Raw genomic sequence first — 96,301 nt, 5'->3', positions numbered from 1 at the left:
CGATATCTACAAATAACCATTCTGTGAAAGATGCGTCGAAGAGCCGTATGCGGGAATTCCGCACGTACGGATCTGTGAGGGGGACGGGCACAATCCTCGAAAGGAGAGGCCCTACCTACTCGACCATACATTCGCTGGAAAGTATCGCAAAACGCGGAATGAATGTGAAAAACCACATACATTCGCTCAAAAGTGCCGCAAAATGCAAAATGAATGTGAAAAACCACATACATTTGCTCAAAAGTTGCGGCATTGCACATCTGGTGGGAGAGCGACGAGAGTACGGGGCGGCGGCACACGGTGTAAAAGCGCAGTGAATGTGAAAAACCGCATACATCCGCTCAGTAGCTGTTGGGGGGCACGTGTGGTGGGCAAGCGGCGGGAGTCGGATCGGCGGCGGGGATTCGGGAGTTTGGGCCGGGAGGCGCCGAGCGGGCGAGTTCTCGGAGTGGCCGAGCGTGCGCGGCGAAGAAGAAAGGAATGGGCGACATGAGCTGGAGCGGGTGGACGAAGGAGCGGTTGCTGGAGGAAGCGGAGAAGGCGATGAGGCGGGCGTATGTGCCGTACTCCAAGTTCCGGGTGGGAGCGGCGCTGTTGGATGCGGAAGGGCGCGTTCACCATGGCTGCAATGTGGAGAATGCGGCGTACAGCCCGTCGAACTGCGCCGAGCGGACGGCGCTGTTCCGGGCGATTGCGGACGGCCATGCGGCGCGCTCCTTCCAGGCGATTGCGGTGATCGGCGACACGCCGCAGCCGATAACGCCGTGCGGAGTGTGCCGACAGGTGATCTCGGAGCTGTGCGCCGCGGACATGCCCGTTATTATGGGGAATCTACAGGGAGACATCCGGGTCATGACGGCGGCGGAGCTGCTGCCGGGGGCGTTCGCCCCGAGCGACCTGAATTACGGAAAGAAGGACTGAGATGGCAGAATTGACAGGCAACAACGGGAAGAAGCCGTTCAAATCGGGCTTCGTGGCAATTGTGGGACGGCCGAACGTGGGCAAGTCCACGCTGATGAATCAGGTGATCGGGCAGAAGATCGCAATCATGTCCGACAAGCCGCAGACAACGCGCAACAAGATTCACGGCGTCTATACGACGGACGAGATGCAGATTGTTTTCCTCGATACGCCGGGCATTCACAAGCCGAACTCCAAGCTGGGCGATTACATGGTCAAGTCGGCGGAAGGCGCGCTCAGCGAGGTCGACGCGGTGCTGTTCCTGACCGACGTCTCCGAGGAGCTCGGCGGCGGGGACCGCTACATCATCGAGCAGCTTAAGAAGATCCAAACGCCGGTGTTCCTCGTTCTGAACAAAATCGACAAGGTTCACCCGGAGGCGCTTCTTCCCGTCATCGAGAAGTATGCGAAGCTGCATTCGTTCGCGGAGGTCATTCCGGTGTCGGCGCTGCGCGGCAATAACGTGACGACGCTGCTGGACCAGCTCGGCCGCTATCTGGAAGCGGGCCCGATGTATTACCCGGCGGATCAGATTACGGACCATCCGGAGCAGTTCGTCTGCGCGGAACTGATCCGCGAGAAGATTCTGCAGTTGACGCGGGAGGAGATCCCGCACTCGATCGCGGTCGAGATCGAGAGCATGGGCAAGGGAGACAAGGGTATCGTCAACATCGGGGCCGTCATCTACGTCGAGCGATCCTCGCAGAAGGGAATCGTTATCGGCAAGCAGGGAGCGATGCTCAAGCAGGTCGGCAAGCTGGCGCGCGAAGATATGGAACGGCTGCTCGGCTCGAAGATCTTCCTGGAGCTGTGGGTGAAGGTGAAGGAAGACTGGCGCAACCGCGATTCGGTGCTGAAGTCGCTCGGCTTCCGCCACGATTGATCGCTTGAATGACCGAAAGCTGGCTAACATTGTTAAGCATGGGCCTTCATCGCGCGTGGCATCCTAACGTCGGAATACGGGCAAGTCATTTCCCGGCGGAGAGGATGAGGCGTTGTGCGGGACTTCACGTGGCACGTGTTTGCGCAGACCGGCGATATCGAAGCCTACTTGCTGTTTAAGGAAATGAATCAATTGAGGGCCGGAGGAGATCCGAATCCGGATGCGGCGCCAGACCCGGCCGGAGGAGCGTCCGAAGGCGAGTCCGTTGCGCCCTGATTCGGAGTCTCTCGAAGATCGAAGGGGAGAGGCCGATGCTGTATCGCATGGAAGGGATTGTCATCCGCGGTACGGATTACGGGGAAGGCAACAAAATCATCACGATATTCACGCCGACGCACGGCAAGCAGGGAATCGTCGTCAAAGGGGCGCGCAAGCCCAAGAGTCGATACGCTTCTCTCTCGCAGCCGTTCACGTACGGCGATTTTTCTTTTTATAAATCCGGCAATTCCGGCGGCCTCGGTTCGCTGAACAGCGGCGAGATTCTCGAATCGTACCGCGAGCTCCGGGAGAACCTGGATCGTGCCGCCTACGCCGCCTATGCGGCGGAGCTGTGCGACCGGGCCGTCGCCGAGGAAGACGCAAGCGGCTATCTGTACCACCAGTTCAAGGCTTGCCTGACGGCGATTGCCGAAGGCAAGGACCCCGCGATCGTGCTGCGCATCTTCGAGATGAAGGTCATCCAGTCGGTCGGCTACGCCCCGATGCTGGACGAATGCGCCGTATGCGGGAGCGCGGACGGCCCCTTCCGCTTCAGCCCGCTCCTCGGCGGCGCGGTATGCCAGCGGTGCCGCCATCAGGACCCGCAAGCGCTCGAGCTGATGCCGCAGGTATGGAAGCTGCTGCGCATCTTCGCAGCGGTCGACCTCAGGCAGCTCGGGCAGATCGATGTGAAGCCCCCGGTCAAGGCGGGGCTTAAGATCGCCATGCGCAGATGGATGGACCACCACCTCGGGATGAAGCTGAAGTCGGTTCATTTTCTGGACCAATGGGAGAAGCTGGACGAACTTCCTCTTCCGACAAGGCGCCCCGCCGCAATAACCGAAATCCCGGCAGAGAACCCAGAATGATTCATCGTTTCGCAACAGTTCCGGAACAATTCTGTTACATCTTCGACTCCGATCTATGGTATTCTGGTCTGTGTCATGACCAAGGAGAGGGGTCGACCGATGGACAGGCTTAAAGATAAAATATTGGAATTCCGCAAGGCGTCGCGCTTCAGGGTTATCCCCGTGATGCTTATTCCCGTTGCGCTCGGAGCGCTCGGGGCGTACGTCTGGGACGGCGACCTGAATATGTGGCTGCTGCTGCTTACGCTGCTCGGCTCGGGTTCCGCCCATCTGTTCTCCAATATGATCAACGATCTGTGGGACTACAAGAATGGGACGGACAAGGAAGCCCACGAGATGAAGGACGTGATCTCCACGAACTCCGGCTTCTTGACCAAGGGGATCTGGAGTGTGAGAAAATTCGCGTTCGTCACGTGGGCGCTGTTCGCCGTCGCTGCGGCCAGCGGCATCGTGCTCGGCATTGCGAGCGGTTGGTGGGCCTTTATCTTCGGGGCGCTCGGCGGCCTGATCGCCTACTTCTACGTCGCTCCGCCGATTCGCTTCGGCTACCGGGGCAAGGGCTACAGCGAGATCGCGATTCTGCTGTCGTTCGGCGTGCTGCCGGTCACCGGCTCGTACTACGTGCAGACGTCCCACCTCGACTACCGGGCGCTGCTGCTGTCGCTGCCGATCGGGCTGCTGACGACGCTGATTTTGTTTAACCATCATTTTCTGCATTGGCAGGCGGATCGTCAGGCGGGCAAGAAGACGCTCGTCGTCGTCTGGGGCGAGAAGCGGGCGCTGGTGTTCTCGAGAACGCTGCTGCTGTTGGCGGTGCTGGCTCATCTGGCGTGCGCCGTTGCGGGTATCGTGCCGATCTATTCGCTGCTGGCGCTGCTGACGGCGATTCCGCTTTATTCGGTGTACGGCAAGCTGAAGGAGAAGAATGCCTCGATCGCTTACGCGCCGCTGATGGGCGCATCCGTCAAGACCACCTCGCAGTTCGGCGTCATTCTGATCGTATCGCTTGTTATTCAAGGACTTATTCTTTAAGACGACGGGAGCTGAGTTGGGGATGGAAAAGATTTACGGAGATTTCCATACGATTCTGGACGAGGGCAACGTGTGGAAGGTGGGCGGCTTTAAGCTTCCGGACGGCTCGTTCTGGGAATACCGGGAGCCGGATGCGACGGTTATCGTGCGCAACAACACGCTGTACGTGCGGGCGCCGCTGAGCCGCGGTCACGACCGTGTGCAAATTCTCGACAATGCTAAGCACATGTACTACTCCGTTGAAGAAGTGGAGGTGCCGGAGGAGGGCGAAGTGACGTTCGAGATGTCGATTCGCGCCCGTTCGACGGGCACGGCTCCGGGAGATCTGTACGACGGCTACGTCAGTTGGAATCTGCTTGACTTCACAACCGGCGCCGCGCTCGACTTCTTCGCAGGCAACGACAAGTACGCTTCGGTATACGCCGTGCTTCCGTTCCCCGGAGTCGAGGTGCCGAAGTCCGACAAGACCCGGTTCTTCTGCATCTTCAAGGAAGACACCGACTTCAAAGCCAGGGAATTCAACGATTACAAGATCGTCTACAATCGCGCCAAGGACGAAGCGGTGTTCTACCTGAACGGCCGGGAGGTTCGCCGCGAGCGGAACGTGCCGATCAAGTTCAATCGCTTTACGATTGCGCTCGGCATCATGACGGAGAAGGACCTGTCGCCGGAAGGAAGCGTCTCGGTTCACGGCCAGACGGTTATCGCGGAGTATTCTCCGGTCAAGGTGACGATTCAGGAGCAAGCAAGCGAGTAAGCGAAGGACAAGGAAGCCGATTGCCGTCGTGAACCCCAAGCGGGCAACCCTCGTACAAGGAAGTTCACGGCGGCGAAAAAGCGATTGACAGAGTCGGCAGCTATTTTTTATACTGTAAGCGATATCATATAAACGTTTGCGTAAACGTTTACCACAATGGGTTGCAAAGGGGCGGCAATTGAACTGCAATTGCTGTTGCAGTGGAGCTGCAGCGAATTGACGGAATGCGTAGGAAAGGAGGGGTGAACGATTTTATTTAATCGTTTACGTAAACGTTTACGCAATCATTGACGAAGGGAGAATCATTGTTGGAATCATTATTGCAATCATTGCTGGACCCCCACAAACAAGGAGGAGTTTATCGTGATGAAGGCTGCACCTAAACGCTTCACGAGGCGAATCGCCATTCCTATGCTGGCGGCGCTGCTGGCGACCGCGGTTCAGGCGCTCGGCCCGGCCGGGGAAGCCAAGGCGGCGACGACGCTGTCCAACCCCGGCTTCGAGAGCGGATTGTCGGGCTGGACAAGCGTCAGCGGCACTGCCTTTACGGCGGGAGACGTGGCGTCCGATACGACTTATTGGAACAAGCAGGCGTTCGGCCAGCACAACTTCTGGCACATCTGGGGCGGCAGAGGCGACGATGCCAAGGTCGGGACGCTAAGCTCCGAGACGTTCCTGCTGGGCGGCGACGGCCAGATCGATCTGCTTGTCGGCGGCACGAACGACCTGACGTCGGCCTATGTCGCGCTCGTCCGGGCGTCGGACGGCGCCGAGCTGCTGAAGGCGACCGGAGGCGGCACGGATGCCTACGGCCAAGTGAGCTGGGACGCTTCCGCCTACATAGGCACGGTCGTCTACATCAAGCTGACGGACAGCACGACAAGCGGCCATATCAACCTCGACGATGTGAACGTGCCGTACACGGCTTCGCTGCACGCTCACGTCGAACCGGCGCTGTACAACCACGACTTCGAGCAGACCGACCTTGTGCCGGGCGAGATCCGCGGCTGGACGAGCGCTGGCGGCGATGCGTTCGCTCCGTCGAGTCTCGTCCATGAGACGCTGTACAGCCAGGGCGGCGAATTCCGCAAGCAGGGCGATTCCTTCCTGTGGGGCTTCAAGAATGGCGGGGACGGCCGCACCGGCGTGTTGAAGTCGGAGACGTTCACCTTGAGCGGCAACGGCGGGATCGACTTCCTGGTCGGGGGCGGCCGCGACGACGCCAACCTGTACGTCGCCCTCGTGCGGGAAGCGGACGGAGCCGAGCTGTTCAAGGCGACGGGCAGCGACGACGAAGCGATGCAGCGCATCTTCTGGGACGCGTCCGCCTACTTGGGGCAGGAGCTGTCCATCAAGCTGGTCGACAATGCGACCGGCGGCTTCGGCCATCTGAACGTGGACGACTTCCACGTGTACAACTCGGTCTACGCCGGGGGCACGGTTGCGCATTGGCAGCTCGATGAGAGCGCAGGCAGCGCGACGCAGGAGGCGGTGACGGGCACGGACGATCCGGTAGCCTACCACCTGAACGACGGAGTCTATCAGCCGGCGCGAAGCCCGCTGTGGCGGAGCGACGGCGTGAGCGGCGGAGCGCTGCTGTTCGACGGCTATTCGACCTATGTGACGCGAACCGCGGATCGCATCCCCGCGCCGGGAAGCGAGCTTACGGTCGAAGCCTGGGTCGCGCCGCGCAACTTCGAGCACGGGGACGACGGCCGGCTGTCGGCCATCGTGAACCAGCACAATCGCGAGGCGAAGGAAGGCTTCATTCTCGGCAACTACCGGCATGGCGCCTGGGGCTTCCAGTTCGGCACCGGGACGGACTGGCGGGAGGTCAAGACGGACAGCGAGCTGCCGTTGGACGAGTGGTCCTATGTAGCGGCCACCTACGACAGCGCAACGGGCCGCGCCGTGCTGTACCTGAACGGCGAACAGGTCGCCGCCGCCAGCTTCGCGCCGGGCGAGCCGATCCGGCCGAGCAACACCGACCTGCTGATCGGGCGCAACAATCAGGGCTACTGGCTGTACGGGTTCCAGTTGAACGCGTTCAGCGGGCTGATCGACGAGGTGACAATCCGCAGCGAAGCGCTCGGGGCGGCCGAGGTCAAGAGTGCGTACGACAGCTACATGAGCGCCCTGGGCGGCAATCTGCCAACGGCGGACAACCGCATCGACCGCAGCGAGCTCGCCGACGATGCGCAGCGTCCGCAGTACCATGCGGAGCCGCCTTCGGCCTGGCAGAACGAGCCCGGCGGACCGATCTACTTCAACGGGCAATACCATGTTTTCTACCAGAGCAATCCGCGCGGCCCGTTCTGGAACCATATTCGCTGGGGCCATCTCGTCAGCTCCGATATGGTGCATTGGCGCGATGCCGAGGATGCGATCATCCCCGAGAAGAATGCGGTCGATCCCGACGGCGCCTGGGCGGGCGGCTCGACGCTGGACGGCAACGGCATTCCCGTGCTGTTCTACACGGCCGGCGACGACCGGCGCTCGCCGAGTCAGCGAATCAATCTCGTGCGCAGCAACTATGCGGTGGACGGGGACAACGACCTGAACAACTGGCTCAAGAGCCCGCAGGTGGTCGTCGACCAGCAGCCGGGCCAGGGCATCCCGGGAGAGTTCCGCGACCCGTTCGTGTTCAAGGACGGCGACACCTGGTTCATGCTCGTCACTTCGGGCAAGCAGGACGGCTCGGGCGGCGATATCGGCGGCACCGCGCTCGTCTACTCGACGACCGATCCGACGCTCGAGAGCGGCTGGACGTTCCGCGGCGATCTGTATGTCGGCGACTATGCGGCCTATCCGGAGACGGGGCGCGTCTGGGAACTGCCGAATTTGCGCCCGCTCGGCGACAGCGGCAAATATATCTTTATCATCAATCCGGCGAAGATGTCGAAGGCCGAGTATCAGTCGCGCTACACCTACTACTGGATCGGCACGTGGGACCCGGACACGGCCAAGTTCGTGCCGGACGATCCCGCGCCGCAGCTGCTGGACGTCGGGGAGCACTTCACCGGGCCGGCGACCGACGTGACGCCGGACGGCCGCACGATCGTATACAGCATCGCGCAGGGAAGAAGAACGGCCACGATGGATTACGAAGCGGGCTACGCGCATAACTTCGGCCTGCCGCTGTCCGTCTATCTCCGGTCGGACGGGCGGCTCGGCATGGAGCCGATCGCGGAGCTGCAGTCGCTGCGGGGGACGGAGCTCGTGAGCATCACGTCCGACACGAGCTTCGCCGCGGCCAATACGGCTCTGGCGTCGGCCGTCGATTCGGATATGTTCGAGCTGGAGGCGGAGATCGATCCCGGCTCGGCCAACGAGGTCGGCTTCAGCCTGCGCCGTTCGCCCGGCGCGGAGGAGGAGACGCTGGTCTACTACAAGAAGAGCGCCCAGGAGTTCTGGGTCAATCGCTTGAAGTCGAGCCTGAACCCCGACGTGGAGAAGGGCTATCAGGGCGGCACCGTCGATATCGGAACGGACACGATCAAGCTGCATATTTACGTCGACCGCTCGATGATCGAAGCTTATCTGAACGGACTCAAGGCGCTGACGACGCGGGCTTATCCGACGCGCAGCGACGCCACGGGCCTGCAACTGTGGGCTAACGCCGACGCCGGCACGGTTGTCGTGAAGTCGCTGAAGGTGTGGGCGATGAATTCGGCTTATGACGAGGTTGAGCCGACCGGCGTATCGCTCCCGGCCGCCAAAACGATTATTGCCGGCGACAGCCAACTGGTGTTGCCGACGGTCTCGCCGGCGAACGCGACCGACAAGGATGTCGTCTGGACGTCGAGCAATCCGGCTGTCGCCAAGGTCGTGAACGGCAACATCACGGGACTTGCCGTCGGCACCGCAACGATCACGGCCACGACCCGCACAGGCGGCTTTACCGCGACGACGGCGGTGACGGTGACGCCGGAGCCGGCGCACGGCGGACTCGTCAACCACGAATTCGACGACGGACTGTCGGGCTGGACCGTTCTCTCGGGCGACGCCTTCAGTCCGCAGGACGTGACGACGGCCGACGATTGGGGCTGGGGCGGCACGTTTAATCAGAGCGGCGATTACCATCTGTGGGGCGTGAAGGACGGGAGCGACAGCCAGACCGGGTCGATGCGCTCGCAGAAGTTTATCTTGGGCGGCAACGGCCAGATCGACTTCCTGCTTGGCGGCGGCAACAACTATTACGACTTGTACGTCGCGCTCGTGCGCAGCTCCGACGGCAAGGAGCTGTTCAAGGCGACCGGCGCGGATCAGGAGGCTTACACCCGCATCAAGTGGGATGCGTCCGACTATATCGGCACCGAATGCTATATTCTCGCGGTGGACAATGCGACGGGCGGTTGGGGACATCTCAATCTGGACGACGTCAACGTGCCGACACAGCCGCCTGCCGTGGTCGATATTGCCAATCCCGGCTTCGAGAGCGGCGATCTGACCGGCTGGACCGCCGTCGGCGACGCTTTCGCGGCTGCGGATGTCGCCTCGGATGCGGCATCAGGAACCGGGACGACGTTCGGCCATGACGGCGCATACCACCTGTGGGGCTTCAAGGACGGCGGCGACAGTCAGACCGGCGTGCTGGAATCTTCGACGTTTACGCTGGCGGGCACGGGCTGGATCGACTTCCTGCTGGCGGGCGGGCATGACGAGCCGGAGCTGTACATCGCGCTTGTGCGGAACTCGGACGGGGCGGAGCTGATGAAGGCGACGGGCTCCGACACCGAGGCGTATACGCGCAAGTTCTGGGATGCTTCCGCCTATCTGGGCGAGAGCGTCCATCTGAAGCTCGTCGACAACGCAACGGGCGGCTGGGGACATCTCAATCTGGACGACGTTCACGTGTTCAATACGGAGAGCGATCTCGCCTCCTCCGACCGCTATGCGGCCTACCGGCCGCAAGCGCACTACTCGCCGGCGCGCCATTGGATAAACGATCCGAACGGGCTCGTATATATCGATGGAGAATATCATCTGTTCTATCAATACAATCCGAACGGAACGACATGGGGGCCGATGTCCTGGGGACATGCGGTAAGCGTCGACCTGACCGACTGGGAGGAGCTGCCGATCGCCCTCGAGCCGGATGCCGGAGGCTTCATCTGGTCGGGCAGCGTCGTGGCCGATCCGGACAATACGAGCGGATTCGCGAAGGACGGGCAGACGCCGCTGGTGGCGATCTTCACGCAAGAGAAGGGAGGAGTGCAGACGCAGAGCCTCGCGTACAGCAACGACAAGGGGCGCACCTGGACCAAGTATGCCGGCAACCCGGTGCTGCCGATGGCGTCCGGAACAACCGTATTCCGCGATCCCAAGGTCATCTGGCACGACGATACGAGCAGTTGGGTGATGGCTCTGTCGGCCGGCGACCGGATCGTGTTCTATACGTCGCCGGATCTGAAGTCGTGGACGTATGCCAGCGAGTTCGGCAGCGCGGACGGCGCTCACGGCGGCACCTGGGAATGCCCCGATCTGTACGCGCTGCCCGTCGACGGCAATCCTTCGCTCGTCAAGTGGGTGCTGACCGTGAGCATAAGCGGCGGGGCGCCGGCCGGAGGCACGGGGACGCAATACTTCGTCGGACAGTTCGACGGCACGACGTTCACGAACGACAACCCGGCGTCGACCGTGCTGTGGACCGATTACGGCGCCGACAACTATGCGGCCGTCTCCTTCTCGAACATTCCGTCCTCGGACGGGCGCCGCATCGTGCTCGGCTGGATGAACAACTGGAGCTACGGCCAGCAGACGCCGACTTCGATCTGGCGCGGAGCGACGACGCTGCCCCGGGAAGCGCAACTGGTCTCGACGGGAACCGGCGCGAGGCTGACGCTGCTGCCCGTCGCCGAGACGTCCGCGCTGCGCGGCGCGGCGAGCTCGTGGAGCGGGGAGACGATCGCGCCGACCTCGTCCAATCTGCTGTCCGGCACGGCATTCGAGATTGTGGCCGAATTCCAGAACGACACGGCGACCGCGGCGTCCTACGGCTTCAAGGTCAGGAAGGGCGCGGGCTATGAGACGGCGGTCGGGTACGACAAAGCGGCGGGCAAGCTGTTCGTGGACCGTACCGCATCGGGCGACGCGAGCTTCGACGGCACCTTCGCGGCCCGGCATGAGGTCGAGATGTCCGAGACGACGGACGGCAAGATTCGGCTGCGAATCGTCGTCGACCGCGCTTCGGCGGAGGTCTTCGGCAACGACGGACTCGCCGTCGTCACCGACCAGATCTTCCCGCCGCTCGCGGCCGCAGGACTTGAGCTGTACGCGACGGGCGGCTCCGTGACGCTGAACAGCCTGAGCGTCTATCCGCTCGCGGCGCCGGTATGATCGCGGCAGCGGAACGACACGCAACAACGGAATGATTGACAGCGGCCTCCCGCCGAATTATAATGAATTACGCATCAGAAAAACGATTACGTAAACGATTACGCGGGAGTGAAGATCATGCGGGCAGGAATCAAGCAGGTGGCTCAGTTGGCCGAAGTGTCTACGGCTACCGTGTCGCATGTCATCAACAATACCCGCTTCGTCTCGCTGGAGACGAAGGAGAAGGTTTACCGCGCGATGGAGCAGCTTGATTTCCGTCCGAATGCGGTGGCCCAGAGCCTGCGCAGCCAGCGCTCGAACACGATCGGGCTGATCGTGCCGATGCTGCCCTCCGACACGTCGAACTTCTTCTTTATGACGGTCGCCCAGGGCATCCAGAAGACGCTGAAGCGCCGCGGCTATCATATGCTGCTCAGCAACAACTCGACCGAGGAGCTTGAAGAGGAGATCGAACAGATCAAGCTGTTCAACGCCAAGCTGATCGACGGCCTGATTATCGCTTCCATCGCCGAGGACGTCGGACACTTGAGCGAGACCGTGAACGGCAAGTACCCGGTCGTCTTCATCGATCGCCGGCCCGAAGGCTACAAGGGCGACTTCATCCTGTCCGACGGCTTCGGAGCGACGCTCCAGGCGGTGCGGGAGCTGCTGGACAAAGGGCACAAGCGCATCGGCTTCCTCTCGGCCACGCTCGGCATCTCGACCAGCATGGAGCGGCTCGAGGGCTACAGGAAGGCGCTGGAGGAGCGCGGCATTGCGTTCGACCCGGCCTTGGTCCGGGAGATTCCCGCCAGCTTCGACAATGGCCGCCTGGCCGCGCAGCAGCTCCTCGACGGCACCGACATGACGGCGTTGTTCGTGGCGAACAACGTGCTGACGATGGGCGCGATGAGCTATCTTCAAGAGAGGCGCGTCCGCATTCCGCAGGAGCTTGCCGTCATCGGCTACGACGACTACGATTGGACGAAGATTACGACGCCTCCGCTTACGGTCATTCGGCAGCCGAGCTTCGAGCTGGGAGAGAAGGCCGCCGAGGTAATGCTGAGCCGCATCGAGGAAGCCGACGGGCAGGAAGAGGAGCCTCGCGAGTACCGCCTTCCCGCTCAGTTAATCGTCAGGGATTCCTGTTAACAACAGGCTCCCTCTTTTGCGGAATTTCATTAAAACGTTTACGTAAACGTTTATATCGGTTTGGGAGGTCATCATGATGGTTGCGAAAAAACGGGAAGCGATCCCTGCGGCAGGACGCGGCCGCCTGAAGCGGGTGAGGGCGAATTACGAGTTGTACTTGCTGATCTCGTTCCCCGTCGTCTACTTCCTTATCTTCAAGTATTGGCCGATGTACGGCGTGCAGATCGCCTTCAAGGACTTCTCCGCATCGCAAGGCATCTGGGGCAGCCCCTGGGTCGGCTTCGATCACTTCAAGCGTTTCTTCGACGCCTACAACTTCTGGCAGATTATCCGCAACACGGTGTACCTGAGCGGGCTGAATCTCGCAATCGCTTTTCCCATCCCGATCTTTGTTGCGCTCATGCTTAATCAGCTTCGGCAGCAGCGGCTGAAGCGCTTCATCCAGACGACGATCTACGCGCCTTACTTCATCTCGACGATTGTGCTTGTCGGCATGCTGTATGTCTTCCTGTCGCCCTCGAGCGGACTGGTCAACCAGGTCATCAAGCTGTTCGGCGGGGAGCCGATTCTGTTCGCCGGCGAATCCGCGTGGTTCAGGCCGATGTACATCTTCTCCTCGGTATGGCAAGAGACGGGCTTCTCGTCGATCGTCTACCTCGCCGCGCTTGCGGGCATCGATCCGCATCTGCACGAGGCGGCGGTCGTCGACGGCGCCAGCAAATGGAAGCGCATCCTGCACATCGACCTGCCGGGCATCGCGCCGACAATCGTTGTCCTGTTTATTCTGGCGGTCGGCAATCTGATGAACATCGGGTTCGAGAAGGCGTTCCTGCTGCAGAAGGATCTGAACGTGGACGTGTCCGAGATTATTCCGACCTACGTCTACAAGATCGGCATCCAGCGTGCGCAATACAGCTTCTCGGCGGCCATCGGCCTGTTCAACGCGGCGATCAATCTGGTCCTTCTCTACATCGTTAACAGATCGGCCAAAAAAATAAGCGGAAACGGACTGTTCTAGCGCAAAGGAGGAGGACCTTATGCTCACCAGAAGAACAAAGGGCGATATCTGGTTCGACCTGATCAATTACTTATTTCTCGGCGGCTTCACGCTGATGATTCTGTACCCGCTCTACTTCGTCGTCATCGCTTCGATCAGCAGCCCGGACCGCATCTTCTCCGGCGATGTCTGGTTCTGGCCGCGCGGCATCACGTTCGACGGCTACCGCCGGATCTTCCACGAGCCGACCATCTGGATCGGCTACCGGAACTCGATTCTGTATGCGGCGATCAGCGCCTTCATCAGCACGGCGCTGGTCATCGCGGCGGCGTACCCGCTGTCGCGGAAGGACTTCTACGGGCGCGGCGGGTTCATGTTCTTCTTCCTCGTCACGCTGTTCTTCAACGGCGGCATCATTCCGACCTACCTGATGATGAAGGACATCCACCTGATCGATTCGATGTGGGCCGTCATTCTGCCGTCCGCGGTGGACGCATTCCTGATCATCATCGCCAAGACGTTCTTCCAGGAGCTGCCCGAGGAGCTGCGGGAAGCGGCGGCGATCGACGGCTGCCGCAATCTGCGCTACCTCTTCAGCATCGTGCTGCCGGTATCCAAGCCGATCATCGCCGTGCTGGTGCTGTTCGCGGTCGTGCGTCAATGGAACGGGTTTTTCGACGCGTTGATCTATCTGAGCGACGGGGACAAGTACCCGCTGCAGCTCGTGCTTCGCAATATTCTGATCCAGAGCCAGCCGTCCGGCAATCTGGTCAACGACGTCGATACGCTGCTGGCCAAGCAGCGGGTGACCGAGCTTATCAAGTTCGGGGTCATTATCGTGGCGGCCTTGCCGCTGCTCGTGCTGTACCCGTTCCTGCAGCGTTACTTCGTCAAGGGAGTCATGGTCGGCTCCGTGAAGGGGTGATCGGCGCAGCGGGCGCTTGAAGGAGGTGAGGGCCGCTTCCGGAACCGGAGCGAATCGGCGTTGCGAATCGGCATTATATGGCAAGCTAGCGGAAAAGGGAACAAACTTTACGGGAGGGTTAACGAAATGAGAAAAAGAGCAGCGGTATTATCGACATTGGCACTGACTTCGGCCTTGTGGCTGGGAGCTTGTTCGAATAACGGCAACGACGACGCGGACCGGAGCGCCAGCCCGTCCGGAAGCGCCGACTCCGGCGCCTCTGCGGGCGGCGCGCAGACGTTCCCGCTGCCGGAGCAGGTGACGCTTAAGGCGGTGACGCAGCGTCCGGCGCTGGCGCCGAGCGACTTCAACGAGATGGAGATGGCCAAGAAGCTCGAGACGGCGACCAATGTGCATATCGATTGGGAGACGATCGTAGACACCGATTATCAGGAGAAGAAGAACCTGCTCATCACCAGCGGCAGCCTGCCGGACTTCTTCCTGAATTCGGGCTTCTCCGACTCGGAGCTGATCAAGTACGGCAAGGACGGCACGATTGTACCGTTTAACGACTATATCGACGAATACATGCCGAATCTGAAAGCGCTCTTCGAGAAGCGCCCCGACATCAAAGCACTCGTGACCGCACCGGACGGCAACATCTACTCGCTGCCGGTCGGCGAGGAGCTCGGCTCCGGGCAGGAGGAGATCGGCGCGAATCCGGACTTCCTCTACATCAACCAGGACTGGCTTACCAAGCTGAACCTGCAGATGCCGACGACGCTCGAGGAATATCACGACGTGCTGAAGGCGTTCAAGACGCAGGACCCGAACGGCAACAAGAAGGCGGACGAGATTCCGCTGACCTTCATGAACGCTTATTGGACGGGAGACATCGGCTATCTGTTCGGCGCCTTCGGCGTTCCGGACAAGACGTATCAGCCGGGATCGAACGCTTATGCCGAGCACCTGAACGTCGACGGCGGCAAGGTGTCGTATGCGGCCGAGCAGGACGGCTACAAGCAGGCGCTCGCGTACTTCCACCAGTGGGTCGAGGAAGGGCTGATCGACAAGGAGTCGCTGACGCAGGATGTGACTCAATATTTTGCCAAGGGGAAAAACGATCCGGAAATTATGGGTTCCTTCCTCTGGTGGGATCACACGGACGTCGTCGCCGACCGCGATGCGCATTACCCGATCGTTCCGCCGTTCAAGGACATGGTCGTCAAGTGGAACAACGGCTCCGCGCTCGGACGCGGCGGCGCGGTTATCACCAAGGACAACAAGCACCCCGAGCTGACCGCCCAGTGGCTCGACAATCTCTATGAACCGCATACGGCGGCCGAGGTGCGCTGGGGGCCGGTGGGCGTCTGGTTCGATCAGGACGCAAGCGGCAAGTACGTCCAGAAGACCGACATCGACAATCCGGGCGAATACCGCCAGAAGGTCGCGCTCGGCGGCGCCGGGGTCATCACCGGCGACGACTTCAAGACGGTCGTCGCGCCGGAGGAGCGCGCCCAACAGCGGATGGACGATATCGCCAATATTTATGTTCCGCAGATGCAAACGGAGAAGTACTCGAACATCTTCTTCACGGACGAGGAGCTGGCGACGATCGACAGCATCAAGCCGGAGTTGCAGACGTACACCAATTCGATGCGCGCCAAGTTCCTGCTGAACGGCGTCACCGACGGCGATTGGGACGACTACGTCTCCAAGCTGAAGAAGATGGGGCTGGACGAGCTGATGAAGGTGTATCAGGATGGGTATGACCGTTATGTGGCGGCGCAGCAATAAAGCCGCAGCGAAGGAATCGGCCGCCGGAACCAGCGGCCGGCCAAGGCCAAGGCAAGGGAGCGAAACGCAATGACAATGCATCGAATCGGGGCGCCGGACGAGATTGCCCGCTGGCCGTTCGACGAGGGCGAAGGCGATCTGACGCGCGAGTCCGTCTCGGGCGAGCTTCACCGGATCGCCTTCGCGCTGGCCGCCGGGCGCAGCCAGCCGCCCCAGCCGCCGAGATGGCGGCCCGGCATCGGCGGCGCGGCGCTCGTGTTCGACGGCTATTCCACGCATATCCGCGTGCCCGGAGCGCAGCTTCGGCAGCCGTCCGGCGGGCTGACGATCTCCGTCTGGGTCGCGCCCGGCACGTACGATCTGTGCGCCGAGGGACGGCCGTCCACGATCGTCAACCGGCATGATCGACAGCGGGCTGAGGGTTATCTGCTCGGCATCGGGCGGCACGGCGCTTGGACGCTGCAGCTCGGACTGGCCGGGGGCTGGACCGAGCTGTGGTGCGAGCCGGACGCGTCCGTGCCGCTGAACACCTGGAGCCATCTGGCCGCGACGTTCGACGGCGAAGCGGGACGCCTGCGGCTGTACCTGAACGGCGCGCCCGCCGGTTCGCTTGACGTGCCGGCCGGCTCCGCGCTGACGCCATGCCCGGCCGACCTGCTGATCGGGCGCAACAATCAGGCGGCGGTGCTCGCGGAAGCGTTCCTCATGAATCACTTCGACGGATGGATGGACGAGCTGTCGATCCTTGACCGGGCGCTGTCCGCGGCTCAGATCGGCGCGCTGTACGACGAGGGGCTTGCGCGCTGCGGCGGGACCGTTCCTAAGGCGACGGCGCGGGACTTCATTCTTCCCCGGGAGATGTTCAGCCGCGACCGGCACCGGCCGCAGTTCCACGTGACGACGCCCGGCCACTGGATGAACGAGCCTCATGCCCCCTTCTATTATGAAGGACGCTATCATTTGTTCTATCAGTTCAATCCGAAGGGGCCGTTCTTCCATTATTTGCATTGGGGCCATGTCGTCAGCGACGATCTTGCGCATTGGCGGGATCTGCCGCCCGCACTGCGCCCCGAGCCGGACATCGATCCGGACGGCGTGTGGTCCGGCAGCGCCGCGCTGGATGGGAACGGGCACCCGGTGCTGTTCTATACGGCGGGCAACAACGCGCATGTGCCCAACCAGGAGATCGGCCTCGCCCGACCCCGTGATGCGGCCGACCCGGAGCTGGCCGAGTGGGCGAAGCGCCCGGCGCCGGTCCTGACGCTGGAGCGCGGCGAGGCGGTGCTGGACGAGTTCAGAGACCCGTTCGTCTGGCGGGAGGACGGCCGCTGGGTTATGCTCGTGGGCGCCGGCCTTGCGGGCCGGGGCGGCACGGCGCTCGCTTACGTGTCGGAGGATCTGGAGAGCTGGACGCCTTGCGGCCCGTTCTGCGAGAGCAGCCCCGAGCTGTATCCGTATCTCGGCACGGCCTGGGAGCTGCCGGTGCTGCTGCCGCTGCCCCGCAAGGGCGAATCCGGGCCGGAGCCGAGCGGCAAACATATTCTGCTCATCAGCCCGTGGGGGCCGGGCGCACGCTCGGACATCTTCTACTGGATCGGCCGTTACGATGCGGAGCGGGTGCGCTTCGAGCCCGACCACGCCGAGCCCAGGCTGGTCGATTACGGCGACTTCCACTTTACCGGGCCGAGCGGGATGGTCGATCCGCCGACGGGGCGTTCGCTGCTGTTCACGATTGCGCAGGGCGAGCGCACGCCGGAGATCGACTATGATTGCGGCTGGTCGCACGGCGCGGGCATACCGGTATCGCTTACTCTGCTTGAGGACGGCACGCTCGGCGTGGCGCCGATTGCGGAGATCGCCCGGCTGCGAGAAGAGGTGCTGATCGATATCGGCGGTCTCTCGCCGGAAGCGGCGAACAAGCAACTGGCGGACATCGCCGGCGACATGCTGGAGATCGAGCTGACGCTGCGCGGTTCGGGCCGCGCGGCGCTGGCTGTCCGCCGGACGCCGGACGGCGCGGAGGAGACGGTGCTGTTCTGCGACCGCGCCAAGGGAGAGATCGGCGTTGACCGCACGCGGACGACGCTGGACCCGTCGGAACGCACGCGGGGCATCCAATCGGGACCGCTTGCGCTCGGCGACGAGCCGCTCTCGCTGCACGTTCTGGTCGACCGTTCGCTGATCGAGGCGTACTTCAACGGGCGGCGTTGCGTCACGACCCGCGCATATCCTTCGCGGACGGATGCGGCAGGGCTGCGTCTGTACGCCGAGGACGGCGCGATTGTGGAGCGGCTGATCGTGCGGCGCATGGGCGGCGCCTTCGGCTGACAAGAGACAAAAGCAGGATGGTGGGTGGAGACATGCTGGACGTAATCGCGCTCGGCGAGGTGTTGATCGATTATACGCCGGCCGGGCGTTCGGAGCGGGGATACCCGCTCTATGAGCATAATCCGGGAGGCGCGCCGGCCAATGTGCTGTGCGGGCTGGCCCGGCTCGGCCGGCGCACGGCGCTGATCGGGACGGCGGGCGACGATCCGTCGGGCCGCTTCCTGCGCGCCGTGCTGGAGGAGGCGGGAGTCGGAATCGGAAGTGTGGAGCTGACGGACCGGAGTTCTACGACGATGGCCTTCGTGCATCTGGAGGCGGACGGCGACAGGGCGTTCCGGTTCGTGCGCGGGGCGGATACGCTGCTGTCGGCGGAAGCCGCGGCGCGCGCGCTGCAGATCGGGTGCCGGATCTTCCACTTCGGCACGCTGTCGCTGACGGACGCGGCAGCGGCGGACATTACGCTGGACGCCGCCCGGCGGGCGAGACGGGCCGGCGCGCTCGTCTCGTACGATCCGAATGTAAGGCCGGCGCTGTGGGATTCGCCGGAGCGGGCCGATGCGGCGCTGCGCGCGGGGCTCGGGCTGGCGGACATCGTGAAGCTGTCCGAGGAAGAGCTGCGCCTGGCGACAGGCACGGCGGACCCGCGCGAGGGCGGCGAACGGCTGCTGCATAGCCATGCGGGCATCCGCCTGCTCCTCGTGACGCTGGGCGCGCGCGGCTGCTACTTGCGGACGCGCGAAGCGGAGTCGTTCGTGCCGGGCTTCCGCGCGGAGACGATCGACACGACCGGCGCCGGCGACGCCTGCATGGCGGGGCTGCTGCATCGTCTGCTGGCGGCGGATATGGCCGTCGACGAGCTGGATGCGGCGAAGCTGGCGGAGATCGGCCGCTACGCCAATGCGATGGGCGCTCTGGCGACGACTCGCCGGGGAGCGATCCCCGCCATGCCCTCTCCGGAGGAGATCGACGATTTGCTGAACAGTACGGAGGACGATTCGTTGAACGATAAATACAGACCGCACTACCACTTTACGCCTCCCTCCCGCTGGATGAACGATCCGAACGGCATGGTGTTTTTCCAAGGCGAATATCATTTATTCTATCAGCATCATCCGTACGGCAGCGAGTGGGGGCCGATGCACTGGGGCCATGCCGTGAGCCGCGATCTCGTCGTCTGGGAGCATCTGCCGGTGGCGCTCGAGCCCGATGGCAACGGGATGATCTTCTCCGGCTCCGCAGTGGCGGACAGCCGCGACACGTCCGGCCTGTTCGGCGGCGATCCGGGGCTCGTTGCGATCTTCACGCACGCGGATACGTATCCGGCATCCGGAACGGACGCGGAGCCGGAGGCGGAGGAGCGTCCGCGCCAGCGGCAGAGCGTCGGCTTCAGCGCGGACCGGGGGCGCACCTGGACGATGTACGAGGGCAATCCCGTGCTGGCCGAGCCGGAGCTGACCGACTTCCGGGACCCGAAGGTAATCTGGTACGAGCCGGGCGGGCATTGGGTCATGGTGATCGCGGCGGGCGATCATGTCCGCTTCTATACGTCGCCGAATCTGCTCGCTTGGACCTTCGCCAGCGAGTTCGGCCGCACCGAGGGTTCGCATGAAGGGGTGTGGGAATGCCCGGACCTGGTCTGGCTGCCGGTTGTGGACGAAGACGGCGAGGATATCGAGGATGCCGAGGATGTCGAAAATGCCGACGATGGCGAACGTGCCGAAGAGGGCGAAGGCGCCGAACGCGAAGGAAGCTGGGTGCTGATCGTCAGCATCGGCGACGGCTTGCCCGAGGGCTCCAAGACGCAGTACTTCCTTGGATCGTTCGACGGGACCGCCTTCGTCAGCTCGTCCGCGGAGCAGCTATGGCTGGACGAAGGGCGGGACAACTATGCCGGCGTCACCTGGTCCGACATTCCGCAGGAGGACGGCCGCACGATTCTGATCGGGTGGATGAGCAACTGGAGATACGCCAACGTTACGCCGACCGGAGCATGGAGGGGAGCGATGACGATTCCCCGCGTTCTGACGCTGCGCAGCACGGCGGACGGGCTGCGGCTGTGCCAGCGGCCGGTTGAGGAGCTGAAGGCGCTGCGCGGGACGGGGGAACGGCGGCAGGAGATCGCGGTGCCCGGCGAATCCCGGCACGAGCTCGGCTTCGGGGGCTGCGCCTACGAGATCGAAGCGGTGTTCGAGCCATCGGGGGCGGCTGAGTTCGGCTTCGCCCTCCGGCGCTCCGCCGACGACGCGCAAGAGACGCTTGTCGGCTATGCCACGGCCGAGGCGGAGTTGTTCATCGACCGCACGCGCGCGGGCGAGTCGGGCTTCAGCGAGGCGTTCGCCGCCCGCCACGGCGTCCGCCTCCGTCCGGAGCCGGACGGGACGATTCGCCTGCGGGCTCTCGTCGACCGCTGCTCGGTCGAGGTGTTCGCCGGCGGCGGCGTCGCGGCGCTGACCGATCTGATCTATCCCGATCCGGGCAGCGTCGGCCTGGCGCTCTATGCCAAGGGCGGGGAGGCGCGCGTGCGCGAGCTGAGCTTCTGGCCGCTTGAGACGCGGCAAACGGATTGACATGCCGGGGGCGCTTGCGCTAGAATTAGCTCTGCGTTACAATAGAGTCTACGAATGGATTCGCGCTCGACGAAGGAGAGAGTAGCCGGTTGCCCGTTGGCAGCTACAGCGAGTCGGGGATTGGTGCAAGCCCGGCGCGACGGATCGGCGAATGGCAACTCCGGAGAGGCATCCATGAGCATTGGGAAAAGCGGGCTGAGTCCGGCTAACGGGCTTGCGGCGGCTTCGGGAACGAAGACGGCTGCGGCGAACGGACACGGCCAAGTAGGGTGGAACCGCGGGAACGCAACGCTCCCGTCCCTACGTCTGCAGGGGCAGACGTAGAGACGGGAGCTTTTTGTCGCTTCCTCTCTCGCAGGCCCGCCAATTCAGCCCGTTCGAAGGGATAAGGAGCGAAGAGGGACCATGAATTTTCAACAAATGACATTGACGCTGCAGCAATTCTGGGCCGAACAGAACTGCATCGTTGTCCAACCGTACGACGTCGAGAAGGGCGCCGGCACGATGAATCCGATGACGTTCCTGCGCACGATCGGACCGGAGCCGTGGAACGTCGCCTATGTGGAGCCGTCCCGCCGTCCGGCGGACGGACGCTACGGCGAGAATCCGAACCGGCTGTACCAGCACCACCAGTTCCAGGTCATCATGAAGCCGTCTCCGGACAACATCCAGGAGCTCTACCTCGAGAGCTTGCGCCGCCTTGGCATCGAGCCGCTCGATCACGACATTCGCTTCGTGGAAGACAACTGGGAATCCCCGACGCTGGGGGCTTGGGGACTGGGCTGGGAAGTGTGGCTCGACGGCATGGAGGTGACGCAGTTCACTTACTTCCAGCAGGTCGGCGGCATCGACTGCCATCCGGTCGCGGTGGAGATTACGTACGGGATGGAGCGTCTCGCTTCCTATATTCAGGATAAAGAAAATGTGTTCGACCTCGAATGGGTGGAAGGGGTCAGCTACGGCGACGTCTTTAAGCATCCCGAGTACGAGCATTCCAAGTATACGTTCGAGGTGTCGGACGTTCCGATGCTGTTCCAACTGTTCTCCACGTACGAGGCGGAGGCGAAGCGGGCGATGGACGAGAACCTCGTGTTCCCGGCTTACGATTACGTGCTGAAGTGCTCGCATACGTTCAACCTGCTCGATGCGCGCGGGGCGATCAGCGTAACGGAGCGCACCGGCTATATCGGCCGCGTCCGCAACCTGGCGCGTTCGGTGGCGGCGACGTTCCTGCAGGAGCGCGAGCGTCTCGGATTCCCGCTGCTGAAGAAAGGAGAGGAGCAACATGGCTAAGGATCTCTTGCTCGAGATCGGTCTTGAAGAGGTGCCGGCTCGCTTCGTTCGAGCGGCGATCGATCAATTGAAGGACAAGACGGAGAAGTGGCTCGGCGAGAGCCGCTTGACATATGCGGAAGTCAGAGCCTACGCGACTCCCCGCCGCCTGGCCGTTATCGTCGCGGGGCTTGCGGAGAAGCAAGCCGATGTCAGCGAAGAGGTGAAAGGCCCGGCGCGCAGGATCGCCAAGGATGCGGACGGACAATGGACGAAGGCTGCGCTCGGCTTCGCGAGAAGCCAGGGCGCCGAGCCGGAAGCTCTGTTCTTCAAGGAGCTCGGCGGCGTCGAATACGTCTATGCGAACAAGTCGAGCATCGGCGTCGAGACGGCAAGCCTGCTGCCCGAAGCGCTTCCTGCGCTCGTTACGTCGCTGACGTTCCCGAAGAACATGCGCTGGGGCGCTTACGAGCTTCGCTACGTGCGTCCGATTCGCTGGCTCGCGGCGCTGTACGGCAGCGACGTCGTACCGTTCGAGATTACCGGCGTCGCATCCGGCAACATCACCCGCGGCCATCGCTTCCTCGGCACGGACGCAACGATCGCCGAGCCTTCGCAATATGTGGAGAAGCTTCGCGAACAGAACGTGATTGCGGATATCGAAGAGCGCAAGGAAGCCATTCTGGCCGGCATCAACAAGCTGGCCGAAGCGCGCGATTGGACGATTGCGGTCAAGGACGACCTGCTGGAGGAGGTTCTTTTCCTCGTGGAGACGCCGACCGTGCTGACCGGCTCCTTCGATCCTTCGTTCCTGAACATTCCGCAGGAAGTGCTGATCACGTCGATGCGCGAGCATCAGCGCTACTTCCCGGTTCTCGACAAGGCGGGCAAGCTTCAGCCGTTCTTCGTCACGGTGCGCAACGGCGATGCCCGTTCGATCGAGGTTGTCGCGAAGGGCAACGAGAAGGTGCTCCGCGCCCGCCTGTCGGACGCCAAGTTCTTCTACGAGGAAGACCAGAAGGGACGCATTCCCGACTTCCTGGCGAAGCTGGAGAACATCGTTTATCACGAGGAGCTCGGCACGGTGGGCGACAAGGTGCGCCGGATCGTCGCCGTTGCGACGAAGCTGGCCCGCAAGCTGAACGCGGACGAGGCCGTTCAAGCGAACGTTGCGCGGACCGCCGAGCTGTGCAAGTTTGACCTCGTGACCCAGATGGTGTACGAGTTCCCCGAGCTGCAAGGAATCATGGGCGAGGACTACGCGCTTAAGGCGGGAGAGAACCCGGAGGTCGCGAAGGCGATCAACGAGCATTACTCGCCGCGCAACGCGGGCGACACGCCGCCGGCTTCGCTTGTCGGAGCGCTCGTCGGCATCGCCGACAAGATCGACACGATCGCGGGCTGCTTCTCGATCGGCATCGTGCCGACGGGCTCCCAGGACCCGTACGCGCTGCGCCGCCAGGCGGCGGGCGTCGTGTCCACGATTCTCGCGCACGGGCTTGAGCTGACGCTGCCGGAGCTGTTCCGCCTGGCGCTCGAAGTTCACGCCGAGGCCCGTCCGCTGAAGCGCGAAGCCTACGACGTCGAGAAGGATCTGGGCGAATTCTTCGCGCTGCGCATCAAGAACGTGCTTGCGGAGCAGCAGATCCGTTACGATGTGGTGGACGCCGTGCTCAGCGCGGGCTCGGGCGACGTCGGCCGCGCGATTCTGCGCGCGAAGGCGTTGCAGGCCGAGACGGCGGAAGGCCGCGCGGAGAAGTTCCAGCCGACGGTCGAAGCGTTTAACCGCGTCTCGAATTTGGCCGCCAAGGCGGGAGAATCCCGCCAGGTAGACGTCAAGCTGTTCGAGAACGCCGCGGAAGGAGCGCTCTACGAAGCTTGGCAGAGGGCGCACGGAGAGTACGTTCTTGCGTTCGCGGAAGCGAAGCTGGCGGAAGGATTGGCTTCGCTCGCCGCGCTGACCGGTCCGATCTCGGCGTTCTTCGAGGCGGTTATGGTCATGGCCGAGGATGAAGCGATCCGCAGCAATCGCCTGTCGCTCCTCGCGCTGATCGCCGACGATGTGAAGTCGTTCGCCGACTTCTCCAAGTGGGTAGGCTGATTGGCTAATTCGATCGTTCGAGAGGGGGATGCCGAATGAGCGCTGATAGCATTACGGTGTATGTCGCTTCCGATTCCGCCGGCGATACCGGCGAGCTGGCGGTCCGCGCGGCGGCCGCCCAGTTCCACCCGCTTCAGGTGCAGATTCGCCGGATCGGCTTCATTCAATCGTGCGAGGCGATCGACGCGGTTCTGGACATGGCGGTCAAGGACCATGCGATTCTGCTGTTCACGCTTGTTATTCCGAACCTGCGCAATCATATGACCGAGAAGGCGATCGAGAAGAACGTCGTCGCGATCGACCTGCTCGGCCCGCTGATCGAGAACATGGAGCGAAGGTTCGAACGGCCTTCCCGGCACGAGCCGGGGCTGAACCACGTGCTCGACGCCAGCTACTTCCGCAAGGTGGAAGCCGTCGAATTCGCCGTGAGATACGACGACGCGCGCGATGTGACCGGCATCGGCAAGGCGGACATCGTGCTGACCGGAGTGTCGCGAACGTCCAAGACGCCTCTCTCGATGGTGCTTGCGCACAAGACGTTCAAAGTCGCCAACGTGCCTCTCGTTCCGGAGCTGGTTCCGCCCAGAGAGCTGTTCCTCGTGAATCCCAAGAAGGTTATCGGCCTCACGATCCGCACCGAGGCGCTGAATGCGATTCGCAAGGAACGGCTCAAGGCGCTCGGTCTGCCCGATTCCGCCTCCTACGCGACGCTGACGCGGATCGAGCAGGAGCTGGAGTTCGCGAATCAGATCATGAAGAAGATCGGCTGCGTCGTCATCGACGTCTCGAACAAAGCCGTCGAGGAGACGGCCAGCTTGATCCTCGAACACTTCCAGAAATGATGTCTTATGCCGAAATCGGTCATTTCCCCAGCCATTCCCGCCGAGGAATGGCTGGTTGTTCGTATGTGGGGGCAAAGGGAACAATTGCCATAAATTCGACATTTTTGTGGCTGAAGTCTTGACAATGACAGGTATAAGGTATATCATTTGAAAATTTAATGGGACGCAGGCAGGATTTTGAATCGAGTTAGCGTATATAATATTACGGCAAACAAAGGCTCAGATCACGTGGTGATGTCGGATGTTCCCGCTTAGGAATCGGGTTGTGGTGGATGGCGATGCTTGTCCGGTCAAGGCCGAGATTGCCCAGACGGTAAGAAGCTTGGGCGCGACTGCGCTTATGGTGTCTTCGTATGCGCACTTTCTCGCCGCGGAGCCGTCGGTCGAGATCGTCACGGTGGATTCGAGCAGCCAGGCGGCCGATCTGTATATCGCGAACGTGCTCCGCAAGGCGGATGTTCTTGTCACCGGCGATTACGGCTTGGCGGCGCTCGGCCTTGCGCGCGGAGCGGCGGTGCTGACGCCCAGGGGGACGCAGATCACGGAAGCGGATATCGACGGTCTGCTGGCGCAGCGTCATCATTCCGCCAAGCTGCGGCGAGGAGGGGCCAGAACGAGGGGGCCTCGAGCGTTCACGGACGAGGATCGCGAGCGATTTCGTCAAGAACTGACATTTCTGCTCGAAGAGTTGCAGGAGAATCCGAATCTTTAGCGAATTATACTATCGGGTTGTGTCTAAAGCTGTCGCCTGCCCCCTGAAGGAGAAGCGGCGTGCTCCGTCGATTCGCCGAGGCGAAGGAACTTTCGCGATCGGGTATCGTATAAGAAGGTGAAGCAGGAATGAACAATGGAATGATCCCGCAGGAAGTCATCGATGAAGTGCTGAAGCGCAACGACATTGCGGAGACGGTCGGACGGTATGTTCATTTGACCAAGCAAGGGAAGTACCTGAAGGGATTGTGTCCGTTCCATTCGGAGAAGACGCCTTCCTTCACGGTGACGCCGGAGAAGCAGATATTCCATTGCTACGGCTGCGGCAAGGGCGGCACCGCCATCAAGTTCGTTATGGAGATCGAGAACGAGACGTTCCCGGAAGCGGTGCGGCGGCTCGCGGAGGAAGCCGGAATTCCGGTCACGTGGACGCTCTCGAAGGAAGCGGAGGAGATATCTCCCAGACAGCGGGAGAAGGATACTCTATATGAAGCGAATGCTTACGCGGCGAAGCTGTATCGCTACATTCTGCGCAATACGGCCGCGGGGGCTCCCGCGATGGACTATCTTCGGTCCCGCGGCTTCACGGACAAGCTGATCGAGGAATTCGGCATCGGCTATGCGCCTTCGAGGTGGGACACGTTGACGCAGCAACTGTCGCGCAACGAGTTCGACTTGGCCGAGATGGAGCGGGGCGGCTTGCTGCTGAAGCGGCAGGAAGGAGACGGCTTCGTCGACCGGTTCCGGGATCGGGTGATGTTCCCGATCCACGGCTCGGACGGCAAGATCATCGCGTTCGCGGGACGGCTGATGTCGGCCGGGCAGCCGAAGTACATGAACTCGCCGGAGACGCTGCTGTTCAACAAGAGCCGCACGCTCTACCGTCTGTCCGAGGCGAGGGGCTTCGTTCGCAAGCTGAAGCAGGTGGTGCTGTTCGAAGGTTACGTCGACGTCATCAAAGCCTGGTCGGCCGGTGTCGCGAACGGCGTCGCGACGATGGGCACGGCATTGACCGCCGAGCATGCGGCGGTGCTCAGGCGATTCGCGGACGAGGCGATCTTATGCTACGACGGGGACGACGCAGGCCAGGCGGCGGTCCAGAAGAGCATTCCGATTCTCGAGGAAGCGGGTCTTCGGGTGCGGGTCGGGCTGCTGCCCAAGGGCAGGGACCCGGACGAGTATATTACCGAGAACGGGCCGGAAGCGTTCATGAGGGAGATCATCGAAGGCGCCGCGTCGACGGTCAAATTTCAACTCATCTATCTGAGGAAATCCCATATACTCCTAGAAGAAGAAGGGAAGATCCGTTATCTGCGAGGCGCGGTGAAGCTTATCGCAAGGCGGGAATCCCCGACGGAGCGGGAGATGTACCTCAAGGAACTGGCGCAGGAGTTCGACGTATCGCTGGATACGCTCAAGCAGGAGGCGGCGGAGATTCGCCGTCAAGAGAAATTGGGCGCCTCCGGGGATATTCCGGACGGATCGTGGAATAATGTATGGAATGACAAGAGAACTTCGGCCTCATCCCGGCATCCCGCTCTCGAACCGGCTTACATGCAAGCCGAGAAGCAGTTGCTCAACTGGATGATGCTGGATGCGGAGACGGCCCTTCTGGTCCAAGACGAGCTGGGCGATCGGTTTCATATCGAGGATCACGCAGCGCTCGCTGCTTATTTATATACTTATTATTCGCAAGGCAACGATCCGGATGTCGGCAGGTTTATCGCGTTTCTGCAGAACGATCGGCTGGAGCGGCTGGCAAGCGCGATCGCGCTGGAAGACACTCCATTCGATGAGAGAGTGCTGAAGGATTGTCTGCGCACGATCGGCCAGGCTTCGCTGTCCCGCGACATCGACCGGCTTAAAGAAGAACTGCTGCGCGCGGAGCGCGCTGGCGACATCATGCTTGCGGCACAAATCGGAACAGAGATTATCGCCCTGGAGAAGAAGCGGAAGTAGCAATCGGCTGCTTGAGTTCCGGGGAGGAGGGAGTCGGTAATGGCGAACGATCAACACACGGGGCTTGAGACGGAGCTGACGCTCGAGCAGGTCAAGGCTCAATTAATGGAGCAGGGGAAGAAGAAGGGTTCCCTGACTTATAAAGACATCATGGAGAAGCTCTCTCCTTACGATCAAGATACGGACCAAATCGACGAATTCTTCGAGCAGCTTGCCGACATCGGCATCGAGGTCGTGAACGATCACGACGAACTCGGACGCAGCAACGACGAGGAAGGACACGACGAATTCAACTTCGACGACGACCTGAGCTTGCCGCCCGGCATCAAGATCAACGATCCGGTTCGGATGTACCTTAAGGAGATCGGACGAGTCCCGCTGCTCGGAGCCGACGACGAAGTCGAGCTGGCGAAGAAGATCGAGATCGGCGGCTACGACGGCGAAGAAGCGAAGAAGCGGCTGGCGGAAGCGAATCTGCGTCTCGTCGTCAGCATCGCGAAGCGGTACGTCGGACGAGGCATGCTCTTCCTCGACCTGATTCAGGAAGGGAACATGGGCTTGCTTAAGGCCGTCGAGAAGTTCGACCATACGAAGGGCTATAAGTTCAGCACCTACGCGACCTGGTGGATTCGCCAAGCGATCACCCGCGCGATCGCCGACCAGGCGCGCACGATCCGGATTCCGGTTCATATGGTGGAGACGATCAACAAGCTGATCCGGGTATCCCGCCAGCTTCTGCAGGAGCTTGGACGCGAACCGACGCCGGAAGAGATCGCCGAGCAGATGGAGCTTAGCGTCGACAAGGTCCGCGAGATCATGAAGATCGCGCAGGAGCCCGTGTCCCTGGAGACGCCGATCGGGGAAGAGGACGACTCCCACCTGGGCGACTTCATCGAGGATCAGGAAGCGTTGGCCCCGGCGGATGCCGCTGCTTACGAGCTGCTTAAGGAACAATTGGAAGATGTGCTGGACACGTTGACCGAGAGAGAAGAGAATGTGCTTCGGCTGCGATTCGGTCTTGACGACGGGCGCACCCGTACACTGGAAGAAGTGGGCAAGGTATTCGGAGTGACCCGCGAACGGATTCGTCAGATCGAGGCGAAGGCGCTTCGCAAGCTTCGTCACCCAAGCCGCAGCAAACGACTAAAAGATTTCCTCGAATAAGCCGATACAGGTATTAACCTGTTCAGGAGACCTTCTGCCGAGACGGTTGGAGGTCTTTTTGTTCCCTATCGGCGAGAGGAGCAGTCGTTTATGTCAATGTTAGACGAAGAGAAGAAGAAGCTGATCGTTAACGAGATCGAAGCTTGGCGGCGCGGGAAGATGCTTCCCGATCACTATTGCGATTTCCTGCAAAATTTATATTTGGATGATTTAACCGATCGCCCCAAAGGGCTTGTCGGAGCCGCCATGCATCGGATCGAAGGCGCCTCGGGCCGAAGCTGGTTCCTTGTATTTGGAATATTTGTAAGTCTGTGTTTGATCGTACTTCATTTTAGCGTGTTTCCCCTCCTATTGCAAATCGCCCTGATCGGCCTCGGCACATGCGGCTTTGTCGTCGGGAGCGCCTGGTGGAGGGAGCGGCTGCCGAAGCGGGCTTATCTGCTTGCGTTCCTCGGTGTGCTATATCTTGTCTCGACGGGCATCTCCTTGCTTGAGCTTCATGGCTGGACGGGCGGCTCGGGGCCGCTGCTGCTGATCGGCATCTGCGCTCTCGTCTGGATCGCATGCGGCATTACGCTGCGGCTCGGGCTGCTGCATTGGGCGGGCTGGATGGCCGTTATCGCGCTCTACGCCGGCCTGCTCTGGCGGCATACGTCCGATCCGTCGTGGGGCGAGATTCAGCTCTATTGGCTTCCGGCTTCGCTGCTGTTCGGGTGGCTGAGCTGGTTCGCGCATGCGAAGATAAAGACGGCGGGAGGCGTTCTGTTCGCCACGGCGCTTGTGCTCTGGTTCATGCCGGAGCTCTACTCCGCGCTGCTCGGCGTCAAGGGAGCGTTCATGATCGCCGAATGGGCCGTCAAGGCGCTGTTGCTCGGCGTCCTGCTCTATCGCTTCAGAAAAAAATGGATGGAATGGGTTGTTTAACGAATGGATTCGAGAACGAACGGGACTTCCAGCTTCAAATTATCCCGCCGACTGGCGGCGCTGGCCGACTGGGTGCCGGAAGGAGCCCGCTTCGCCGACATTGGGACCGACCACGCGCTGCTGCCGGTCTATCTGGCGAGCGCGGGGCGAATTGCTTCGGCGGTCGCCGGGGACGTGCATAAGGGGCCCGTGGAAGCGGCCAAGCGGCAGGTGGCTTCCGCCGGCCTGGAGAACGTCGTCTCCGTCCGGCACGGGGATGGGCTCTCCGTGCTGAAGCCGGGCGAGGCGGATACGGTCGTTATCGCCGGCATGGGCGGCAGCCTCATGGTTCGCCTGCTCGAGGACGGGGGGGCGGCGCTTGATTCCGTGACGACGCTCGTGCTCTCGCCGCATGTGGCGGAGGATCAGGTTCGCCGTTGGCTGAACGAGAACGGCTACGTTCTTGTTCAGGAGCGCATTCTGTTCGAGGACGGGGAATATTATACGATGCTGAAGGCGGAGCGAGTAGGCGCCGAAGAGGCAAGCGCAAGGCTGGCCGAGCTGTACGCGCAATCGCCGCTCGCTCCTTGTCTCGCACGAATTCCGGAGTCGCTGCTGCTCGAGATGGGGCCGCTGCTGCTGCGCGCTCCGACGGAGGAGTTCCGCGGCAAGTGGGACCGCGAGCTGGCCAAGCGCGAGACGATTCTTGCGCAGTTGCGCAAGTCGAGTCAACCGGAGGCTGCGGAGAAAGCGAAGGAATGGGAGAGCATAAGCGGTCTCATCAGGGAGGTGCTGGCGTGTTTGCCCGAGGAGAGACGATAGTTCAGTATGTGGAGAAGCTGGCACCGAAGCATTACGCGGTGCCGGACGACCGCATCGGCCTGCAGGTCGGATCGGTTCGCAAGGAAGTGAAGAGGGTGCTCGTCGCCCTTGACGTCAACGCCGAGGTTGCGGAAGAAGCGGCGGCGCTCGGGGCCGAGCTGATTGTCGCGCACCACGCGCCGATCTACCGCCCGCTGAAGCATCTGCAGACGGACACGCCGTCCGGAGCGCTTATGGCGAGTCTTCTTCGCCACGATATCGCCGTGTACGTCGCCCATACGAACCTCGATACCGCGGACGGCGGCATGAACGACTGGATGGCGGAGGCGCTTGGCCTGGAAGGGCGCGGCGTGCTGGAGGAAGTGCATACCGACAAGCTGTTCAAGCTGGTTGTCTTCGTGCCGCAGGAGCATGCGGAAGCGGTGAGGGCGGCTCTGTTCGGCGCCGGCGCCGGCTGGATCGGCAACTACAGCGATTGCAGCTTCAACGTCGAAGGAACGGGCACGTTCCTTCCGCGCGAAGGGGCAGAGCCGTTCATCGGCAAGCCCGGCAAGCGCGAGTCGGTTGCCGAGGTGCGCATCGAGACGGTCGTTCCGGACAGCGTCCGCAAGGCGGTCGTCCGGGCGATGCTGAAGGCGCACCCGTACGAAGAGGTGGCCTACGATCTGTACCCGATGGATCTGAAGGGAAGGACGTTCGGCCTTGGCCGCGTCGGTGCGTTGCCTGAGCCGGAGAGTCTGGACGAATTCGCGGAGCGGGTCAAGCAGGCGCTGCAAGTTCCGTTCGTACGCGTCGTAGGGCGCGGAGATCGGCCGATTCGCAAGGTTGCGGTGCTGGGCGGCTCGGGATCGCGTTATATCGGCCATGCCAGGTTCGCCGGGGCCGACGTGCTCGTGACCGGCGACATCGATTACCACACCGCGCAGGATGCGGAGGCGATGGGGCTGGCGATCGTGGACCCCGGCCACAACGCGGAGAAGATCATGAAGCCGAAGCTGGCCGAGTGGCTGCAGCTTCGGTTGCGCGAGCAAGGCTACGAGACCGAAGTCATCGCTTCGAGGATCGACACCGAACCGTTCCGGTTGAAGTAAGGAATGCATTCCCGTTTGTCATTCGGGACGATTCCATGTATACTAGACGTTGCGCATCGGGAAGTTTGACAGACAATCGCTGGCGGCGCGAGCCGCGAGAGGAAAGTCCGGGCTCCACAGGGCAGGATGCTGGATAACGTCCAGTCGGCGCGAGCCGAAGGATAGTGCCACAGAAATGGACCGCCGATGGACTTATTCCCAACTGGTTTGGGGCCCCCGCAAAGTAATCGGAATAAGCTTCGAAGCTTACCGTCACTTTGTGGGGAATAAGTATCAGGCAAGGGTGGAACCGTGGTGTAAGAGACCACGAGGGGCATGGGCGACCATGCGCCTGGTAAACCCCATCTGGAGCAAGACCGAAGAGGAACGCGGCGGCCTTCGAGGCCGCAGCCCTTGCCCGGGGTGCGTTCGGGTAGGTCGCTTGAGCCGTTCGGCAACGTTCGGCCTAGAAAGATGATTGTCGCTTCCATCCGTGGGAGGACCGCCCGGTCCGCGCTACCACCGGAAGTACAGAACCCGGCTTACGGCAAGCTTTCCGACAAGCGGCCGCCCTTGAGTCTAGACTCAGGGGCGGCCGCTTTGTGCTTGCGCTTTATGTTTGGTTAGACATTGTGAATCGGCATCCGCAGCATCCTTCTTCAGCGGAGTTTAATCTTCTTCCGTCTCGGCGTTATTGGCTCCGGTCTTCACTGCGATCAGCAGGGCGGCGATCATGGCGAAGGCGATCAGCGCGAGAAGCGGAATGGTGATGAAGCCGAACCAATCCAAGTAATCCTTGTTGCAGGGCACGCCGGAGCGGCAGGGGACGACACCGCTGAAGCCGGGCACCTTCTGCTCCGCGTAATGGTAGATGGAGATCAGACCGCCGATGATGCTCAGCGGAAGGGCATACCCGACGATTCGGCGATCGTCCTTAAGGGCGGCCCGCCCGAGCAACAGCACCAGCGGATACATCAAGATCCGTTGATACCAGCACAGATCGCAGGGAACATAGTGCATTACTTCGCTGAGGAACAAGCTTCCTCCGGTCGCCGCCAGCGAGACGACCCAGGCGAGATACAGCCCGTAATTGCGAATTGCGGTAGCCACGCGTCATTCCTCCGTCAAGCGTTCTCTCATTAAAGAGTTCTTTTGTGCAGCATCAAGAGTTCTTCTATTCGGCGGCCGCGACCGCCTCTTCAATTCGTTGCAGGAACTTGGCCGGGTCGAGCGAGACGCTGTCATCGAGCCGTTCCCCGTCCACGAGGACGGCGGGAGTTCCCGGGAACTGCTCCGAACGGGCAAGATTATTCTGCTTGTCGATAACGTCCTGATACGTCTTGTTGTCGATGTCGGACTTCAGCAGGTCGTAATCGATGTCAAGCTCGAGCGACTTCGCCAGATCGACGAGGTAGTCGGTCGTCGCCCAGTCGATCGATTCGTCGGGCTGATTCTTGTACAGCGCCTCGTAGTACGTCCAGAATGCGTCGTTGTTCTGGTGATAGACCGATTGCGCGGCCAAGGCGGCCGGACCGGACCCGGTGATGATCGTATAGTTGAAGAAGGAGAGCGAGACCTTGCCGGTGTCGATGTACTTCTCCTGAATCTCGGGCAGAACGTTCAGGGTAAAGTATTGGCAAGCCGGACACTTGAAGTCCCCGAATTCGGCGAGCTTGACCGGAGCGTCCTCCGACCCCAGGAGAGGAGCGTTGTCATAATCCAAGGCCAGCGGCTTGTCCGCCGGCTTGAAAATGATAAGAAGGGCAATCAGGACGACGAAGGCGGCGGCGGTCGCCCACATGATGATTCTCATTCGTTGCTGCTTCTGTTTCTTTAGTTGTTCTTTCCTTTTTCTTTCCTCGGCTTTTTTCTGCGATTTCTGTTGCAAGGATTCTCTTCCCTTCCGTCGACATATTGCCATAAGGACATAGCTTCCTCCATTGTACAGGCAAAAGCTTAAAAAAGCATGAAGAAAAAGCGACACTTCCACAGTCTGCCAGAGTCGGCGAGTGCTCGGGCTCGGGACGTCGATGGCCGTGTCTGAAGGATTTATATGTGAAAAATGGTATTCGTGGCGGCGGAGCAACCGTTAGTGGAGCGAGCTAGGCCAAAAGCAAAAATCAAAAGCAAAAAGCCCCACGAGGAGGAGGCGCTTGACGGGCAAGCGCGCCATCCATTCCCTCTTCGGGCTCTCTCAGCCATTAACCTCCGGTTCGCGCCGAATCAACAGACCGGGAGCCGAATCAGCGGATCGAGCGTCGCAGCAGCTCCTCGACCTCGCGCTTGATTCGCTGCGGATACAGCCGCAGCGTGCCGCCGCCAGGCGCTTCGAGCTCGGCGGCGGTGCCGGCCGTGCCGCTCGCGCTGCCCGGCTGCGAGCCCGCCGCAGCGACGGCGGCGCCCGCGTCGATCTGTCCGTAGCCGAATTCGTTGTCCCGGCCTCTGGAGCCAAGGTCCTTGGCCGTGCTTCGCAGCAGCTCCATGACCTGCTCGTTCGTCAGCGACGGGTTCGCCGCGCGAACGAGGGAGGCGAGCGCGGCGACGTGCGGGCTCGCCATGGACGTTCCGGACAGCGCCGCATAACGGCTGCCCGGGTACGTGCTGGCAATCGAAGTGCCGGGAGCGGCGACGTCGATGTAATCGCCGTAATTGGAATATTCGGCCTTCGATTCGTCTTCGTTCGTGGCGGCGACGGCGAACACTTCCGGATAGGCGGCAGGGTAGCCGGGGCGGTCGGTGTTGTCGTTGCCGCTGGCGGCGACCAGCACGACGCCCTTGTCGTGCGCGTACTTCACCGCATCGTGCAGGAATTCCGCCGATGCGTAGTTGCCCAGGCTCATGTTGATGACGTTCGCACCGTGGTCCGTCGCCCAGATGATGCCTTCCGCCACGGAATACGTTGTCCCGGCTCCCGTGCTGTCGAGCACCTTGACGGGCATGATTTTCGTCTCCCAGGTCATTCCGGCAATGCCTTCATTGTTGTTGACCTTGGCGGCGATAATGCCCGCGACATGCGTGCCGTGGCCGACATCGTCGAGCGGCTCGGACGTCGGGTCGATGATGTTCCTGCCCTCCACGAGCCGTCCCTGAAGATCGGGATGGTCGAGCTGTACACCCGTATCGACGACGGCCACGACGATGTCGTTCGCGCCGCGGGTCACGGTCCAGCCTTGTTCGGTCGCGATCTCCGGCAGATTCCATTGGTAATCGGAATACAAGGTGTCGTTCGGAACGATAATCGCATTCGTCTTATCGGTCTTATTCGTCTCGTTCGTCTTGTTCGCCACGTTCGTCAGATACAAATAATGCGGTTCGGCGAAGATCGGGTTCCACTTGGCTGTGAAATAATGCTTCAGTTCATCCATGCTGCGGCTCTTCGAGCGGAACAGGTACGTCTGGCCGCGGTGCCGGACAACCGTCAGGTCCAGCTCCTTGCGAAGCTTCAGCAGCTCGCGATCCTCAAGCGGCTTGCGGAACTTCACGACGATCTCGTCGACCGCATAATGGCTGGCATTGCCGTTGTCCTCGCCCGTGCGAACGGTCGTATCCTTATTCGTTCCCGGAATGACCGACTCGAGGCGGTAGCGGCCTTCCGCCGGATAAGGAACGACGCGGAGGTTGCGGCGCTGGTGCCGTTCCACCTCCTGGACGATGTCCGTGCAGACGAGCGCGACGACGCCGTCTCCGCCTGCGCTCTCATCCGGAACCGCGATGACGAAGTGGCTCTTGCCGTCGTACTTGAAGGATGCCGACTCATAGCCCTTGCCCGTCTTGAGGGCGGTCTCCGCCTTGGCCAGGTCCGAAGCGGCAAGCTTCAGCAGCTCCTCCTTCGCATCGCCTTCCCGCACGGGCACTCCGTCCCGAACCCATTCGACCCGAACCATGTGAGGATGCTCGGCAACGATCTGCTTCAGGTGGGAGGCGCGGTCGGCGGTCGGAATGCGGTCGTGCTCGGCGACGAACTTGTGAACGTCCCTGGAGCAGTCGAGCCGGCACAGCTTCTCGGAAGCGTCCATGTCGCGCTGGATGCTCATCTGCTTGTACGAATGCTCCTGCTGGGGCGTCAGGACCCGCTGTTCCGATCGGTACGAAGCCGGACTCGGACTCGGGGCGGGGGACTTGGCCGTCTTGGGCGGCGCGATCAGCGGAGCGATCATCAGGGCGATCCCCGCGGTGAATAGTAAGCCTACAATGGCGTTGCGGCGCACTCGATCATTTCCTCCTTTGGGCATAAACGCTGAAGATGATGTTCTAAGGTTAGGGTGGAGTTCGGGGGCGAAAATATACGGGAGTTTCCCCGTTGAATTTCGATCGCGCAGTACCGTTTGTTCTTGATTTGTGTTACTATTGTTTTGATTGTCTTCACCTGTCCAGCGGGCAAGGAAGACCGATTGATCGAAAGGGGAAAGCTAATCATGCCCACCGCCAACATTAAGGCGATTGCCGAATCCAGCCGAGAGAAATTAAAATTCGCGATCGACCAGCTCGAGAATTTCCTGAACGAATACGCCCTTCCGCAACTGACGGACGGCGCGAATGAAGATTCGGCCAAGGCGCATGCCGGCTTGTTGTCCGACCTTCGCCATCTGCTCGTCTTCTCGGAAGTCGCTTACGAGAAGCTCGGAGCGCTGCTGCGTCGCCCCAACTTCGATAATGACGCCGCTGAGCGGGTTCTATACGATGTGTACCACCAATGCGTGAACAACTACTTCTACCCGAAGAACGAAGCCTACTCCGAAGACGGACGTTACGCTTACACCGGGCAAGACGCGATCCGCTTCCGCGCGAAGCCTTCGCGTGCCGTGCGCAATATCGTTCTCGGCGTCTCCCGCAGCTATGAGGAGCTTCGCGACGATCTGTCGTACTACGAGAGCGAATATCTGACGCATCGCCGCATGCAAGGACAAACGAAGTCTTAGCGTATAACGAAACTTAACGCTGTTTCCTTCAACCCCCGCCCCCCGATTCGCATACCGCGCCCGACGCGGTGCGCACACTAGAATCGGGGGGTGATTGTTGTTATGCCAAGCGGTGTGTCTTGCAGCGTGAGCAATTGTTCTTATTGGGGGGAAGGCAACCGATGCGCGGCCAGTTCCATTACGATCGAGATCGACGCCCATGCGAAGGGGAAACTCGACGCCGAATTCGCCGAAGACGAATTCGCGGAGCATCAGGATGTGGCGAACAGCTCCGAAGCGACGTGCTGTCTGACGTTCAAGCCGGCCAAGAGCTGAAGCGGGTTGCGTTGGCGTAGAGCCGATACGAAGCCGACATGAAGTACGAAGTAGGTCTTAAGTAGCGATCGCCGTCTCTGTTGGGCAATAAGTCTGACTATCCATGTCGAACGAAGTTGTTGTACAATGAAGGCAAGGATAGGAAAACGGACAAATGCGGGAGCGACGGCGATGACCACGGATATGAAAGTAACGATGGACCCTCGAATGGTGAAGGAGCTTCTGCTTAATCAATTCATGAGCGGAGTGAATCCGCTTGCCGCCGATTCGACGGACGGGCTGTCTTCCGGAAGCGGAGACAGCCTGTTCGCTCAACTGCTGGAGCAGATGCTGTCGACGGACGAAGGAACAGCTTCCGATTATTCGGCCTACGGCGCTTCCGGCCTCGGAAGCTCGCTCGGGCTCTCGAGCCTTGGCAGCTACGGGTACGACAGCTCCTCCTACGGGCTTGCCTCTCTGCTTGGCGGAACGTCGAGCGGAAGCAGTTTATCCGAGCTTCTTGGCGGATCTTCGAGCCTGAGCGGCCTGTCGGCGCTGCTCGGAGGAACGTCGAGCCTTGGCGCGCTGTCCGGCTTAAGCTCGCTCGGGCTTGATTCTTACAGCTCTTACTCGTCGGGCAGCTATCTCGCTTCGCTGCTGGGCAGCGCATCCGGAAGCCAACTGCGGACGGACAGCGGGTATACGTCGCTGTATGACGGTCTGATCGCCCAAGCCGCGAGCCAGTACGGCGTCGACCCGGCTCTGGTCAAGGGCGTCATCCAAGCCGAATCGTCGTTCCGCTCGGATGCCGAATCGTCCGCCGGGGCGAAGGGGCTTATGCAGTTGATGGACGGCACCGCCCAAGGGCTCGGCGTGACGGATTCCTTCGACGCGGTGCAGAACATCGACGGCGGAACGAGGTACCTCAGCTACTTGCTTCGCAAGTACAACGGCAACGAAGCGACGGCGCTCGCCGCTTACAATGCGGGACCGGGCCGTGTCGACAAGCTCGGCATCACGACGAACGAGGAGCTCTTGTCGAAGCTTGGGCAGTTGCCGGAAGAGACTCAGGCATACATCGGGAAGGTGCTGTCGAACCGTTCGCTGTGGAGCTCGGCATTGTAAGCGGGGTGGCCGCGAGGCGCACATATCCGCTGACGCTCGCCAACTCCGGCTGTCATCGCGAAGTCTCGGAAGATCAAGGCAGGATGCGAATCTTGCTTTGGTCTTTTTTTACGCGTTCCGTCGGGTATATAATAAAGGTTCAGAGAGGAGAGTCTCACTTGAGAACCTATTATTTCGATCATTGCGCTTCGACTCCTCCGTACGAACAAGTCGTGCAGACGGTCGGCGAGCTGATGCGCCTTCATTACGCCAACGCCACGGCGCTTCACCGTTCCGGCAAGGAGGCGGCCAAGCTCGTCGAGCGTGCCCGGCAATCCGTCGCCCAGTCGCTCGGAGCGAAGTCGGAAGAGGTGCTGTTCACCTCGGGAGGAACCGAGAGCAACAACCTGGCTCTGAAGGGAATTCTATTCACGGGGGGAAGGAAGGCCGCGAAGCATCTGATTACGACGGCTATCGAGCATTCTTCCGTATACAATACCGCCAAGCAGCTCGAGCGATTCGGGATCGAGACGACGTTCCTTCCGGTCGATTCCTCCGGCAGGGTGTCGGTTCGGGACGTCGAAGCGGCCATTCGGCCGAATACCGCGCTCGTAAGCGTCATGCATGTGAACAACGAGACGGGAGTTGTCCAGCCTGTCGAAGAGATCGCGGTGCTGCTGGCGAAGCACCCGCAGATTCGCTTCCACGTGGACGGCGTTCAGGCAATCGGCAAGGTGAAGCTGGAGTGGAAGGCGGCCGCGGGAATCGACCTGTATTCCGGCTCCGCCCACAAATTCCGCGGGCCCAAGGGAGTCGGCCTGCTGCTGAAGCGGGAAGGGCTGGAGCTGGAGCCGCTGCTGGAGGGCGGCGGGCAGGAGGACGGCTATCGCGGCGGAACGCACAACCTGCCGGGAATCGTCGGCATGTCCCAGGCGCTGCGGCTGACGATGGAATCGCTTGAGACAAGGCGAGAGAAGATGTTCGCGCTGCGCCGATTGGCGATCGAACGGGTGAAGGCCATTCCGGAGCTGACGCTTAACGTTCCGGAAGACGAAGCGATGGTGTCGCCGCAAGTCGTGAACGTCAGCTATCCCGGCATGAGGCCGGAGGTTCTCGTTCATATGCTGGAGCAGAGCGAGGTGTTCGTCTCCACCCAGTCGGCCTGCTCCTCCAAGAGCTTGAAGCCGAGCCGGGTGCTGCTTGCGATGGGCCATTCCGCAGCTCGAGCTTCCGGAAGCCTGCGGATCAGCTTCGGGGACGAGCACGAGGCCGAGGACGTCGAAGAACTGATCCGGCGATTGAAGACGACGGTCGTCAAGCTGAAGCCGCTCGAGAGGAGCCGAGGATGAATTACGAGTTGATATTGGTGCGATACGGCGAGCTGACCTTGAAGGGGCGCAACCGCAAGAAGTTCGAGGATCTGATGTTCCTTAAGCTGAAGCAGGCGCTTGGTTCGCTTAAGGCGATCACCTATGAGAAAAATTTCGGAAGAGTATACGTCCGGCTGAACGGGGAGAGTTACGACGAGGCAGCGGCCAAGCTGCAGGAGGTGTTCGGCCTGCATTCGTTCAGTCCGGTGCTTCGTGCGACCCATGAACTGGAAGATATTCGCGCCAAGGCGCTGGAACTGATGCGTTCGGAACGGCCGGTGCCGAAGACGTTCAAGGTGACGGTGAAGCGGGCTTGGAAGGATTACCCGCACGATTCGCAGGAGATGAACCACCTCGTCGGCGCTCACGTGCTTCGCAACACGCCGGAGCTGAAGGTGGACGTGCGCCGTCCGGACGTGGAGCTGAAGGTCGACATTCAGCCGCAGGGCGTGTTCCTGTATTCCACAATGATTCCCTGTGCGGGTGGGTTCCCGCTCGGCATGAACGGCAAAGCGATGCTGATGCTCTCCGGCGGAATCGACAGCCCGGTCGCCGGCTGGATGGCGATGCGCAAGGGACTCGAGATCGAAGCGATCCACTTCCACAGCTACCCGTTCACAAGCGAGCAGGCGACGGAGAAGGTGATCACCCTGACGCAGAAGCTGGCCCATTACGGAGGCCGGATCAAGCTGCATCTCGTGCCGTTCACGGAGCTGCAGACGAGGATGGCGCAGAGCGGGCACGATCATCTGATCATCACCTTCATGCGGCGGACGATGCTTCGCATTGCGGAGAAGCTGGCCGAACGAAGCGGCGCTCTCGCGATCGTAACGGGAGACAGCCTCGGCCAGGTCGCGAGCCAGACGCTCAGCAGCATGAACGTCATCGGGCGAACGATCTCGATTCCGCTGCTTCGCCCTTTGGTCATGATGGACAAGCTGGACATCATTCGCGTCGCGGAGAAGATCGACACGTACGAGACGTCGATCCTTCCGTTCGAGGACTGCTGCACGCTGTTCGTGCCGAAATCCCCGGCCACCAATCCGAACCTCAGAATCGTGGAGAAGGCGGAGGCCGAATGGGGCGAGGAGCTCGAACGGATGATCGACGAGGCGGTGCGGGGGACGGAGACGATCGTCATGACCGAGACGGGCCGCGCCGTCCGCAGGAGCGAGCGCAGCTCCGCGCCGGGCGCGCCCGGCGCGGAGCTGGGCGGAGAGACCGGCGGAGTCATTGGCGAAGCGGCTGTCGGAGCGGCTGTTGGAGCGATGGACGAAGCAATTGACGAAGCGATGGACGGAGTTCTGGACGGAGCACCCAGCGGAGAAACGGCCCGCAAGCTCGGGACTTCGGCTTCCAAGGAAGCGGAGACGGGGCAGGAGGCAGATCCGGCGGCTCGGTGGTTCTAAGCGAGGGCGGCGGCTTAAGTTGGCGAACCCGCCCAAGCTGCCGAACCCCCAAGCTACCGAACCCGCCGAACCTGCGCAACCCGGTGGCCAACTGATTTTATGTGAAAAATCACATTGGCACTGCCCCAAAACGGGCACATTGCCCGTTTTTATGCGAAAAACCACATTCGTGAAGGAAATTCCGTCTCGAGTTGCCGTATGTATGCTAAAAATCATATAAAAGCGGCAACAGCGAGCCTCGAAGCGCCGAATGTATGCTAAAAATCACATAAAACGCCGCGCTTACCTCCCATCCACGAAAATTTTCCGTATGGCGGCCGTCCGTAGCGATGAAAAGCCTACTGTGAGAGGCTGAGGGGCGGAGGTGGTGGAGGAAGTCCTATCCTCCGCACGCCTATCGCCGCTTCGGTTGAGTCCGTGGTTGCTCATCTGTTCCTTCTTCAGCGAGACTCACGGCTCTTGGCGCCGGACGCCGGCTTGTCGGCATCGGTTGACGCGGCTTGAGCGGTTTGTTGCGCTTTGGCTTTGTGAGCCTTGACCGAGTTGGTCCACAGGCCGCCGACGACGATGACGACAATCATGACGGCGATGAAGGTGTAGGTAAGCACCGGATTGTCGTGGAACAAGGAGTCGAGCTTCGGCTCGTGGGTCACCATCTTGGCTGCCGTGTAGGCGAGGACGGCGGAGCCGATGTAGACGATCCATGGGAAGCGGTTCAGCAGGCTGACGAACAGCGTGCTGCCCCAGACGACGATCGGGATGCTGATCAAGAGGCCGATAATGACGAGCAGCGTCTCTCCGTGCGCCGCTCCCGCGACGGCGATGACGTTGTCGAGCCCCATCGCCGCGTCCGCGATAACGATCGTCCGCACGGCTGCCCACAAGGACGAGCCGGCTTGAACCTCCTCGCGATGCTCCTCCTGAACGAGCAGCTTGTAGGCGATCCACATCAGCACGACTCCGCCTACGGCGAGCAAGAAAGGTATTTTAAGCAGATAGACGACGAGCAGGGTGGCGACGATCCGAATGACGATCGCGCCTCCGGTTCCCAGCCAGATCGCTTTCTTCTGCACGTTCTTCTGCAGATTGCGCGCGGCAAGCCCGATAACGATGGCATTGTCCCCGGCCAGCAATAAATCGATGAAGACGATGGTAAGCAGTGACGTGACGAATTCCCAGCTTAAAATCTGCATGGTGACGACCTCTCCTCCAAGACAAACGTCCATCCAAGTGTAATACGCGCTTCGCGTCTTCCGGATTCATTTTTTCCCCTTGCGGCATATCGTCCCTTGCTTGTACATACACCTGATGAAAAGGGGGTGCGGTATGGGACTCGGGGAGAGCTTCATGATCTTCGTCGAAATCGTTCTGATCAATCTGCTGCTCAGCGGGGACAACGCGATCGTGATCGCGATGGCTGCAAGAAGGCTCCCTCCCCTTCAGAGACGGGCTGCCGTCTGGTGGGGGACCGCCGCCGCCGTCGCCCTGAGATGCGTGCTTACGCTTGCCGCCGTCGCCCTGCTGAACATTCCGTTTATGCAGACGGCCGGGGCTCTGTTCCTGTTCGCGATTGCGCTTAAGCTGCTGCTCGATCATGGCGGCCACGAGCCGGAGACGAGGGCGTCCTCGACGCTCGCGGGGGCGGTGTGGACGATTGTGACGGCCGACTTCGTCATGAGTCTTGACAATGTGCTGGCCGTTGCTGCGGTGGCGAAGGGAGATACGATTCTGCTCCTCTTCGGCATTGCGTTAAGCATCCCCATTATTATCTGGGGCAGCTCGTTCATTATTCATCTGCTCGATCGCGCGCCTTATTTAGTTTACATCGGCGGGGGCCTGCTTGGCTACGCCTCCGGCGAGATGCTGCTTAAAGACCCGGGGCTGCGCAAGCTCCTTCCTCTGGAGGGGAGCGGACTGGCCGAGAGCCTGCCGCTGCTTATCGTCGCCGCGCTGCTGGCGGCGGCCCTGCTGTTGAGAAGGAAGCGCGCCGCATAACGATGCTAGTTGACGAATACGGCGTCTCGCTTCGTCAAAGTTCACTATTTTTTCTTTTTCGGAACTGGTTTTTTAAGAGGATTTCCAGTACACTTAGGGTTAAAAAGAAGCTTGTCGTTCCCGTTCGCTTCGAACTCGATAAACAGGCCTATTCGCAGTCTTCAGACAAAGTGGGGGAATATCGTGAACAAACAATCCGCCGCAGTAGGGGTTCTGGCGCTCGCAGCGGGATTGGTCATTCTGCTCGGCAAGCTAGGGGTATTCGCGTTTATCGGCTCCGTCTTCTGGCCGTTGCTTGTCCTGATCCCGGGAATTCTGCTTCACGTCCTGTATTTTGGCCGGATGCTTCCGGCAATCACGCTTATTCCGGCGGGAATTCTGACGGTGATCGCAGTGCTGCTCGCCATCGGCAATTGGTTCGGATGGCATTCGATGAAGGCGCTCTGGCCGTTCTTCATTCTGAGCGTCGGGGTCGGATTGTACGAATACGACGTCTTCGGGCCGAAGCGGTCCAAGTCGCTTGGAACGATCGCGATTGCGCTTATCGTCGTGTCCGTTCTGCTGTTCCTGCTGACGCTGCTCTGGTCGTGGGGAGCTTATCTGCTGGCGGTCATTCTGATCGCGGCGGGGGGCTGGATGGTGTGGAAGCGTCCGAGATTCCGATAGGCTGCTTGCTAAATCGAGTTTTTGGCGTATAATAGAAGGGATGTAGGTAGAACGTCGACCTTGCGTCGACGTTTTTGCTTGTCATTCGTAACCAAGGGCCGAATCCTTGGGATCGACCCTTTATATAAAGATAGGAGTGGAACTATGCATCCAAGAGATCGCATTCGCAATATCGCCATTATTGCGCACGTTGACCATGGCAAGACGACTCTCGTTGACCAATTGCTTCGCCAATCCGGAACTTTCCGGGAGAATGAACAGGTGCAGGAACGCGCGATGGACTCGAACGACCTCGAGAGAGAACGCGGCATCACCATCCTCGCCAAGAACACGGCCGTCCACTACAAGGACAATCTGATCAACATCGTCGATACGCCCGGACACGCCGACTTCGGCGGCGAAGTGGAACGGATCATGAAGATGGTCGACGGCGTCCTGCTTGTCGTCGACGCGTTCGAAGGCTGCATGCCGCAGACGAAGTTTGTTCTCCGCAAGGCCCTCGAAGCGGGCCTCACGCCGATCGTCGTCGTGAACAAGATCGACCGCCCGGCCGCACGGCCGGTGGAAGTCATCGATGAAGTGCTGGAGCTGTTCATCGAGCTTGAAGCGAATGACGACCAACTGGAATTCCCCGTTGTTTACGCATCCGGCCTGAACGGAATCGCCGGTCTTGAGGCGGACAACCTCAGCGAGACGATGGAGCCGCTGTATGAGACCATCATCGAGAAGATTCCGTATCCGACCGAGAATACGGAAGAGCCGCTGCAATTCCTCGTTACGCTTCTTGACTACAACGAATACCTGGGACGCATTCCGATCGGCCGCGTCAATCGCGGGAAGATTCGCCAAGGCCAACCGGTTGCCGTATTGGATCGCGAAGGCAAGATTCGCCAAGCTCGCATCGAGAAGCTGTTCGGCTTCCAAGGGCTGAAGAGGGTCGAGATGGAAGAAGCTGCGGCGGGCGACATCATCGCGATTGCAGGCATCAAGGATATCAATATCGGCGAGACGATCGCGGACCCGACGAACCCGGAGGCGCTGCCGGTTCTGAAGATTGACGAACCTACGCTGCAGATGCGCTTCCTCGTCAACAACAGCCCGTTCGCCGGACGCGAAGGCAAGTTCGTTACGTCGCGGAAGCTGCGCGAGCGCCTGTTCAAGGAGCTGGAGACGGACGTATCCTTGCGCGTCGAAGAGACGGACAGCCCGGATGCCTTCGTCGTCAGCGGACGCGGCGAGCTTCACCTCGGCATTCTGATCGAGAATATGCGCCGCGAAGGCTATGAGCTTCAAGTGTCGAAGCCGGAGGTCATCATCCGCGAGATCGACGGCGTCAAGTCCGAGCCGATCGAGCGCCTGCTGATCGACGTGCCGGAAGAGAGCATGGGCAACGTCATGGAGAGCCTTGGCACCCGCAAGGCCGAGATGGTCAACATGATCAACAACGGCAACGGCCAAGTCCGCCTGGAATTCCTTATTCCGGCTCGCGGCCTGATCGGCTACCGCACGAACTTCCTGACGCTCACCCGCGGCTACGGGGTTATGAACCACGGCTTCGAGAAGTACGGACCGATCGTAGGCGGTCAAGTCGGCGGTCGTCACCAAGGCGTTCTGGTGGCAAGCGAGACCGGAACGACGACCATGTACGGCATGATGGGCGTCGAAGACCGCGGCATTCTCTTCCTGGAGCCGGGCACCGAGATTTACGAAGGCATGCTCGTCGGCGAGCATACCCGCGATAACGACATCATCGTCAATATCTGCAAGGAGAAGGCGCTGAACAACATTCGTACCGCGAATAAGGAAGAGACGGTCAAGCTGAAGTCTCCCCGCCTGATGTCGATGGAGGAAGCGCTGGAGTACCTGAACGATGACGAGCTGTGCGAGATTACGCCGAAGTCGATTCGCCTGCGCAAGAAGATTCTGGTCAAGAGCGAACGCGAACGTGCGGAGAAGCAACGCAAAATGGCGGAATCCGGCGTGTAACGCCGGATCGGCCCGCATTTAACGGGAGGACAGCACATGCAGACATGGTTCGCGGATCATCCCCTTATCTCGTATTTGCTTATTCTCGCCTTTACGATTTATATCTTCAACGCGGTATTCCGGATGGGCAAGCTTCCGATCCTGAAGGAGATTATCGTCTATATCATCATGGCGATCGGCTGCTTGGTGCTGCTCGTGCTGCAGATCGACAAGCTGCCGATTATCCAATGCATGTCGGTGGCGGTCATCATGATGCTGATGCTGCGGATGCGCCAGATTTACGACAAGCGGCGCAGCAAGAAGGACGGCAGCCCGGCGGCCGAACGAACCGAAGGGCAATAGCCGCGCGCGGCTCCATGGCAGACTGTTCGCATGGAAGCCGCTTTGCATGGTAGCCATTTAATAGAAGGATAGCGATTCATGATCCCGCTGATCGGTTTCCGCTGACGGCGGAGCCTGTCAGGGGGATTCTTTGTATGCGTCTTACCGACACGTTGTTCTATTGGCTGCAGACGAAGCTGATGCTCGAGCTGCGCCCCGAGGATACGGCGGCGCAGGACTCGCTTCGCTTCTTCGCGCAGATTTTGTCCGAGGACCACGAATTGACGAACTTCGAGGTCGCAAGCAGGGACGCAACCCAAATTCATGTCGTCTACACCGCCCGCTCGGAAGGTCCCAAGACGGTCTGGTTCGATCGCGAGGCTGCGGAGCAGCTTGCCCGCGATCTGTACGGGTCCGCCGATCCCTCCGATGACGAAGGCGAGGACGACCTCTCCGAGGTGAACGAATGAGCTCTTCCGCGCCGTTGCCACCAAGGGCACGAACGAATTCGACGAAGGTCAAACCCAAGCCGAAGAAGAAAAGACGCCCCCGTCGTTTTCTCGCATTCTTATTCTTATTCCTGATTGTTGTGATCGCCGCGCTGGCCGTCTATGTTGGAGACCTGTGGCGGGATACGAATCAAGCGCTCAAGGATGTCGCGCTGCCCGAAGGAAGCTCCAAGCCGATCGCTTCGGAAGAGCGGGCGCAGGTCAAGCCGCTGTCGCTGCTGCTGCTCGGAACGGATTACCGCAAGGAGACGGGCAGCATGAACACGGACGTCGTCATGGTCATCGCGATGAACCCGCAATCGAATACGGCGACCGTCGTCTCGATTCCGCGCGACACGAACCCGCAGCTTAAAGGGTACAAAGCGCAGAAAATCAACGCGTTCTACGCCGGCTTCCACAGCAAGGCTCCAAAGGACCAGGACGCGAATGCATATGCCCGCGACGAGATGAGAACGATGATGGGCAAAATGTTCGATATTACGGTCGACTATGCCGCGGTGATGAACTTCCAGGGCTTCTCGGACGTGATCGACGCTCTCGGCGGGGTGAAGGTGTACGTCGACCAGAACATGAGATACACGGACAGCGTCGACGGCACCGATATCAACCTGAAGAAGGGCGAGCAGACGCTTGACGGCAAGAATGCGCTCGACTTCGTCCGGTACCGCAAGTCCAATCACGGAACCGCGGCCTCGAGCGACTTCGACCGCAACGACCGGCAGAGCCGGGTGCTCGCCGCGATCATCGACAAGATGAAGTCGGTCGGCGGCGTCGCCAAGCTCGGCAACGTCATCGGCGCCGTCGGCGACAACATGCGGACGGATATTCCGCGCGATCAGATCATCAATATGCTTAAGGCCTACTACGATATCGATAAAGAGAGTGTCCGCTTCCTTCCGCTCGAAGGCGTGTGGGACAGCCCTTATGTCTACTTGAACGACGAGTCGCTTCAGCAAGCGAAGGCGGCCCTTGCCGAGGAGCTGCAGCCGGAAGGCCGCAAGGTTCAGGCGAGCGCGAGCGCATCCGCGAGTGCGTCCGCGGCAGGCGAATAGGCTTGGAAAGTAAGCCCCCCTATGCTATAATGAGGCCAATCAAACCTTGAAGGAGGCTTGCGGATGGCGATCGCGAAGAGACGAATTCCCGATCCTCTGGCTGCCAGACGCCTAGGCGACTTCTTCAAGAACGGACCTGCCGAGCTTCTTGCGCGCAAGAAGAGAGGTGCCGCCTTGTGCGGGATCTGTCCGGCCTCTTGTCCGGGGTTTGCCATTATGAATGACAATACAGTCGCAGGATGTCCAGTTGGACAACGGTCCGCGACCATTCGAAAGCCCAGTGAGCAATCACTGGGCTTTCTGTCATCTTCCGGAGGTGTGCGCCGGGGAGGAACCGCCTCCCGTACGAGTCTGCAGCTTCTCGATCTCGGCCGTTCCGTCCGGCGAAGCCGGCGGAATGACGCTGCGCGGGATTTGCGGAACAAGTCGTCCGACGATGTCCGCCATCTCTTCGGCGAAGCCGGCGATCGGCCTTCCGGCCTTCACGTCGGTCCGAATCTCCCGCAGCCGCTGGGCCATGTCGATGTCCGCCGTCACGACGGCATCGATGCCGTACGGGTCCTTGCGGAACGCTTCGGCGACCGCGTACTTGACCGTTCCGACCCGCGAGCGCTCCAGCGTCGGCTCGACGTCGATTCCGACGACGGCGTACTTCCCGAACACGACGCACGTTGCTCCTCGGACGCCTTGAACGCCGGAAGCCAGCTTCTCAAGATGGTTCGCGACATCGGTCGCGTTCGTCTTCGCGATAGCGTTCGCCTCGCCTGCGCTGCGGGCTTCGAGCCGATGGCCCAGCTCGGGGCTTGATTCCCGGTTCGAATCCTTCGCATGGCCGCATCCGACCGTGCCGAGGGTGAGCGCGGCGAACAGCAGAGCGGAACCGATGCCGCCCAAGGTCGAGCTTCGTTGCATATCCAATCACCGTCCCATACGTATATTCTGTCTGGAGGGGATGCCCGGAGAGCTGCGGCTTCCGAGCCTGCGCTGTCGACAACAATCGCGCGATCCTGATCTCATTGTTCCCCGTCGTCTGCCAATGATTCAGATTTCTCGTCTCCATTCGCCCAAATCCGTCGAACCCGGGAGGGACCACCGTTGAGAAAAATTTATGTGATCGATACCAACGTGCTTCTTCACGATCCGCAAGCGATGTTCTCTTTTGAGGACAACGAGGTAGTCATTCCTTCCGTCGTGCTCGAGGAGATCGATTCCAAGAAGCGGCTCGCCGACGAGATCGGCCGCAACGCCCGCTTCGTCTCCCGCGAATTGGACCGCCTGCGGGAGAACGGACATCTTCACGACGGGGTGGCGCTGGATAATGGGGGCTCGCTCAAAGTCGAGATGAACCATCGACGCTTCGTCCGCGTGCAGGAGCTGTTCGGCGAGATGACGAACGACAATCGCATTCTGGCGGTGGCGCTGAATTATCATATGGAGGAGCAAGAACGGGAAGGCGGGGGCTGCCCGGTCATTCTCGTCAGCAAGGACGTGCTCGTGCGCGTGAAGGCGGACGTCCTCGGCATCATGACCGAAGACTACTTGTCTGACCGCGCGGCATCGCCGAGCGACCAGTACGCCGGCCATCTAACGCTGCATGTCCATCCGTCGGTGATCGATGAATTTTATACGTATCGTTTCCTTGGAATCAATCATCTGGGACTGAATGTCAAGCTGATGCCGAACGAATTCGTCATTCTTCGGGATGAGCTCGGAACGAGCAAGTCGGCGCTGCTCAAGGTGAGCCCGGACGGCCATCGCCTCGAGCCGCTTCATCTGAGCAACGATCCGGTGTGGGGAATCACCGCGCGGAACGCCCAGCAGCGGATGGCGCTGGAGCTGTTGCTGAACGATGACATCCCGCTGGTGACGCTGTCCGGCCGGGCGGGCACGGGCAAGACGCTGCTGACGCTGGCGGCCGGACTTATGAAAGTCGAGGATGAGCACAAGTACAAGAAGCTGCTGATCGCGCGCCCGGTTGTGCCAATGGGCAAGGATATCGGTTATCTGCCCGGCGAGAAGGAAGAGAAGCTGCGTCCGTGGATGCAGCCGATCTACGACAACCTGGAATTCCTGTTCGACACGAAGAAGTCCGGCGATCTGGATAAGATCCTCATGGGTCTCGGCAGCATCCAGGTGGAAGCCCTCACGTATATTCGCGGGCGCTCGATCCCGGGCCAGTTCATCATCATCGACGAGGCGCAGAACCTGAGCAAGCACGAGGTGAAGACGATCGTCTCGCGCGTCGGGGAGAACAGCAAGATTGTCCTTCTGGGCGATCCGGAGCAGATCGATCATCCGTATCTGGATGCGATGAGCAACGGGCTGACTTATCTGATCGAGCAATTCAAGGCGGAAGGGATCAGCGGGCACGTGACGCTCGAGAAGGGCGAACGCTCCCGTCTGGCTCAGTTGGCCGCCGAGCGGCTGTAACGAGTCGCGGCCGATTCCGAAGATTTCGTCTTCGTTCGTAACGAAGGGCCGGGGCGGCTTCCGCCACCGGTTCTTCGGCGCTGTCCGGGCTTCTTGAGATAAAGCGGTTACAAAGAATAGCGCGACATTTCCCGACTTAACTGCTATCATGAAGAGGATGCGATTAAACAGGGGTGCAAGGAAGGGAGGAGACGAATACGCGTCCAAAAACATTGCTGGTCATCGTGCTGCTCGGCCTTATCGTGCTGTTCGTGTCTCCTCTTGCGACTTCGCCGTCGCCTTTGTCCTTGCCCTACTCGGTGCCGGAAGAGCCGGATCTGCTGCCCGTTCTCGCTCCGGTCGATCCGTTCTCGGAGCCGGCCGAGCTTGTTGTGGCGATCGTCTCCGACGAGGAGGGGTATGAGGTTCTCCGCCGTCAGGATGAGCAATACCGCTTGGCGCATGCCGAGCTCACGGTCAAGTGGCTGCGCGTCGAACCGGGCGATGCGGACACGGAGGAGAAGCGGCTGGATCTCGCGAATCAGGCGGATATTCTGCTGATCCCGAACGAATGGGTTCGCCGTCTGGCGGTCGCAGGCAAGCTGAGTCCGGTTGACGGAGCGTTCGTCGGAGAAGCGCTGTCGGAGCAATTCGACGCCCTTATCTCTCAATTGGATTGGAACGGTTACCACTGGGGAGTCCCGCTGGAATTCGACCCTTACATACTCGTCTGGAATCGGAATGTGCTTGAGGCGATCAAGACCGAAGAGGACCCGCTGGGGCTGCCTCTTCGGCTCGATCAGTGGCAGAGCCTGCCGCAGAAGCTCCGGGACGCGGGGCTTGTCAGCCAGTGGCTGGCGATCGACCGGCAGGAGCCGCAAGCTCTGCTGGCATGGCTCGGGGCCGTGACCGGGGAACGGGAGGATGTGCTGTTCGAAGCGCAGGAAGAGACGTGGGAGCAGTCCGGGATGGAAGCCGCGCTCGCCTTGCTTGCCCAGGAGCAGGAGGGAGTGGCATGGGAATCGCCCGAGAAGGACGAGAGCTTCTGGCCGGCGTTCGCGGCGGGCCGTTACGCGGCGGCGATCGTTCGCGAATCGGAAGCGGAGGGGGCGCTCAAGGAGCTGCCGGAAGCGTCCGCCGCGGCGATCAAGCTCGACTTCGGCTCCTGGAGCTCCGAGTTCGTCTGGCCGGGCGGCTCCAGCTTCGTCCTCTCCTCCGGTTCCGCGAACAAGGATGCGGCGCTGGAATGGATCGCGGGAATAACGAGCGAGGACAACCAATGGCAGAATTACGTTGCGACAGGGCGGCTTCCGGTCTATCGTTCCTTGTACGAAGGAGGAGGGAGCGACGGACCGGACGTGTCGGTATCGATCGCCCAGCGGTTCCCGAACCAGACGACGGTCTCGGCCGAGCCGGGCATGGCGTTCCGCTTCGGCTTGCTGAGGAGTCTCTGGACGGGCTTTATGGAAGGAAGCGTAACGCTGGACGAGTGGAAGGAGCGCTGGGAGCGCTCCAGAGGCTTATTTGCCGAACCGGAGTCCGACGACTAGCTTGCCATCCTCCAATTCAACCGAGTCGGCCTTGATGTAGGAGAGGAATTGCTGCGGATAGAAGCCGAGATCGAACTCCCTCTCAAGGTCTTCCCGCGTCGTATCCGGCAACTCCAGACCGTTAAATACAAGCTTATCCACGTGGAAAAGAATGGCGTTCTTCGGGTCGTTCTCGATCGTGTAGCTGCCTTCGATGGTTGCTGTGACGTCGCCGCTGCGGCCTTCCAGAATCATCCGATCTGCCTCGAACGCGATGGTCATATCGGCAAGCTGCTCGTCTTGCGCCCTTAGAAACTCGTTTAATTGCTCGTCGGTAATGGTGAGTGTTGCCTTGAGTCCGCTCGTCTCCAAGGCGTCCGGGTGTTTCTTAAGCCAATCGGGCAGCTTGGACATCGCCTTCGACAGGGCGCGGAACTGCTTCTTCACCTCGTACAGGCCGACGTTCTGCCAGTAGGCTTCCATCTCGTCCATCATCTTGCGAAGCCCTTCCTCGTCGCCGCTGGCGGCGATCAAGGCGTCGAGCTCCCGCTGCAGCGACTCGATCCGCTCCCGCTGCGCGCGCAGCTCCGCTTCGACTTGGGCGAGCTCGTCTTTATTTCTCTCAAGCGCCCGATATCCGTTCTGGAGCGTCTCGTAATCGGTCTCGTACTTGTTCAGAACCTCGTGGTCGGAGCTCATCAGCATATCCATCATCTCCCACATGGAGAGCAGCTCCTTCAAGGAGCGGGAGCCCAGAAGCGCGGCCCACATCGCATCCTTCTGTCCCATGTAGTAGGTTCTTAGAACGCGCCCGGCTTGCTCCCGCTTGGCCGCGATGGCCAGCTCCTGGCGGGATAACTCGTTGGAGGACTGCTCGATCTGCGTCTCGGCATCGGAGCGAAGACCGGAGATGCGTTCGATCTCCCGGTCGATCTCGACGACCGTAAGGCCCTTCTCCAGCAGCTTCCGCGTCTCTTCGCTGTAGCCGGAAGGAGCGGCATAGACCGGAGGGGCCAGCGTACCCCTTCCGGCTGCCGGAAGCAGAGCGAACAGGATGAAGCCGACGGAGAGGATCAGGCAGAGACGGCGCAGAAGCATTCGGGGGACCTCCCTTCGGATTCGATGACGGTTCGGTGTGGTTCAATGCGCTTCAATGTGGTTTAATTCGGTTCGCTTGGACATGCGGATCGAGGCTGATCCCATTGTATGAGTCACTCCGGCTCGTCATGTCTCTTGCACCATTATAAAACATTCGGGCGTCCCGCGTGACCCATCATTTGGAAGGGGATGCAAGGGCAGGGGAGAGAGGAGTCGTCAGATGGACTATCCCGTATTGGGCATCGTAAAAGAACGCATTCTCGCTTCGGAACGAATGGGGCTAACGGAGGGAGGCAGGAAAGTGCGCGGCATCCCGTTCCGGGATTACATGGCCGTCTGTCTCTACGATCCCGGTCACGGCTATTATTCCGGGGGCAAGCCTCGGGTCGGGCGAGAAGGCGACTTCTATACAAGCTCCTTCGTCGGGGAGGTGTTCGCGAGCTGCCTGGCCCGGCGGTTGTCCGCGCTGGCGGACGAGCTGTTCGCAGCCGAGCGGCCGGTGAAGGTGATCGACTGGGGCGGAGGAACCGGGCGGCTTGGCGCCCAGTTGCTCTCCGCCTGGGAGCGGGACGGCGTCTCCCGCTTCTCTCTGACGGTCGTGGACGGCAATCCCGTTCATCGCCGGCTGGCCGCAGAGCTGCTTGGGCGGTTCATTGCGGACGGGCGGGCCCAAGTGCTCAGCCCGGAGGAGGCGGAAGCGGGCGATCCAAGTCGGGAGGCGACGATCATCGTCGCCAACGAGCTGCTGGATGCGATGCCCGTCCATCGGATCATGCGCAGAGACGGGCGTCTCCGGGAATGCGGCACAGCGTGGGATGCCGAGCGGAATCGACCGATTCCGTGTTTGCTGGAGCTTCCGGATGCGCTGAAGGAACGGCTGGAACGTGAGGGCGTTCAGCTTCGGGAAGGACAGTCGACCGAGCTTGGGCTCGACGCGGAAGCTTGGCTTGCGAGGCTCGCCGCCGGGCTGGGCGAGGCGCTGCTCGTCTTCGTCGACTACGGGGACGAGACGGAGGAGCTGACCGCGGCGCATCGGATGAACGGCACATTTGTCTGCTACCGCGATCATGTTGCGTTCGACGATCCTTACTTCGCGCCGGGAGAGCAGGACATGACCGCCCACGTCGACTTTGCGCGGCTTCGCCGGGCGGCTCGGGAAGCGGGGCTGACGGAGCTGTGGTACGGCTCGCAGCTTCGCTTCCTTAAGGAAGCGGGCTTGCTGCAGGAGCTTGTCCCGGTGGCAAGCGCCGACCCGTTCCACCCCGACGCGAAGCGCAATCGGGCGATTCGCCAACTGCTGCTGAGCGATGGGATGAGCGAGCTGTTCAAGGTCCAGATTTTCCGCAAGGAGGGGGCGGGAGGCGGCGGCCTGGCCCTCTAAGCGGATTGACGGATTAGCGGTCAGCGACCGGCGGCCAAGACTGGGGCGATGGGGAGGGCGAGGCGTCTTTTTAAATCGCTTTGGCCTCCTCTCCCATTCGCTCAGGCTCGGATACATTTACTCGCTCCCGAAGCTCCTTCCGCCCCCCTCCGAAGCGCCGAAGTTTCTCAATTTGCTGAATCCGCTCAATCCGCTCAATCCGCTCATTCGTTGAATTCCCAGAACCGCCCGAATCGTCCCGAGTCGCCCGAATCCCCCGAGCCGCCAAATGAATGTGGTTTTTCACATTTATTCGTCCCGAAACCCCTCGAATTTCCAAATGTATGCGGTTTTTCACATACATTCGCTCCAAAAGCGCCTCGAACGCCAAATGAATGTGATTTTTCACATTCATTCACCGCTGAAGCCCCCCAAACTGCGAAATGAATGCGGTTTTTCACATTAAATCGCCCTCCGAAGTCTCCCGAATCGCCGAAGTCCCTCGGATTGCCCGATGAATGTGATTTTTCGCATCTACACTATTCCTCTGTTCACGACACTCGAGAAAGCACTGGCGGAACGGAGGAGGAACGAGGGGCGATGGAGGTTAGATGAAAAGGTTAAGATGAGGAGATTAGGGAGAGGGGAGAGGTAGGAGAGGTGGGATAAGGGGAGATGGAGAGAGGAGAGAGGAGAGAGGAGAGAGGGAGCAGGGAGAGCGCTCGGGCGGGATACGCCCCGCCTCCATTCCGCAGCCAGTACGCCCCCGCCTCCCGCACCCGCCAACAACGCCAAAAAACAAAAAAACGCCGGAGCGATTCGCTCCGGCGTTCCGTGTGTACGCCCAGCATGGGCGTCATCTCTACGGTGAAAGTCCGGAATGGGGGCTGGCAAGCGCCTACCATAGCCGAAAGCAAGGGTGTCCGCCGCGAGGCGGAATCCGAAGGAAGCTGGAGGCAAAAGCACGGCTCGAGGTACACGAATCCAATTTGAGGCGGTTGCAGTCGGATGAGTCACCACACCATGACGAAATCCTAAGCTGCCAAAGGCTGCAGCCGTAAACTTGGGCGAGCGCGGGCGGAAAGATGACGTTCTTATCTGGGGAGGCCTGCGGAATACGCGAAAGATCTTTCGTAACCGCGACTGAGAAGTCGCGCTGAATCCGCAGGAGTCAGCAGAGGCCATAGTACAAGGATGTTGCAACAGCCTTGGAAGGGCTGAACTTAAAGGAGAGAAGAAAACGATGCGTTCGCGCGAAGAGCAACGACAGCAGAATATCCCGCAAGGGAGCTCGCGGCAAAGGGTAGCGGTGAAACCGCAAGGGTACGCCGGAGCGCCGAGTTCTTCGTCGGCACAAATCGACCTTTCTTCTCGCGAAGGACAGTACGACTTGCTGGAGCGGATGCTTGAGGGAACAAACCTCAGAGCCGCATTCAAACGGGTCCAACAAAACGGAGGAGCGCCGGGCATAGACAACGTGACGGTAGCCGAGCTACAAGCGCACGTATGGGAACGCTGGGAAACCGTGAAAGCGGAGCTCCAATCGGGTACGTACAGACCGATGCCAGTCAAACGGGTGGAAATCCCCAAACCCGGAGGCGGGGTTCGGCTGTTAGGTATCCCAACCGTAATGGACCGCTTCATCCAGCAAGCCCTCATGCAAGTGATGACACCGATCTTCGACCCGCAGTTTTCACCGAACAGCTTCGGATTCCGACCAAGGAAACGTGCCCACGACGCAGTCAAACAAGCGCAATCCTATATCCAAGACGGATGCCGCTGGGTCGTGGACATGGACTTGGAGAAGTTCTTTGACAGAGTGCACCACGACATCCTCATGGCAAGGGTAGCACGGAAAGTTACGGACAAGCGTGTCCTGAAGCTGATCCGCGCCTACCTCAATGCCGGAGTCATGGTCGACGGGACAAAGCAGGAGACGCTGGAAGGGACGCCGCAAGGCGGACCGCTCAGTCCGCTCCTAGCGAACATCCTCCTGGATGACTTAGACAAGGAACTGACGGAAAGAGGACTGAACTTCGTGCGCTACGCGGACGACTGCAATATCTTCGTCCGGAGTAAACGCGCTGGTGAACGCGTGATGGAATCGGTGACTCGTTTTGTAGAGGGGAAACTCAGACTGAAAGTGAATCGGGACAAAAGCGCCGTTGACCGGCCGTGGAAGCGCAAGTTCCTCGGTTTTAGCTTTCTAACCAACAAAGGCGCGACAATTCGAATCGCCCCGAAGAAACTGGAACAACTGAAAGAACGCGTAAGAGAGATTACTTCGCGAACGCGGGGAATCTCCATGGAGAACCGGTTGAAAGAACTCAACCGATACCTCAGGGGATGGATGGGCTACTTCCGCTTAGCATCTGCGAAGTCGCACTGCGAACGACTTGACGAATGGATTCGTCGTAGACTGCGCATGTGTGCGTGGAAACAGTGGAAATTACCGAAATCCAGACTCAGAAACTTACGAGCATTAGGCGTTCCGGAATGGGCGGCAAGAATGATGGCAAACGCAAGGCGCGGATGCTGGGAAATGTCCCGAAACATAAACAACGCCCTTAATCGCTCCTACTGGAGCGACCAAGGGCTACTTAGTCTGACAACTCGTTATCTTGAAACTCGTTAACCTTTAGGAACCGCCGTATGCGGACCCGCATGTACGGTGGTGTGAGAGGACGGGGGCTCGGCGCCTCCTCCTACTCGATTGTTCGTATTAAGCGGGCAGTCCCATCTCGAAAACGCTCCAATACGTGAATCCGAGGAAGGCGAGGACCATGTAGCCCCAGAACATGTAAATGTAGGTCTTCTCCGTGAAATTCAGATACCCGAACAAGAAGAACACTGCCGATTGAATGAAGAACAGCAATGCCATCTCCCACATATCGCCCGCGAACGACATCAAAGCGATTAGCAGCGTAAAGAGTCCCAATACCCGGAACATGCGTGCCATAGCGCGATCTCCTCTCTGTCTAACCCCGTTTACTCATGCATATTATACCTGCTTGCCCAGCATAGTGTAAACCGGAAGAAGTGACGAATTGGCAAACTTTTCGTCCATGGCTTCAAGGTTCCTATTTTTTCGCCTTTTTATTCATGGGCGTCCGTGTCGATTCCATGAGAGGTATACCCGCGCGGAAAATGGATATACATAGAAGTAACCGATAGATTCTATGAACTCTACTACGGGCATAGAAATGAATAAAACACCAATAACGACGAATGATCTTCATCCTTGACGAGGAGGGAATAAAGGCATGACGGCTGTCAGGCAGGATGCATGGAGCCCAGACGACGATTTGATTCTGGCCGAAGTGACACTGAGGCATATTCGGGAAGGAAGCACGCAGCTCGCGGCGTTCGAGGAAGTCGGCCAACGAATCGCCCGTACGTCTGCCGCTTGCGGGTTCAGGTGGAACAGCTTTGTCCGCAAGCGTTACGACGAAGCGATCGGGATGGCGAAGCAACAGCGGCAGAAGCGTAATTATCTCAAGAAGCAAGGCCTCGCGTCTTCCTTGGCGAATACGATCACGGAGCGGCTTCCGGAAGAAGAGACGGATTCATCCAAATCCGAATTGGTTACTGCGGATTCTTTGTCTATGGAAGCGGTTATTCGCTACTTGCGCCAATGGAAGAATTCGATCCAGGAATTGACTCGGCAAGTGCGGGTGTTGGAAAAGGAGCTGCGAGAAAAGGACGAACAGCTTGCGGAGTTGAGGGAAGTGAACAATCGTCTCTCGAAGGAAGTAAGCGAGGTTCAGACCGATTATCGCGTCGTGAACGACGATTACAAGGCTCTGATCAAGATTATGGATCGAGCCCGCAGGCTGGCGTTCCTCGCCGAGGAGCCGGAGGAAGAGAAAACTCGCTTCAAGATGGACGCGAACGGCAATCTGGAACGAATCGAATAGCTTGCCGGAAGAAGAGGGAGGGAGCATCCCCGGGCCGCACGCGGCCGGCGGATGCTCCTTTCTTTTTTTTGCTTCGGCTCCGCGCTGCGATTATGATGAGAGAAGCGGAGAAGCAGACGGGCAACAGGCGCCGGCACGACCCGGGCGCTTGAGAGAGGAGAACGCGTTATGGCGAAGACATCCGTGGCGGTGCTCGGAGGAGGCTCGCTCGGCCTTCTGCTCGCGGCCAAGATCGCAGCCTCGGGACAAGAGGCGACCGTGTGGACAAGAAGCGAGGAGCAGGCGCGAAGCTTGCGGGACAACGGGCTTGCGCTCAAGGATGCGGACGGGAACCTGCTGACGCGGACGGCCGTGCGGGCTTGTTCGCTTGGCGAAGCTCCTTCGCGGCAGGAGGGGCTGATCGTGCTGAACGCGCTGAAGCAGACCGGCTTATCGGATTCGCTGTTCGGGGAGCTGCGCCGCGTGACGGCGCAGGATGCCGCGATCGTCTCCTTCTGCAACGGGATCGGGCATATCGAACGGATCGCGGAAGCGCTGCCCGGGCGGCCTCAGTTGGCCGCGGCCGCGACGGAAGGGGCGCTGCGCGAAGGCCCGGCGGCCGTACGGCATACGGGAAGCGGCGCCATCTGGGCGGGACAAGCGCCGCGCTTCGGCGGCGGCAACGCCGATTATGCCCCAATGCCTACGGAAGATAGGCGGAAGGATATAGAAAACATCCTCGGATCGGCAGGATTCTCCATTTATCTGTCGAATAACATGATAGAACGAATGTTGCGGAAACTTCTTGTCAACTCGGTGATAAACCCGCTGACCGCCTTGCTCCGGATTCGCAACGGGGAGCTTGCGGCGACGGGCGACCGTATGGCGCTTATGCGCGCTCTGCATGAAGAGACGCGAACGATCCTTCATGCCAGCGGTCTTCCCGAGACGGAAGGGGCGGCGTCGGAGCTGTGGGAAGAGCTGCTCGACGTGTGCGCCCGCACGTCCCGGAACGAATCGTCGATGCTGCAGGACGTGAGGAACGGAAGGGAGACCGAGATCGAGGCGATCAACGGCGCCGTTGTGCGCCTCGCCGCCTCGAGAGGGTTGCCGTCGCCCCGGAACGCGACGGTGACCGATCTGGTTAGGGCGATTCTCAGCGGATAGGGATAGGGGGAGGCAGCGGTGTCCATAATCTGGGATGCGATCGTATACGCATATGCTTCCGTGGCCATCGTTCCGGTCATTCCGTTTCTTCTCGTCTTTTTCTGGGCGAGGTGGAGGGGCAACGAGCGGAATCAGGCCATCAAGCTGTCGATGGACGTGACGACGTTCTTCCTCGTCGGTTGTGTCTCGATGCTTCTCAATCGTCTGGGCACCTCCTTCGGGCCCTATATTCTATTATTGTTTATTCTGATTCTGGGCGGCCTGCTCGGGGGAGCGCAGAATCGGGCGCGCGGCCGGGTCGATTCCCGCAGGCTGTTGCGCGCGGTATGGAGGCTGACGTTCTTCATGACGACGGTGCTCTACGTGGTGCTCACGATTGTCGACATCTCCATCCGCATCGTCGGCAAGTCGGCTTGATTGCCGAATTATTCCCTGGAGCCGTGCCGAAGGCCGCGATATTGCGGGCATCGGCGCGGCTCCTTGCCGCATGAGGCCGCAATTCGGCGCAAGGAGCCCGAACGCCGGCGGACAAGAGCGTATATATTGGAAGATGATCTTTGACGATTGCGAACCCCTTCATGTACAATCTAGTGGACATGAACATAATTCGGGGGGACTCCGCAATGAACTTGACTCCTTTACAGGGGTTGTCTTCCCCAGCTCTGGCGGAACGATACCGGCAGGGAGACGCACAGCTTAGAGAATGGTTCGGCTCTCATCCCTCTATCGCCGAAGACTGGCGGAAACGCGCATTACAATTAGATCGGACGGAGGGCGGCCGCGCGGACAAAGCGAAGCTCGCCTCCGTTCTTCGAGATTATCAAGCCCGGCTGCTTCCAAGCGCCGCGGTCGATCGTTCGATCGACGCGCTGGCCGAGCCGGGCAGCCTGGCCGTCGTCGGCGGCCAGCAGGCCGGCCTCTTCGGAGGCGCCCTGCTGATCGCCTACAAGGCGATCGCCGTCATTCAGGCGGCTCGTCATGCCGAGAGCCTGCTCGGCCGGAAGGTCGTCCCCGTATTCTGGATCGCCGGGGAAGATCACGACTTCGACGAGGCGAACCATCTCTATGTCGCCGGCCCCGAAGGCAAGCCGCGCCGGGTTCGGCTCGATCGCCCGGAAGGAGCGAGGCATTCGGTCAGCCGGACCTCGCTCTCGGAGGAGCAATGGCAGGCGGCATTCGCCGGGCTGGCGAACGCCTTGCCCGATACGGAGTTCAAGCCGGGCCTGATCGACAAGCTGCGCAGCTATTCGGCGGATTCGCCGTCGTTGACGCTGGCGTTCGCAAGGCTGCTGTCGGACTGGTTCGGCTCCGAGGGACTCGTTCTGCTCGATGCGGACGATCCTGCGCTTCGCAAGCTCGAGAGCCCGATGTTCCGAAGGCTGATCGAGGATAACGAAGGGCTGGAGCGGGCGATCAAGCGCGGCGAGGACTCGGTGAGCGGACTCGGCTATTCGCTTCAGGCTCCGTCCGCGCAAGGGTGCGCGAACCTGTTCGTTCACTCGGACGGCGGCAGGCTGCTGCTGTTCCGGGAGCGAGACGGCTTCACGGACAAGAAGCAGGTTCTCTCCTACACGGGCGAGCAACTGCTCGCCCTGGCGGAGGAAGCTCCGGATACGCTCAGCAACAATGCGCTGTCCCGGCCGCTGATGCAGGAATACGTCCTGCCGGTGCTCGCCACGGTGCTCGGCCCGTCCGAGCTCGCGTATTGGGCGGGGCTGCGCCCGGCGTTCGAACGCTTCTCGCTCGAGCTGCCGATTCTCATTCCCCGCCAGTCGTTTACGTATCTGGAGCCGGGCGTAGGCAAGCTGCTCTCGAAGTACGAAGTTACCGCCGAGGACATCGTGACCGGCGGCGAGAGATTGAAGGACGAATGGCTGGAGGCACAGGACGATTGGCAGCTCGACAAGCGCTTCGCGGAGGCGCGGGCGGGCCTTGAGGGGCTGTATGCTCCTCTGCTCGATACGCTGACGGCGATCGAGCCTGCGCTCGGCGAGCTTGGCGTTGCCAACCGGCAGCGTCTGCTGGACCAGATCGCCTACCTGGAGAAGCGGGCGGCGGATACGGTCGCGAAGCAGCACGACGTCTCCCTGCGCCAATGGGACCGGATGCGGGATTCGCTCTGGCCGCTGGGCAAGCCGCAGGAGCGGGCGCTCGGCACGCTGCACTTCTTGAACCGGTACGGTCCGGATTGGCTGAAGGGCTGGCTGAACGTTCCGTTCGACGCCCTCGGCGGCCACCGGCTGGCCGAATAACGACCCATTGCATAGGAGGCAATTTACCGTGAAGACTTCGCTTACGAGCGTTATCAAGGACCCGGCCCTCGCGCCGGAAGGCAAGCTTAAGATCGATTGGGTGGAAGCCCACATGCCGGTGCTTCGCCGCATCCGCGAGCAATTCGAACGCGATCAGCCGTTCAAGGGGCTGAGAGTCGCGATCTCGCTTCACCTGGAAGCGAAGACCGCTTATCTCGCCAAGGTGGTGCAAGCCGGCGGCGCCGAGGTGGCGATCACGGGAAGCAACCCGCTCTCCACGCAGGACGATGTGTGCGCGGCGCTCGTGGAGGACGGCATCGCCGTCTTCGCCAAGTACAACCCGACGCCGGAAGAATATCACGCTCTGCTCGTGAAGACGGTCGAGACGAAGCCGGACCTGATCATCGACGACGGAGGCGATCTCGTGACGATTCTGCACACCGAGCGCCGGGACCTGCTGGGCAATGTGCGCGGCGGCGCCGAAGAGACGACAACCGGCATCCTTCGCCTGAAGGCGATGGACAAGGAAGGCTCGCTGCAGTTCCCGATGGTTGCGGTGAACGACGCCTACTGCAAGTATCTGTTCGATAACCGCTACGGCACCGGGCAATCGGTGTGGGACGGCATCAACCGGACGACCAACCTGGTCGTGGCGGGCAAGACGGTTGTCGTGAACGGCTACGGCTGGTGCGGCAAGGGCGTCGCGATGCGCGCGAAGGGGCTGGGCGCTCAGGTCGTCGTCACCGAAGTGGACGCGATCAAGGCGGTCGAGGCATACATGGACGGCTTCACGGTGCTGTCGATGGCGGAGGCGGCCAAGGCGGGCGACTTCTTCGTTACCGTAACCGGCAACCGCGACGTCATCACGGGCGCGCACATCGCGAACATGAAGGACGGCGCGATTCTGTCCAACGCGGGCCACTTCGACATCGAGGTGAATCTGGTGGAGCTTGAGGCGATGTCCGTCTCGAAGCGCATCGTTCGCCGCAACATCGAAGAGTATGTGCTGAAGGACGGGCGCAAGATTTATGTGCTGGCCGAAGGACGGCTCGTGAACCTCGCGGCGGGCGACGGCCATCCGGCGGAGATTATGGATATGACGTTCGCGCTCCAGGCGCTGTCTCTGAGATACGTCAACGAGAATTATCAATCGATCGGCAACACCGTCGTCAACGTTCCTTACGAACTGGATGAGCAAGTGGCGCGCACGAAGCTGGAATCGCTCGGCATCTCGATCGACACGCTCAGCGATGCTCAGAAGGCTTACCTCGACAGTTGGGCATCCCATTGATCGATCTTTAATCCGAATCCGTCTTCTGCCCGGCTTCGAATCCAACTTGCAGGTTTCCCTCGGTTCCTTCGGAATCGGGGGATTTTTTTGTTGCCGGATTTTTGTTGTTAATTCTGTAACATTCCCCCAATCGCCGTCGTCTGAAGGGACAGACAACGATACGAGGGGGATTCGAGATGCGAAGAAGAGAAGTGCGGTTGACGGGGAGCAAAGGCTTGGCGTTGGTGCTGGCGTTGGCACTCTTGATCGGGATTCTGGCAGGCTGCTCCGGAGCGAACGACGATGCGGACAGAGGGGACAGCGCCTCCGCGCCGATGCAGGAGCAGGCGGCGCCGAGCGAGGCTCCGGCCGCGGTCGCGGAAGGGTCTTCCGCTTCCACGGCGGTTCAGTTCAGCGAAGCGATGGGCGACGCCTCCTCTTCGTCGGAGGATAAGTCGTCCATGGCCTTGCAGGGCTCTTCCTCCAACTCCGCTTCATCCGCCGTCGCCCCGACTGTGCTGCCGTCCGGAGCGGGGGCTTCGATCGGCACGATCGCGGACGCGAATGCGGGCTACAACCGGAAGATGATCTATACGGCCAACATTGTGCTCAAAGCCGACAGCTTCACCGCAGCCGAGGAGGCGGTGAACAACGCGATTTTCCAAAGCGGGGGTTACATCGTTCAGTTCGCCGACACGAAGAGCGGCAGCGAGATCGGCTCCACGTACGTCATCAAGGTTCCTTCCGCAGGGCTGAGCGACTTCCTCGCGCTGCTCGAGAACATTCCGAACGACGGTTTCGACCGCAAGATGCAAGGCAACGACGTATCCGAGGAATACGTCGACCTCGAGTCGCGCTTAAGCGCGAAACAGGCGGTCGAGGCGCGGCTGCTGGCCTTCATGGACAAGGCGACGAAGGCGGACGACCTCGTCAAGTTCTCGAGCCAGCTCGGGGGCGTGCAGGAGGAGATCGAGCAGATCAAAGGCCGGATGAGGTACATCGACCAGAATGTCGCCTATTCGACGGTTAACCTTCGCCTGTACCAGACGATCGAACGGGAAGACGCCGCTGCGGACAAGAAGGAAGAGAAGGCGCTTGGAGCGAAGCTTGCGGATACGATGCGCTCCAGCGCGAACGTGCTCGGCGACATCGGGGAGGCGCTGCTGACGTTCCTCGCCGCCGTTCTGCCGGTGCTGGCAGTCGCGATCGTGATCGGCGGACCGATCGTCTGGGGAGTCGTGCGCTCGCGCGGCAGCCGGAGGGAGCGGGCGGAACAGAGAAGAAGGCTTCTGAACGCAGGAGCGGCGGCGAGCGGCGGCCCGACGGCTTCGCCAGCCTATCCGGTTGTCCCAGAGGAGGATAAGGGGGAGGACGAATCGAAGAACGATCGAAGAACGGACGAATAGAAGAACGATAGAAGATGGGTGGAGAACAATTGTTCGGGTATTTAAGCAACTTAAATAATTTTTTCGAGAATCCTGCTCCTGGAGCAGGATTTTTATTTTATGGGGCGAATAATTCAAACCATGTGGTTTAAAGTGGGGGAAAGTGGTGAAGTGTGGAGAGGAGTGAAGCGGGCCGATGTTTCTTGGGGAATTCCAGCATACAATCGATGATAAAGGCAGAATTATCATCCCCGCGAAGTTCCGTGAAGCCCTCGGTTCCGACTTCGTCATCACCCGCGGCCTCGACAATTGCTTGTTCGTCTACCCTCGCGAAGAATGGAACGCCCTTGAGCAGAAGCTGAAGCAGCTCCCGCTGATGAAGTCCGATGCTCGCGCCTTCACCCGGTTCTTCTTCTCCGGAGCGTCGGAATGCGAGTGGGACAAACAGGGAAGGGTAAATGTGCCAGGCCACTTGAGAGACTATGCCAAGCTGGAGAAAGACTGCGTCGTCATCGGCGTGTCCACCCGGGTGGAGATCTGGGACAAGTCGACTTGGGACGCGTACAACGATGCATCGCAGACTTCCTTCAACGAGATCGCCGAGAAGCTTGTCGACTTCGACTTCAACTTCTGAGGCGCAATGCTCGCCTTCGCCCCCGTTGGGGCATGACCGCCGTTTACACATTGCCGAATAAATAAAGAAGACTACCAAGAACGACCCCGAGAGGTTGCCGGGAGGACCCGAAGATGTTCCACCATATTACCGTGCTGAAGGAAGAATCGGTCGCAGGCTTGCGCGTCCGTCCGGACGGCATCTATGTCGACTGTACGTTGGGAGGAGCGGGACATAGCGAACGAATCGCCTCCATGCTCGAGCCTCCGGGCCGCTTGATCGGACTGGACCAGGACGAGACGGCTTTGACCCATGCGCGGGAACGGCTTGCTCCCTATGGAGAAGTCGTCACCTTGGTGCGAAGCAACTTCAGGAACTTGACCGAAGCGCTGAGAGGGGCGGGGGTGCCCGAGACGAACGGCGTGCCCCAGGTCGACGGAATCCTGTTCGATCTCGGCGTCTCGAGTCCGCAGCTCGATGAAGCCGACCGCGGCTTCAGCTACCAGCATGACGCGGAGCTGGACATGCGCATGGATCGCAGCCAGCCGCTGACGGCGAGAGAGATCGTGAACGAATGGGACGAGCGGACGATCGCCGATATTCTGAGAGATTACGGCGAAGAGAAGTTCGCTCGCAAGATCGCCCGTCAGATCGTAACGGCGAGGGCCAAAGCCAAGGTTGAGAAGACGGGCGAGCTGGTCGAGCTTATCAAGGCCGGTATCCCGGCCGCGACCCGCAGGACCGGCCCGCATCCGGCGAAGCGATCCTTCCAGGCGCTGCGCATCGCGGTCAACGACGAGCTGGGCGCGTTCGAGGACGCCTTGAAGCAGGCGATCGAATGCGTCAAGCCGGGCGGTCGAATCGCCGTCATTACGTTCCATTCCCTTGAGGACCGCATCTGCAAAACGATTTTCCAGAAGGAGGTCGCCAGTTGCAGTTGCCCGCCGGACTTCCCGCTCTGCGTCTGCGGAGGCGGCGAAGGCAAGCTTCGGCTCACGCCGCGCAAGCCGATCGTTCCGTCCGAAGAGGAGCTTGAGGCGAACAACCGGGCTCGTTCCGCGAAGCTGCGGATTGCAGAGAGGTTATAGAAGGTATTGAAGTCCATACCGTTGTTGAAGGCATAGATGGCATAGAAGGATTAGAAGAGATAGCCGGAATCGCAGGAATAGCAAGACTAGATGAACAAACAAGGGGGAAAATGACGATGCAATACTACGGCAACCTGGCGATGAGCCCGGCACACAAGAAGCCGCTGGAGCAGCCGCCCCAGCGCCGGCCCCAGATGCCGCCCGCGAACCGGCCGCGCCGCCGTTCGATTCCGCTCGGGGAGAAGCTGCTCTACTTGCTGACGGTGTTCGTGTTCGTGGCCGTCTCGAGCCTCGTCGTCTACCGTTACGCGGGACTCTATCAGATGAATCGCGAGATTCAGACGACGACCTCGCAATACGAGCAAGAGGCCGAATTGACGAAGGATCTCCAGCAGGAGATCAACAAGCTGAAGGACCCGAGCCGGGTCGAGAAGATCGGCAAGGAGCTCGGCCTGGAGAAGGCAGGAGTCGACCAAGCGATAACCGTGCAGGGTGCCGGCGGCCAATCCGCGACGGCGCTTGCGCCGTAAGCGAAGCAAGGGTGATTCGAATGACCAAGAGAATTAAAGTGCGCACGCTGCTTCTGGGAGGGTTTATCACCCTCCTTTTTGTCGGTTTGTTCGTTCGCGTGTATTGGGTGCAGGTTGGTCCGAAGGGAGCCTTCTGGCTGAATCAGGCCAGGCAGACATGGGTCACGAGCAAGCCGCTTCCCCATGAGCGGGGGACGATCTCGGACCGCAACGGCGTGGTGCTGGCCGCGGACACGACTTCGTATACGCTCGCGCTAAGTCCGAAGGTAATCAATCAGCTCGAGAAGGACCATCCGACGTGGAGGCTGCTCGATCAGATCGTCTCCAAGGTTCATCTGGTGCTGGGCAAGAGCGAGTCCGAGATTCGCACCGCGATCGCCGCGAAGAAGGCAGACGGGACGTACTACTCCCAGCGGGAGATCCGGCCGGAAGGCTGGAAGATGGACAAGGAGGTCGCCGAGCGCCTGATGGCGTTCCGCGACGAGATGAGGGAGCTGACGAACCAGAAGGACGTCGGCATCTACTTCAATGAAGAACAGAAGCGCTATTATCCGAATAAAAGCCTCGCCTCGCAGATTCTCGGCTACGAGGACAAGGACGGCAACGCGATCATCGGGCTCGAGAAGACGCTCGACGAGGTGCTGCGCGGGGAAGACGGCCATATCACGTACGAGAAGGACGGCATCAGCACGCAGCTCGCGGGCGGCGTCGTCGACGTGAAGCAGGCGGTGGACGGCAAGGACGTCGCGCTGACGCTCGATCGGGACATTCAGTATTACATGGAGCAGGCGCTTCAGCAAGCGTACAAGCAATACAACCCGATCTCGATCACCGCGATCGCGGCCGATCCGAAGACGATGGACATTCTCGGCATGGTCAGCCTGCCGAACTTCGATCCGAACGCCTATTGGGATTACAGCAGCAACCAGGAGGCCTTCAAGAACAATGCGATCCAATCTGTCTACGAGCCGGGATCGACGTTCAAGATCATGACGCTGGCGGCTGCGGTCGAAGAAGGCTTGTTTGATCCGAACGCGAGCTACAAGTCGGGCAGCATCAGCATCTCAAGCAAGGACAAGCCGATTCACGACCACAATTACAGCGGCTGGGGGACAATTACGTATCTCGAAGGCTTGAAGCGTTCGAGCAACGTCGCCTTCGTCAAGCTCGGCTACGAGATGCTGGGCAAGGAGAAGTTCGCGCAGTACATCAACAGCTTTGGCTTCGGCGCGAAGACGGGCATCGAGCTGCAAGGCGAAGTGCTTGGCAAAACCTCGCTGACCTGGAACCGCGACTTCGCGTCGGCAACGTTCGGGCAAGGGGTGACGGTAACTCCCATTCAGCAGGTGGCGGCGGTTGCGGCCGTGGCCAACGGCGGCAAGCTGATGCAGCCGCACATCGTCAAGTCGATCACCGACCCGATGACCGGGGAGAAGACGGTGACGGAGCCGAAGGTGATCCGTCAGGTCATCTCGGAGGCCACGTCGAAGCAGGTCGGCGAGTACTTGGAGCAGGTCGTCAGCGATACGAAGATCGGGACGGGGCGCAACGCCTACATCCCCGGCTACCGAATCGCGGGCAAGACCGGCACGGCGCAGGTCGTCGTCAACGGAAGCTATTCCGAAGACAAGTACGTCGTCTCCTTCATCGGTTATGCGCCGGTCGAGGACCCGAAGATCGTTCTCTACATTCTGGTCGACCAGCCGGACATCCCGCTCGCAGGCGGCAGCTCGGTCGCGGCTCCGATCTTCAAGGAGATCATGGAGCAGGCGCTGCGTCATCTCGGCATTCAGCCGAACCTGGACGATGTGGAGACGGAAGGCAAGGACGCGGAAGACTCGGCGGAAGCGGCCGAGGTGACGATAAGCGTGCCGGACGTGACGGGAATGACCGCCGAGCAAGCGGCAAGCGAGATGTCCGGCCGCTCCTTGAACGCAGAGGTGCTCGGCAAGGGAGCGAAGGTGCTGCAGCAGCTTCCGAAGGCTAACAGCGTCATTCCGTCTTCGCAGCGGATCTATCTGCTGACCGAGAAGACGCTGAACAGCGTGCCGAACCTGAGCGGCATGTCGCTGCGCGACGCGCTCGAGATGTGCTCGCTGCTCGGCGCGAAGTGCCTGACAAACGGCGAAGGCTACGTCGTCGCACAGCAAGTCGGCAAGGCGAACGGCGAGACCGTCATCACGCTGACCCTTGCTCCTCCCGGGCAGGAGGAGGCGGCGCTCCAAGCGCTCGCGGCCCAGCGCGATGGCGCGCAGGGCGACGAGGCAGAGGACTCGGAGGACGAGGGCGCCGAGAGCGAAGCGGGCGAGAGCGAAGGCGGCTAGTGCGTGGGCAAGCCTAGCGGCGGAGGCCGCCTCGAATCGGTCGGGATCGGCCGCGCGAGGCGGCCTCTCGTTTGCCGTCGCCCCTCCCGAAGGGACGACCCTCGGGTTCTAACGCTTCTCCCCCCGGAATAGCTTGAACTATTAGGATAGGACTAGTTCAAGGCTCCTGATGGATAGGAATGGGCTTGTTCCAGGCTTTTCCGCGATTTGGGAGCCCGGCGTTCCGGTGAGGAGGGAGAAGGCTTGAAAAAAATATCGCAAGTGACGGTGCGGAGACGGCTGTTCTTCGTGCTGGTTGCCGTCGTTATCGGCTTCTGCGCGCTGATTGTCAGGCTCGGCTACGTGCAGCTCTGGATCGGCGGCGAGCTGTCGGCCAAGGCGGAGGACTCGTGGCGGCGGCTCATTCCGTTCGAGGGCAAACGAGGGGAGATCGTCGATCGCAACGGGACGAAGCTCGCCTACGACATCAGCTCGCCGACGGTGTATGCGATTCCCGTCCAGGTGAAGGACAAGGCGGGGACGGCGGCGAAGCTGGCTCCTCTGCTCGGCATGACGGAGGAGAAGCTTGTCACGCTTCTGTCGAAGAAATCGAAGGATGTCGCGCTCCAGCCGGGAGGCCGCAAAATCACGACCGAGCTGGCCGCACAGATTCGCGGGCTCGGCCTGCCGGGCATCGTCGTCGCGGAGGACAGCAAGCGGTATTACCCGTTCGGTTCGCTGGCGTCGAACGTTCTCGGCATTACCGGGTACGACGGCGGGCTGACAGGCGTCGAGAGCAAGTACGATTCGCTGCTGAAGGGCATCCGGGGCAGCATCTCCTATCTGGCGGATGCGGCGGGGCGCAGCATGCCGGAGACGTCAGAGACGTATCAGGCGCCCCGCGACGGCTTGACGCTGGAGCTTACGATCGACCAGTCGATCCAGTCGATGGTCGAGCGCGAGCTCGATCAGGCGATGCTGAAGTACCAGGCGGACAGCGCGCTTGCGATCGCGATGGACCCGAACACGGGCGAGATTCTCGGCATGGCGAGCCGGCCGACGTTCCAGCCCGACAAGTACCAGGAAGCGGAGCCCGAGGTGTACAACCGGAACCTGCCGATCTGGATGACGTACGAGCCGGGGTCCACGTTCAAGATCATCACCTTGTCGGCGGCGCTTCAGGAGGGCAAGGTCGACCTGAAGAACGAGCACTTCTACGATCCCGGATCGATCGAGGTGGCGGGAGCGAAGCTTCGTTGCTGGAAGAGGGGCGGACACGGGAGCCAGTCGTTCCTCGAGGTCGTCGAGAATTCGTGCAACCCGGGCTTCGTTACGCTCGGGCAGAGGCTCGGCAAGGAGAAGCTGTTCGAGTATATCAACAACTTCGGCTTCGGCAAGAAGACCGGCATCGATCTGGGCGGCGAGGAGAACGGCATCCTGTTCAAGCTTAATCAGGTCGGCCCCGTGGAGCTGGCGACGACGTCGTTCGGTCAAGGCGTCTCCGTCACGCCGATCCAGCAGATTACGGCGGTGGCGGCGGCGATCAACGGCGGCAAGCTGTATAAGCCGCACGTGGCGAAGGAATGGATTCATCCGGACACCGGCATGGTGATGCAGCAGTTCGAGCCGGAATTCGTCCGGCAGGTCATCTCGCCCGAGACGTCGAAGCAGGTGCGGGAGGCGCTGGAGAGCGTTGTTGCCCAAGGCACCGGCGGCAATGCCTTCCTCGACGGCTATCGGGTCGGAGGGAAGACCGGGACGGCGCAGAAGGTCGTGAACGGCAGGTATTCGGCCAGCGAGCACATCGTCTCGTTCATCGGCTTCGCGCCGGCGGACGACCCGAAGCTGATCGTGTACGTGGCGATCGACAACCCGCAGGGCATCCAGTTCGGCGGGGTCGTCGCCGCTCCGGTCGTCAAGGGCATCATGGCGGACGCGCTGCCCTACCTCGGAGTCGAGCCGAGGAAGGATCAGATTCCGAAGGAATACAAGTACCCGGACGTTCCGCTCGTAACCGTGCCGAACCTCATCGGCAAGACGGTGTCCGACTTGTACGAGGACATGAACATGAACTTCCAGCTCTCCTCTTCGGGCAAGGGGCAGACGGTGCTGCGCCAGGCGCCGGCCGCAGGAGCCCGCGTCGAGAAGGGATCGACCATTCGGATCTACCTGGGAGCGGAGGGGGGCGATTGAGCCGTTCCCGCTTCCGTCAAGACGCCGCCCGGCCGACCGCGCTTCCCGAAACTCCGCGCTCCCGCGCCTGCAACGGTTAAAAAAGATTCATTTTGAGCCAAAGAGGTCGTATCCCCTTGTAGAGGGGGATGGGTTGGAAGATAATGAGGATAATGTGTGTGCGTTGAAGGAGGACGAAGGACGATGAAATTACGCGAGTTGACGGGCCATCTGCTTGTTGCCGCCGTTATCGGCGACGACGAGCTGCTCATTCAAGGAATCGAAGCGGACTCGCGGAAGGTGAAGCCGGGACAACTGTTCTTCTGCCTGCCGGGACATACGGTGGACGGCCACGATTACGCGCCGCAGGCGCTGGAGCGCGGGGCGGTCGCCCTGGTCGTATCGAAGCGGCTCGACGTTGCCGCCGCGCAGGTCGTCGTGCCGGATGTCCGGCAGGCGCTCGCCATTCTGGCGGACGTCTGGTTCGGCCATCCGTCGGAGAAGCTGCGGCCGATCGGAGTGACCGGGACGAACGGCAAGACGACGACAACCTACCTCATTGAGAAAATTCTCGCCGACGCCGGAGCGAAGCCCGGGGTGATCGGCACGATCGAGAAGCGGTACGCGGGCAGCAGCTTCCCGATGTCCGGCACGACGCCCGACATTCTCGAGCTGCAGCGGACGTTCCGGGAGATGCTGGACGCGGGAACGAAGCGGGTGGTGATGGAGGTCAGCTCCCACGCGCTCGAGCAAGGCCGGGTCAAGGGAACGCGGTTCCGCACCGCGATCTTCACCAACCTGACGCAGGATCACCTGGACTACCACGGCACGATGGAAGCCTATGCCGACGCCAAAGGGCTGTTCTTCTCGCGGCTCGGCAACACGTACCCCGAATCTCCGGAGGAGAGAACCTACGCGATCCTGAACGCGGACGACGCGGCATCGAAGCGGTTCGCCCGGCTGACGGCGGCCGAGGTCGTCACGTACGGCGTCGAGAACGAGGCGATGGTGAGCGCTTCGAACGTGCGCGTCACGAGCCGGGGCACCTCGTTCCGCTTGCATACGTTCCTCGGGGATCGGGACGTTCAGCTCCGGCTTGTCGGCAAGTTCAACGTCTATAACGCGCTGGCCGCGCTGACCGCCGCGATCTGCGAAGGGATTCCGCTGGAGGAGGCCGCGGGCAGCCTCGAAGCGGTGCCGGGCGTGCCGGGGCGCGTCGAAGCCGTCGACGAGGGGCAGCCGTTCGCCGTTGTTGTCGATTACGCGCATACGCCCGACGGGCTCGACAACGTGCTTCGCACGGTGCGCGAGATCGCGGAAGGCCGCGTCATCTGCGTGTTCGGCTGCGGCGGCGACCGCGACCGGACGAAGCGTCCGATCATGGGCAAGATCGCGGCGCAGTGGTCGGACCATGTCCTCGTGACGAGCGACAATCCGAGAACGGAGGACCCGCTCGCGATTCTGCGCGACATCCAGGCCGGACTCGTTGAAGCGGGCGTCGCGGAATCCCGGTACGAGCTGGAGCCCGATCGCGCCGCGGCTATCCATAAAGCGGTTGAAATGGCAAGCCCGGGAGATGTAGTATTGATAGCGGGCAAAGGTCATGAGACCTACCAATTGATCGGCGGCGTCACCCATGATTTCGACGACCGCCTCGTGGCGGCAGCCGCGATAAGGAGCGGAGCGAAGTGATGCAAGCCGCGTTGCGGGAAGTGTCCGCCTGGTGCGGGGCTATTGAATTGTTCACGGGGGAGAAGGAAGCGGGATCGCTCGCGGCAAGCGGAGTGTCCACCGATACGAGGACGCTGCGGCCGGGGCAACTGTTCGTTCCGCTCGTCGGCGAACGGTTCGACGGGCACGATCATCTGGCTGCCGCGGAAGCGGCAGGGGCCGTTGCTTCGCTGTGGCAGGCGGGAAGGGAGCGGCCCGAAGGCACGACGCTTCCGCTTATTGTCGTAAGCGACACGCTGGAAGGGCTGCAGCGGCTGGCCGCAAGCTATCGCGACCGGCTTGGGGCCAAGGTGGTCGGCGTGACGGGCAGCAACGGCAAGACGACGACGAAGGACTTGACGGCTTCGGTCCTGGCGATGTCGCTTAAGGTCGTGAAGACGGAAGGGAACTTCAATAATCATATCGGCCTTCCGCTGACGATTCTGCGGGCGCCGGCGGATACGGAGGCGCTTGTGCTCGAGATGGGGATGAGCGGCTTCGGGGAGATCTCGCTGCTGACGAAGATCGCAAGGCCGGACATCGCCATCATTACGAACGTCGGCGAGTCCCATCTGCTGCAGCTCGGCTCGCGGCGCAACATCGCGAAGGCCAAGCTGGAGATCGCGGAGGGACTCGCGGACGGCGGCGTTCTGATCTACAACGGGGACGAACCGCTGCTGGCGGAGGAGCTGGAGGCATCGCCTCTTCGCGCCGACATTCGCCGGATTACCTTCGGGGCCGGCGAGGCTTGCGACCTTCGCCTCGGCGAAGCGGCAGCGACGGATAACGGCGGCGAATTCACGCTGTTGGGCGAAGCCCAAAATGAACCGCAAGACAAACCGCAAGGCGAACCGCAAGATGAAGCGGGCTTCCGCTATGCGATTCCGGTTCCCGGCCGGCATAACGCGATGAACGCCCTCGCCGCGATCGCGGCGGGGAGATTGCTCGGCCTCTCGCGCCAAGCCATCGCGGAAGGGCTGCGTATCGCGCCGATGACCGGGATGCGGATCGAGCGGACGAAGGCGTGGAACGGCGCGGTTGTCCTGAACGACGCGTACAACGCGAGCCCGACGTCCGTCCGCGCCGCCATCGACCTGATCGCGAGCCTCAAGCCGGCCGAAGGCCGGCGTATCGCCGTGCTCGGCGACATGCTGGAGCTGGGGCCGGACGAGGCGGAGCTGCACGCGGGCATCGGCCGTTACCTGGGGGCCGGGCAGGCGGAAGCCGTGCTCGCATACGGCCCGCTCGCGGCGCATCTCGCCGGCGCGGCCGCGCCGCTCTATCCCGAGGGAGCGGTGACGCATTACGACAACAAGGAACAATTGATCGCGGATCTGCTTGCGCAGCTTGCGCCGAACGACCTCGTGCTCGTGAAGGGCTCGCGGGGCATGAAGCTGGAGCAAGTCGTGTCCGCCTTGCACAAAGGAGTCGTGGGGTAAGATGGACTATTCTTCTACGTTATGGACGCTGGGAGTCTCCTTCGTTCTGGCAACCCTTCTCGGTCCGGTCTGCATCCCCGTTCTCCGCCGGATGAAGTTCGGGCAGACCGTCCGCGAGGAGGGGCCGCAGTCGCACCAGAAGAAGACGGGAACGCCGACGATGGGCGGCATCATCATTCTGCTGGCGCTGACGCTCAGCTACTTGAAGTTCGCGGACGGCGGGCTCGCCTTCTGGGCGATTCTCGTCGCCTGCCTCGGCTTCGGCCTCGTCGGCTTCATGGACGATTACATCAAGATCGTCATGAAGCGCTCGCTTGGCCTGACGGCGAAGCAGAAGCTCGCCGGGCAACTGATCGTCTCGATCGTCTTCTGCGTGCTGCTGCACCGGATGGGGCACAGCACCGCGATCGGCTTCCCCGGCATCGACGGTTCCCTTGAACTCGGTTGGGGGTATTACGTCTTCGTCGTGATCGTCTTCTTCGCATCGAGCAACGCGGTGAACTTCACCGACGGCTTGGACGGCCTGCTGTCCGGGACAAGCGCCTTGGCGTTCGGGGCTTACGCCTTGATCGCGCTCGAGGCGGCGCAGTCGCAGTCCGCCATCTTCTCCGCGGCGATGATCGGGGCGGTGCTCGGCTTCCTCGTCTACAACGCCCACCCGGCGAAGGTGTTCATGGGCGACACCGGCTCGCTCGGCATCGGAGGCGGCCTCGCGGCCGTCGCGATTCTGACGAAGACGGAGCTGCTGCTTATTCTGATCGGCGGCGTGTTCGTGATCGAGATGCTGTCGGTCATCATTCAGGTGACCTCGTTTAAGACGAGGGGCAAGCGGGTATTCAAGATGAGTCCGATCCACCACCACTTCGAGCTGGTCGGCTGGTCCGAGTGGAAGGTCGTGACGGTGTTCTGGTCGGCCGGCTTGGCGCTTGCGGTACTCGGCTTCATACTGTACAAGGGGTTATAGAGACATGAGACCATTAGAGGATTATCAAGGCCGCCGGATCGTCGTTCTCGGGCTGGCGCGCAGCGGCGTCGCCGCCGCCAAGCTGTTCCATAAGACGGGAGCTGCGGTCGTCGTGAACGACCGCAAGCCGCGGGAGCAATGTCCCGAAGCCGAGGAACTCGAGGCTTTGGGCATTTCTGTTGTATGCGGAGCTCATCCGGACGATCTGGTGACGGAGGATGTTGCCCTGGTCGTCAAGAATCCGGGCATCCCGTATTCCGCTTCGCCGCTCGCGGCCGCTGCCGCGCTCGGCGTCGAGGTCGTCACCGAAGTCGAAGTGGCGGGGCGCCTCAGCAAGGCCCCGATCATCGGAATTACCGGCTCGAACGGCAAAACAACGACGACGACCTGGACCGGGGAGTTGCTGGCGGCGGCCGGCTTGTCCCCGATCGTGGCCGGCAACATCGGCCGTCCGCTCTGCGATGCGGCGGAGGAGATCGGACCGGACGGCTGGCTCGTCGCCGAGCTGAGCAGCTTCCAGCTCAAGGGGACGGCGGGCTTCAAGCCGCGCGTCGCCTGCTTGCTTAACCTGGCGGAGACGCATCTGGACTACCACGGCACGATGGACGACTACGTCGCCTCCAAGGCGAGGCTGTTCGCCAATCAGACGGCGGAGGATTGGGCGGTTTATAATGCCGATGACCCGGTCGTCCGTCGACTGTCCGAATCGTTCCGCGCGAGGAAGCTGCCGTTCTCGCTTGTGAGCCGGCTCGAGACCGGGCTGTTCGTCGATCCGGCGTACCCGCTGCCCGGCTCTTCGGACGCAGGGCCCGGATCGACGCCGTCATCTCCATCGTCGCCATCGACGCCGTCCTTCCCAGTCGAGGAGCGCTGGATCGTATACCGTCCCGGAGACGGCAGCGAACGCCGGATCGTCCAGGTGGAGCGGCTCGGCATCCCGGGGCGGCATAACGCGGCGAATGCGCTGGCGGCGATTGCGATCGCCCTGGCGGCCGGCGCTGCGCCCGAGCAGTTGACGGAGCCGCTGGAGAGCTTCCGGGGCGTCGAGCACCGCCTGGAATATACGGGCACCTTCGGCGGCGTCAAGTATTACAACGACTCCAAGGCGACGAATGCGACGGCGACGACGATGTCGGTGTTCTCGCTGCCGGCGCCGCTTGTCCTCATCGCGGGGGGGCTCGATCGGGGCTCCGACTACATGGAGCTGCTGCCTCTGCTGCGGGACCGCGTGAAGAGCATCGTTCTTCTCGGCGAGACGCGGGAGAAGATTCGCAAGGTTGCGGAGCTTGCCGGTTTAACGGACATCAAAGTCGTCGAACCTGTGGGTGATGCCGCCGATACGCTGCGCCTTGCCGTTCGGGAAGCTGCCGCCCTCGCCTCGCCGGGAGATACCGTTCTCCTCTCTCCCGCGTGCGCGAGCTGGGACATGTTTCCATCGTACGAGGTTCGCGGCCGCATTTTTAAGGAATCGGCGCATACGCTGTAAGAAGGGGGCTCGTCCCCACTTCTTCGTCACGCGAGGTGTTCGGTTCCATGGTCAAATCCCGCACCACCCCCGATATCTGGATGATCGTCGCGACGTTAGGCATCCTGGCCATCGGCGTCGTCATGGTTTATAGCGCGAGCGCCGTAGCGGCCTTCCACGACTATGGAGACAAGTTCTACTACGTCAAGAGGCAGCTTATCTTCGCGGGCATCGGCGTCGCTTCCATGTTCGCGATGATGAACATCGACTACAGCCGCTGGAGAAAATGGGCGTTGCCGGGCCTCCTCGTCTGCTTCGCCTTGCTGATCGTTGTGCTGATTCCGGGGGTGGGCGTCGTGCGCGGGGGCGCGCGGAGCTGGCTGGGGATCGGGAGTCTCGGCATTCAGCCGTCCGAATTCATGAAGCTGGCCATGATCCTGTTCCTGGCCCGGCTGCTGTCCGAACGCCAGCACGAATTGAACTCGTTCACGCGGGGGCTGCTGCCGCCGCTCGCGATTCTGGGCACCGCCTTCGGCTTGATCATGCTCCAGCCGGACCTCGGCACGGGAGCCGTTATGATCGGCGCCTCGCTGCTCGTCATCTATGTCGCGGGGGCGAGGGCGACTCACCTGGCCGGGCTCGGCCTGATCGGCGTGGCCGGCTTCGTCGGCCTCATCGCCGCCGCCCCGTACCGGCTTGCCCGGATTACGGCGTTCCTGGACCCGTGGCAGGACCCGCAGGGGGCCGGCTACCAATCGATTCAATCGCTGTATGCGATCGGACCGGGCGGGCTCGTCGGCTTGGGCCTTGGCATGAGCCGCCAGAAGTACAATTACTTGCCCGAGCCGCAGACCGACTTTATCTTCTCGATCCTGGCGGAGGAGCTCGGCTTCATCGGCGGCTCGCTGCTGATCGTCCTGTTCCTGGTGCTTATCTGGCGGGGCATGCGAACCGCCATCACATTATCGGACCCGTTCGGGAGCTTCCTGGCGGCGGGAATCGTCGGCATCATCGGCACGCAGGTGCTGATGAACATCGGCGTCGTCATCGGCCTGCTGCCGGTGACGGGAATCACGCTGCCGCTGGTGAGCTACGGCGGCTCCTCTCTGACGCTGCTGCTGACGGCGCTCGGAATTCTGCTTAATTTATCCCGTTATTCGAGGTGACTTGGAACATGCGTCTAGTGCTAACCGGGGGAGGAACCGGCGGCCATATTTATCCGGCGCTCGCCATCGGACGCGAAGCGGCCGAGCGGGAACCGGACACGTCGATTCTGTATATCGGCACGACCAAGGGGCTGGAGAGCCGGATCGTGCCGAATCAAGGCATTCCGTTCGAGAGCATCGACATCACCGGCTTCCGCCGTTCGCTGTCGATCGAGAACGTGAAGACCGTCATGCGATTTGTCCAGGGAGTGCGGCGCTCCAAGCAATTGCTCCGCGAATTCAAGCCCGATGCCGTTGTCGGGACCGGCGGCTACGTGTGCGGACCGGTCGTGTACGCGGCTTCGCGGCTCGGCATCCCGACGCTGATTCACGAGCAGAACGTCGTGCCGGGGCTGACGAACAAGTTCCTGAGCCGCTACGCGGACGCCGTCGCCGTCAGCTTCGCGGATTCGCTGCCGCACTTCTCCGGACGCCGCAACGTTGTTCATGCCGGCAACCCGGTGGCCTCGACCGTGTCCAAGGCGGACCGCGGCCGAGGCTTTCGGTCGCTTGGGCTTGCGGACGGCACTCCGTTCGTGCTCGCGGTCGGAGGCAGCCGGGGAGCCAAAGCGCTCAACGAGGCGATTCTCGAGATGCTGCCGCGGCTGGAGAGCTTGCCGAACGTTCACTTTGTGTTCGTGACCGGGGAGCGTTATTATGAAGAGGCGCTTGCCCGATTGGGAGAGCTTCCGACCAAGCTCAAGGGGCGCGTCCATGCGCTCCACTACTTGAACAACATGCCGGAAGTGCTGTCCGCGGCGTCGCTTGTCGTCAGCCGCGCGGGAGCATCCTCGCTGGCGGAGATCACGTCGCTCGGCGTCCCGTCGATCTTGATTCCTTCGCCGAACGTGACGAACAACCATCAGCAGCCGAACGCGGAGAGCTTGGCGGATGCCGGCGCCGGCGTCATGATTCTCGAGAAGGACTTGAACGGGACCGTCCTGTTCGAGAGCGTCTCGGCGATCATGCAGGACACCGCCCGCCAAGAAGCGATGGCGGCGGCCTCGAAGGCGCTCGGAATGCCGCTTGCCGCCGGCTCCATCTATGAACAAATCAAAGGCATTGCAAATAAATAACGACAACCGGCCGCTTGTCTGCTGGGCGTCTGTCACCACCCGCGAGACATCGACATAAGATACAGCGTGATCATGACTGTCGAGCTGCCCGCGGATCGGGACGGACGACGGCGAAGCGTCGGACTATCTAGGGCAAGGGGGAACTATCATGCAGCAGTTGGCCGCGGAACTGGAACAAGCCCAGGTCGGCGCCGTGCGATTGGGAGAGTCGCTGGCGCCGCACACCACCTGGAAAATCGGAGGGCCTGCGGACATCTTCATCATTCCCGAAACCCGAGAGCAGTTGGCGATCGCACTTCGTATCCTGAATCGGCATGGCGTTCCATGGACGACGCTCGGGCGAGGCTCGAATACTCTCGTCTCCGATAAAGGGGTGAGAGGGGCGGTTCTTAAGCTCGGGAGAGGGTTCGACTTCGTTCTCTTCGACGAGGGAACCGTTCGGGCCGGAGCGTCGTATTCCTTCATCAAGCTGTCCGTGATGGCTGGGAAGGAAGGCCTCACCGGATTGGAGTTCGCGGGAGGAATTCCCGGTTCGGTAGGAGGGGCCGTCTATATGAATGCCGGAGCGCACGGCTCGGACGTGTCATGTATCCTTAAGTCGGCGGACATCGTCTGGGAAGACGGGACGTTGGAATCATGCGGCAAGGAGGAGATGGGATTCGCCTATCGCCATTCCGTCCTTCATGAGCGGAGGGGGATCGTAACGGAAGCGACCTTCCGGCTCGAGAAGGGAGATCGCAAGGAGATCGCCGCCACGCTCGCGACCTACAAGGATCGCCGGCTGCGTACGCAGCCGCTGCAGATGGCCTGCGCGGGCAGCGTATTCCGCAACCCGCAAGGCGATCACGCGGCCAGGCTGGTCGAGGCCGCGGGCATGAAGGGCGCGCGGGAAGGCGATGCGGAAGTATCCCTGCTGCATGCCAACTTTATCGTGAACCATGGCGTTGCCAAGGCCGAGGACGTCCTCACCCTCATGCGCCGGGTTCAGAGCGCAGTGGAAGACCAATTCGGAATCCGACTGGTGCCGGAGGTACTCCTGATGGGTGAGCGGTAATCCGGAGGTGAATCCCTTGGACAAATTGGTGATTGAAGGCGGGAAGCCGCTTTCGGGCACCATACGCATCCACGGAGCCAAGAATGCCGCCCTGCCGATTCTGGCCGCCAGCGTGCTGGCCGAAGGAACGGTAACGATTCGCAATGTACCTCGCTTGCTCGATATCGAAGTGATGCTGAATATTTTGCAAGACCTGGGCTGCCGTGCAGAGCAGCAAGACGATGTCGTCACCGTCCAGAGCAATACCGCTTATTCTTCTCACGTGCCGGAGAGTCTGATGAGGCAGATGCGCTCCTCCGTCTTCCTGATGGGGCCGCTGCTCGCCCGGTTCGGCGAGGTCGAGGTGTACCAGCCGGGAGGCTGCGCGATCGGCGAGCGCAAGATCGATCTTCATCTCCGCGGGCTTCAGGCGCTCGGCGCCGAGATCCGGGAGACCGGCAGCCGCATCGTCTGCAAGGCGAAGCGCCTGATCGGAGCGGAGATCATCCTTGACTTCCCGAGCGTCGGCGCGACCGAGAACATCATGCTGGCCGCCGTGCTCGCCTCTGGGCGAACGACGATCGTCGGCGCCGCCCGCGAGCCGGAGATTCAAGACCTGGAGCGGTTCCTTAACGCGATGGGGGGCAAGGTGTCCGGCGCGGGGACGGATACGATCGTCATCGACGGCGTTCGCGCGCTCGGCGGCTGCGACTTCGAGATCATTCCCGACCGCATCGTGACCGGGACCGTGATGGTAGCCGCTGCGGCGACTCGCGGCGACGTGACTCTCGTCGGAACGAGACCGGGCCATCTGACCTCCCTGATCCACGTCATGAGGCGGGCCGGTATTCATATCGACGTCGAGAATGATATAATGAGAGTCGTCTCTCGCTCGAGACCGCGTTCGGTGGATCGGGTCGTAACGTCGCCATACCCTGCTTTTCCAACCGACTTGCAGGCTCAACTCATGATTCTGCTCGCCATCTCGGACGGGGTCAGCGTCGTGAAGGAGACCGTCTTCGAAGGCCGCTTCAAGCATGTGGACGAATTGGGCCGGATGGGGGCGGATATTCGCCTCGATCTCAACACGGCCTTTATCCGGGGAGTTCCCGAATTGTACGGAACGACCGTAGAAGCTTCCGATCTTCGGGCAGGAGCTGCGCTGGTTATCGCCGGCCTGGCCGCGAACGGCCGCACGACGGTCGAGCAAGTCCATCATATCGATCGCGGCTACGACCGGATCGAACTGATGTTCGGCAGCCTCGGCGGCCACATCGTTCGGCAGCCTTATGAGCGCGTGTCGACCGGCACTCATCGGTAATGGGATCCCCGCTGAAGCGGAAACCTTCTTTGGCGGGGATTTTTTCTAAACGGGACAGTATGGTCCCTGTAACTTTAACAGCGGAGGGGAGATTCGATCATGTCGGAACGGATTCCCGCCTTGAAGCCGAATCATGCCGAGACGCGGGGAGCCGCAGAGAAGCGGCGAGGGCGCAAGCTTCTTTGGATTGTCGTTTTTTTGTTTCTCCTTCTAGCAATCTTCCTGTTCTTCCGATCGAACCTCTCGAAGATTACCGAGATCAACGTAAGCGGGACAACCTTGCACGCCACGCAGGACGAGATCGTACAAGCTTCCGGAGCCCGCTTGGACGATTCGTTCTTCACGACCGACACGAAGGAGCTCGAGAAGAAGATCGGGCAGCTTCAGACGGTCGAGAAGGTCGGCGTCGTCAAGAAGTTCCCCGGCAGACTCGAGATAACGGTTCAGGAATACAAGGAAGTGGCGCTGGAGATGGACGGAGAAGGCAACATGCTGATCGTTCTATCGAACGGGCTTGCCGTGCCGCTGGCGAAGGGAGAAGCACTGCCGGACATGCCCATCCTCACGGGCTGGAAGCAGGGGGATGCAAATCGGGCTTCCCTGTGCACGACGCTGGGCGGCATGGAGGCCGGTCTGCTCAGCGATCTGTCGCAGATCTCGCCCGATCCGTCGAACGCGTATCCGGATCGGATCAAGCTGTATACAAGATCGAAGTTCGAGGTTGTGACGACTGTCGGACGACTGGCCGGCAAGCTGGGATTGCTGAGCGAGATCGTAGAGAATCGGGAGCCGGGCAGGGTCGTGCTGCTGGAAGCGGACACGTACATGCCCTATTCGGCAGAAAATGAGTAGCAAAAGGCTCTGAGCGCCCAAACTAACGGGCAAACTTAAGGAAAAGGACTCTACTCAAGAGGGTTAATCAATGTTAAAATCTCATGTATCGGCAACGAGTGGTTCCCTTTTTGTGAGTTACAGATTTGGTAGTGAAAATTAATGAAAATTTTTGTTGAAAAAAGAGGGAAAACCTCTTAGGCGTTGAATAAGTATAGGAATATTGAAATGAGTAGATGAATGAGTAGAGGCATAACTAGCGGCTTTACTAGAGAAAGCCTCCCATTTCCCAGCTATTTTCATCGACCAATTGGAGGTGCCACCGGTTGAGTAGCAACGACCTCATCGTCAGCCTGGACATCGGCACGTCGAAAGTCCGGGTGATTATCGGGGAAATCAGCAACGGGGCCATTAACATTATTGGCGTAGGTTCCGCGAATTCCGATGGGATTCGCAAGGGCGCCATCGTGGATATTGACCAAACCGTTCAATCGATCCGAAGCGCTGTCGATCATGCGGAACGCATGGTTGGAATTTCGATCAGTGAAGTTTACGTCGGCATTGCCGGCAATCATATCGCGCTACAGAGCAATCACGGTGTTGTCGCCGTCTCGAACGAGGACAGGGAGATCGGCGAAGAGGACATCGAACGGGTTTTGCAAGCGGCCAAGGTGGTTGCGCTCCCTCCGGAACGGGAGATTATCGGGCTCTTGCCGAAGCAGTTCCTCGTCGACGGATTGACGGGCATTCAAGACCCGCGCGGGATGATCGGGGTTCGTCTGGAAGTCGAATGCACGATCATTACGGGAACGAAGGCTGCCGTACATAACTTGATGCGCTGCGTCGAGAAGGCAGGTCTGCGCATTGCGCCGTCCGGCATCGTCCTGATGTCTCTCGCTTCCGGGATGATGGCCTTGACGAAGGACGAGAAGATGATGGGGACCGTGCTTGCCGATATCGGCGCGGGCGCCACGACGATCGCGATCTTCGAAGGCGGCAGCCTGGCGGCCGTCTCTACGCTTCCGATCGGCGGAGATTACGTAACGAGCGATATCTGCTACGGACTTAAGACCCAGACCGAGCATGCGGAGATGATCAAGCTCAAGTACGGCTGCGCGCGGATCGATGACGCCGCACCCGACGTCGCCTTCAAGGTCATGCGGGTGGGCACGAATGCGGAGAAGGAATTCTCGCAGGCCGATCTGGCTGCGATCATCGAGCCTCGCATGCAGGAGATCTTCCAGATGATTCGTCAGGAGGTCAAGAGGCTGGGGCACTTGGACAAGCTTAATGGTTATGTCCTGACGGGCGGATCGGTTACGATGCCGGGCGTCTTGTCGCTTGCGCAGGTCGAGCTGGAGTCCAGCGTGCGCATCGCGGTGCCGGACTTTATCGGGGTTCGCGACCCCTCTTACAGCAGCGGAGTCGGCATGATTCAATACGTGACGAAGTACGTTCGCTATCGCGGAAGCTCGTCTGGCCCGAAGAAGGCTGCGAAGAGCAAGAGTGCCGCAAGCCCTGCCGCTGCATCCAAGCCAGGCGTATTCGAATGGGTCAAGAACATGTTCAAGGAATTCATATAAGCCGCCGCTTACGGTTGTCTCGGCAAAGCGATGCGAGGAGGAATTACTAATTATGTTGGAGTTTGATTTGGAGATGGAACCGCTCGCTAAAATTAAAGTAATCGGTGTCGGGGGCGGCGGCAGCAACGCGGTAAACCGAATGATCGAGAACGGGGTCAAGGGCGTCGAATTTATTACCGTCAACACGGACGCCCAAGCCCTTCATTTGACGAAGTCGGAGCAGAAGCTCCAGATCGGTGACAAGCTGACTCGCGGCCTCGGCGCCGGAGCGAACCCGGAGGTCGGCAAGAAGGCGGCTGAAGAATCCCGCGAGGGAATCATGAATTCGCTTCGCGGCTCCGACATGGTGTTCGTCACCGCGGGCATGGGAGGCGGCACCGGCACGGGAGCCGCTCCCGTCATCGCCGAGCTGGCGAAGGAATGCGGCGCCCTGACGGTCGGCGTCGTAACCCGCCCGTTCACCTTCGAGGGCCGCAAGCGCTCCACCCAAGCCGACCAAGGCATCGAAGCGCTCAAAGAGAAGGTCGACACCCTTATCGTCATTCCGAACGATCGCCTGCTCGAGATCGTCGACAAGAAGACGCCGATGATGGAAGCTTTCCGCGAAGCGGATAACGTGCTGAAGCAAGCCGTGCAAGGCATCTCGGACCTGATCGCGGTTCCGGGCCTCATCAATCTCGACTTCGCGGACGTGAAGACGATCATGACCGAGCGCGGCTCGGCGCTGATGGGCATCGGCGTGGCGAGCGGCGAGAACCGCGCGATGGAAGCGGCCAAGAAGGCGATCATGAGCCCGCTTCTGGAGACGTCCATCGAAGGCGCTCGCGGCATCATCATGAACATCACCGGAGGCTCGAACCTGTCGCTGTTCGAAGTCAACGAAGCGGCGGAGATCGTCATCTCCGCTTCCGATCCCGAAGTCAACATGATCTTCGGCGCCAGCATCGACGACAGCCTGAAGGACGAGATCAAGGTCACCGTCATCGCAACCGGCTTCGAGCACCGTCCGTCGCCCTCTGCGCGCCGCGGGTTCGCCGCTCCGTCGCAGCAGCAGGCGCCTCAGCACCACTCTTCTTCGGCGGCCCAGGAATCGCATGACTCCCGTTCCGCCGGCAACAGCTCGCTTCGCCCGTTCGGCAGCAACAACGCGGGCAGCGATCAACTGGACATCCCGGCGTTCCTCCGGAATCGCCCGCGGGGCGATCGTTGATCCGACCGGATTGCTGTAAACGATTCCCATTGCTCGGCCCATCAGCCTATCTCTTTGTGGAGATAGGCTTTTGCTTTTGCGGCGCCGGATCGCCCCCCTCCCAAGATTATCTATACCTGTCGAGTCTGCTCCTTACCTCGCCTCCGGCGCCTCTCCACCCCCCTTCACTCCACCTCCATCCCGCTCCGGCTAACTCGCTGTTTCTCTGACAGCATCCTCCTCCAGAAGCATTATCTATCTTCTCCCCGTCGCTCAGGACAGCGATAGATTTGTCCCACGTAAGGCCGAGTGCCGAGTATTCCGAAGCATCGAAGGGCAGAGAAGTCCGAGTGCCTTCCGGAATCGTTCCCGAAATGACGGAAGCTTGATGCCGACAGCGGACGCACTCGTAGAGCGGCAGCCTCCGCGAAGAGATGGTGTAACGATCGGCGCAGCCGCAAGCCGGGCAGCGATAGGCGGAGGGCCAGCGGCATTGATGGAAATATTCGAAACACGCGCTCTCTCCTCCAATGTCGCGAAGAAAGTCCTTATAGGACTTTGGCATCATTTTACCCTCCTCTAAACAGGATCGTTTGTACTCATTCCAACATCTAAGAATCTATGAGTTTTGGGGCAGCCCATTTAGGATCGTGCGGGAGGGGGGGCCGGGCACCTCGCCGGACTCGCCGGATAGGAGGGGGTTATGTGAAATTTCACATTCGAGCGGCGCGATAACGGACAGGTTGGACGATTCTATGTGAAAAATAGCCTATATAGAGAAAACTCCGGCTTCCGTTGCCGTATGCAGGCTAAAAATCACATAAAACGCCGAGATGGCGGCTCATTCAAACCGATGAATGTGAAAAACCGCATAAAATCGCAACAGCCGGCGGATCAGAGGGCAAAATGGGCTCACGGAGCGGGAGAGGAGCGCCGCGCACAACGCCTAGCGATCAATTGCCATGCATCCGGTACGCGGCACCTCCTTCTCCCGTACCTTCTCCCCCCGCACCTTTTCCCCCTCTGGCGGCATTAGGTCTCCTCACCCGCTCGTTCAGGAGGGGAAGGAGTGGGGATCACCCGGCGGCGGTCGGGGTGCGGCGAAGATCCAATAGGTTCCTGAGCAATGGGAAGAAGAGGCATAAGCGCGCAGAAGGGGGATAGCGCCTTGCTGCATGACGCTGGAGTCGATGGAAGTCACGGGGTGGATTCTCCGTGAATGAGATTGGAGGGGCCTGAGCGAAGGGGAGAAGGGGCCTAATCGGTTTGCGAAGTATTATGGGGAGGGCGGGGGAGTGGGGGGATAAGAGAACGATAGGAGACGGAATAGCAGGCGATGGTTGATAGGCGCGAGACGGAGCGGAGCGGATACTGGGGGGCGTGATGGAGAAGAGGTTTGTCGACATGTGCCTTGAGGTGTCCGGAGCTACGACAAAAAAACAGCAGTCAGGGCGTCACGAATAGACAGACACCGAGAATCAAACGGATTATACTGGGTTCATCCATCCCGGCCTTGACCGCAAGCGGCTCCGGGGCGATAAAGGATGGCGATCCTTAATGACCGTATACGTAGATCTGGTCTTCCTTACGAATCTTGCCGTGGACGGGACCGTGCTTCTGCTTACGGCGAAGGTGAGGAAGCTGCGGCCTAAACGGCGAAGGGTGGCGCTGTCATCGGCGCTGGGGGCGGCGTATGCCGCGCTTATGTTCTTGGTGAGCGTGCCGTATTTGTATTCCTTCGCCGGCAAACTGCTGGTGTCGGTGCTTATGCTCTTGTGCGCGTTCGGGTACGGGGGAGCGCTTCGCTTCGTGCGTCTATTCGTCGCTTTCTATGTGGTGAACTTCGCCACGCTTGGAGGCGTAATCGGCACCTCGTTCCTGCTCGCCAGGTCGGGCAGTCCGTGGGAAGGCATGACGTTGACGGAGGACGGCGGGCTGCTCCTCGGCTGGCAGATGCAGCTCGGCCTCTTCGCGGCGGCGTTCGGCTTGTCGGCCTGGCTGTTCCGGGGCGCATCGGCGGCGACGGAGCAGCAGATGAAGCTTGAGGCTTTGCTGGTAGACGTTGTCGTGACGGTGGACGGAGAGCGCTGGAGCTGCCGCGGGCTGGTGGACACCGGCAATCGGCTGTACGATCCCCTGACAAGAATTCCCGTCATGATGATGGAGGCTTCCATCTGGAAGGATAAGCTTCCCTCCGGATGGGCGCAGCGTATCCAGAACGAGCCGGCGGATCGATTGATCGCCGAACTGGACGGCTCGGGCGAGGCCGAGTTCCCGTGGGGGGACCGGCTTCGTCTTATTCCTTATCGAAGCTTGAACGGAGTCTCGCGCTTGCTGCTTGCTATCAAGCCGGACTCTGTCGCGATCGTGCTCGGCTCTCAGGAGCGAATCTATCGACGGGTGCTCATCGGAATGGACGGAGGCTCTATCTCGCCGGATGGAACCTATCGCGCTATCGTTCATCCAGACTTGGGAATGACGGACAGCACGCCGTCGATTCCGTCCCAACCCGCGTGACAGGAGGCTGACGAAATGTATGTGAAGTTAAAGCTGATGTCCCAGTTGACGTTCTATCGCCTGTTATTCCGGTTCGGATGGAAGAGCGAGGAAGTGTATTACATCGGGGGCAGCGAAGCGCTTCCTCCCCCGCTCTCAAGGGAGGAAGAGGAGTATCTGCTCGAGCGGCTTCCTTCCGGAGATGCCGCGATCCGGGCGATGCTGATCGAACGCAACCTGAGGCTGGTCGTCTATATCGCGCGCAAGTTCGAGAACACGGGCATCCATATCGAGGATCTCGTCTCGATCGGGGCGATCGGACTGATCAAGGCGGTCAACACGTTCGATCCCGAGAAAAAAATCAAGCTGGCCACTTACGCCTCCCGCTGCATCGAGAACGAGATTCTGATGTATCTGCGCCGCAACAGCAAGACCCGCACGGAAGTCAGCTTCGACGAGCCGCTGAACATCGACTGGGACGGCAATGAGCTTCTGCTCTCGGATGTGCTCGGCACCGAGAACGACACGATCTATCGCAACATCGAGGAGCAGGTGGACCGCAAGCTGCTCCACAAGGCGCTCGACAAGTTAACCGAGCGGGAGCGGACGATCATGGAGCTGCGCTTCGGACTTGCGGACGGCGAAGAGAAGACGCAGAAGGATGTCGCCGACCTGCTCGGGATCTCGCAATCGTACATCTCGAGATTGGAGAAGCGGATCATCAAGCGATTGCGCAAGGAATTCAACAAGATGGTGTGACCGAATAAAATCGCCTGACCGGATAAAAAGCTTGCTCGAATAAAAATACCTGCCGCGGAGATACTTGTCAGTAACGCTGCTCCCCGGGAGGAATCGCCTTGACCCGCAACAAAGTGGAGATTTGTGGAGTGGACACCTCCAAGCTGCCTGTACTTACGAACGCCGAAATGAGGGAGTTGTTTCTCGCTCTGCAGACCCGTGGGGAATTGGAAGCACGGGAGAAGTTGGTCAACGGCAACTTGCGTCTCGTGCTTAGCGTCATCCAACGATTCAACAACCGCGGAGAGTTCGTCGACGATCTGTTCCAGGTCGGCTGCATCGGCCTCATGAAGGCGATCGACAACTTCGATCTGGGCCAGAACGTGCGCTTCTCGACGTACGCGGTGCCGATGATTATCGGCGAGATCCGCCGCTACCTGCGCGACAACAATCCGATTCGGGTATCCAGAAGCCTTAGGGATATCGCATACAAGGCGCTGCAGATTCGCGATCAGTTGACGAACCAGCATTCGCGGGAACCGACGATTCTCGAGATCTCCGAGGTGCTGAACGTGCCGAAGGAGGATATCGTGTTCGCGCTTGATGCAATCCAGGACCCGGTATCCCTGTTCGAGCCGATCTACCACGACGGAGGAGATCCGATCTTCGTCATGGACCAGATCAGCGACGAACGCAACAAGGACATTCAATGGATCGAGGAGATCGCGCTTCGGGAAGCGATGCGCAAGCTTAACGATCGGGAGAAGATGATCCTGTCGATGAGGTTCTTCGAAGGCAAGACGCAGATGGAGGTCGCCGACGAGATCGGGATCTCGCAAGCGCAGGTGTCCAGGCTCGAGAAATCCGCCATCCAGCAGATGCAGAAGCACGTCAAGACGTAATTTAAGCGCATGTCGGATACGCGCATGCGAAGCGAGGCTTAGGCGGCGGGAACGCTGCGCAAGCCTCGTTCTTTTTTACCGTACATTTTCGGGACTAGGCACATATAATGAAGGGGAAGGGTGTAGGTCTTAAGGAGCGCCGGCTGGGAAAGGCGGGGACGTTGATGAAAATATCCGATTTCCAGACGAAGGACGTCATCAACATCGTGGACGGCAGAAAACTCGGTCAGGTGACCGACCTGGAACTCGATCTGCGTCAAGGAAGAATCGATTCCATCGTGGTGCCGACGGTGAGCCGATTCTTCGGCATGTTCGGGGGAGGGAACGACGTGATCATTCCGTGGCGCAATATCGTGAAGATCGGAGCGGACGTCGTGCTCGTCAGGCTGGACGATGCGAAGGCTTACAAGACGGAGGAGATGGAGGGAATCGGACGCTAGCGTTCGATTCCTTTCTTTTCCCAAATGAGGCGGGCTGTGATACACTTGGTGTCGGGAGGTGAATCGCTTATGGAACCGTTTATTCGTCCACAGAGGCCGCAAGGTTCCGCGGAGCTGCTTCATCTGGAAGCGTGGGAGAGCCGCTGGGGGCTGACCGCCGGCTTCTCGACCCGGCACGGGGGTGTCAGCGCGGAGCCTCGGCATTCGCTGAATACGGCGCTTCACGTCGGCGACAGCCCGGAGGATGTGATCGCGAACCGCAGGAGGGTAACGGAGACGCTCGGCCGGCCGTTCGAGGCTTGGACGTGCGCGGAGCAGGTTCACGGCAGCCGTGTATACGAAGTGAGCGCGAAGGATGCGGGACGCGGCCGACTGGATCGGGAGTCCGCGATACCGGATGCGGATGCGCTCGTGACCCGCGAGCCGGAGGCTCTGCTGACGATGTTCTTCGCCGATTGCGTGCCGCTCTACTTCTACGATCCCGAGGCGAATGCGATCGGACTGGCGCACGCCGGCTGGAAGGGAACCGCAGCGGACGTTGCGGCCGCAACGGTCGAGGCGATGGGCCGCCTGTACGGAACGAAGCCGGAGCGGCTGCTGGCAGCCGTCGGCCCTTCGATCGGAGCCTGCTGCTACGAGGTCGACGAGGCCGTTCTGAAGCATGTCAGGCCGCTTGCCGCAGAACTCGACGGCTATCTTCAGGAGGGAGCCGCTTCCTTGGTTCTGGATGTCAAAGAAGGGCGAGCCCGGATAAACTTGAAAGAATTTAACCGACACCTTATGATAAAAGCAGGAATTTTGCCGAGCCGCATCGAATTGTCAACATGGTGCACAGGCTGTCGCACCGACCTCTTCTTCTCGCACCGCAAGGAGAAGGGCGCGACCGGCCGCATGATGAGCTGGCTCGGACTGAAGAGGGGATAAGCTTCATGGCGTTGGCAGACCGCATTACGGAAGTGGACAGAAGAATCGCGGCCGCTTGCGAGCGCAGCGGAAGGAAGCGGGAGGATGTGCGCGTTGTCGCCGTCACGAAGTACGTGTCCGCCGCCGCGGCCCGCGCCGTCGTCGAACAAGGAATTACCCAGCTTGGAGAGAACCGCTGGCCGGCGTCGGAGGAGAAGTGGAACCTTCTTCGCGGACAAGCCTCGTTCCACTTCATCGGCTCGCTGCAGACCAAGAAGGTCAGGGAGGTCGTCGGTCGGTTCGATTATATTCATTCTCTCGATCGGCTGTCGCTGGCGGAGGAGATCGAGAAGCGGGCGTCCGCGCTCGGCATCGTCGTTCCTTGTTTCGTGCAGGTGAACGTGTCCGGCGAGGAGTCCAAGCACGGCCTGAGCCCGAACGAGGCGGCGGACTTCGCCGCAGCGATCCGTCCGCTGCGCCATATTCGTCCGATCGGACTCATGACGATGGCGCCGATCGAGCTGGAAGCCGAAGAGGCTCGCCCGGTATTCCGGGAGCTCCGGCTGCTGAAGGACAAGCTTAATGCTGGCGGTGTGTTCGGGAACGAGCTTGCGGAATTGTCGATGGGCATGTCGGGGGACTTCGAGGTGGCGATCGAAGAAGGCGCTACCTGGGTTCGTCTCGGAACCGTCTTGGTGGGTAAGGAAGAAGAGGAAGCCTGATTCTCGGTCGCATGGGATCGATCCGGATCGGCCAATAAGGGAGGGACCGTTAATGAGCGTGATGAACAAATTTTTGAACTACCTGGGACTTCAGGAGGAGGAAGCTCCGGCCGATCGCGACGAGAGTTATGGCGTGGAAGACGAACAAGAAGTTGAAACCACTCCGTTTGAGACCCGTAAACATACGAGTAAGAACAATGTCGTCAGTATTCATTCCCAGAAGAACGCCCGGGTCGTGCTCACCGAGCCTCGCACTTACGACGAGGCGCAGGAGATCGCCGACCACTTGAAGTCCAGAAGAAGCATCGTGATCAACCTGCAGCGCGTACGCAGGGAGCAGGCGGTGCGGATCGTCGACTTCCTGAGCGGAACCGTATACGCTCTGGGCGGACACATCTCCAAGCTTGGCCCGAATATTTTCATGTGCACGCCGGATTCGGTGGAGATTTCGGGAACCATATCGGAGATGCTGGGAGAGGACGCCGACTATACCAAGACGAGGTGACCTCGAGTTGAGCGAAGTGTTCAAGATTATCGATTTTGTGTACCAGGTGTACTTCTACATGATTCTGATCTACGTGCTGATGTCTTGGGTGCCGGCTGTGAAGACCAGCTTCGTCGGCGAACTGCTGGGCAAGATCGTCGAGCCTTATCTGTCGATCTTCCGCAGGTTCATTCCGCCGATCGGCGGCATTCTGGATATCTCTCCGATCATCGCCCTGATCGCGCTGCAGTTCGTCGTCATGGGCCTTAAAACCGTGCTCGACGTGTTCGTCTGATCACGCCGACCGCACGCTGGGAAAGGGAACGATCAAGCATGCCGCATGCCGATATCTACGAACATTTCCATCCCGATGAGAAGTCGTTCGTCGATCGCGCCTGGGAGTGGGTCGAGCGGGCCGCCGAGCTTCATCAAGTTCGGCGTACCGACTTTCTCGATCCGCGCCAGGCGCATATTTTGTTTACGCTGGCCAACAAGCATCCTGATGTCGCGATTCGTCTCGACGGGGGCGGCGAGGACGCCGAGCGCCGGCGGGCTATCGTCGCGCCGGATTATCGGCCTCTGGAGGACGAGCCGATCGGAATCGGGGTGCTGGACATCGTCTCCGACGATCGCCGGATCGGCGAGCTCGACCATGGCGACTATCTCGGCGCGCTGCTCGGCCTTGGAATGAAGAGGGACAAGATCGGGGATATTCATCCCCGGGAGGACGGCTGCCATGTGCTGATCGCCGAGGAGATCGGCGACTTCCTGACCGGGCACTTGCGCCAGGCGCATCGGGTCGAGGTGCGCGCCTCGGTCATCGGGCTTGACGGACTGAAGGCGGTGAGGCCCGAGCTGGAGGAGATGGCGCTGTCCGTCGCTTCGCTGCGGCTGGACGGCGTGGCGAGCGATGCGTTCCGGCTCAGCCGGGCGAAGATTATGGACCCGATCCGCGCGGGACGATGCCGCGTCAACTGGAAGCCGGCGGAGGACCCTTCCGCTCAGCTTCGGGAGGGCGACATCGTCTCGATGAAGGGCTTCGGCCGCTTCAAGGTGCTTGCGATCGACGGCGTATCCAAGAGCGGAAGAATTCGGGTGCGGATCGGGAAATTTGTGTAATCGGGACAGGAGGAAGGAGGAAAATAGCATCTTCCGTCGAAATGAAGGTATAGAAGCGGGTTAACCGATACATACGGACAAAGAAACGGGAGGTACGCTCATGCCACTTACTCCACTGGACATTCATAACAAGGAATTCGGCAAGCGTCTGCGAGGATATGATGAGGACGAGGTTAACGAATTCCTGGATCAGATCATCAAGGACTACGAATTGCTTATCCGCGAGAACAAGGAGCTGCAGAGCCAGCTTGGCACCGTTCAGGAGAAGCTCGGCCACTTCGCCAACATCGAAGAGACGCTGAGCAAGACGATCATCGTCGCGCAGGAAGCGGCCGACGAGCTCAAGAACAACGCGAAGAAGGAAGCCCAGCTCATCGTGAAGGAAGCGGAGAAGAATGCCGACCGGATCATCAACGATTCGCTCGTCAAGAGCCGCAAGATCGCGATGGAAGCCGAGGAGCTCAAGAAGCAGGCCGCGATCTACCGCGCCCGCTTCCGCGCTCTGATCGAATCGCAGATGGAGCTGCTCAGCCAGGACGGCTGGGATTCGCTGGACAGCAGCGAGTCGCGCCTTCGCGAAGGCTCGGGCAGTCTGTAGCTCTATCTGTAACTCTTCGGGGCTCTCGCCGGGCTTCTGCACGAATTGACAAACGGCCCGAGAAGAGTTATAAAGAAGGGAAGCAAACGATAAGCGAAAGTCCTTGACGGGAACAAGTGCCCCATGAGCCGATCCCAGAGAGCTGGCGGCCGGTGCGAGCCAGCGTGAAGCGAAGGCGGCATATCCTCCCCGAGACGGCTCGCCGAACGGCTTGTGCCCAAGACGGCGCGATCCGCTAAGCGAGAACGGCTTCCCCTCCGTTAATGGGGGCGCGCGGCGCGATAACGCCGCGTTCTCAAGTGCCGAAGTCCCGCAATCCTCGTGATTGGCAGACGTCGGAACAAGGGTGGTATCGCGAGAATTAACCTCGTCCCTTTTGCCAGGGGCGGGGTTTTATTTATTTTCCGAAGAGGGTGGCTGGTGACATGAACCGCGTTGACGTCAAAGAGAAAGCGAGAGCCCGCGAGCTTCGCGTGCTGGATAAGTGGAATAAGGAAGATACGTTCAGGAAGTCCATCGACAATCGCAAGGAAGCGCCTAACTTCGTGTTCTACGAAGGGCCGCCGACGGCGAACGGCAAGCCTCACATCGGGCACGTGCTTGGCCGCGTTATCAAGGACTTCATGAGCCGCTACAAGACGATGTCCGGCTACCGCGTCATCCGCAAGGCGGGCTGGGACACGCACGGGCTGCCGGTCGAGCTTGGCGTCGAGAAGCAGCTCGGCATCTCCGGCAAGCAGGAGATCGAGAATTACGGCGTTGAGCCGTTCATCAAGAAGTGCAAGGAGAGCGTGTTCGAGTACGAGCGGCAATGGCGCGAGCTGACGGCGGCGATCGGCTACTGGACCGATCTCGACAATCCGTACATCACGCTCGACAACCGTTACATCGAGAGCGTCTGGAACATCCTCGCGACGATCCACGACAAGGGTCTGCTCTACCGCGGGCACCGCGTCAGCCCGTACTGCCCGGACTGCCAGACGACGCTCAGCTCGCACGAGGTCGCGCAAGGCTACGAGGACGTCAAGGACCTGTCGGCGACGGCGAAGTTCAAGCTGAAGAAGAGCGGCGAGTATGCGCTGGCTTGGACGACGACGCCTTGGACGCTGCCGGGCAATGTGGCGCTCGCCGTACACCCGGACATCGACTATGTGCGCGTGAAGCAAGGGGAGGAAGTGCTTATCCTCGCCGGAACGCTTGCCGAGAAGGTGCTGAAGGGCGACTACGAGCCGCTCGGAACGGTCAAGGGCAGCGAGTTGGTCGGACTGGAGTACGAGCCGCTCTTCCCCTATGTGGTTGTGGAGAACGCGTACCGGATCATCGACGCCGATTACGTCAGCGATTCGAGCGGCACCGGCATCGTCCATATCGCGCCGGCGCACGGCGACGACGACTATCGCGTGGCGCGGCAGCACGGCATTCCGATGCTGATGGTGGTGAACGGCGAAGGGCGTTACACCGATGCGGTCACGGACATGGCCGGCCGCTTCGTGAAGGACCCCGAGGTCGACATCGAGATCGTCCGGAAGCTGTCCGAGCGCGGCTTGCTCTACCATAAGGAGAGATACGAGCACAGCTATCCGTTCTGCTGGCGCTGCAAAACCCCGCTGATCTATTATGCGACGGAGAGCTGGTTCATCCGCACGACCGCCGTCAAGGAGCAATTGATCGCGAACAACAAGACGGTGAAGTGGTATCCGGAGCATCTGCGCGACGGCCGCTTCGGCAAGTTCCTCGAGGAACTGGTCGACTGGAACATCAGCCGCAACCGCTACTGGGGAACGCCGCTTAACGTGTGGACGTGCGACACCTGCGGCAAGGAGAAGGCGCCGCACAGCCATGCCGAGCTGAGAGAGCTGGCGATCGGCGACGTGCCTGCGGACCTGGAGCTGCACAAGCCGTACGTGGACGAGGTGCGGCTGCGCTGCGAATGCGGCGGCACGATGACCCGTACGCCGGAGGTGATCGACGTCTGGTTCGACAGCGGCTCGATGCCGTTCGCACAGTACCATCATCCGTTCGGCGACGAGAAGACGTTCGCGGAGCAGTATCCGGCCGACTTCATCAGCGAAGGGATCGACCAGACGCGCGGCTGGTTCTTCAGCCTGCTGGCCGTCTCGACGCTGTACAACGGGAAGGCGCCGTACAAGTCGGTCATCTCGACCGGGCACGTGCTCGACGAGAACGGGCAGAAGATGAGCAAGTCCAAGGGCAATGTCGTCGATCCGTGGGACATCATCAACGAGGCTGGAACCGATGCGCTGCGGTGGGCGCTGCTCGCCGACAGCGTGCCGTGGAACAGCAAGCGGTTCTCGAGGGGAATCGTCGGCGAAGCGAAGTCCAAGGTCATCGATACGCTGGTGAACACGCATGCGTTCTACGCGCTGTATGCGACGATCGACGGCTACGTTCCAAGCAACCCGGCTCATCAAGCCGGCGAGTCGACGAACAAGCTGGACCGCTGGATTCTGTCCCGCGTCAATTCGCTGATCGCGACCGTCCGAAGCGGGCTCGAGGCGAACGACTTCCTGAATCCAGCCAAGGCGATCGAGCAATGCATCGACGAGCTGTCCAACTGGTACGTTCGCCGTTCCCGCGACCGCTTCTGGGGAAGCGGCCTGACGGAAGACAAGATTAACGCGTATCAGACGCTGCGCGAAGCGCTGCTGACGCTCTCCCGCTTGATCGCGCCGTATACGCCGTTCGTCGCCGAGGACATCTACGGCAATCTGGGCGGCGGCGAGAGCGTCCACCTGGCGGATTACCCGCAGGCCGACGAGTCGAAGATCGACGAGAAGCTGGAGCGGGACATGGAGACGGCTCGCAACATCGTCGAGCTTGCGCGCAACGTGCGCAACGAAGCCGGCATCAAGAACCGCCAGCCGCTGTCGGAGCTGCTCGTCTCGCTTGGCGGAGAGTTCGACGCTCTCGGCTACGAGGATATCATCAAGGATGAGCTCAACGTCAAGAAGCTGACGATTGTGACGGATGACAGCGGGTTCGTCGACTTCAGCCTGAAGCTTAACCTGAAGGCGGCCGGCAAGAAGTACGGCAAGCACGTCGGCCCGATCCAGGCCGTGCTGAAGGGCTTCGGCGCGGACGAGGCGCGCGCGGTCGTGACGGGCGGCGTTCTGAACTATACGTCTGCCGAAGGCGAGGCGCTCGCTGTGACGCTCGACGAGCTGCTCGTCGAGAAGCAGGCGAAGCCGGGCTTCGCGTCGGCGTCCGGCAGCGGGCTGACGGTTGCGCTGAACACGGACATCACGCCGGAGCTGGAGCAGGAAGGGCTTGTGCGCGAAGTGATCCGCGCGGTGCAGGACCTGCGCAAGAAGCTCGATCTGAAGGTCGAGCAGCGCGTCTCGCTTGTGCTGGACGTTGACGCCGAGACGGAAGCGGCGCTGCAGGCGTTCGAACACGTGCTGCGCGAGAATGTGCTTGTGAACGAGGTAAGCTTCGGAGCTGAGTCCGGGGCGGAGAAGGTTCAGGCCGGTGACAAGTGGATCGGCTTGACCATTCGTTCTTAACAGCCTCTGTTTGAATGGAAGCGGAAGGGTGTCCTGGCAGGCTTGAGCTTGCAAGGACACCCTTTCTTGACATAATAGAATTTATAACTTTTCGGGTGTGGAGTGGGTCTTCACGTTCTCTTTGTTGTTTGGTACATTTGAAACATGGAGCCGAATATTCTCAAGCGAATTTTGTTCGATGAAAGAGGCCACTGGG

The 96,301-nt window shown here is 60.8% G+C and carries 80 protein-coding genes, 1 other RNA gene and 1 pseudogene; 73 read left to right on the top strand and 9 right to left on the bottom strand.

The features are described 5' to 3' along the window. From E6C55_RS34250 to rnpB, 25 genes are all read left to right on the top strand, one after another. Positions 1 to 317 (top strand): hypothetical protein (locus E6C55_RS34250; RefSeq protein ID WP_211093625.1); only part of this gene is annotated, 317 nt, incomplete at its 5' end. A 172-nt stretch (positions 318 to 489) separates the two neighbouring features. Further along, positions 490 to 921: a cytidine deaminase gene (gene cdd / locus E6C55_RS21595; protein WP_136371898.1), complete on the top strand. Its 432-nt coding sequence runs from the start codon at positions 490 to 492 to the stop codon at positions 919 to 921. Position 922: 1 nt separating this feature from the next. Further along, on the top strand, positions 923 to 1,843 hold the full coding sequence (gene era / locus E6C55_RS21590; RefSeq protein WP_136371897.1) for a GTPase Era: 921 nt from the start codon (positions 923 to 925) through the stop codon (positions 1,841 to 1,843). A 114-nt stretch (positions 1,844 to 1,957) separates the two neighbouring features. After that, complete coding sequence (locus E6C55_RS21585) at positions 1,958 to 2,119, top strand: YqzL family protein (RefSeq protein WP_136371896.1); 162 nt, start codon at positions 1,958 to 1,960, stop codon at positions 2,117 to 2,119. 35 nt (positions 2,120 to 2,154) lie between these two features. Then, entirely contained in the window at positions 2,155 to 2,970 is an 816-nt protein-coding gene (recO, locus tag E6C55_RS21580; protein ID WP_136371895.1) for a DNA repair protein RecO, read from the top strand. Between the two features lie 99 nt (positions 2,971 to 3,069). Further along, entirely contained in the window at positions 3,070 to 4,002 is a 933-nt protein-coding gene (locus tag E6C55_RS21575; RefSeq protein WP_136371894.1) for a prenyltransferase, read from the top strand. 22 nt (positions 4,003 to 4,024) lie between these two features. Continuing rightward, positions 4,025 to 4,759 (top strand): DUF6081 family protein, encoded by a 735-nt coding sequence (locus E6C55_RS21570; RefSeq protein WP_230986798.1) that lies wholly within the window; start codon positions 4,025 to 4,027, stop codon positions 4,757 to 4,759. 366 nt (positions 4,760 to 5,125) lie between these two features. Further along, positions 5,126 to 11,098 carry a GH32 C-terminal domain-containing protein gene (locus E6C55_RS21565; RefSeq protein WP_230986800.1) on the top strand — a complete coding sequence of 1,991 codons (5,973 nt, stop codon included), beginning with the start codon at positions 5,126 to 5,128 and terminating at the stop codon, positions 11,096 to 11,098. Positions 11,099 to 11,215: 117 nt separating this feature from the next. Continuing rightward, the gene (locus E6C55_RS21560) at positions 11,216 to 12,229 is read left to right on the top strand and encodes a LacI family DNA-binding transcriptional regulator (RefSeq protein ID WP_230986797.1); all 1,014 of its coding nucleotides are present in this window, start codon (positions 11,216 to 11,218) and stop codon (positions 12,227 to 12,229) included. A 73-nt stretch (positions 12,230 to 12,302) separates the two neighbouring features. Next, on the top strand, positions 12,303 to 13,247 hold the full coding sequence (locus E6C55_RS21555; protein WP_136371891.1) for an ABC transporter permease: 945 nt from the start codon (positions 12,303 to 12,305) through the stop codon (positions 13,245 to 13,247). Positions 13,248 to 13,266: 19 nt separating this feature from the next. Beyond that, complete coding sequence (locus E6C55_RS21550) at positions 13,267 to 14,151, top strand: carbohydrate ABC transporter permease (RefSeq protein WP_136371890.1); 885 nt, start codon at positions 13,267 to 13,269, stop codon at positions 14,149 to 14,151. 126 nt (positions 14,152 to 14,277) lie between these two features. Beyond that, positions 14,278 to 15,927: an extracellular solute-binding protein gene (locus E6C55_RS21545; RefSeq protein WP_136371889.1), complete on the top strand. Its 1,650-nt coding sequence runs from the start codon at positions 14,278 to 14,280 to the stop codon at positions 15,925 to 15,927. A 69-nt stretch (positions 15,928 to 15,996) separates the two neighbouring features. Next, complete coding sequence (locus tag E6C55_RS21540; protein ID WP_230986796.1) at positions 15,997 to 18,255, top strand: GH32 C-terminal domain-containing protein; 2,259 nt, start codon at positions 15,997 to 15,999, stop codon at positions 18,253 to 18,255. A gap of 32 nt (positions 18,256 to 18,287) precedes the next feature. Next, positions 18,288 to 20,822 carry a PfkB family carbohydrate kinase gene (locus E6C55_RS34245; protein ID WP_211093624.1) on the top strand — a complete coding sequence of 845 codons (2,535 nt, stop codon included), beginning with the start codon at positions 18,288 to 18,290 and terminating at the stop codon, positions 20,820 to 20,822. A 174-nt stretch (positions 20,823 to 20,996) separates the two neighbouring features. Continuing rightward, positions 20,997 to 21,146: a hypothetical protein gene (locus tag E6C55_RS33915; RefSeq protein WP_168735794.1), complete on the top strand. Its 150-nt coding sequence runs from the start codon at positions 20,997 to 20,999 to the stop codon at positions 21,144 to 21,146. A gap of 81 nt (positions 21,147 to 21,227) precedes the next feature. Beyond that, complete coding sequence (glyQ, locus tag E6C55_RS21530; RefSeq protein ID WP_136371888.1) at positions 21,228 to 22,115, top strand: glycine--tRNA ligase subunit alpha; 888 nt, start codon at positions 21,228 to 21,230, stop codon at positions 22,113 to 22,115. Then, a complete protein-coding gene (gene glyS, locus E6C55_RS21525) occupies positions 22,108 to 24,195 on the top strand; it encodes a glycine--tRNA ligase subunit beta (RefSeq protein WP_136371887.1) in 2,088 nt (695 codons plus the stop codon). The genes glyQ and glyS overlap by 8 nt, the downstream gene beginning before the upstream one ends. Before the next feature lie 35 nt (positions 24,196 to 24,230). Continuing rightward, on the top strand, positions 24,231 to 25,037 hold the full coding sequence (locus E6C55_RS21520) for a pyruvate, water dikinase regulatory protein (RefSeq protein WP_136371886.1): 807 nt from the start codon (positions 24,231 to 24,233) through the stop codon (positions 25,035 to 25,037). A gap of 241 nt (positions 25,038 to 25,278) precedes the next feature. Then, positions 25,279 to 25,749, top strand: coding sequence for a YaiI/YqxD family protein (locus tag E6C55_RS21515; RefSeq protein WP_136371885.1), 471 nt, complete (start codon positions 25,279 to 25,281; stop codon positions 25,747 to 25,749). A gap of 128 nt (positions 25,750 to 25,877) precedes the next feature. Further along, positions 25,878 to 27,707 carry a DNA primase gene (dnaG, locus tag E6C55_RS21510; RefSeq protein WP_136371884.1) on the top strand — a complete coding sequence of 610 codons (1,830 nt, stop codon included), beginning with the start codon at positions 25,878 to 25,880 and terminating at the stop codon, positions 27,705 to 27,707. A 39-nt stretch (positions 27,708 to 27,746) separates the two neighbouring features. Then, entirely contained in the window at positions 27,747 to 28,871 is a 1,125-nt protein-coding gene (rpoD, locus tag E6C55_RS21505; protein ID WP_136371883.1) for an RNA polymerase sigma factor RpoD, read from the top strand. 90 nt (positions 28,872 to 28,961) lie between these two features. Next, on the top strand, positions 28,962 to 29,795 hold the full coding sequence (locus tag E6C55_RS21500; RefSeq protein ID WP_136371882.1) for a hypothetical protein: 834 nt from the start codon (positions 28,962 to 28,964) through the stop codon (positions 29,793 to 29,795). 3 nt (positions 29,796 to 29,798) lie between these two features. After that, a complete protein-coding gene (locus E6C55_RS21495; protein ID WP_136371881.1) occupies positions 29,799 to 30,596 on the top strand; it encodes a tRNA (adenine(22)-N(1))-methyltransferase in 798 nt (265 codons plus the stop codon). Beyond that, positions 30,572 to 31,687: a Nif3-like dinuclear metal center hexameric protein gene (locus E6C55_RS21490; protein ID WP_136371880.1), complete on the top strand. Its 1,116-nt coding sequence runs from the start codon at positions 30,572 to 30,574 to the stop codon at positions 31,685 to 31,687. Before E6C55_RS21495 ends, E6C55_RS21490 begins: the two co-directional genes overlap by 25 nt. A 60-nt stretch (positions 31,688 to 31,747) precedes the next feature. After that, an RNA gene (gene rnpB, locus E6C55_RS21485) (RNase P RNA component class A) lies at positions 31,748 to 32,226 on the top strand. 109 nt (positions 32,227 to 32,335) lie between these two features. Here the strand turns inward: rnpB and E6C55_RS21480 are convergent. From E6C55_RS21480 to E6C55_RS21470, 3 genes are all read right to left on the bottom strand, one after another. Then, positions 32,336 to 32,776 (bottom strand): disulfide oxidoreductase, encoded by a 441-nt coding sequence (locus E6C55_RS21480; RefSeq protein ID WP_136371879.1) that lies wholly within the window; start codon positions 32,774 to 32,776, stop codon positions 32,336 to 32,338. A 64-nt stretch (positions 32,777 to 32,840) separates the two neighbouring features. Then, positions 32,841 to 33,479 (bottom strand): DsbA family protein, encoded by a 639-nt coding sequence (locus E6C55_RS21475; RefSeq protein WP_168735793.1) that lies wholly within the window; start codon positions 33,477 to 33,479, stop codon positions 32,841 to 32,843. 430 nt (positions 33,480 to 33,909) lie between these two features. After that, positions 33,910 to 35,874, bottom strand: coding sequence for a S8 family peptidase (locus E6C55_RS21470; RefSeq protein ID WP_230986795.1), 1,965 nt, complete (start codon positions 35,872 to 35,874; stop codon positions 33,910 to 33,912). A gap of 207 nt (positions 35,875 to 36,081) precedes the next feature. On the opposite strand from E6C55_RS21470, the gene E6C55_RS21465 reads away from it, so the two are divergent. The 5 genes and pseudogenes from E6C55_RS21465 to thiI form a co-directional block, all read left to right on the top strand. Next, a complete protein-coding gene (locus E6C55_RS21465) occupies positions 36,082 to 36,585 on the top strand; it encodes a DUF3907 family protein (protein WP_136371876.1) in 504 nt (167 codons plus the stop codon). A gap of 126 nt (positions 36,586 to 36,711) precedes the next feature. Further along, positions 36,712 to 36,900 carry a DUF1540 domain-containing protein gene (locus E6C55_RS21460; protein ID WP_407923759.1) on the top strand — a complete coding sequence of 63 codons (189 nt, stop codon included), beginning with the start codon at positions 36,712 to 36,714 and terminating at the stop codon, positions 36,898 to 36,900. Between the two features lie 171 nt (positions 36,901 to 37,071). After that, positions 37,072 to 38,004: a lytic transglycosylase domain-containing protein gene (locus tag E6C55_RS21455; RefSeq protein ID WP_230986794.1), complete on the top strand. Its 933-nt coding sequence runs from the start codon at positions 37,072 to 37,074 to the stop codon at positions 38,002 to 38,004. Between the two features lie 158 nt (positions 38,005 to 38,162). Continuing rightward, positions 38,163 to 39,332 (top strand): cysteine desulfurase family protein, encoded by a 1,170-nt coding sequence (locus E6C55_RS21450; protein ID WP_230986793.1) that lies wholly within the window; start codon positions 38,163 to 38,165, stop codon positions 39,330 to 39,332. After that, positions 39,329 to 40,528 (top strand): annotated as a pseudogene (gene thiI, locus E6C55_RS21445) (tRNA uracil 4-sulfurtransferase ThiI); the annotation flags it as partial. The gene E6C55_RS21450 and the pseudogene thiI, both read left to right, overlap by 4 nt. Before the next feature lie 674 nt (positions 40,529 to 41,202). Here the strand turns inward: thiI and E6C55_RS21440 are convergent. Beyond that, positions 41,203 to 41,955: a TerC family protein gene (locus tag E6C55_RS21440; RefSeq protein ID WP_136371872.1), complete on the bottom strand. Its 753-nt coding sequence runs from the start codon at positions 41,953 to 41,955 to the stop codon at positions 41,203 to 41,205. Between the two features lie 154 nt (positions 41,956 to 42,109). Between E6C55_RS21440 and E6C55_RS21435 the strand changes: the two genes are divergently transcribed. The 6 genes from E6C55_RS21435 to E6C55_RS21410 all read left to right on the top strand — a co-directional run bounded on the left by E6C55_RS21435 (position 42,110) and on the right by E6C55_RS21410 (position 47,291). Further along, the gene (locus E6C55_RS21435) at positions 42,110 to 42,757 is read left to right on the top strand and encodes a TerC family protein (RefSeq protein WP_230986792.1); all 648 of its coding nucleotides are present in this window, start codon (positions 42,110 to 42,112) and stop codon (positions 42,755 to 42,757) included. Positions 42,758 to 42,940: 183 nt separating this feature from the next. After that, complete coding sequence (locus E6C55_RS21430) at positions 42,941 to 43,423, top strand: hypothetical protein (protein WP_136371870.1); 483 nt, start codon at positions 42,941 to 42,943, stop codon at positions 43,421 to 43,423. 144 nt (positions 43,424 to 43,567) lie between these two features. After that, a complete protein-coding gene (typA, locus tag E6C55_RS21425; protein WP_136371869.1) occupies positions 43,568 to 45,409 on the top strand; it encodes a translational GTPase TypA in 1,842 nt (613 codons plus the stop codon). A 36-nt stretch (positions 45,410 to 45,445) separates the two neighbouring features. Continuing rightward, complete coding sequence (locus E6C55_RS21420) at positions 45,446 to 45,751, top strand: YlaH-like family protein (RefSeq protein WP_136371868.1); 306 nt, start codon at positions 45,446 to 45,448, stop codon at positions 45,749 to 45,751. Positions 45,752 to 45,885: 134 nt separating this feature from the next. After that, positions 45,886 to 46,200 (top strand): hypothetical protein, encoded by a 315-nt coding sequence (locus E6C55_RS21415; RefSeq protein WP_211093623.1) that lies wholly within the window; start codon positions 45,886 to 45,888, stop codon positions 46,198 to 46,200. Further along, entirely contained in the window at positions 46,197 to 47,291 is a 1,095-nt protein-coding gene (locus E6C55_RS21410) for an LCP family protein (RefSeq protein ID WP_136371867.1), read from the top strand. Before E6C55_RS21415 ends, E6C55_RS21410 begins: the two co-directional genes overlap by 4 nt. A gap of 303 nt (positions 47,292 to 47,594) precedes the next feature. Here E6C55_RS21410 and E6C55_RS21405 read toward each other — a convergent pair whose 3' ends face one another. Beyond that, positions 47,595 to 48,203 carry a YhcN/YlaJ family sporulation lipoprotein gene (locus E6C55_RS21405; protein WP_136371866.1) on the bottom strand — a complete coding sequence of 203 codons (609 nt, stop codon included), beginning with the start codon at positions 48,201 to 48,203 and terminating at the stop codon, positions 47,595 to 47,597. A gap of 183 nt (positions 48,204 to 48,386) precedes the next feature. Here E6C55_RS21405 and E6C55_RS21400 point away from each other — a divergent pair, with 183 nt between their 5' ends. Together E6C55_RS21400 and E6C55_RS21395 are read left to right on the top strand one after the other, a co-directional pair. Continuing rightward, complete coding sequence (locus E6C55_RS21400; RefSeq protein ID WP_136371865.1) at positions 48,387 to 49,721, top strand: PhoH family protein; 1,335 nt, start codon at positions 48,387 to 48,389, stop codon at positions 49,719 to 49,721. A gap of 173 nt (positions 49,722 to 49,894) precedes the next feature. Beyond that, positions 49,895 to 51,250: an extracellular solute-binding protein gene (locus E6C55_RS21395; protein WP_136371864.1), complete on the top strand. Its 1,356-nt coding sequence runs from the start codon at positions 49,895 to 49,897 to the stop codon at positions 51,248 to 51,250. Here E6C55_RS21395 and E6C55_RS21390 read toward each other — a convergent pair. Next, complete coding sequence (locus E6C55_RS21390) at positions 51,221 to 52,327, bottom strand: coiled-coil domain-containing protein (RefSeq protein WP_136371863.1); 1,107 nt, start codon at positions 52,325 to 52,327, stop codon at positions 51,221 to 51,223. The two genes, E6C55_RS21395 and E6C55_RS21390, sit on opposite strands and share 30 nt — an antisense overlap. Before the next feature lie 220 nt (positions 52,328 to 52,547). On the opposite strand from E6C55_RS21390, the gene E6C55_RS21385 reads away from it, so the two are divergent. Beyond that, the gene (locus E6C55_RS21385; protein WP_136371862.1) at positions 52,548 to 53,708 is read left to right on the top strand and encodes a class I SAM-dependent methyltransferase; all 1,161 of its coding nucleotides are present in this window, start codon (positions 52,548 to 52,550) and stop codon (positions 53,706 to 53,708) included. A gap of 70 nt (positions 53,709 to 53,778) precedes the next feature. On the opposite strand, the gene E6C55_RS21380 is transcribed toward E6C55_RS21385, so the two are convergent. Beyond that, positions 53,779 to 54,102, bottom strand: coding sequence for a hypothetical protein (locus tag E6C55_RS21380; protein WP_136371861.1), 324 nt, complete (start codon positions 54,100 to 54,102; stop codon positions 53,779 to 53,781). Between the two features lie 828 nt (positions 54,103 to 54,930). Between E6C55_RS21380 and ltrA the strand changes: the two genes are divergently transcribed. Then, complete coding sequence (ltrA, locus tag E6C55_RS21375; RefSeq protein ID WP_136371860.1) at positions 54,931 to 56,322, top strand: group II intron reverse transcriptase/maturase; 1,392 nt, start codon at positions 54,931 to 54,933, stop codon at positions 56,320 to 56,322. 87 nt (positions 56,323 to 56,409) lie between these two features. Here the strand turns inward: ltrA and E6C55_RS21370 are convergent, their stop codons facing one another. Beyond that, positions 56,410 to 56,646 (bottom strand): DUF2626 family protein, encoded by a 237-nt coding sequence (locus E6C55_RS21370; RefSeq protein WP_136371859.1) that lies wholly within the window; start codon positions 56,644 to 56,646, stop codon positions 56,410 to 56,412. Positions 56,647 to 56,950: 304 nt separating this feature from the next. Here E6C55_RS21370 and E6C55_RS21365 point away from each other — a divergent pair, with 304 nt between their 5' ends. The 22 genes from E6C55_RS21365 to ftsZ all read left to right on the top strand — a co-directional run bounded on the left by E6C55_RS21365 (position 56,951) and on the right by ftsZ (position 84,200). After that, the gene (locus tag E6C55_RS21365) at positions 56,951 to 57,604 is read left to right on the top strand and encodes an RsfA family transcriptional regulator (protein ID WP_136371858.1); all 654 of its coding nucleotides are present in this window, start codon (positions 56,951 to 56,953) and stop codon (positions 57,602 to 57,604) included. Between the two features lie 168 nt (positions 57,605 to 57,772). After that, positions 57,773 to 58,750 carry a ketopantoate reductase family protein gene (locus E6C55_RS21360; RefSeq protein ID WP_136371857.1) on the top strand — a complete coding sequence of 326 codons (978 nt, stop codon included), beginning with the start codon at positions 57,773 to 57,775 and terminating at the stop codon, positions 58,748 to 58,750. A gap of 18 nt (positions 58,751 to 58,768) precedes the next feature. Beyond that, entirely contained in the window at positions 58,769 to 59,167 is a 399-nt protein-coding gene (locus E6C55_RS21355; RefSeq protein ID WP_136371856.1) for a DUF3397 domain-containing protein, read from the top strand. Between the two features lie 206 nt (positions 59,168 to 59,373). Continuing rightward, a complete protein-coding gene (gene bshC / locus E6C55_RS21350) occupies positions 59,374 to 61,002 on the top strand; it encodes a bacillithiol biosynthesis cysteine-adding enzyme BshC (RefSeq protein ID WP_168735792.1) in 1,629 nt (542 codons plus the stop codon). 28 nt (positions 61,003 to 61,030) lie between these two features. Continuing rightward, positions 61,031 to 62,293 (top strand): adenosylhomocysteinase, encoded by a 1,263-nt coding sequence (locus E6C55_RS21345; RefSeq protein WP_136371854.1) that lies wholly within the window; start codon positions 61,031 to 61,033, stop codon positions 62,291 to 62,293. 176 nt (positions 62,294 to 62,469) lie between these two features. After that, entirely contained in the window at positions 62,470 to 63,678 is a 1,209-nt protein-coding gene (locus tag E6C55_RS21340; RefSeq protein ID WP_136371853.1) for a DUF4349 domain-containing protein, read from the top strand. Positions 63,679 to 63,853: 175 nt separating this feature from the next. Next, positions 63,854 to 64,291 (top strand): division/cell wall cluster transcriptional repressor MraZ, encoded by a 438-nt coding sequence (mraZ, locus tag E6C55_RS21335; protein WP_136371852.1) that lies wholly within the window; start codon positions 63,854 to 63,856, stop codon positions 64,289 to 64,291. Positions 64,292 to 64,404: 113 nt separating this feature from the next. Next, the gene (gene rsmH, locus E6C55_RS21330; RefSeq protein WP_136371851.1) at positions 64,405 to 65,358 is read left to right on the top strand and encodes a 16S rRNA (cytosine(1402)-N(4))-methyltransferase RsmH; all 954 of its coding nucleotides are present in this window, start codon (positions 64,405 to 64,407) and stop codon (positions 65,356 to 65,358) included. Between the two features lie 116 nt (positions 65,359 to 65,474). Continuing rightward, positions 65,475 to 65,888 (top strand): cell division protein FtsL, encoded by a 414-nt coding sequence (ftsL, locus tag E6C55_RS21325; protein ID WP_168735791.1) that lies wholly within the window; start codon positions 65,475 to 65,477, stop codon positions 65,886 to 65,888. 20 nt (positions 65,889 to 65,908) lie between these two features. After that, complete coding sequence (locus tag E6C55_RS21320) at positions 65,909 to 68,212, top strand: penicillin-binding transpeptidase domain-containing protein (protein ID WP_136371849.1); 2,304 nt, start codon at positions 65,909 to 65,911, stop codon at positions 68,210 to 68,212. A 243-nt stretch (positions 68,213 to 68,455) separates the two neighbouring features. Beyond that, positions 68,456 to 70,384 (top strand): stage V sporulation protein D, encoded by a 1,929-nt coding sequence (locus E6C55_RS21315; protein WP_136371848.1) that lies wholly within the window; start codon positions 68,456 to 68,458, stop codon positions 70,382 to 70,384. Positions 70,385 to 70,567: 183 nt separating this feature from the next. Beyond that, the gene (locus E6C55_RS21310; protein ID WP_136371847.1) at positions 70,568 to 72,055 is read left to right on the top strand and encodes a UDP-N-acetylmuramoyl-L-alanyl-D-glutamate--2,6-diaminopimelate ligase; all 1,488 of its coding nucleotides are present in this window, start codon (positions 70,568 to 70,570) and stop codon (positions 72,053 to 72,055) included. After that, the gene (locus E6C55_RS21305; protein WP_230986791.1) at positions 72,055 to 73,512 is read left to right on the top strand and encodes a UDP-N-acetylmuramoyl-tripeptide--D-alanyl-D-alanine ligase; all 1,458 of its coding nucleotides are present in this window, start codon (positions 72,055 to 72,057) and stop codon (positions 73,510 to 73,512) included. The genes E6C55_RS21310 and E6C55_RS21305 overlap by 1 nt, the downstream gene beginning before the upstream one ends. Position 73,513: 1 nt before the next feature. Next, on the top strand, positions 73,514 to 74,476 hold the full coding sequence (gene mraY, locus E6C55_RS21300) for a phospho-N-acetylmuramoyl-pentapeptide-transferase (protein WP_136371845.1): 963 nt from the start codon (positions 73,514 to 73,516) through the stop codon (positions 74,474 to 74,476). 4 nt (positions 74,477 to 74,480) lie between these two features. Next, a complete protein-coding gene (murD, locus tag E6C55_RS21295) occupies positions 74,481 to 75,962 on the top strand; it encodes a UDP-N-acetylmuramoyl-L-alanine--D-glutamate ligase (RefSeq protein WP_136371844.1) in 1,482 nt (493 codons plus the stop codon). A gap of 47 nt (positions 75,963 to 76,009) precedes the next feature. Then, positions 76,010 to 77,107 carry a stage V sporulation protein E gene (gene spoVE, locus E6C55_RS21290; protein ID WP_136371843.1) on the top strand — a complete coding sequence of 366 codons (1,098 nt, stop codon included), beginning with the start codon at positions 76,010 to 76,012 and terminating at the stop codon, positions 77,105 to 77,107. Positions 77,108 to 77,115: 8 nt separating this feature from the next. Further along, on the top strand, positions 77,116 to 78,222 hold the full coding sequence (gene murG, locus E6C55_RS21285) for an undecaprenyldiphospho-muramoylpentapeptide beta-N-acetylglucosaminyltransferase (RefSeq protein WP_136371842.1): 1,107 nt from the start codon (positions 77,116 to 77,118) through the stop codon (positions 78,220 to 78,222). A gap of 148 nt (positions 78,223 to 78,370) precedes the next feature. Beyond that, complete coding sequence (gene murB, locus E6C55_RS21280; RefSeq protein ID WP_136371841.1) at positions 78,371 to 79,276, top strand: UDP-N-acetylmuramate dehydrogenase; 906 nt, start codon at positions 78,371 to 78,373, stop codon at positions 79,274 to 79,276. A gap of 16 nt (positions 79,277 to 79,292) precedes the next feature. Next, a complete protein-coding gene (murA, locus tag E6C55_RS21275) occupies positions 79,293 to 80,576 on the top strand; it encodes a UDP-N-acetylglucosamine 1-carboxyvinyltransferase (RefSeq protein ID WP_136371840.1) in 1,284 nt (427 codons plus the stop codon). A 99-nt stretch (positions 80,577 to 80,675) separates the two neighbouring features. Further along, positions 80,676 to 81,428 (top strand): cell division protein FtsQ/DivIB, encoded by a 753-nt coding sequence (locus E6C55_RS21270; RefSeq protein ID WP_136371839.1) that lies wholly within the window; start codon positions 80,676 to 80,678, stop codon positions 81,426 to 81,428. A gap of 305 nt (positions 81,429 to 81,733) precedes the next feature. Continuing rightward, positions 81,734 to 82,990 (top strand): cell division protein FtsA, encoded by a 1,257-nt coding sequence (gene ftsA / locus E6C55_RS21265; protein WP_136371838.1) that lies wholly within the window; start codon positions 81,734 to 81,736, stop codon positions 82,988 to 82,990. 52 nt (positions 82,991 to 83,042) lie between these two features. Then, positions 83,043 to 84,200 (top strand): cell division protein FtsZ, encoded by a 1,158-nt coding sequence (gene ftsZ, locus E6C55_RS21260; protein ID WP_136371837.1) that lies wholly within the window; start codon positions 83,043 to 83,045, stop codon positions 84,198 to 84,200. Between the two features lie 106 nt (positions 84,201 to 84,306). Here the strand turns inward: ftsZ and E6C55_RS35100 are convergent, their stop codons facing one another. Continuing rightward, positions 84,307 to 84,744 (bottom strand): transposase, encoded by a 438-nt coding sequence (locus E6C55_RS35100; protein WP_136371836.1) that lies wholly within the window; start codon positions 84,742 to 84,744, stop codon positions 84,307 to 84,309. A 992-nt stretch (positions 84,745 to 85,736) separates the two neighbouring features. Between E6C55_RS35100 and spoIIGA the strand changes: the two genes are divergently transcribed. The 11 genes from spoIIGA (at position 85,737) to ileS (ending at position 96,105) form a co-directional block, all read left to right on the top strand. After that, the gene (spoIIGA, locus tag E6C55_RS21250; protein WP_136371835.1) at positions 85,737 to 86,696 is read left to right on the top strand and encodes a sigma-E processing peptidase SpoIIGA; all 960 of its coding nucleotides are present in this window, start codon (positions 85,737 to 85,739) and stop codon (positions 86,694 to 86,696) included. A gap of 15 nt (positions 86,697 to 86,711) precedes the next feature. Further along, positions 86,712 to 87,434, top strand: coding sequence for an RNA polymerase sporulation sigma factor SigE (gene sigE, locus E6C55_RS21245; RefSeq protein ID WP_136371834.1), 723 nt, complete (start codon positions 86,712 to 86,714; stop codon positions 87,432 to 87,434). A gap of 98 nt (positions 87,435 to 87,532) precedes the next feature. Beyond that, on the top strand, positions 87,533 to 88,315 hold the full coding sequence (gene sigG / locus E6C55_RS21240; protein ID WP_136371833.1) for an RNA polymerase sporulation sigma factor SigG: 783 nt from the start codon (positions 87,533 to 87,535) through the stop codon (positions 88,313 to 88,315). A 164-nt stretch (positions 88,316 to 88,479) separates the two neighbouring features. Beyond that, a complete protein-coding gene (locus E6C55_RS21235) occupies positions 88,480 to 88,755 on the top strand; it encodes a YlmC/YmxH family sporulation protein (protein ID WP_136371832.1) in 276 nt (91 codons plus the stop codon). 69 nt (positions 88,756 to 88,824) lie between these two features. Beyond that, positions 88,825 to 89,679: a peptidoglycan editing factor PgeF gene (gene pgeF, locus E6C55_RS21230; protein ID WP_136371831.1), complete on the top strand. Its 855-nt coding sequence runs from the start codon at positions 88,825 to 88,827 to the stop codon at positions 89,677 to 89,679. Positions 89,680 to 89,684: 5 nt separating this feature from the next. Then, positions 89,685 to 90,380 carry a YggS family pyridoxal phosphate-dependent enzyme gene (locus E6C55_RS21225; RefSeq protein WP_136371830.1) on the top strand — a complete coding sequence of 232 codons (696 nt, stop codon included), beginning with the start codon at positions 89,685 to 89,687 and terminating at the stop codon, positions 90,378 to 90,380. A gap of 52 nt (positions 90,381 to 90,432) precedes the next feature. Further along, a complete protein-coding gene (locus E6C55_RS21220; protein ID WP_136371829.1) occupies positions 90,433 to 90,885 on the top strand; it encodes a cell division protein SepF in 453 nt (150 codons plus the stop codon). Between the two features lie 7 nt (positions 90,886 to 90,892). Further along, complete coding sequence (locus E6C55_RS21215) at positions 90,893 to 91,159, top strand: YggT family protein (RefSeq protein WP_136371828.1); 267 nt, start codon at positions 90,893 to 90,895, stop codon at positions 91,157 to 91,159. 38 nt (positions 91,160 to 91,197) lie between these two features. Continuing rightward, complete coding sequence (locus E6C55_RS21210; protein ID WP_136371827.1) at positions 91,198 to 91,983, top strand: YlmH family RNA-binding protein; 786 nt, start codon at positions 91,198 to 91,200, stop codon at positions 91,981 to 91,983. 100 nt (positions 91,984 to 92,083) lie between these two features. Next, entirely contained in the window at positions 92,084 to 92,581 is a 498-nt protein-coding gene (locus tag E6C55_RS21205) for a DivIVA domain-containing protein (protein ID WP_136371826.1), read from the top strand. A 425-nt stretch (positions 92,582 to 93,006) separates the two neighbouring features. Further along, positions 93,007 to 96,105 carry an isoleucine--tRNA ligase gene (gene ileS / locus E6C55_RS21200; RefSeq protein WP_136371825.1) on the top strand — a complete coding sequence of 1,033 codons (3,099 nt, stop codon included), beginning with the start codon at positions 93,007 to 93,009 and terminating at the stop codon, positions 96,103 to 96,105. Positions 96,106 to 96,301 lie beyond the last annotated feature (196 nt).

This window comes from Cohnella fermenti (assembly GCF_004801405.1).
Taxonomy (GTDB): Bacteria; Bacillota; Bacilli; order Paenibacillales; family Paenibacillaceae; genus Cohnella; species Cohnella fermenti.
Note: the sequence above shows the minus strand (reverse complement) of the source record. Positions and strands in the feature narration are given on the sequence as shown.

What these genes read in the sequence shown, in the direction of transcription:
- E6C55_RS21555 (WP_136371891.1), top strand. Translation starts at nt 12,303, where the DNA reads ATGATGGTTGCGAAAAAACGGGAAGCGATCCCTGCGGCAGGACGCGGC.
- E6C55_RS21225 (WP_136371830.1), top strand. Translation starts at nt 89,685, where the DNA reads ATGGCGTTGGCAGACCGCATTACGGAAGTGGACAGAAGAATCGCGGCC.
- E6C55_RS21305 (WP_230986791.1), top strand. Translation starts at nt 72,055, where the DNA reads ATGCAAGCCGCGTTGCGGGAAGTGTCCGCCTGGTGCGGGGCTATTGAA.
- E6C55_RS21570 (WP_230986798.1), top strand. Translation starts at nt 4,025, where the DNA reads ATGGAAAAGATTTACGGAGATTTCCATACGATTCTGGACGAGGGCAAC.
- E6C55_RS21415 (WP_211093623.1), top strand. Translation starts at nt 45,886, where the DNA reads ATGCGTCTTACCGACACGTTGTTCTATTGGCTGCAGACGAAGCTGATG.
- E6C55_RS21435 (WP_230986792.1), top strand. Translation starts at nt 42,110, where the DNA reads ATGATCTTCGTCGAAATCGTTCTGATCAATCTGCTGCTCAGCGGGGAC.
- E6C55_RS21515 (WP_136371885.1), top strand. Translation starts at nt 25,279, where the DNA reads ATGTTCCCGCTTAGGAATCGGGTTGTGGTGGATGGCGATGCTTGTCCG.
- E6C55_RS21520 (WP_136371886.1), top strand. Translation starts at nt 24,231, where the DNA reads ATGAGCGCTGATAGCATTACGGTGTATGTCGCTTCCGATTCCGCCGGC.
- murG (WP_136371842.1), top strand. Translation starts at nt 77,116, where the DNA reads ATGCGTCTAGTGCTAACCGGGGGAGGAACCGGCGGCCATATTTATCCG.
- E6C55_RS21495 (WP_136371881.1), top strand. Translation starts at nt 29,799, where the DNA reads ATGGATTCGAGAACGAACGGGACTTCCAGCTTCAAATTATCCCGCCGA.
- mraZ (WP_136371852.1), top strand. Translation starts at nt 63,854, where the DNA reads ATGTTTCTTGGGGAATTCCAGCATACAATCGATGATAAAGGCAGAATT.
- E6C55_RS21235 (WP_136371832.1), top strand. Translation starts at nt 88,480, where the DNA reads ATGAAAATATCCGATTTCCAGACGAAGGACGTCATCAACATCGTGGAC.
- ltrA (WP_136371860.1), top strand. Translation starts at nt 54,931, where the DNA reads ATGCGTTCGCGCGAAGAGCAACGACAGCAGAATATCCCGCAAGGGAGC.
- typA (WP_136371869.1), top strand. Translation starts at nt 43,568, where the DNA reads ATGCATCCAAGAGATCGCATTCGCAATATCGCCATTATTGCGCACGTT.
- E6C55_RS21575 (WP_136371894.1), top strand. Translation starts at nt 3,070, where the DNA reads ATGGACAGGCTTAAAGATAAAATATTGGAATTCCGCAAGGCGTCGCGC.
- rpoD (WP_136371883.1), top strand. Translation starts at nt 27,747, where the DNA reads ATGGCGAACGATCAACACACGGGGCTTGAGACGGAGCTGACGCTCGAG.
- E6C55_RS21380 (WP_136371861.1), bottom strand. Translation starts at nt 54,102, where the DNA reads ATGAATGTGAAAAATCACATTCATTTGGCGTTCGAGGCGCTTTTGGAG.
- pgeF (WP_136371831.1), top strand. Translation starts at nt 88,825, where the DNA reads ATGGAACCGTTTATTCGTCCACAGAGGCCGCAAGGTTCCGCGGAGCTG.
- E6C55_RS21545 (WP_136371889.1), top strand. Translation starts at nt 14,278, where the DNA reads ATGAGAAAAAGAGCAGCGGTATTATCGACATTGGCACTGACTTCGGCC.
- E6C55_RS21205 (WP_136371826.1), top strand. Translation starts at nt 92,084, where the DNA reads ATGCCACTTACTCCACTGGACATTCATAACAAGGAATTCGGCAAGCGT.
- E6C55_RS21220 (WP_136371829.1), top strand. Translation starts at nt 90,433, where the DNA reads ATGAGCGTGATGAACAAATTTTTGAACTACCTGGGACTTCAGGAGGAG.
- E6C55_RS21455 (WP_230986794.1), top strand. Translation starts at nt 37,072, where the DNA reads ATGACCACGGATATGAAAGTAACGATGGACCCTCGAATGGTGAAGGAG.
- E6C55_RS21340 (WP_136371853.1), top strand. Translation starts at nt 62,470, where the DNA reads ATGCGAAGAAGAGAAGTGCGGTTGACGGGGAGCAAAGGCTTGGCGTTG.
- E6C55_RS21365 (WP_136371858.1), top strand. Translation starts at nt 56,951, where the DNA reads ATGACGGCTGTCAGGCAGGATGCATGGAGCCCAGACGACGATTTGATT.
- dnaG (WP_136371884.1), top strand. Translation starts at nt 25,878, where the DNA reads ATGAACAATGGAATGATCCCGCAGGAAGTCATCGATGAAGTGCTGAAG.
- sigE (WP_136371834.1), top strand. Translation starts at nt 86,712, where the DNA reads ATGTATGTGAAGTTAAAGCTGATGTCCCAGTTGACGTTCTATCGCCTG.
- E6C55_RS21465 (WP_136371876.1), top strand. Translation starts at nt 36,082, where the DNA reads ATGCCCACCGCCAACATTAAGGCGATTGCCGAATCCAGCCGAGAGAAA.
- spoIIGA (WP_136371835.1), top strand. Translation starts at nt 85,737, where the DNA reads ATGACCGTATACGTAGATCTGGTCTTCCTTACGAATCTTGCCGTGGAC.
- E6C55_RS21500 (WP_136371882.1), top strand. Translation starts at nt 28,962, where the DNA reads ATGTCAATGTTAGACGAAGAGAAGAAGAAGCTGATCGTTAACGAGATC.
- mraY (WP_136371845.1), top strand. Translation starts at nt 73,514, where the DNA reads ATGGACTATTCTTCTACGTTATGGACGCTGGGAGTCTCCTTCGTTCTG.
- spoVE (WP_136371843.1), top strand. Translation starts at nt 76,010, where the DNA reads ATGGTCAAATCCCGCACCACCCCCGATATCTGGATGATCGTCGCGACG.
- ileS (WP_136371825.1), top strand. Translation starts at nt 93,007, where the DNA reads ATGAACCGCGTTGACGTCAAAGAGAAAGCGAGAGCCCGCGAGCTTCGC.
- cdd (WP_136371898.1), top strand. Translation starts at nt 490, where the DNA reads ATGAGCTGGAGCGGGTGGACGAAGGAGCGGTTGCTGGAGGAAGCGGAG.
- E6C55_RS34245 (WP_211093624.1), top strand. Translation starts at nt 18,288, where the DNA reads ATGCTGGACGTAATCGCGCTCGGCGAGGTGTTGATCGATTATACGCCG.
- E6C55_RS21405 (WP_136371866.1), bottom strand. Translation starts at nt 48,203, where the DNA reads ATGCAACGAAGCTCGACCTTGGGCGGCATCGGTTCCGCTCTGCTGTTC.
- E6C55_RS21210 (WP_136371827.1), top strand. Translation starts at nt 91,198, where the DNA reads ATGCCGCATGCCGATATCTACGAACATTTCCATCCCGATGAGAAGTCG.
- E6C55_RS21270 (WP_136371839.1), top strand. Translation starts at nt 80,676, where the DNA reads ATGTCGGAACGGATTCCCGCCTTGAAGCCGAATCATGCCGAGACGCGG.
- E6C55_RS33915 (WP_168735794.1), top strand. Translation starts at nt 20,997, where the DNA reads ATGAGCATTGGGAAAAGCGGGCTGAGTCCGGCTAACGGGCTTGCGGCG.
- E6C55_RS21310 (WP_136371847.1), top strand. Translation starts at nt 70,568, where the DNA reads ATGAAATTACGCGAGTTGACGGGCCATCTGCTTGTTGCCGCCGTTATC.
- E6C55_RS21565 (WP_230986800.1), top strand. Translation starts at nt 5,126, where the DNA reads ATGAAGGCTGCACCTAAACGCTTCACGAGGCGAATCGCCATTCCTATG.
- glyQ (WP_136371888.1), top strand. Translation starts at nt 21,228, where the DNA reads ATGAATTTTCAACAAATGACATTGACGCTGCAGCAATTCTGGGCCGAA.
- E6C55_RS21540 (WP_230986796.1), top strand. Translation starts at nt 15,997, where the DNA reads ATGACAATGCATCGAATCGGGGCGCCGGACGAGATTGCCCGCTGGCCG.
- E6C55_RS21370 (WP_136371859.1), bottom strand. Translation starts at nt 56,646, where the DNA reads ATGGCACGCATGTTCCGGGTATTGGGACTCTTTACGCTGCTAATCGCT.
- E6C55_RS21420 (WP_136371868.1), top strand. Translation starts at nt 45,446, where the DNA reads ATGCAGACATGGTTCGCGGATCATCCCCTTATCTCGTATTTGCTTATT.
- glyS (WP_136371887.1), top strand. Translation starts at nt 22,108, where the DNA reads ATGGCTAAGGATCTCTTGCTCGAGATCGGTCTTGAAGAGGTGCCGGCT.
- E6C55_RS21475 (WP_168735793.1), bottom strand. Translation starts at nt 33,479, where the DNA reads ATGAGAATCATCATGTGGGCGACCGCCGCCGCCTTCGTCGTCCTGATT.
- E6C55_RS21410 (WP_136371867.1), top strand. Translation starts at nt 46,197, where the DNA reads ATGAGCTCTTCCGCGCCGTTGCCACCAAGGGCACGAACGAATTCGACG.
- rsmH (WP_136371851.1), top strand. Translation starts at nt 64,405, where the DNA reads ATGTTCCACCATATTACCGTGCTGAAGGAAGAATCGGTCGCAGGCTTG.
- murD (WP_136371844.1), top strand. Translation starts at nt 74,481, where the DNA reads ATGAGACCATTAGAGGATTATCAAGGCCGCCGGATCGTCGTTCTCGGG.
- E6C55_RS21390 (WP_136371863.1), bottom strand. Translation starts at nt 52,327, where the DNA reads ATGCTTCTGCGCCGTCTCTGCCTGATCCTCTCCGTCGGCTTCATCCTG.
- bshC (WP_168735792.1), top strand. Translation starts at nt 59,374, where the DNA reads ATGAACTTGACTCCTTTACAGGGGTTGTCTTCCCCAGCTCTGGCGGAA.
- E6C55_RS21560 (WP_230986797.1), top strand. Translation starts at nt 11,216, where the DNA reads ATGCGGGCAGGAATCAAGCAGGTGGCTCAGTTGGCCGAAGTGTCTACG.
- E6C55_RS35100 (WP_136371836.1), bottom strand. Translation starts at nt 84,744, where the DNA reads ATGCCAAAGTCCTATAAGGACTTTCTTCGCGACATTGGAGGAGAGAGC.
- era (WP_136371897.1), top strand. Translation starts at nt 923, where the DNA reads ATGGCAGAATTGACAGGCAACAACGGGAAGAAGCCGTTCAAATCGGGC.
- E6C55_RS21360 (WP_136371857.1), top strand. Translation starts at nt 57,773, where the DNA reads ATGGCGAAGACATCCGTGGCGGTGCTCGGAGGAGGCTCGCTCGGCCTT.
- E6C55_RS21385 (WP_136371862.1), top strand. Translation starts at nt 52,548, where the DNA reads ATGGACTATCCCGTATTGGGCATCGTAAAAGAACGCATTCTCGCTTCG.
- murB (WP_136371841.1), top strand. Translation starts at nt 78,371, where the DNA reads ATGCAGCAGTTGGCCGCGGAACTGGAACAAGCCCAGGTCGGCGCCGTG.
- recO (WP_136371895.1), top strand. Translation starts at nt 2,155, where the DNA reads ATGCTGTATCGCATGGAAGGGATTGTCATCCGCGGTACGGATTACGGG.
- ftsL (WP_168735791.1), top strand. Translation starts at nt 65,475, where the DNA reads ATGCAATACTACGGCAACCTGGCGATGAGCCCGGCACACAAGAAGCCG.
- ftsZ (WP_136371837.1), top strand. Translation starts at nt 83,043, where the DNA reads ATGTTGGAGTTTGATTTGGAGATGGAACCGCTCGCTAAAATTAAAGTA.
- E6C55_RS21320 (WP_136371849.1), top strand. Translation starts at nt 65,909, where the DNA reads ATGACCAAGAGAATTAAAGTGCGCACGCTGCTTCTGGGAGGGTTTATC.
- E6C55_RS21440 (WP_136371872.1), bottom strand. Translation starts at nt 41,955, where the DNA reads ATGCAGATTTTAAGCTGGGAATTCGTCACGTCACTGCTTACCATCGTC.
- E6C55_RS21550 (WP_136371890.1), top strand. Translation starts at nt 13,267, where the DNA reads ATGCTCACCAGAAGAACAAAGGGCGATATCTGGTTCGACCTGATCAAT.